The 115,343-nt window shown below is 58.3% G+C and carries 101 protein-coding genes and 3 pseudogenes (2 of these 104 cut by a window edge); 57 read left to right on the forward strand and 47 right to left on the reverse strand.

The annotated features are described in order from the left end of the window. Window positions 1-32: the final stretch of a YceK/YidQ family lipoprotein gene (locus J2Y39_RS23620; protein WP_024014461.1), read on the forward strand. 253 nt of this gene lie to the left of the window's left edge; the window shows 32 of its 285 coding nt (coding positions 254-285); its start codon lies beyond the left edge, outside the window; the stop codon is at window positions 30-32. A gap of 130 nt (window positions 33-162) precedes the next feature. On the opposite strand, the gene J2Y39_RS23625 is transcribed toward J2Y39_RS23620, so the two are convergent. The 3 genes from J2Y39_RS23625 to J2Y39_RS23635 all read right to left on the reverse strand — a co-directional run bounded on the left by J2Y39_RS23625 (window position 163) and on the right by J2Y39_RS23635 (window position 3,117). Then, window positions 163-804, reverse strand: a complete 642-nt coding sequence (locus tag J2Y39_RS23625; RefSeq protein WP_016773010.1) for an oxidoreductase — start codon at window positions 802-804, stop codon at window positions 163-165. A 27-nt stretch (window positions 805-831) separates the two neighbouring features. Next, on the reverse strand, window positions 832-2,559 hold the full coding sequence (locus J2Y39_RS23630; RefSeq protein WP_056790669.1) for a C13 family peptidase: 1,728 nt from the start codon (window positions 2,557-2,559) through the stop codon (window positions 832-834). A gap of 102 nt (window positions 2,560-2,661) precedes the next feature. Next, window positions 2,662-3,117 (reverse strand): MaoC family dehydratase, encoded by a 456-nt coding sequence (locus tag J2Y39_RS23635; protein WP_016773011.1) that lies wholly within the window; start codon window positions 3,115-3,117, stop codon window positions 2,662-2,664. A gap of 193 nt (window positions 3,118-3,310) precedes the next feature. On the opposite strand from J2Y39_RS23635, the gene J2Y39_RS23640 reads away from it, so the two are divergent. The 3 genes from J2Y39_RS23640 to J2Y39_RS23650 are packed head-to-tail and all read left to right on the forward strand — an operon-like array spanning window position 3,311 to window position 4,990. Next, on the forward strand, window positions 3,311-3,673 hold the full coding sequence (locus J2Y39_RS23640) for a CidA/LrgA family protein (RefSeq protein WP_016773012.1): 363 nt from the start codon (window positions 3,311-3,313) through the stop codon (window positions 3,671-3,673). Next, window positions 3,673-4,389, forward strand: a complete 717-nt coding sequence (locus J2Y39_RS23645; protein WP_236168742.1) for an LrgB family protein — start codon at window positions 3,673-3,675, stop codon at window positions 4,387-4,389. The genes J2Y39_RS23640 and J2Y39_RS23645 overlap by 1 nt, the downstream gene beginning before the upstream one ends. A 10-nt stretch (window positions 4,390-4,399) precedes the next feature. Next, window positions 4,400-4,990: an LON peptidase substrate-binding domain-containing protein gene (locus J2Y39_RS23650; protein ID WP_150742315.1), complete on the forward strand. Its 591-nt coding sequence runs from the start codon at window positions 4,400-4,402 to the stop codon at window positions 4,988-4,990. Window positions 4,991-5,077: 87 nt separating this feature from the next. Here the strand turns inward: J2Y39_RS23650 and J2Y39_RS23655 are convergent, their stop codons facing one another. The 4 genes from J2Y39_RS23655 to J2Y39_RS23670 all read right to left on the reverse strand — a co-directional run bounded on the left by J2Y39_RS23655 (window position 5,078) and on the right by J2Y39_RS23670 (window position 13,087). Continuing rightward, complete coding sequence (locus J2Y39_RS23655) at window positions 5,078-8,548, reverse strand: calcium-binding protein (protein WP_310220035.1); 3,471 nt, start codon at window positions 8,546-8,548, stop codon at window positions 5,078-5,080. 69 nt (window positions 8,549-8,617) lie between these two features. Continuing rightward, window positions 8,618-10,570 carry a hypothetical protein gene (locus J2Y39_RS23660; protein ID WP_310220037.1) on the reverse strand — a complete coding sequence of 651 codons (1,953 nt, stop codon included), beginning with the start codon at window positions 10,568-10,570 and terminating at the stop codon, window positions 8,618-8,620. A 321-nt stretch (window positions 10,571-10,891) separates the two neighbouring features. Beyond that, window positions 10,892-12,208, reverse strand: coding sequence for a bifunctional DedA family/phosphatase PAP2 family protein (locus J2Y39_RS23665; protein WP_056790660.1), 1,317 nt, complete (start codon window positions 12,206-12,208; stop codon window positions 10,892-10,894). A gap of 153 nt (window positions 12,209-12,361) precedes the next feature. Beyond that, window positions 12,362-13,087, reverse strand: a complete 726-nt coding sequence (locus J2Y39_RS23670; RefSeq protein WP_056790657.1) for a DNA-3-methyladenine glycosylase — start codon at window positions 13,085-13,087, stop codon at window positions 12,362-12,364. A 177-nt stretch (window positions 13,088-13,264) separates the two neighbouring features. Between J2Y39_RS23670 and J2Y39_RS23675 the strand changes: the two genes are divergently transcribed. From J2Y39_RS23675 to J2Y39_RS23735, 13 genes are all read left to right on the forward strand, one after another. Next, complete coding sequence (locus J2Y39_RS23675; protein ID WP_252868345.1) at window positions 13,265-14,536, forward strand: glutamate-5-semialdehyde dehydrogenase; 1,272 nt, start codon at window positions 13,265-13,267, stop codon at window positions 14,534-14,536. Further along, window positions 14,505-15,227 (forward strand): nicotinate-nucleotide adenylyltransferase, encoded by a 723-nt coding sequence (gene nadD / locus J2Y39_RS23680; protein WP_310220041.1) that lies wholly within the window; start codon window positions 14,505-14,507, stop codon window positions 15,225-15,227. Before J2Y39_RS23675 ends, nadD begins: the two co-directional genes overlap by 32 nt. A gap of 72 nt (window positions 15,228-15,299) precedes the next feature. Further along, the gene (gene rsfS, locus J2Y39_RS23685; protein WP_016773024.1) at window positions 15,300-15,794 is read left to right on the forward strand and encodes a ribosome silencing factor; all 495 of its coding nucleotides are present in this window, start codon (window positions 15,300-15,302) and stop codon (window positions 15,792-15,794) included. A gap of 9 nt (window positions 15,795-15,803) precedes the next feature. Then, window positions 15,804-16,271, forward strand: a complete 468-nt coding sequence (gene rlmH, locus J2Y39_RS23690; RefSeq protein ID WP_011063671.1) for a 23S rRNA (pseudouridine(1915)-N(3))-methyltransferase RlmH — start codon at window positions 15,804-15,806, stop codon at window positions 16,269-16,271. Between the two features lie 10 nt (window positions 16,272-16,281). Continuing rightward, entirely contained in the window at window positions 16,282-18,177 is a 1,896-nt protein-coding gene (gene mrdA, locus J2Y39_RS23695; RefSeq protein ID WP_041477721.1) for a penicillin-binding protein 2, read from the forward strand. A 31-nt stretch (window positions 18,178-18,208) separates the two neighbouring features. After that, window positions 18,209-19,312, forward strand: a complete 1,104-nt coding sequence (gene rodA, locus J2Y39_RS23700; RefSeq protein WP_050977864.1) for a rod shape-determining protein RodA — start codon at window positions 18,209-18,211, stop codon at window positions 19,310-19,312. Between the two features lie 17 nt (window positions 19,313-19,329). Beyond that, window positions 19,330-20,340, forward strand: coding sequence for a lytic murein transglycosylase B (gene mltB / locus J2Y39_RS23705; RefSeq protein WP_041477722.1), 1,011 nt, complete (start codon window positions 19,330-19,332; stop codon window positions 20,338-20,340). Continuing rightward, the gene (locus tag J2Y39_RS23710) at window positions 20,340-21,350 is read left to right on the forward strand and encodes a septal ring lytic transglycosylase RlpA family protein (RefSeq protein WP_016773027.1); all 1,011 of its coding nucleotides are present in this window, start codon (window positions 20,340-20,342) and stop codon (window positions 21,348-21,350) included. Before mltB ends, J2Y39_RS23710 begins: the two co-directional genes overlap by 1 nt. 187 nt (window positions 21,351-21,537) lie before the next feature. Next, the gene (locus J2Y39_RS23715; RefSeq protein ID WP_310220043.1) at window positions 21,538-22,695 is read left to right on the forward strand and encodes a D-alanyl-D-alanine carboxypeptidase family protein; all 1,158 of its coding nucleotides are present in this window, start codon (window positions 21,538-21,540) and stop codon (window positions 22,693-22,695) included. 86 nt (window positions 22,696-22,781) lie between these two features. Further along, a complete protein-coding gene (locus J2Y39_RS23720; protein WP_024014446.1) occupies window positions 22,782-23,057 on the forward strand; it encodes a DUF493 domain-containing protein in 276 nt (91 codons plus the stop codon). Beyond that, window positions 23,057-23,704: a lipoyl(octanoyl) transferase LipB gene (gene lipB, locus J2Y39_RS23725; protein WP_076564273.1), complete on the forward strand. Its 648-nt coding sequence runs from the start codon at window positions 23,057-23,059 to the stop codon at window positions 23,702-23,704. The genes J2Y39_RS23720 and lipB overlap by 1 nt, the downstream gene beginning before the upstream one ends. Window positions 23,705-23,729: 25 nt before the next feature. Further along, entirely contained in the window at window positions 23,730-24,728 is a 999-nt protein-coding gene (lipA, locus tag J2Y39_RS23730) for a lipoyl synthase (RefSeq protein WP_160768663.1), read from the forward strand. A 132-nt stretch (window positions 24,729-24,860) separates the two neighbouring features. After that, entirely contained in the window at window positions 24,861-25,826 is a 966-nt protein-coding gene (locus tag J2Y39_RS23735) for an LD-carboxypeptidase (protein ID WP_310220045.1), read from the forward strand. A 100-nt stretch (window positions 25,827-25,926) separates the two neighbouring features. Here J2Y39_RS23735 and J2Y39_RS23740 read toward each other — a convergent pair whose 3' ends face one another. From J2Y39_RS23740 to leuS, 5 genes are all read right to left on the reverse strand, one after another. Beyond that, window positions 25,927-27,249 carry a lytic murein transglycosylase gene (locus J2Y39_RS23740; protein WP_310220046.1) on the reverse strand — a complete coding sequence of 441 codons (1,323 nt, stop codon included), beginning with the start codon at window positions 27,247-27,249 and terminating at the stop codon, window positions 25,927-25,929. Window positions 27,250-27,310: 61 nt separating this feature from the next. Beyond that, window positions 27,311-27,475, reverse strand: coding sequence for an alternative ribosome rescue factor ArfA (gene arfA, locus J2Y39_RS23745; protein WP_095181898.1), 165 nt, complete (start codon window positions 27,473-27,475; stop codon window positions 27,311-27,313). Between the two features lie 182 nt (window positions 27,476-27,657). Next, on the reverse strand, window positions 27,658-28,695 hold the full coding sequence (gene holA / locus J2Y39_RS23750; RefSeq protein ID WP_041477726.1) for a DNA polymerase III subunit delta: 1,038 nt from the start codon (window positions 28,693-28,695) through the stop codon (window positions 27,658-27,660). Window positions 28,696-28,734: 39 nt separating this feature from the next. Next, on the reverse strand, window positions 28,735-29,340 hold the full coding sequence (gene lptE / locus J2Y39_RS23755; RefSeq protein WP_073475660.1) for an LPS assembly lipoprotein LptE: 606 nt from the start codon (window positions 29,338-29,340) through the stop codon (window positions 28,735-28,737). Window positions 29,341-29,428: 88 nt separating this feature from the next. After that, complete coding sequence (leuS, locus tag J2Y39_RS23760) at window positions 29,429-32,035, reverse strand: leucine--tRNA ligase (protein WP_041477728.1); 2,607 nt, start codon at window positions 32,033-32,035, stop codon at window positions 29,429-29,431. A gap of 255 nt (window positions 32,036-32,290) precedes the next feature. Between leuS and J2Y39_RS23765 the strand changes: the two genes are divergently transcribed. Both J2Y39_RS23765 and J2Y39_RS23770 read left to right on the forward strand, forming a co-directional pair. Beyond that, window positions 32,291-32,614, forward strand: coding sequence for a hypothetical protein (locus tag J2Y39_RS23765; protein WP_024014441.1), 324 nt, complete (start codon window positions 32,291-32,293; stop codon window positions 32,612-32,614). Window positions 32,615-32,718: 104 nt separating this feature from the next. Next, the gene (locus J2Y39_RS23770; protein WP_236168734.1) at window positions 32,719-33,480 is read left to right on the forward strand and encodes a YdcF family protein; all 762 of its coding nucleotides are present in this window, start codon (window positions 32,719-32,721) and stop codon (window positions 33,478-33,480) included. 116 nt (window positions 33,481-33,596) lie between these two features. On the opposite strand, the gene lnt is transcribed toward J2Y39_RS23770, so the two are convergent. From lnt to miaB, 5 genes are all read right to left on the reverse strand, one after another. Then, window positions 33,597-35,120: an apolipoprotein N-acyltransferase gene (gene lnt / locus J2Y39_RS23775; protein WP_122750928.1), complete on the reverse strand. Its 1,524-nt coding sequence runs from the start codon at window positions 35,118-35,120 to the stop codon at window positions 33,597-33,599. Between the two features lie 14 nt (window positions 35,121-35,134). Further along, window positions 35,135-35,974 (reverse strand): HlyC/CorC family transporter, encoded by an 840-nt coding sequence (locus J2Y39_RS23780; protein WP_024014438.1) that lies wholly within the window; start codon window positions 35,972-35,974, stop codon window positions 35,135-35,137. Between the two features lie 5 nt (window positions 35,975-35,979). Beyond that, window positions 35,980-36,474: an rRNA maturation RNase YbeY gene (ybeY, locus tag J2Y39_RS23785; protein WP_016773042.1), complete on the reverse strand. Its 495-nt coding sequence runs from the start codon at window positions 36,472-36,474 to the stop codon at window positions 35,980-35,982. Beyond that, window positions 36,467-37,459, reverse strand: a complete 993-nt coding sequence (locus J2Y39_RS23790; RefSeq protein WP_016773043.1) for a PhoH family protein — start codon at window positions 37,457-37,459, stop codon at window positions 36,467-36,469. Before J2Y39_RS23790 ends, ybeY begins: the two co-directional genes overlap by 8 nt. A gap of 283 nt (window positions 37,460-37,742) precedes the next feature. Further along, window positions 37,743-39,071: a tRNA (N6-isopentenyl adenosine(37)-C2)-methylthiotransferase MiaB gene (miaB, locus tag J2Y39_RS23795; protein ID WP_041477732.1), complete on the reverse strand. Its 1,329-nt coding sequence runs from the start codon at window positions 39,069-39,071 to the stop codon at window positions 37,743-37,745. Between the two features lie 132 nt (window positions 39,072-39,203). Between miaB and J2Y39_RS23800 the strand changes: the two genes are divergently transcribed. Then, window positions 39,204-39,533: a DUF1820 family protein gene (locus J2Y39_RS23800; RefSeq protein WP_016773045.1), complete on the forward strand. Its 330-nt coding sequence runs from the start codon at window positions 39,204-39,206 to the stop codon at window positions 39,531-39,533. Window positions 39,534-39,720: 187 nt separating this feature from the next. On the opposite strand, the gene J2Y39_RS23805 is transcribed toward J2Y39_RS23800, so the two are convergent. From J2Y39_RS23805 to J2Y39_RS23820, 4 genes are all read right to left on the reverse strand, one after another. Beyond that, window positions 39,721-40,275, reverse strand: a complete 555-nt coding sequence (locus J2Y39_RS23805; RefSeq protein WP_041477733.1) for a tetratricopeptide repeat protein — start codon at window positions 40,273-40,275, stop codon at window positions 39,721-39,723. 224 nt (window positions 40,276-40,499) lie between these two features. Beyond that, window positions 40,500-41,783, reverse strand: a complete 1,284-nt coding sequence (gene hemL, locus J2Y39_RS23810) for a glutamate-1-semialdehyde 2,1-aminomutase (protein ID WP_122610969.1) — start codon at window positions 41,781-41,783, stop codon at window positions 40,500-40,502. 15 nt (window positions 41,784-41,798) lie between these two features. Next, a complete protein-coding gene (thiE, locus tag J2Y39_RS23815; protein ID WP_310220055.1) occupies window positions 41,799-42,422 on the reverse strand; it encodes a thiamine phosphate synthase in 624 nt (207 codons plus the stop codon). Between the two features lie 18 nt (window positions 42,423-42,440). Beyond that, the gene (locus tag J2Y39_RS23820; RefSeq protein WP_310220057.1) at window positions 42,441-43,238 is read right to left on the reverse strand and encodes a hydroxymethylpyrimidine/phosphomethylpyrimidine kinase; all 798 of its coding nucleotides are present in this window, start codon (window positions 43,236-43,238) and stop codon (window positions 42,441-42,443) included. A 475-nt stretch (window positions 43,239-43,713) separates the two neighbouring features. On the opposite strand from J2Y39_RS23820, the gene J2Y39_RS23825 reads away from it, so the two are divergent. The 4 genes from J2Y39_RS23825 to J2Y39_RS23845 all read left to right on the forward strand — a co-directional run bounded on the left by J2Y39_RS23825 (window position 43,714) and on the right by J2Y39_RS23845 (window position 50,200). Then, window positions 43,714-46,065, forward strand: coding sequence for a hybrid sensor histidine kinase/response regulator (locus J2Y39_RS23825; protein WP_252876954.1), 2,352 nt, complete (start codon window positions 43,714-43,716; stop codon window positions 46,063-46,065). 95 nt (window positions 46,066-46,160) lie between these two features. Continuing rightward, window positions 46,161-47,810, forward strand: coding sequence for an acyl-CoA dehydrogenase family protein (locus J2Y39_RS23830; RefSeq protein ID WP_310220061.1), 1,650 nt, complete (start codon window positions 46,161-46,163; stop codon window positions 47,808-47,810). Between the two features lie 182 nt (window positions 47,811-47,992). Continuing rightward, entirely contained in the window at window positions 47,993-49,492 is a 1,500-nt protein-coding gene (gene amn / locus J2Y39_RS23840) for an AMP nucleosidase (RefSeq protein ID WP_016773051.1), read from the forward strand. Window positions 49,493-49,564: 72 nt separating this feature from the next. Continuing rightward, window positions 49,565-50,200 (forward strand): pseudouridine synthase, encoded by a 636-nt coding sequence (locus tag J2Y39_RS23845; protein WP_056790617.1) that lies wholly within the window; start codon window positions 49,565-49,567, stop codon window positions 50,198-50,200. Here the strand turns inward: J2Y39_RS23845 and J2Y39_RS23850 are convergent. Both J2Y39_RS23850 and J2Y39_RS23855 read right to left on the reverse strand, forming a co-directional pair. Continuing rightward, window positions 50,195-50,404: a DUF2788 domain-containing protein gene (locus J2Y39_RS23850; protein WP_016773053.1), complete on the reverse strand. Its 210-nt coding sequence runs from the start codon at window positions 50,402-50,404 to the stop codon at window positions 50,195-50,197. The two genes, J2Y39_RS23845 and J2Y39_RS23850, sit on opposite strands and share 6 nt — an antisense overlap. Before the next feature lie 171 nt (window positions 50,405-50,575). Further along, entirely contained in the window at window positions 50,576-51,055 is a 480-nt protein-coding gene (locus J2Y39_RS23855) for an Lrp/AsnC family transcriptional regulator (protein ID WP_007909658.1), read from the reverse strand. A gap of 450 nt (window positions 51,056-51,505) precedes the next feature. Between J2Y39_RS23855 and J2Y39_RS23860 the strand changes: the two genes are divergently transcribed. Beyond that, window positions 51,506-52,441 (forward strand): DUF6515 family protein, encoded by a 936-nt coding sequence (locus J2Y39_RS23860; RefSeq protein WP_150638423.1) that lies wholly within the window; start codon window positions 51,506-51,508, stop codon window positions 52,439-52,441. 20 nt (window positions 52,442-52,461) lie between these two features. On the opposite strand, the gene J2Y39_RS23865 is transcribed toward J2Y39_RS23860, so the two are convergent. Further along, on the reverse strand, window positions 52,462-53,370 hold the full coding sequence (locus J2Y39_RS23865; protein WP_150638425.1) for a cation diffusion facilitator family transporter: 909 nt from the start codon (window positions 53,368-53,370) through the stop codon (window positions 52,462-52,464). A 13-nt stretch (window positions 53,371-53,383) separates the two neighbouring features. Further along, complete coding sequence (locus J2Y39_RS23870) at window positions 53,384-53,803, reverse strand: hypothetical protein (RefSeq protein ID WP_041477742.1); 420 nt, start codon at window positions 53,801-53,803, stop codon at window positions 53,384-53,386. 110 nt (window positions 53,804-53,913) lie between these two features. Here J2Y39_RS23870 and J2Y39_RS23875 point away from each other — a divergent pair. Further along, window positions 53,914-54,294, forward strand: a pseudogene (locus J2Y39_RS23875) (DEAD/DEAH box helicase); the annotation flags it as partial. Window positions 54,295-54,694: 400 nt separating this feature from the next. After that, window positions 54,695-55,834: a hypothetical protein gene (locus J2Y39_RS23880; protein ID WP_310220064.1), complete on the forward strand. Its 1,140-nt coding sequence runs from the start codon at window positions 54,695-54,697 to the stop codon at window positions 55,832-55,834. Between the two features lie 134 nt (window positions 55,835-55,968). On the opposite strand, the gene J2Y39_RS23885 is transcribed toward J2Y39_RS23880, so the two are convergent. Next, window positions 55,969-57,402, reverse strand: coding sequence for an alpha/beta fold hydrolase (locus J2Y39_RS23885; RefSeq protein ID WP_310220066.1), 1,434 nt, complete (start codon window positions 57,400-57,402; stop codon window positions 55,969-55,971). Between the two features lie 175 nt (window positions 57,403-57,577). Here J2Y39_RS23885 and J2Y39_RS23890 point away from each other — a divergent pair, with 175 nt between their 5' ends. Both J2Y39_RS23890 and J2Y39_RS23895 read left to right on the forward strand, forming a co-directional pair. Further along, entirely contained in the window at window positions 57,578-59,194 is a 1,617-nt protein-coding gene (locus J2Y39_RS23890; protein ID WP_310220068.1) for a dsDNA nuclease domain-containing protein, read from the forward strand. Then, window positions 59,191-61,374 carry a DEAD/DEAH box helicase gene (locus J2Y39_RS23895; RefSeq protein ID WP_310220070.1) on the forward strand — a complete coding sequence of 728 codons (2,184 nt, stop codon included), beginning with the start codon at window positions 59,191-59,193 and terminating at the stop codon, window positions 61,372-61,374. Before J2Y39_RS23890 ends, J2Y39_RS23895 begins: the two co-directional genes overlap by 4 nt. Before the next feature lie 503 nt (window positions 61,375-61,877). On the opposite strand, the gene J2Y39_RS23900 is transcribed toward J2Y39_RS23895, so the two are convergent. The 3 genes from J2Y39_RS23900 to J2Y39_RS23910 all read right to left on the reverse strand — a co-directional run bounded on the left by J2Y39_RS23900 (window position 61,878) and on the right by J2Y39_RS23910 (window position 63,385). Continuing rightward, window positions 61,878-62,495: a hypothetical protein gene (locus J2Y39_RS23900; RefSeq protein WP_310220072.1), complete on the reverse strand. Its 618-nt coding sequence runs from the start codon at window positions 62,493-62,495 to the stop codon at window positions 61,878-61,880. A gap of 10 nt (window positions 62,496-62,505) precedes the next feature. Continuing rightward, window positions 62,506-62,733, reverse strand: a complete 228-nt coding sequence (locus tag J2Y39_RS23905; protein ID WP_310220074.1) for a hypothetical protein — start codon at window positions 62,731-62,733, stop codon at window positions 62,506-62,508. A 94-nt stretch (window positions 62,734-62,827) separates the two neighbouring features. Next, window positions 62,828-63,385 carry a helix-turn-helix domain-containing protein gene (locus J2Y39_RS23910; protein ID WP_310220076.1) on the reverse strand — a complete coding sequence of 186 codons (558 nt, stop codon included), beginning with the start codon at window positions 63,383-63,385 and terminating at the stop codon, window positions 62,828-62,830. A gap of 104 nt (window positions 63,386-63,489) precedes the next feature. Between J2Y39_RS23910 and J2Y39_RS23915 the strand changes: the two genes are divergently transcribed. The 9 genes from J2Y39_RS23915 to J2Y39_RS23950 all read left to right on the forward strand — a co-directional run bounded on the left by J2Y39_RS23915 (window position 63,490) and on the right by J2Y39_RS23950 (window position 71,991). Next, on the forward strand, window positions 63,490-64,224 hold the full coding sequence (locus J2Y39_RS23915; protein ID WP_310220077.1) for a metallophosphoesterase: 735 nt from the start codon (window positions 63,490-63,492) through the stop codon (window positions 64,222-64,224). Between the two features lie 76 nt (window positions 64,225-64,300). Beyond that, the gene (locus J2Y39_RS23920) at window positions 64,301-64,618 is read left to right on the forward strand and encodes a hypothetical protein (protein ID WP_310220079.1); all 318 of its coding nucleotides are present in this window, start codon (window positions 64,301-64,303) and stop codon (window positions 64,616-64,618) included. 97 nt (window positions 64,619-64,715) lie between these two features. Further along, on the forward strand, window positions 64,716-65,213 hold the full coding sequence (locus J2Y39_RS23925; protein ID WP_310220081.1) for a hypothetical protein: 498 nt from the start codon (window positions 64,716-64,718) through the stop codon (window positions 65,211-65,213). Between the two features lie 75 nt (window positions 65,214-65,288). Continuing rightward, complete coding sequence (locus tag J2Y39_RS23930; protein ID WP_310220083.1) at window positions 65,289-65,918, forward strand: HAD family hydrolase; 630 nt, start codon at window positions 65,289-65,291, stop codon at window positions 65,916-65,918. 134 nt (window positions 65,919-66,052) lie between these two features. Then, on the forward strand, window positions 66,053-66,319 hold the full coding sequence (locus tag J2Y39_RS26630; RefSeq protein ID WP_409037443.1) for an antitoxin Xre/MbcA/ParS toxin-binding domain-containing protein: 267 nt from the start codon (window positions 66,053-66,055) through the stop codon (window positions 66,317-66,319). A 1,460-nt stretch (window positions 66,320-67,779) separates the two neighbouring features. Beyond that, window positions 67,780-68,823, forward strand: a complete 1,044-nt coding sequence (locus tag J2Y39_RS23935; protein ID WP_310220085.1) for a hypothetical protein — start codon at window positions 67,780-67,782, stop codon at window positions 68,821-68,823. 142 nt (window positions 68,824-68,965) lie between these two features. Next, a complete protein-coding gene (locus J2Y39_RS23940; protein ID WP_204149882.1) occupies window positions 68,966-69,769 on the forward strand; it encodes an AbiJ-NTD4 domain-containing protein in 804 nt (267 codons plus the stop codon). Window positions 69,770-69,954: 185 nt separating this feature from the next. Further along, complete coding sequence (locus tag J2Y39_RS23945; protein ID WP_310220087.1) at window positions 69,955-70,740, forward strand: phosphoribosyltransferase; 786 nt, start codon at window positions 69,955-69,957, stop codon at window positions 70,738-70,740. Window positions 70,741-71,277: 537 nt separating this feature from the next. Continuing rightward, window positions 71,278-71,991 carry a hypothetical protein gene (locus J2Y39_RS23950; protein ID WP_310220089.1) on the forward strand — a complete coding sequence of 238 codons (714 nt, stop codon included), beginning with the start codon at window positions 71,278-71,280 and terminating at the stop codon, window positions 71,989-71,991. A gap of 115 nt (window positions 71,992-72,106) precedes the next feature. On the opposite strand, the gene J2Y39_RS26635 is transcribed toward J2Y39_RS23950, so the two are convergent. The 5 genes from J2Y39_RS26635 to J2Y39_RS23970 all read right to left on the reverse strand — a co-directional run bounded on the left by J2Y39_RS26635 (window position 72,107) and on the right by J2Y39_RS23970 (window position 76,634). Then, a complete protein-coding gene (locus J2Y39_RS26635) occupies window positions 72,107-72,577 on the reverse strand; it encodes a GIY-YIG nuclease family protein (RefSeq protein ID WP_409037444.1) in 471 nt (156 codons plus the stop codon). 264 nt (window positions 72,578-72,841) lie between these two features. Next, a complete protein-coding gene (locus tag J2Y39_RS23955) occupies window positions 72,842-73,930 on the reverse strand; it encodes a UvrD-helicase domain-containing protein (RefSeq protein WP_310220091.1) in 1,089 nt (362 codons plus the stop codon). Beyond that, complete coding sequence (locus J2Y39_RS23960) at window positions 73,923-75,521, reverse strand: AAA family ATPase (RefSeq protein ID WP_310220093.1); 1,599 nt, start codon at window positions 75,519-75,521, stop codon at window positions 73,923-73,925. The genes J2Y39_RS23955 and J2Y39_RS23960 overlap by 8 nt, the downstream gene beginning before the upstream one ends. A 100-nt stretch (window positions 75,522-75,621) precedes the next feature. Continuing rightward, window positions 75,622-76,374 carry a hypothetical protein gene (locus tag J2Y39_RS23965; protein WP_310220095.1) on the reverse strand — a complete coding sequence of 251 codons (753 nt, stop codon included), beginning with the start codon at window positions 76,372-76,374 and terminating at the stop codon, window positions 75,622-75,624. Continuing rightward, entirely contained in the window at window positions 76,371-76,634 is a 264-nt protein-coding gene (locus J2Y39_RS23970; RefSeq protein WP_310220097.1) for a hypothetical protein, read from the reverse strand. The genes J2Y39_RS23965 and J2Y39_RS23970 overlap by 4 nt, the downstream gene beginning before the upstream one ends. 642 nt (window positions 76,635-77,276) lie before the next feature. On the opposite strand from J2Y39_RS23970, the gene J2Y39_RS23975 reads away from it, so the two are divergent. Continuing rightward, the gene (locus tag J2Y39_RS23975) at window positions 77,277-77,822 is read left to right on the forward strand and encodes a sce7726 family protein (protein ID WP_310220099.1); all 546 of its coding nucleotides are present in this window, start codon (window positions 77,277-77,279) and stop codon (window positions 77,820-77,822) included. On the opposite strand, the gene J2Y39_RS23980 is transcribed toward J2Y39_RS23975, so the two are convergent. From J2Y39_RS23980 to J2Y39_RS23990, 3 genes are all read right to left on the reverse strand, one after another. Further along, entirely contained in the window at window positions 77,819-78,883 is a 1,065-nt protein-coding gene (locus tag J2Y39_RS23980) for a beta family protein (RefSeq protein ID WP_310220101.1), read from the reverse strand. The genes J2Y39_RS23975 and J2Y39_RS23980 overlap by 4 nt on opposite strands. Window positions 78,884-79,572: 689 nt before the next feature. Next, window positions 79,573-80,460 (reverse strand): GntR family transcriptional regulator, encoded by an 888-nt coding sequence (locus J2Y39_RS23985; protein ID WP_310220103.1) that lies wholly within the window; start codon window positions 80,458-80,460, stop codon window positions 79,573-79,575. Between the two features lie 111 nt (window positions 80,461-80,571). Next, window positions 80,572-81,888: a CitMHS family transporter gene (locus J2Y39_RS23990; protein ID WP_310220104.1), complete on the reverse strand. Its 1,317-nt coding sequence runs from the start codon at window positions 81,886-81,888 to the stop codon at window positions 80,572-80,574. Window positions 81,889-82,236: 348 nt separating this feature from the next. Here J2Y39_RS23990 and J2Y39_RS23995 point away from each other — a divergent pair, with 348 nt between their 5' ends. From J2Y39_RS23995 to J2Y39_RS24020, 6 genes are all read left to right on the forward strand, one after another. Continuing rightward, window positions 82,237-84,843: an aconitate hydratase gene (locus J2Y39_RS23995; RefSeq protein ID WP_310220106.1), complete on the forward strand. Its 2,607-nt coding sequence runs from the start codon at window positions 82,237-82,239 to the stop codon at window positions 84,841-84,843. A gap of 31 nt (window positions 84,844-84,874) precedes the next feature. Further along, complete coding sequence (gene prpF / locus J2Y39_RS24000) at window positions 84,875-86,023, forward strand: 2-methylaconitate cis-trans isomerase PrpF (RefSeq protein ID WP_310220108.1); 1,149 nt, start codon at window positions 84,875-84,877, stop codon at window positions 86,021-86,023. Window positions 86,024-86,102: 79 nt separating this feature from the next. After that, complete coding sequence (locus J2Y39_RS24005; RefSeq protein WP_310220110.1) at window positions 86,103-87,329, forward strand: lactonase family protein; 1,227 nt, start codon at window positions 86,103-86,105, stop codon at window positions 87,327-87,329. A gap of 32 nt (window positions 87,330-87,361) precedes the next feature. Beyond that, window positions 87,362-88,072 (forward strand): TerC family protein, encoded by a 711-nt coding sequence (locus tag J2Y39_RS24010; RefSeq protein WP_310220112.1) that lies wholly within the window; start codon window positions 87,362-87,364, stop codon window positions 88,070-88,072. After that, window positions 88,069-88,803 (forward strand): transporter substrate-binding domain-containing protein, encoded by a 735-nt coding sequence (locus J2Y39_RS24015; protein WP_310220114.1) that lies wholly within the window; start codon window positions 88,069-88,071, stop codon window positions 88,801-88,803. The genes J2Y39_RS24010 and J2Y39_RS24015 overlap by 4 nt, the downstream gene beginning before the upstream one ends. 178 nt (window positions 88,804-88,981) lie before the next feature. Further along, a complete protein-coding gene (locus J2Y39_RS24020; RefSeq protein ID WP_310220116.1) occupies window positions 88,982-89,893 on the forward strand; it encodes an alpha/beta hydrolase in 912 nt (303 codons plus the stop codon). A gap of 178 nt (window positions 89,894-90,071) precedes the next feature. Here J2Y39_RS24020 and J2Y39_RS24025 read toward each other — a convergent pair whose 3' ends face one another. Continuing rightward, window positions 90,072-90,530 (reverse strand): helix-turn-helix domain-containing protein, encoded by a 459-nt coding sequence (locus J2Y39_RS24025; RefSeq protein WP_122335862.1) that lies wholly within the window; start codon window positions 90,528-90,530, stop codon window positions 90,072-90,074. Between the two features lie 96 nt (window positions 90,531-90,626). On the opposite strand from J2Y39_RS24025, the gene J2Y39_RS24030 reads away from it, so the two are divergent. The 3 genes from J2Y39_RS24030 (at window position 90,627) to hrpB (J2Y39_RS24040) (ending at window position 95,267) form a co-directional block, all read left to right on the forward strand. Beyond that, window positions 90,627-91,574 (forward strand): aromatic alcohol reductase, encoded by a 948-nt coding sequence (locus J2Y39_RS24030; protein WP_310220119.1) that lies wholly within the window; start codon window positions 90,627-90,629, stop codon window positions 91,572-91,574. A 296-nt stretch (window positions 91,575-91,870) separates the two neighbouring features. Further along, window positions 91,871-92,491 carry a LysE family translocator gene (locus J2Y39_RS24035; protein WP_310220121.1) on the forward strand — a complete coding sequence of 207 codons (621 nt, stop codon included), beginning with the start codon at window positions 91,871-91,873 and terminating at the stop codon, window positions 92,489-92,491. Between the two features lie 253 nt (window positions 92,492-92,744). After that, a complete protein-coding gene (hrpB, locus tag J2Y39_RS24040; protein WP_310220123.1) occupies window positions 92,745-95,267 on the forward strand; it encodes an ATP-dependent helicase HrpB in 2,523 nt (840 codons plus the stop codon). 106 nt (window positions 95,268-95,373) lie between these two features. Here the strand turns inward: hrpB (J2Y39_RS24040) and J2Y39_RS26640 are convergent. From J2Y39_RS26640 to J2Y39_RS24065, 5 genes and pseudogenes are all read right to left on the reverse strand, one after another. Beyond that, a pseudogene (locus J2Y39_RS26640) lies at window positions 95,374-95,566 on the reverse strand (transposase); the annotation flags it as partial. Window positions 95,567-95,737: 171 nt separating this feature from the next. Further along, complete coding sequence (locus J2Y39_RS24050; protein WP_310220125.1) at window positions 95,738-97,174, reverse strand: tyrosine-type recombinase/integrase; 1,437 nt, start codon at window positions 97,172-97,174, stop codon at window positions 95,738-95,740. A gap of 2 nt (window positions 97,175-97,176) precedes the next feature. Beyond that, on the reverse strand, window positions 97,177-97,806 hold the full coding sequence (locus tag J2Y39_RS24055) for a hypothetical protein (protein WP_310220127.1): 630 nt from the start codon (window positions 97,804-97,806) through the stop codon (window positions 97,177-97,179). Beyond that, a complete protein-coding gene (locus J2Y39_RS24060) occupies window positions 97,803-99,902 on the reverse strand; it encodes an integrase (protein ID WP_310220129.1) in 2,100 nt (699 codons plus the stop codon). Before J2Y39_RS24060 ends, J2Y39_RS24055 begins: the two co-directional genes overlap by 4 nt. Further along, window positions 99,886-102,225, reverse strand: coding sequence for a hypothetical protein (locus J2Y39_RS24065; RefSeq protein ID WP_310220131.1), 2,340 nt, complete (start codon window positions 102,223-102,225; stop codon window positions 99,886-99,888). Before J2Y39_RS24065 ends, J2Y39_RS24060 begins: the two co-directional genes overlap by 17 nt. 79 nt (window positions 102,226-102,304) lie before the next feature. Here J2Y39_RS24065 and hrpB (J2Y39_RS24070) point away from each other — a divergent pair. From hrpB (J2Y39_RS24070) to J2Y39_RS24080, 3 genes and pseudogenes are all read left to right on the forward strand, one after another. Further along, window positions 102,305-104,443: pseudogene (gene hrpB, locus J2Y39_RS24070) on the forward strand (ATP-dependent helicase HrpB); the annotation flags it as partial. Window positions 104,444-104,573: 130 nt separating this feature from the next. Further along, window positions 104,574-105,146, forward strand: coding sequence for a hypothetical protein (locus tag J2Y39_RS24075; RefSeq protein WP_256810310.1), 573 nt, complete (start codon window positions 104,574-104,576; stop codon window positions 105,144-105,146). Between the two features lie 13 nt (window positions 105,147-105,159). Then, window positions 105,160-105,585 (forward strand): hypothetical protein, encoded by a 426-nt coding sequence (locus J2Y39_RS24080; protein WP_095181885.1) that lies wholly within the window; start codon window positions 105,160-105,162, stop codon window positions 105,583-105,585. Window positions 105,586-105,596: 11 nt separating this feature from the next. Here the strand turns inward: J2Y39_RS24080 and J2Y39_RS24085 are convergent, their stop codons facing one another. Continuing rightward, window positions 105,597-106,676 (reverse strand): endonuclease/exonuclease/phosphatase family protein, encoded by a 1,080-nt coding sequence (locus J2Y39_RS24085; protein ID WP_310220133.1) that lies wholly within the window; start codon window positions 106,674-106,676, stop codon window positions 105,597-105,599. A 75-nt stretch (window positions 106,677-106,751) separates the two neighbouring features. Next, a complete protein-coding gene (locus J2Y39_RS24090; RefSeq protein ID WP_016773061.1) occupies window positions 106,752-107,426 on the reverse strand; it encodes a YciC family protein in 675 nt (224 codons plus the stop codon). A 177-nt stretch (window positions 107,427-107,603) separates the two neighbouring features. On the opposite strand from J2Y39_RS24090, the gene J2Y39_RS24095 reads away from it, so the two are divergent. From J2Y39_RS24095 to J2Y39_RS24115, 5 genes are all read left to right on the forward strand, one after another. Further along, entirely contained in the window at window positions 107,604-108,365 is a 762-nt protein-coding gene (locus tag J2Y39_RS24095; protein ID WP_310220135.1) for a DUF2076 domain-containing protein, read from the forward strand. A 208-nt stretch (window positions 108,366-108,573) separates the two neighbouring features. Further along, window positions 108,574-109,053, forward strand: a complete 480-nt coding sequence (locus tag J2Y39_RS24100) for an NYN domain-containing protein (RefSeq protein WP_016773064.1) — start codon at window positions 108,574-108,576, stop codon at window positions 109,051-109,053. Window positions 109,054-109,088: 35 nt separating this feature from the next. After that, complete coding sequence (locus J2Y39_RS24105) at window positions 109,089-109,694, forward strand: PolC-type DNA polymerase III (protein ID WP_095181881.1); 606 nt, start codon at window positions 109,089-109,091, stop codon at window positions 109,692-109,694. Between the two features lie 324 nt (window positions 109,695-110,018). Beyond that, window positions 110,019-110,954, forward strand: a complete 936-nt coding sequence (gene yedA, locus J2Y39_RS24110) for a drug/metabolite exporter YedA (protein WP_110602775.1) — start codon at window positions 110,019-110,021, stop codon at window positions 110,952-110,954. Window positions 110,955-111,006: 52 nt separating this feature from the next. Next, on the forward strand, window positions 111,007-112,347 hold the full coding sequence (locus J2Y39_RS24115) for a DEAD/DEAH box helicase (protein ID WP_041477749.1): 1,341 nt from the start codon (window positions 111,007-111,009) through the stop codon (window positions 112,345-112,347). A 150-nt stretch (window positions 112,348-112,497) separates the two neighbouring features. Here J2Y39_RS24115 and J2Y39_RS24120 read toward each other — a convergent pair whose 3' ends face one another. Next, the gene (locus J2Y39_RS24120; RefSeq protein ID WP_236168720.1) at window positions 112,498-113,742 is read right to left on the reverse strand and encodes a TIGR03862 family flavoprotein; all 1,245 of its coding nucleotides are present in this window, start codon (window positions 113,740-113,742) and stop codon (window positions 112,498-112,500) included. A 280-nt stretch (window positions 113,743-114,022) separates the two neighbouring features. Then, the gene (locus tag J2Y39_RS24125) at window positions 114,023-114,943 is read right to left on the reverse strand and encodes a histone deacetylase (protein WP_056790583.1); all 921 of its coding nucleotides are present in this window, start codon (window positions 114,941-114,943) and stop codon (window positions 114,023-114,025) included. Between the two features lie 82 nt (window positions 114,944-115,025). On the opposite strand from J2Y39_RS24125, the gene J2Y39_RS24130 reads away from it, so the two are divergent. Continuing rightward, window positions 115,026-115,343, forward strand: partial view of a GNAT family N-acetyltransferase gene (locus J2Y39_RS24130; RefSeq protein WP_024014420.1) — the 5' portion only. Its footprint extends 252 nt past the window's final position; only the first 318 of its 570 coding nucleotides appear in the window; it begins with the start codon at window positions 115,026-115,028; its stop codon lies beyond the right edge, outside the window.

The following is a 115,343-nucleotide window of genomic DNA, read 5'->3' on the forward strand; positions in this document are numbered from 1 at the left end:
GAGTAGGTTTTCAAGCGACTGGTGGATTGTAGCGACTGATCGTTCCCACGCTCTGCGTGGTAACGCATCCTGTGACGCTCCGCGTCACGCTTTTTAGGACGCAGAGCGTCCATGGCTGCATTCCCACGCAGAGCGTGGGAACGATCATCATGGGTGGATGGATTATTTGCCGAGCTTCCTCAGTTCATCCGATTCGATCACCCGCACCCCATCCTGTTCTTCCAGCGCCAGGCGCCACATCGCTCGCGCCAACTGGCACGCTTCGATGCCGTGGTATTTCCCCGGAATCAGCTTCGACAATGGCCCGGCCAGTTGCTCGACCAGACGTGGTTCGGTGCGTTCGCCAAGCAACAGCGAAGGTCGGCAAATGGTCAGCTGCGGCCAGTTCTGCGCGCGCAGGGCCTGTTCCATTTCACCTTTGACCCGGTTGTAGAACACCGAGGAATTCGGATCGGCGCCAATCGCACTGATCACGATCAGGTGCCGCGCGCCCATTTCCCGCGCGCGCTTGGCAAACGCCACGACCATGTCCAGATCGACTGCGCGAAAGGCTTCTTCGGAGCCGGCCTGCTTGATCGTGGTGCCGAGGCAGCAGTAGGCGATATCGACCCGGCCACTGAGCTGCGGCAGAAACGCCTGCGGGTCACCGACCGGGTTTTCCAGATGCGGATGCTCGGCCAGCGGCCGGCGCGAAGGGGCGAGGACACGGGTAATGGTTGGTTCGTTGAGCAAACGGTCGAGCAGATGTTCACCGGTCAGTCCGGTGGCTCCGGCAAGCAATACGTGCTGAGGCGTCAAGTACATAGTGTCTCTCCCTTGATACTGTTCAGCTTAGTTGCCTTTTTTCGCCGCGTCGTTCAATGCGCTGCTTTGCAACGCTTTGCGTGCTTGCTGTTTGCGCAGCAGTTGCCAGTGCGACAGCACGGTTTTCGGCGCCCAGATCTGCGGCTCCGAGGCTTCGAAACCGTCGGCCAGCTCGCGTTCGGCAACGGTGGCCTTGGCCAGTTTGAATGCCTGTTCGAGGTCGTCGGTCTGATTCAGCGCCTGGGCGAACAGCGCGTCGCCGAAATAAGTGAAGTTGGCTTCTTCCGAGCAACCGAACGACACCCGATCGGCGCGCGAGGCAGTCATGATCAGCGTGCGTTCGTCTTTCAGCGCCGGGATGAAACCGCCGGAATAGCACGAAGAAATCACGATGACCTTGTCGCGATGCTTCAGCGGCGCGAGCACGGCGGCGAGTTCATCGGCGGGCAGGTCGGCCAGCTCCATGCGCGGCTGATCGAGCACCAGTTCATGTTCGGCGGTGCCGTGGCTGGTCAGATAAATGAACAGCAGGTCTTCCGGCCCGCTGCGTTCGGCAAGGGCTTGCGCGGCGCGGCGCAGGTTTTCGCGGGTGGCCATCGGCCGGTCGCCGAGATGATCGCGATGATTGACCAGGCGGATCTGGCCGTAGGCGCCGAAGCGCGTACTGAGCATGTTGGCGACGTAATCGGATTCACGCAGGAACACGCTTTGCTTGCCGTCGCCGCCGAGGGTCAGGGTGTACAACTCGACTGCCGGAGTCGAAGCGGGGATCGCCGCCAGTGCCTCGTCGAGCAGACGACCCTGGGCGAGCAAACCGAGTTCGAGAGTGTCGGGGAGTAATTTGCCGTCGGCGTCGCGTACGCGTTGGCCGTTGATCCAGGTGCCGCTGAGCACGCTGCCATCGGTCAGCACCAGAGTACCGCGTCCTGAATAGCTGTCGTTGTCGAAGCCGCCGATGTAGAAGCTGCCATCGGCGAGGTTCAAACGGCCCTGGCCGGTGAAGCGCCAGTCATTGAACACACCGATGTAATGGCTGCCATCAGCGCCGATCAGTTCGCCCTTGCCGGTCAGCGCGCCTTCCTTGAACTGGCCGAGCCAGACGTCGCCGTCGGCGTTCTCGTAGCGGCCTTTGCCGTGCAATTGATTGTTCTTGAAGCCGCCGACGTAGATATCGCCGTCGGCGCTGTTGTAAGTGCCGTTGCCTTCCAGTTGACCGTTGACGAAATGGCCGGTGAACGAATTGCCGCTGGCATCGCCGCGCTGGCCTTCGCCGTTGGGTTTGCCGTGGGCGAACTGGCCTTGATAGGAGCTGCCGTCGTCCATTTCCAGACGGCCGAGGCCGGAATACTGGTCAGCCTTGAACTCGCCGCGATAGGTCATGCCGTTTTCTTTCAGCGTACCTTCGCCATCGCGCCGGCCCTGCTTGAAACCACCGGTATAACTGCTGGCATTGGTGCTCAGGCTGCCCTGTCCATCAAACAGACCTTGCTGGAACTGGCCGCGATAGACCTCGCCATTGCTGCCATGCCATTCGCCTTGCCCGTGCCACTGACCCTTGTCGAACTCTCCGGCGTACCAGCTGCCGTTGGGGTAGTCGACGCGGCCCTGACCTTGCAGCAAGCCGTCGACCAGTTCACCGCGATAGCGTCCGCCATCGGGCAGGCGCGCATCCGGCGGCAACAGCGATTCGCCGTCGCCGCAAGCGGTGAGCATCAGGGTCAGGGCAAGGGGTGCAAGTCGAGCGATTGAGCGCATAGCGGGATCCGGGCAATTAGGCGACCGAGTATGCCGCAGCTATGCGTCGCATATATACAGACGTGACGCGAAACAGCGTGCGCTGCTTCGCATCCGGGATGATCAGACGAAGCAGAGTGACAGCGGCTCGGCGATGTAGGCCGGTTTGTCCGAGCCTTCTATCTCCAGTGTCGCGGTAGCCTTGAGCAACCACTGGCCGGGTTTTTTCTCGGTGACCTCGACCATGTCGACCTTCAGTCGGACTTTCGAATTGACCTTGACCGGCTGGATGAAACGCACGCTGTCCAGGCCATAGTTGACGACCATCTTCACGCCTTCGGGCAGCACGAGGATGTCTTCCATCAGTTTCGGCATCAGCGACAGCGACAGGAAACCATGGGCAATCGTGCTGCCAAACGGCGTTTGCGCAGCCTTGACCGGATCGACGTGAATGAACTGAAAATCACCAGTGGCTTCGGCGAACAGGTTGATGCGCTCCTGATCGATGGTGAGCCATTCGGAACGTCCAAGTTCCTTGCCGACATAATCTTTGAGCTCTGCAACGGGAACATAGGGCATTGAGACTCTCCTTGGGTTCATCGGTTTTATAGTTTTTCAGGGGGCGGATTTGACCGGCCTGCGAACCACTGTAGATCATCATGGCGATTTGCTCAGGTCAACCGACCATGCTTTTGGCGAATGCCGGTCCATAGCGCCGGCATGCTTATAATGCCGAGCCCCTGCTGGGTGAAATAGAAGACGGAGATGTCAGATGTTGTTACGTGGCCTGACCCTGCTGGTGCTGTTCCAACTGCTCGGCACGGCGCTCAATCATTTGCTGTTGCCGATATTGCCGGGGCCGATCATCGGGCTGCTGCTGTTGCTGGTGTTCCTGATCATTCGCGGTGAAGTCGGCGAGCCGCTGAATCAGGCGGCGGGCAGCCTGCTGCGTTATCTGCCGTTGCTGCTGGTGCCGCCAGCGGTGGGCGTGATGGTGTATGCCACGGCGATTGCCGCCGATTTCTGGGCGATCGTCGGCGCGCTGGTGGTCTCGCTGATCCTGTCGATGGCCTTTGCCGGCGTGCTCATGCAACGGCTGGTCAAACGTCATGCGCCGCCGGCGGAGGAATCCTGATGCTGTTCGACTGGCAAGGCGCGTGGACCTCGGTGATTCATCATCCGCTGTTCGGCATTGGCATCACGCTAGGCGCTTATCAACTGGTGCTGGCGGCATTCGAGAAAACCCGCTGGATCTTTCTGCAACCGGTGCTGGTCTCCATGTTGTTGGTGATCGGTGTGCTGGTCGGCTGCGGCCTGACCTACGCGGAGTATCGCAAGAGCACCGAAATCCTCAGCATTCTGCTGGGGCCGGCCACGGTGGCGCTGGCGGTGCCGCTCTACCTGAATCTGCGCCGCATCCGGCAATTGTTCTGGCCGATTTTTACTACTCTGGTGATAGGCGGGGTGGTCGCAACGGGCATGGGCGTGGCGCTGGGCTGGTGGTTCGGTGCCGATCACATGATCCTGATGACCATGGCGCCTAAATCGGTGACGTCGCCGATCGCCATGCTGGTTGCCGAGCAGATCGGCGGTGTGGCGGCGCTGGCAGCGGTGTTTGTATTGATCACCGGGGTCATCGGCGCGATCTTCGGCCCGGCGCTGCTGACCCGCCTCGGCGTGCACAGCCCCGAAGCGCGCGGCATGGCGCTGGGCATGACCGCTCATGCGGTCGGCACGGCGGTGGCGATGCAGGAAAACGATGAGTGCGGCGCGTTCGCCGCGCTGGCAATGAGTCTGATGGGTGTGGCCACGGCGGTGTTCCTGCCGTTGGCGGTGTCGATGGTGGTGTAAGGAAATGTCTATGAGTCTGCCGCTTTTTCCGCTGAACACGGTGCTGTTCCCCGGCTGCAACCTCGATCTGCAGATCTTCGAGGCGCGCTACCTCGACATGATCGGCCGCTGCATGAAACAGGGCGTCGGCTTCGGGGTGGTGTGCATCCTTGAGGGCAGCGAAGTCGGCGTCGCGCCGGAAGGTTTCGCAATGGTTGGCTGCGAAGCGCGGATCACCGATTTCCAGCAACAGGACAACGGCCTGCTCGGCATTCGCGTCCAGGGCGGGCGGCGTTTCACGGTGTTGCGCACCGAAGTGCAGCGCGATCAGTTGATTGTCGCCGACGTCGAATGGCTGGACGATGAGCCCGAGCAACCGTTGCAGGACGAGGACGCCGATCTGGTCGCGCTGCTCAAGGCGCTGGCCGAACACCCGATGGTCGAAGCGTTGGACATGGGCACTGAAGCTGCCGGTCAACAGTCACTGGCCAATCAGCTTGCCTACCTGTTGCCGTTCGCCGAAGAAGACAAGATCGATCTGCTGCAACTCGACGACCCTCAGCAACGGCTGGATGCGATCCAGGCATTACTCGACGAGTTGCAGGGCGAACTGTTCGCCTAGTTTCACTTGCAAAACGCATGACTCAAGGCGCAAACGAAGATCAGCGCAGGCCCACCCTGGCACGATGTTGAAACCGGCAGCGCACCGTCAGCTCATGTTGACTGGGATGAACAGACCGTCGCGGTTGACGCGCTCTTGCGGATCATTGAGCAGGCTCCATTGATTGCTCACCGAGTTGTAAACCAGCGTGCCCACTGTCTCGGGTTTGTAGCCGATGTGGGTGACGTAGACCCGCGCGGCCAGTTCGTGGCGTTGTTTGTGCTTGTCGATATCCGTCAGCAATGCCTCGACACTGGCGTAGCCACGAGCATCGATCACATACAGCTGCAACACCTCAAACAGCAGCGACACTTCATAAATGTTGCCGGCTGACGTCACCACACCGATGCACTCCACCGGAGTGTCATCCAAGATGTCCGGCAACTCTACCGTGACGCTGGCAATGCGCAGGCGGTTGCCCTGGAGCTGAATGTCGGCGCGCGTGACGGTTTCTGTCAGGGTACGGGTGAACAGATTCCATCTCGATGCATTGGCCGTTTTTGCCGCAGCGCCCGGTGTGGCCAGACGCAGGATGCTGTTGCTGGCGAGATAGACGTCGTAAGTCGCGCTTTTGCCTTCGAGCAGATAAATCCCGGTGTGCGGCCGCGATTCGATGACCACTTTGCTGTTCTGGGCGCCCAGTGATGGTTTCTCGCTGACCAGCGGGCGGATGAATGGATATTTTCCGTTGCGCCGCTTCAACCAGCTCCGCGAGCTGAGCACACGGATGCCGGGGTTTCTGGCGTCGTCCCGGTAATCGAACGCGGGCACCTGCACGCGGTATGAAACGTCATCCTGCATGACCAGCACGATGTCCCGGGCCAGAAGCGGTGTCGTGACCTTCAGGCTGTTTTGGCCACTGTAGCCCGTCGCGGCGGCAATCGTCTGGATCACGCCTTTGAAGGCCAGCACTCTGGATGGCAGCAGAATCGACAGGCTGATGTTGTTGTAGGTCAGGTGCGTATTGCCCGAAACACCCTGGCGCAATTCCACGCCATAGCTGACCACCACGTCGACGATCTCGCTGTCCTGGTAATCCAGGTAAATCGTACGGGCGCCGGTAGCGTTGCCTGTGGCGACGAATTCGACCCTGTGCTCGGTACGTGCGACGAAGTGGCGCTGCACGCCCTGACCGTCCAGCGCCACCGTGCCACCGTTGACGATTGCCGGGGCGGGTGCCGGCCGTCCGCTGACAGTGACGGCAACCTCGATGTCCTGACTCAACGCTTCACCAGGTCGAGTGGGCAGTTGCGCGCGCAGTTCATAGCCATCGATAGTGCGGAACACCCACCGAGCATTGTCCAATTGACGCTGACCGTTGACTGTCTGGTAGACGTTTTCAAGGGTCAGCACATGGTCGGGGTCGCTGCCGTCCCTGCCGCGCAAAGAATTGACCACCAGTGAGGTGCCGATGATTTGCCAGCGTTGAATGACCGCCATCGGCCAGCCGAATTCGATCAGGCTCGAATGGTCGCCACACTCGATGATCGTTGTACGTGCATTGGTGTCGGCGATGTAATAGCGATCTTCGCCGCCGCCGCCCTCTATCGTGCACTCGGTACCAGAGATTGCGATCGTGTCGTTGCCGTCGCCGGCGCTGATGCGGTCGTAACCGTTGGCGGAAATCTGGTTGGGCTGGTCATTGCCCGTGATAGTGCTCGTGCCTTTGCGCAAGGTCGCAACGTTTTCAATGGAGGTCAGATGGGCGACTTCGAGGGTGTCGTTCGCAGAGTCCGGGCCGCGAAGTGAGACCTTGCCGGTTTGCAGGTTGACGTCGTGACCGATGTAACGCGTGTCGGTAATCGGGCGGACGCCTTCGAACGCAACCAGGTCGTTGCCCGAGCCGCCATCCAGCACATTGATGTGCGGCGGTTTGCTCGATCGATCCAGTTCCTGATCAGAGACTTCCTGGTAGAACGCATCATTTGTGTCGCCGCCCGTCAGTGCCTTATGGCCGTCGCGGTAGGTGAAGAGGTTGGGCCGCGCCTTGACGCCAACCACGCGGTCGTTGCCATCACCCAGGCGCCAGAACACGCCTTTGCCTTCGCCTGGGCTGCCGCTGACCATGCCTTTGAGGTTGTCGGGTAATCCGAGGCTTGCGTCGACTGCATCGTCGCCGCCGACGATCACCGCTTGGCTGTCGAGTCTGAACGGCAACTGCCCGGCGCTTTCGTCCCACTGGTAACGCCACAGTTCGACAGGGCGCAGTTCAGCGCGAAACGCGCCATTGACTACCTGTGCGATGGAGTCCTTGTAAGCACCGGCCAGCATGTCTTTCGCCGACAGTTCGAGCTGTTTTCCATAGTCACTGTAAAGCCTGGACAGTTTGAAGCGATCCATCACCTCGGTGTCCAGTTCCTTGCCGGTGAAGGCGAACCATCCCGAGCGCAGACGCTCGAGTGTCGTCAGTTCGATGTAGTCGTCGATATCGTCGACGACCCTGGCGGCCTGATAAATCATCGATCCGCCGATGAGCAGCGCAGCGGTCGCAAGGCCGAGCGGGCCGGCAACGCTGCCGAAGCCGGCCAGCGCGGCGACGCCCAGCACCAGGCTGATACCCGCGCCCGCTACACTCAGGGCACCGCTGAAATAATGATCCTGAGCTTGTTTGCCCGATGTCGCGGCGGCGGCGTTGAAGGATTTGATCGCGTCAACGATGTCGAACGGCAAGGTAATCGCGCTGGCGAACAGTCCCGCACCACGGCTCATGTATTTGCCGATTGAGGTCAGCGCAAAACCCCTCAGCACGTTGCTGCCCTGAGTGAGCATCGCCTGGCCTGTTCTGGTCAGGCCCTGCTCGATGATCAGCGAGCCGAGTTCTGCAGCGATGGATCCGCCGTAGTACAGCATTTCCAGTGCCTCGCCTTTCTTGATCGCATCGGTCAGCGCCATGTAGCTGCTGTAGATGCCGAAGGCTTGCATGCCGACTCCCGCGCCGCTCATCAAATAGCTTTTGCTCTTGTTGATCCAGCCCGGTGTGTTTTCAAACGCGTCCGCGCGGTGGATTTCCAGCTTTTGCGCAGCCTTGCCCAGCTTGTTGAGGCGATCCATGGCGCTGCCGGAAACCAGCGGCGTATCACTGATGAACAGTGGGCCGGCATCCACCGAGCGCTTGCAGGCAATTTCGTAAAACAGCATTGCCGCCATGTCATTGTCTGGGAAATCCACGGCCTGCAAGCGCGACTGCACCTGCGCCGATTGAAAATTGAGTCCGTCGAGAAATGCCTGATCCACGCTCTTGATGTGGGCGTTCGCCGCACTGACCGGTTGACCGTCAATGGTCGCCCCCAGCGCTTGCAATTCGACCCGACTGATCATGATCTCACCGATGCGTAGCAGGCCCAGATGCTTGTCCAGGGCTTTGAGGGTTTTGCGAAGCGACGGATCAATGTCAGGCGCCTGCGTCTGATTGCGCATATGGGTGGGCGGCGCATGGGGATTCGCCGAGACGTCGATGGGGGTAACTTCAAGTGCGCGAACGTGGGCGATATGGGTCGCAGGGACGATGAGTTTCGACACGTATTAATCCTTTAATGGTGTGCATGAGGGGGCCGGTCTCCTCTCCGGCGTTGTATGGGCGTGCCCGGTTCAGGGCCAGGCGATGTCGTATGCAAACTCGTTCTTGTTGCCCGACAGCCTGAGGATTGGCAGTCCCGCCGCTTCCACTTTGTCGATCAGTCGGTCGTATTGGAATTTGTTGGCATGCCCGGCATGGGTCGCCGCCTCGATACGCTCAGCGTCCGCGCCGGCCTGTTCCTTGATGTCTGCGATCCTGGCGCCTTTGCTCAGGTCTGTGTTCAGTAACCAGATACGCTCGGCTGGAACTCCGCTGCGGGTGACTGAAATCAGCCCCTCGAAATCGTCGGAGGGAAACCAGGTCGGCGGGTTCTCACGCGCAGCGGAATTGAACGCCATGTTCTCTTCGTGCGGGACGACTTCCAGATTGCGCGTGTCGAGGGCGTACATGAACATTTCTGTCTGCCGCGTGCGCGTGGACCGATAACCCCGCTCGTGATCCCAGGCGACGGGGCTCTCAGGATCAGACCAGTCGGATGAGGAACTGCTTGAATCATCGGCGTCGCTTGCGCCGCTGTCTGAGCTGCTGTCACCCGCGTCGCGCCCCGGATATTTGTGGGTCTGGCTGTTGAAGCGCAGGTATGCGGGATCGGGGGCGCTGGCATACATCTGGCCCTGCTCGAGACTGAACGTCGCGCTGATCGGCTTGTGCGTGGTGGCGCCGGGTTTGTGGTGGTAGCGGGGCAGCATGGTGCCGTCATTCGCCAGCTCGAACGGCGTGCGCTCGTCACCGCGAAACAGTGCCGGGATGTCCGTGCGATACAGGCAATTGTGTTTGTTGCGCAGGTAACCGAGCTGTTTCAACAGCGCCTCGCGGACTTCGGGGGTCAGGCCTTGTTCGGCGTCGTACCAGTCGTGGCGGGCATTGTGCTTGAGGTTGAGCTGCTCGACCGCATCCTTGGCCAATTGCTCGAAGCGTCGCGGGTGGGTGACGTCATCCAACAGGCGCTTGTGCGCCAGTGCCCAGGCTGGAATCGCCAGATGGTCGCTCATCTCCTGCTGCAAGCGGGTCAATTGCCTGGGCAGCAGATTGAACGATTGCAGAAAGGCTTCGCGCTCTGCACGGCTCATCTGCGGATGCAGCCAGCGCAGTGAGTCGCGCAGCAGATCGGTCAGCGGATTTCCGGTGGTTGTGGGATGTGCCCACTGTGGCGGCATGCCGCTGGCCTGAGCTTCGACACGAAAGCGCGCGATGTCCTGGCCCTGCAAGCCATATAGCTGCCAGATCTCATGATCGGTCCACTGTTTGAGGTGGGTCGGCGACGCCGCGAATCCCCCCGACGGAGGATCTACCGGAATGAAATTGCCAAATGAATCCCTGAAGGCGAACAGGGGGGGGTCTGTGCGCGCTGCAAAAAGCGGATGCATTTCGTAGTAACCCTGAGCATCCGGCGAACGCCCCGATGGACTGTAACGGCTTTGATTGATGGGCGTTGTCGCGGGGGCGAGCCGCGCTCGCTTCGGCGCGGGTTGTTCGGTCAGGCGCCAGGTGGGGCTGTCTGCGTTTTTATACAGAGGCGGCCCGGAGGGCACGCGCTCGGTCAGCAACTTGCTGCGCCATGCGCCGGTTTCATCCACGCCGACGTGAGTGGTTTGCAAAGCGCCCTGATATTCGACGTCGACGAACTTTCTGCCAACGACCCAGCGAAATCCATCGGGGTCAGCGGGCTTCATCCCACGCAGAAAAGCCTCTGACAACCAGTAATCGGTTATTGAAGTGGAATGTTCAGAACGATAAGCGCCATGTGCCGGTAACTGGAAGATTTCGATCGCCGGAAGTCTCGGGTTTGCATCGGCGAGGGGGCTGCCGGAAGTTGTTGGGGGCAGCGTCTGATCGTGACTACCGGTCCTTCTCGATATTTCAACGGCGCTGGCATCGATCAAGGGGCGATGTGGTGCCGGTGCGTGCGGATCAGTTTGATGCGGCGTTGTAACAGGCGTCTTGCGGGGTATCTTTGGACTCATGAATAACTCGACAAAGAATGAATTGATAAATGCCTCGGCAGAACTTCAATGCCGGGTCCGGATAAATATTGATTGTTGGCAAGTGCTCAAGCCGGGCGGATTGAACTCACGGATTTTCTGTTGCGCGAAATACTTCGCCACCGTGTTCCGGCTGGACTATGTAACGCTAGTTTGGCGTCGATTGGGAATGCGGAAACGTCGGTTTTATAACCAGGAAAGTTAACCGCAGGAGGGGAAGTTTGCGTAGGTTATCAACGCCGCTCTTGTCGGAATATTCCGAAAGAGCGGCGTATAAAAAATCTGGCTTGTGAGTTGTCTGGTTTAGTAGGCGTAACGCAACAATGTATGTGGCAAGTGGCGCAGTACGAAGAAGCCGAACAGAGCAACCATCGATGGCAGGATCAGCCACCAGATCTTGAACGGCATCGCATTAAGGGACGCCTGCCGTTGGCTCAACCACAGCATTGCAGCACACACGCAACTGGCGAGCATCGCCCCGGCCAATATGTCGGTTGGCCAGTGCGCGCCCAGATACACCCGCGACAGGGCGATAGAGAGTGCCGGGATGCAGGCAATCAGCAGCCAGGTCAGGCGCATGCGCGGCGGCTGACCGCGTCCGGCGAGTACACCCAGCGTCAGGAACAGGGCGAATGCGCCAGAAGCGTGGCCGCTGGGCATGCTGTAGGTGGTCAATGGATCGCTGAGCACTTCCGGGCGCACCCGGGCGAAAAAATACTTGGTTCCGGTATTGGCCATTGCGGTGACCAGCATGGTGGCGCCCGCGAACATTGCCTGGCGCCACTGCTTGCACAGCACCAGCAGAATGACGAGCAGGGCACTGAACAGCAGCATGTTGCGGAATTCGCCGATCAGGGTCAGCGTCACGGCGATTTCGTCCAGCGCTGGCTGGCGGTGCTCCTGCACCAGGGTCATCACGCCGTTGTCGAGCGCGGTGAGGTATGGATAGCCGATGAACAGACCGATCAGGATCAGCAGGCTCATGCCGCCGATCCAGATTGTCGCGCGACGATGGCGGCGCACGCTGCTGTTGACGCTCAGGCCGACCATCACCGCGATGCTGGCGGCGACAATCCCGGCCTCCAGCCAGAACCCTTCAGGCAATGGCAGACGGAACGCCGCGCCGGTGGCCCAGCCCGGCAGCAGATAAGCCAGGCTCCAGCCAGCAGCGGCCAACAGGCTGACGGCGAAAAAACGCGGGAAGGGCATGTCGCACATCCCGGCGACCATTGGCAGCATTGGTCGTAGCGGGCCGATGAAACGCCCGACCAGCAAGCTGGCGATGCCATAGCGCTGGAAGTACGACTCGGCGCCGGCCATCCATTCGGGGTGATGGCGCAGCCCGGGAAGGCGGCGGATGTTCTGGTGGAAATGGCGGCCAAGGAAATACGACATCAGATCGCCAAGAATGCCGCCAAGAAAGCCCAGCAACAGTGTTTCGCTCAATGACAGCGCGCCACTGCCGGCCAGTACCGCCACGCCGAACAACAGCACCGTGCCCGGCACGATCAGCCCGGCGATCGCCAGACACTCCACGCACGCAACGATGAACACCGCTGCGGCCAACCACTGCGGATTGGCGCCGAGCCATCCAGTGATGCTATCGAGCCATGGGCCCATACAGAAAAACTCCATTCATTCTTTAAGTAATTGTTACGCGGTTGACTGCTGACCTGTGGGAGCGAGCCTGCTCGCGAATACGCTGTGTCAGACGATAGAAGCGTTGGCTGGCACGACCCCTTCGCGAGCAGGCTCGCTCCCACAGGAGGGACATCATTCATTGACGGATGCGGCGTCGGTTACGGGAAGCAAAATATAATCCCGGCCTTCGACCTGACCCCGTCGCAGCGGGTTCCGCGTGCACCATTGCGCATACGCAGCGTCAACAAAGCGATACATCAAGTGTTCATCACGGCCCAGCGGAATGCCCAACCGGGTGGTTTGAATGATCTGCGCGGGTGGCGGTCCCGGGTCCTCGACCAGCAACAGTTCATGATCGAAACGCTTGGCGTCCCACATCGGCACTTTCAAACCCAGCGCCTTGCACAGCAGGGTCTGTCCGGCGCAGAGCTTCTGCGTCGGACGCGGTCGGCCCTGGGCATCGGGATTGTTCAGCAGCATCTGCGCCAGACTCGCCGGACCGCTCACTTCATCGACCCACGGATAGGCGGATTTGATCAGCACCGCATTGCCCGGCCCCTGCGCACTGAAGTTCAGCGAATCACCGCCGCGTGCGTAGTACATATAGATGTGGCCGCCATCCAGAAACAAAGCCTTACGCTTTTCTGTATAGCCGAGCGAGGCGTGGCTGCCTTTTTCCGCGCAGTAATAGGCTTCGGTTTCGATGATTCGCGCACTCAGCCACAGATCGCCGACGCGATGGCGGATGACTTTGCCGAGCAGCGCCTGCGCCAGCACCTGGGCGTCGCGGTCGAAAAAACTGTCCGGCAGGCCCACGGGCAGGCGCGCGGACTCGGGGCAAAGGGGCACGTTGGTCATGATGGGCAAGGTTTATCCAGGCTCAAGAGGTCGTGATGATAACAACGCTGAGCTTAATTACGTCTGAACGCCGGCCAAACGCAGCTCATTTCGACCATCCGCCCGTCACCGCTGTTAGTCCCGGGACGCGGCAGCTATAATCTGCCGCTTTCCTCTTTGCCAAGACCCCAGCAGACCATGACTGAGTCCGTTCTTGACTACATGACCCGATTGGGTCGCGCCGCCCGCGCTGCCTCCCGGGTCATCGGTCGCGCCAGCACCGCGCAGAAAAACCGCGCCTTGCAGGCTGCCGCCAATGCTCTGGACGCTGCGCGCGCCGAGCTGGCCGCCGCCAATGAGCTGGATCTGGCTGCCGGTCGCGCCAACGGTCTGGAGCCGGCGCTGCTGGAGCGTCTGGAACTGACCCCGGCACGCATCGACGGCATGATCGTCGGCTTGCGCCAGGTCGCTGCACTGGCGGATCCGGTCGGCGCGATCCGCGACATGAGCTTCCGTCCGTCGGGTATTCAGGTCGGCAAGATGCGCGTACCGCTGGGCGTGATCGGGATCATTTACGAATCCCGCCCGAACGTGACCATCGATGCCGCCAGTCTGTGCCTGAAGTCCGGCAACGCGACCATCCTGCGCGGTGGCTCCGAGGCCATTCATTCCAATCGCGCGATTGCCGCGTGCATTCAGCGCGGTCTGGCCGAGGCCGAACTGCCCGCCGCCGTGGTGCAAGTGGTGGAAACCACCGACCGTGCCGCCGTCGGCGCGCTGATCAGCATGCCGGAATACGTCGACGTCATCGTGCCCCGTGGCGGTCGTGGCCTGATCGAACGCATCAGCCGTGATGCCCGCGTGCCAGTGATCAAGCACCTGGACGGCATCTGCCACGTTTATGTCAGCGAACACGCCGATCTGGCCAAAGCCCAAAGCATCGCCTTCAACGCCAAGACCTACCGTTATGGCATCTGCGGCGCGATGGAAACCCTGCTGGTCGATCAGGCCGTTGCCAGGGATTTCCTGCCTTCGATGGCCGCGCAGTTCCGCGAAAAAGGCGTCGAGCTGCGCGGTTGCGAGCGCACCCGGGCGATCATCGAAGCGGTCGCGGCCAGCGAAGACGACTGGCACACCGAGTACCTGGCGCCGATTCTGTCGATCCGCGTGGTCGACGGTCTGGAGCAGGCGATCGAACACATCAACCATTACGGCTCCCATCACACCGACTCGATCGTCAGCGAAAACCTCGCTGACACCCGCCGGTTCGTGGCGGAAGTCGACTCGGCCTCGGTGATGATCAACACGCCGACCTGCTTTGCCGATGGATTTGAATACGGATTGGGTGCCGAGATCGGCATTTCTACTGATAAGCTGCACGCCCGCGGCCCGGTCGGGCTTGAGGGGCTGACCTGCGAGAAGTACATCGTGGTCGGCGATGGCCAGTTGCGCGGCCAGGCGACGGTCTGACTTGACCTACCTCGACCTGACAGCGCCGCACACCGGCAGCGAGTCGCGCCCGCAACGCATTGGCGTGCTGGGCGGTACGTTCGACCCGGTGCACATCGGCCATTTGCGTGGCGCGCTGGAAGTTGTCGAAGCGCTGACGCTGGACGAGTTGCGCCTGATGCCGAACGCGCGGCCGCCACATCGCGGGACGCCGCAGGTGTCGGCGCAGGACCGGCTGGCGATGGTCGAGTGCGCGGTGGCCGGATTGCCGCCGTTGGTGGTGGACGCCCGCGAATTGCAGCGGGACAAACCGTCCTGGACCATCGATACCCTGGAGTCGCTGCGCGCAGAGATGCCCGCCGAGACCCAGGTTTTTCTGCTTTTGGGCTGGGACGCATTTTGCGGCCTGCCCACTTGGCACCGCTGGGAAGAGTTGCTCCAGCATTGCCACATCCTGGTGCTACAGCGCCCGGACGCCGACAGCGAACCGCCGGATGCCTTGCGCAACCTGCTGGCAGCGCGTTCGGTGAGCGACCCGCTGGCCCTGAAAGGGCCGAGCGGACAGATTGCATTCGTCTGGCAGACACCGCTCGCGGTTTCCGCCACCCAGATCCGTCAACTGCTGGCCAGCGGTAAGTCGGTACGTTTCCTGGTGCCCGACGCGGTCCTGGCCTACATCGATGCGCACGGTCTGTACCGTGCGTCGAACTGAACAAGGCGCGCTTCACCGATACGGATCACCGTATCCCCAAGCCGCCGAATACATGAGCAAAACGAGTTACATATGACTGATAAAGATCTACCGAAAGTAAAGCGCAAAGGCACGTTCAAGAGCGCACCACTGCCGGAAGCCGTCAACACCAACGAGCCGCTCAAGGGCGACGAACTGGTCAAGATTGCCGTCGCCGCGCTGGAAGACGTCAAGGCCCAGGACATCCAGATCATCGATGTGCGCGACAAGCAGAGCATCACTGACTACATGATCATCGCCACCGGTACCTCCAATCGCCAGATCAACGCGATGCTCGACAAGGTCCGCGAGGAAGTGAAAAAGCAGGGCGCCAAGCCGCTGGGCGAAGAAGGCAAGGGCGACAGCGATTGGGTACTGCTCGACCTCGATCTGGTGATCGTGCACATGATGACTGCCTCGGCGCGTCAGTTCTACGACCTGGAGCGCCTGTGGGCCGGTGCCGAGCAAAGCCGTGCGGCCGATGCCAAGCACCACAGCCCGGAAAACACCCACGAGCATTTCACCAAGCTCAACAAAGACCAGTTCTAAGGGATTGCTGTGCGACTGCGCCTGATCGCCGTCGGTTCACGCATGCCCAAGTGGGTGGAAGAAGGCTGGCATGAATATGCCAAGCGTCTTCCGTCCGAGCTGGCGCTGGAACTGGTGGAAATTCCGCTCAATACCCGTGGCAAGAATGCCGACGTGGCCCGTTTCATCCGCCAGGAAGGCGAAGCCATGCTGGCCAAGGTCGGGCACAACGAGCGGATCGTCACGCTGGAGGTTCACGGCAAGCCGTGGAGCACCGAGCAACTGGCGGTCGAACTCGATCGCTGGCGCCTAGATTCGCGCACGGTCAACTTCATGGTCGGCGGCCCGGAAGGGCTGGCACCGGAAGTCTGTGCCCGCGCTGACCAGCGCTGGTCGTTGTCGCCGCTGACCTTGCCGCACCCGCTGGTGCGGATCCTGATCGGCGAACAGTTGTACCGTGCCTGGACCGTGTTGTCCGGCCACCCTTACCACAAGTAAGCCTGCCCTCATGTCTCAGCCGATCCGCATCAAGGACCACGAAAAGGACGCCCGTCTGGTGCGCAGCCGTGTCGTGTTCGGTGCGATCGTGATCGTGGCGCTGATCTGTGTGCTGATCGCGCGTCTGTATTACCTGCAGGTGATCCAGTACGAGTACCACTCGACCCTGTCGGAAAACAACCGCGTCCACGTGCAGCCGATTCCGCCGACGCGCGGGCTGATTTTCGATCGCAACGGCGTGGTCGTGGCCGACAACCGGCCGAGCTTCAGCCTGAGCATGACCCGCGAGCGCTCCGGCGACTGGCAACAGGTGCTCGACGTCATCGTCGAGGTGCTGGAGCTGACGCCCGAGGACCGGGTGATCTTCGAGAAACGCATGCGTCAGGGCCGTCGGCCGTTCGAGCCGGTGCCGATCCTGTTCGAGCTGACCGAAGAGCAGATCGCCCGCATTGCGGTGAACCAGTTCCGCTTGCCCGGGGTGGAAGTGGTCGCGCAACTGGTCCGGCATTACCCGCAGGGCGCGCATTTTGCCCACTCGGTGGGCTACATGGGGCGGATCAACGAGAAAGAGCTGAAGTCGCTGGATCCGGTCAACTACAGCGGCACCCACCACATCGGCAAGACCGGCATCGAGCGTTTCTACGAGCCGGAATTGCACGGTCAGGTCGGTTACGAGGAAGTCGAGACCAACGCCCGTGGCCGCGTATTGCGCGTGCTCAAACGCACCGATCCGATTCCCGGCAAGGACATCGTCCTGAGCCTCGATATCAAGTTGCAGGAAGCCGCCGAGGCCGCGCTGGGCGGGCGACGTGGCGCGGTGGTGGCGCTCGATCCGAAAACCGGCGAAGTGCTGGCGATGGTCAGTCAGCCGAGTTTCGACCCCAACCTGTTCGTCACCGGTATCAGCTTCAAGGCCTACGCCGAGTTGCGCGATTCCATCGACCGGCCGTTGTTCAACCGCGTGCTGCGCGGTCTGTACCCGCCGGGCTCGACGATCAAACCGGCGGTGGCAATTGCCGGTCTCGACGCTGGCGTAGTCACGGCTTCGAGCCGGGTGTTCGACCCGGGCTATTACATGCTGCCCAACTACGACCACAAGTATCGCAACTGGAATCGCACTGGTGACGGCTTCGTCGACCTCGACACGGCGATCATGCGTTCCAACGACACCTACTTCTATGACCTGGCGCACAAGCTCGGCATCGATCGGCTGTCGACCTATATGAACAAGTTCGGCATCGGCCAGAAGGTCTCGCTGGACATGTTCGAAGAGTCCCCGGGCCTGATGCCGTCCCGCGAATGGAAACGGGCGACGCGCAAGCAGGCGTGGTTCCCCGGCGAAACCCTGATTCTCGGGATCGGCCAGGGCTACATGCAGTCGACGCCGCTGCAACTGGCCCAGGCCACGGCGCTGGTGGCCAACAAGGGCATCTGGAACCGTCCGCATCTGGCCAAGTCCCTCGACGGGGTCAAACCGGTGGATGAAAACCCGATGCCGAACATCATCCTGCGTGACCCGTCCGACTGGAACAAGGTCAACCATGGCATGCAGCAGGTGATGCACGGTGCCCGTGGTACCGCGCGCAAAGCGGCGATCGGCGCGCAATACCGCATCGCCGGCAAGTCCGGTACCGCGCAGGTGGTGGCGATCAAGCAGGGCGAGAAATACGACCGCTCCAAGGTCCAGGAACGCCACCGCGACCACGCGTTGTTTGTCGGCTTCGCCCCGGCCGATGATCCGAAAATCGTCGTGTCGGTGATGGTCGAGAACGGTGAGTCTGGTTCCGGCGTTGCCGCGCCCGTGGTGCGCCAGGTCATGGACGCCTGGTTGCTCGACCAGGACGGCCACCTGAAAGCCGAGTACGCCAGCCCTATCACTGCGGAGGCCCCGGCCCGTGATGAATAACTTCGATCGCATGCTCTCCAGCGAGGATGTGATGCGTCGCCGCGCGACGTTGCTGCAAAGACTGCATATCGATGGCCCGCTGTTGATCCTGCTGCTGATACTCGCCGCCGGCAGCCTGTTCGTGCTGTATTCGGCCAGCGGCAAGAGCTGGGATCTGCTCGGCAAGCAGGCCACATCTTTCGGCATCGGTCTGGTGGCAATGATCGTCATCGCCCAGTTCGAACCGCGTTTCATGGCGCGCTGGGTGCCGCTCGGTTACGTGATCGGCGTGATATTGCTGATCGTCGTCGACATCATGGGCCACAACGCCATGGGCGCCACGCGCTGGATCAACATCCCCGGGGTGATCCGCTTCCAGCCCTCGGAATTCATGAAGATCCTGATGCCGGCGACCATCGCCTGGTATCTGTCCAAACGCACCTTGCCGCCGCAGCTCAAGCACGTCGGCATCAGCCTGATGCTGATCGGCGTGCCGTTCATTCTGATCGTGCGCCAGCCGGATCTGGGTACCTCGCTGCTGATTCTCGCCGGTGGCGCCTTCGTCCTGTTCATGGGCGGCCTGCGCTGGCGCTGGATTCTCAGCGTATTGGCGGCGGCGGTGCCGGTGTCGGTGGCGATGTGGTTCTTCGTCATGCACGACTATCAGAAGCAGCGTGTCCTGACTTTCCTCGACCCGGAAAGCGATCCGCTCGGCACCGGCTGGAACATCATCCAGTCGAAAGCCGCGATCGGCTCCGGTGGCGTATTTGGCAAAGGCTGGCTGCTCGGCACCCAGTCACACCTGGACTTTCTCCCGGAAAGCCACACCGACTTCATCATTGCTGTGCTTGGCGAAGAGTTCGGTCTGGTGGGGATTTGCGCGCTGCTGCTGATCTATCTGTTGTTGATCGGTCGCGGGCTGGTGATCACCGCTCAGGCGCAAACGCTGTTCGGCAAATTGCTCGCCGGCGCGTTGACCATGACTTTTTTTGTTTACGTTTTCGTCAACATCGGTATGGTCAGTGGCCTGTTACCGGTCGTGGGGGTGCCGTTGCCGTTCATTAGCTACGGAGGAACTTCGCTGGTGACGCTGCTGTCAGCGTTTGGGGTTTTGATGTCGATCCATACCCATCGCAAGTGGATCGCACAGGTTTGAATAAGGTGAAGAGTGCAATGCAAGTAATGCGTGGCTGGGCGACTCGATGCGCGCCGCTGGTTGGCCTGGTGGGCCTGCTGGGGAGCGTGCAGGAAGCGCTGGCCGGCGACTATGAAGGCTCGCCGCAGGTGGCCGAATTCGTCGGCGAAATGACCCGCGACTACGGTTTCGCCGGTGAACAACTGATGGGTGTGTTCCGCGAGGCGCAACGCAAGCAGTCGATTCTCGACGCCATCTCCAGACCCGCCGAACGGGTCAAGCAGTGGAACGAATATCGTCCGATGTTCATCACCGACGCGCGCATCGCCCGTGGTGTCGACTTCTGGCGTCAGCACGAGGCGACCCTGGCCCGTGCCGAGCAGGAATACGGCGTGCCGGCACAAGTGATCGTGTCGATCATCGGCGTCGAGACCTTTTTCGGACGTAATACCGGTAATTTTCGGGTGATCGACGCATTATCGACCCTCGGCTTCGACTATCCTCCCCGTGCCGAATTTTTCCGCAAGGAACTGCGTGAGTTCCTGCTGCTGGCCCGCGAAGAGCAGGTCGACCCGCTGACCCTGAAAGGCTCGTACGCCGGGGCCATGGGCCTGCCGCAGTTCATGCCGAGCAGCTTTCGCGCCTACGCGGTGGATTTCGACGGTGACGGCCACATCAATATCTGGAACAACCCGGACGATGCCATTGGCAGCGTCGCCAGCTACTTCAAGCGTCATGGCTGGGTCGCCGGCGAACCGGTGGTCAGCCGCGCCGATGTGCGCGGCGAGCAGGTTGATGAAGGCCTGACTACTGGTATCGAACCGGTGAAAACGGTCGCAGAGTTGCGGGCGCTGGGCTGGTCAAGTCATGATGCGCTGCGCGATGATATGCCGGTTACCGCATTTCGCCTCGAAGGCGACAACGGCCCTGAATACTGGATGGGCCTGCAGAATTTCTACGCGATCACGCGTTATAACCGCAGCGTGATGTACGCCATGGCCGTACATCAACTGTCTGAACAGCTGGTACAAGCACGGGGCGTCAAGTAATGCAGGCATTGCCTAACAATAAACCCCTGAAGCTGGTGGCTTTCGCTGCGTTGGCAGTCCTGGTCGCCAGTTGCACGACCAGCCGCACGCCGACGCAGAAAACCCCGTCCACCGCTGTCCGCGCCCAACCGGGCCTGGACATCAACCGCGCGCACAAAGACGGCGCGCCTTGGTGGGATGTCGATGTTTCGCGCATCCCGGATGCGACACCGACCCTGCACACCGGCCCGTACAAGGCCAATCCGTACACCGTGCTGGGCAAGACCTACTTTCCGTTGCAGGAATCCAAGACCTACGTGGCTTCGGGTACGGCGTCCTGGTACGGCACCAAGTTCCATGGCCAGAACACCGCCAACGGCGAAGTGTATGACCTGTACGGCATGAGTGCCGCGCACAAGACCTTGCCGCTGCCAAGTTACGTCCGGGTGACCAACCTGGACAACAACAAAACGGTGATCCTGCGCGTCAACGACCGTGGGCCGTTCTACTCCGATCGAATCATTGACTTGTCTTATGCTGCGGCGAAGAAGCTTGGCTATGCCGAAACCGGCACCGCACGGGTCAAGGTCGAAGGCATCGATCCGCAGCAGTGGTGGGCGGCCAAGGGCCGTCCGGCGCCGCTGATGCTCAATGAGCCGCAAGTGGCGCAGAATAGCGCCCCGGTCATCACCGCGTCGGCCGGTACCGTCGAGCAATGGACGCCGCCGCCGCAGCAACACGCCGCGGCCGTGGTGCCCGTGCAGATCGATGCAAAAAAAAACGCTTCTGCACCAGCGTCTGGCCAGTATCTGCAGGTGGGCGCGTTCGCCAACCCGGACGCTGCCGAGCTGCTGAGGTCGAAGCTCAGCGGGATGGTGAGCGCGCCGGTGTTCATCAGCTCGATCGTGCGCAATCAGCAGACCCTGCACCGGGTACGCCTGGGGCCGATCGGCTCGCCGGGTGAGATCGCCCAGGTGCAGAACAGTGTGCGGCTGGCCAATCTGGGTTCGCCCAGCGTGGTCACCGAGTAACACGTAGACCTTGATTGACGGTTCACTTGCGGTATTCGGGGGGTGAACCAGGTTGTTGGCTCGTCGAAGAACAAAAGCCCGGCAAGGGTGACTGGAGTGAGCAACTGAACACGCGATGGCCCGTTAGAAGGCTGTCTGAATAAGTTTTGCCTTCGGGCAAGTTTCCATTAGCGATTTCGAGAGACGGATGAACATCACCACCTTTGCCAAACGCCTGTGTCTGCTAGTCCCGCTGCTCCTCTCGCCAGCCGCCTTCGCGGCCGAGATGATGCCGTCGCCACCACAACTGGCCGCCAAGGCCTATGTTCTGATGGACGCCAGCAGCGGCAACGTGCTGGTCGAAAACAACGGCGACCAGCGTCTGCCACCGGCCAGCCTGACCAAGCTGATGACCGCGTACATCGCAACCCTGGAAATCCGTCGCGGTCAGATCGGTGAAAACGATCCGGTGACCGTCAGCGAAAACGCCTGGCGCACCGGCGGTTCGCGGATGTTCATCAAGGTCGGTTCGCAGGTGACTGTCAGCGACCTGCTGCACGGCATCATCATCCAGTCCGGTAACGACGCCAGCGTCGCCCTGGCCGAGCACATCGCCGGCAGCGAAGACGCGTTCGCCGATCTGATGAACAAGACCGTCACCGAACTGGGCATGACCAATACCCACTTCATGAACCCGACCGGCCTGCCAAACCCTGAGCACTACTCGTCGGCGCACGACATGGCGATCCTGGCCCGTGCGATCATCCACGAAGACCCGGCTCACTATGCGATCTACTCGCAGAAAGAGTTCTTCTGGAACGGCATCAAGCAGCCTAACCGCAATCTGCTGCTGTGGCGCGACAAGACCGTTGACGGTCTGAAAACCGGCCACACCGATGAAGCCGGCTACTGCATGGTGTCCTCGGCTGTACGTGATGGCCAGCGCCTGATCGCCGTGGTGTTCGGTACCAACAGCGAAGTGGCTCGCGCCGCTGAAACCCAGAAGTTGCTGACCTATGGTTTCCGCTTCTTCGAAACCCAGACCTTCTACCAGAAGGGCACTGAACTGGCGCAGGCGCCGGTATGGAAAGGCACCACCAGCCAGGTCAAGGCCGGTCTGGCGCAAGACCTGACCATGACTCTGCCAAAAGGCCAGCTGAAGAAGCTCGCTGCCAGCATGACCATGAACCCGCAACTGGTTGCGCCAATCGCCAAGGGCGACGTGATCGGTAAAGTCGAAGTCAAACTGGAAAACAAGGTGGTGCACAGCGCCGACCTGATCGCTCTGGATGGCGTCGAGGAGGGTGGTATCTTCCGCCGCATGTGGGATAGCATCCGTCTATTCTTCTACGGCTTGTTCAACTGATTTTGTGTTGACCTGCATGGCCCCGCCCCGATCCGGTGCGGGGCCATGTGCGTTACCACGGCTTGCGCTATAGAGGCCGTTACGCCATGACCGATACCGAAGTAAAGGCGCCAAAGATCGAATTTCCCCAGACCGATTATCCGATCAAGGTGATCAGTGATACGGGTGTTGGCAACAAGGACAAGATCATCGCGATCGTCCTGAAACACGCGACCATCAATGATGAGCGCATCGACGAGCGTCAAAGCAGCAACGGCAAGTACACCACCATCCAGTTGCACATCGTCGCCACCGACCAGGATCAGCTGTACAACATCAACAGCGAACTGCGGGCTTCCGGCATCGTGCACATGGTGTTGTGATGCACGGCACGCTGGGCTTTCGCGAGCTGGGCCAGATGGCTTACGAGCCGGTCTGGCATGCCATGCAGCGCTTTACCAACGAACGCGGCAATGCTGCAGCCGACGAGATCTGGCTCGTCGAACACCCGCCGGTGTTCACCCAGGGCCAGGCCGGCAAGGCCGAGCATCTGTTGCTGCCGGGAGATATTCCGGTGGTGCAGGTCGATCGTGGCGGCCAAGTGACTTATCATGGCCCCGGGCAACTGGTGGCCTATCTGTTACTGGATGTGCGCAAGCTGGGTTTCGGCGTGCGCGATCTGGTCAGCCGCATGGAAGCCTGCCTCATCGAACTGCTGGCCAGCTACGGCGTTAGCGCCGCCGCCAAGCCAGATGCTCCCGGCGTGTACGTCGATGGAGCGAAAATCGCTTCTCTGGGTTTGCGCATTCGCCACGGTTGTTCCTTTCATGGCCTGGCCCTGAACGTGGATATGAACCTGGAACCGTTTCGACGGATTAATCCCTGCGGCTACGCCGGGCTGGCCATGACCCAGCTGAGCGATCACGCAGGATCGATTGAATTTGCCGAGGTAAGTGCCCGGCTGCGCGCGCAGCTCGTCAAACACCTCGACTATGCTGAGCAGACGACCCTCACGGGCGGAATCGACTGATATGACTACTGATGCAGTGCAAACCATGATCCCGACGCTCGACGTGACCGAGCGCCCGGCCCCGCGTCCCAAGGTTGAAGCCGGCGTCAAGCTGCGCGGCGCCGAGAAGGTTGCACGCATCCCGGTCAAGATCATCCCGACTACCGAACTGCCGAAGAAACCCGACTGGATCCGCGTGCGCATCCCGGTTTCGCCGGAAGTCGACCGCATCAAGAGCCTGCTGCGCAAGCACAAGCTGCACAGTGTCTGCGAAGAAGCGTCCTGCCCGAACCTCGGCGAATGCTTCTCCGGCGGTACTGCGACCTTCATGATCATGGGCGATATCTGCACCCGTCGTTGCCCGTTCTGCGACGTTGGCCACGGTCGTCCGAAGCCACTGGACGTCAACGAGCCGGAAAGCCTGGCCATCGCCATCGCCGACCTCAAGCTCAAATACGTGGTGATCACCTCGGTTGACCGTGACGACCTGCGTGACGGCGGTGCCCAGCACTTTGCCGACTGCATCCGCGAAATCCGCAAGCTGTCGCCGAACGTGCAGCTCGAGACCCTGGTCCCGGACTACCGTGGCCGCATGGACATCGCCCTGGAAATCACCGCCGCCGAGCCGCCGGATGTGTTCAACCACAACCTGGAAACCGTGCCGCGCCTGTACAAGGCTGCGCGTCCGGGTTCGGACTATCAGTGGTCGCTGACCCTGCTGCAACGCTTCAAGCAGATGATGCCGCATATCCCGACCAAATCCGGCCTGATGCTGGGTCTGGGCGAGACTGACGAAGAAGTCATCGAAGTCATGAAGCGCATGCGCGAACACGACATCGACATGCTGACCCTCGGTCAATACCTGCAACCGTCGCGCAGCCACTTGCCGGTGCAGCGTTTCGTGCACCCGGACACCTTCGCCTGGTTCGCCGAAGAAGGTTACAAGATGGGCTTCAAGAACGTTGCGTCTGGCCCGCTGGTACGTTCCTCGTACCACGCCGACGAGCAGGCGAAGCTGGTCAAGGCCGAGCTGCTGGGTTCCTGATTCACTGCTGATGTAAAAATGCCCGCCGAGGACGGTTCCTCGGCGGGCATTTTTTTGCCTGAGACAAGGGGCTTTTGTTTGCCTCTTGAGCTGTCTACTGTGTGTGCATGACTTTACCGCTGGAGCCCAAGGATGACCGTTCGACCGAGCCACACCCTGATTGCCCACCGACCCGTACCGGCACTGCCCTCCGAAGGGACGATTGGCGTCATCGCGCCTGCCGGCCCCGGCGCCCTCGACACTGAAAAAGCGCTGCAGTGGATGCGCGCGCGCGGCTATGGGCTGAAGGTGTTTCCGGGTGTCTATGAGAAGGACGGCTATCTGGCTGGCAGTGACGACGTACGCCTGCGCGATCTGCACGCGGCGTTCGCTGACCCGGAAGTCGACGCGATCATTTGCCTGCGCGGCGGCTACGGCACGCCGCGTCTGCTCGACCGAATCGATTACGACCTGCTCAGCCGGCATGCCAAGCCGTTTGTCGGCTATAGCGACATCACCGCGCTGCATCTGGCCATCAGTCGCTACGCCGGGTTTGTGACCTTTCACGGGCCGCTGCTCAATGCCGACCTGCTCGGCGACAAGGAGCCGCCGACCGTCACGTCATTCTTCGCCATGCTGCGCGGGCAAATGAAGTCAGGGAGTGTGCTGAGCCATCCAGCGGCTTATCCGTTATCCACCGTCGAACCGGGCATCGCTCACGGGCGTTTGCTCGGCGGCAACCTGGCGATGATTGCTGCAACCCTCGGTACGCCCTACGAGATTGATGTCGAAGGGGTGATTCTGTTTATCGAAGACATCAACGAGCCGCTGTATCGGATTGATCGGTTGCTGACCCAGATGCGTCTGGCCGGCAAGCTGGCCAGACTGCGCGGTGTGCTGGTCGGTGATATCGCCGGGGTGGAGGTCAACGCGCTGAATCGCCTGCTCAAGCAAACCTTTGAGCCGTTGCGAATTCCGGTGTTGTCGGGTTGGCGCAGTGGCCATTGCGACCCGAACCTGACACTGCCGTTGGGCGCGCTGGTGCGCCTGGATGCAGGGAAGCAGGAGTTGCTGCTGGAGCAGGATGTGGTAATCAAGGCTGAAACGGTTATTGCCTGACAGTCAGTATTCGCGAGCAGGCTCGCTCCCACATTGGAATACGGTCAACTGTGGGAGCGAGCCTGCTCGCGAAAGCGATACCCGCCATACGGCAGTCTTTCTATTGGGCGCGCAGGCTCTCAAGCAACTTGTGCGTCGGATAACCATCCGCCGGCCAGCCCAGCGCCTGCTGGGCACTGCGAATCGCTTTGCGCGTATTGGCGCCGATAATCCCGTCCGCCGTGCCAGCGTCGTAATTACGCGCGCTCAATAGCGTCTGCAGTTCGATGCGTTCGGTGCGGCTCAGCGGCAGATCATCTTTGGGCCAACTGCCATTGATCAGGCCCGCGCCTTCGAAACGCTCGGACAACAGGCTCACCGCCAGCGCATACGACGACGAATTGTTGTACTTGAGAATCGCCCGGAAGTTGTCGAGGATCAGAAACGCCGGGCCGCGATAACCGGCTGGCAGCAGCAGGGCAGCGGACAGTTGTTCGGAGCCGGCTGGCACCTGCGCACCATTGGGCAGGTTCACACCCAGTTGCCGCCATTCGGCGACGCTTTTGCGAATCGCGCCATCGGCCAGGGTGTAGTTGAAGCCGCTCGGCAATTGCACTTCGAAACCCCACGGCTGGCCGCGTTGCCAGCCCGAGCTTTGCAGGTAATGCGCAGTCGAAGCCAACGCGTCGGCCGGGCTGCCCCAGATGTCGCGGCGGCCGTCACCGTCAAAGTCCACGGCGTGGGTGTTGTAGGTGGTCGGAATGAATTGGGTCTGGCCCATCGCGCCGGCCCAGGAACCGAGCATCTTCTCCGGGGTGATATCGCCCTGTTGCAGAATCTGCAGGGCGGCAATCAGTTGCGCGTGAGCAAAGCCCGGACGACGCCCCTCGTAGGCGAGTGTGGCCAGCGAATTGATCACCGACTTGCTGCCCTGGAACTGGCCGAAATTGCTTTCCATGCCCCACACCGACACCAGCGCCTGGCGATCAACGCCATAGCGCTGCTCGATGCTTTGCAGAATGTCGGCGTACTGGATGATCAACGCCTGGCCTTTGCGTACGCGCAGCGGTGACAGTGCGCCGTCGAGGTATTCCCACACCGGGCGGGAAAACTCCGGCTGACTGCGATCGGCGCGAATCACGCTGGCGTCGAAGCTGATATTGGCAAATGCCTGATCGAACAGCTCGGGGCGAATCCCGGCGGCGAGGGCGTCCTTGCGGAAACCCGCCTGCCATTCGGCAAAGGTCTGGGTCGGTTGAATATCGAGCGGGTCGGCGGACGGCACTACCGGCGGAATGATCGCTGGGGCCGTGGTGACCGGGGCGGCTTGAAGCGGTTGTGCATCGGCGGCGGTGGGTTTTTCCGCGCAGGCGACAAGCAGGATGAAGCTGGAGGCAGCGATCAATTGGCGCACGGGCCAACGACGGGAAAGACTTGTGGGCATGCACAGTTCCAGGGGAAACGAATCAGGTGCAGACCTTAACATGAGCGAGGGGTAGTGCGCTTCAGGCAGCCAGAAAGTAAAAAGCCTCCCGGTTGTCAGACCGGAAGGCTTCGCGGCGGTAGCTGCCTTTGCCCTTGGAAGGTCGTTCCTGGCGGCTGCGGAACAAGGGCTGGGCGACGATGGATTTGGCCTTGTTGGGGCCATGCTTTGCTGGCTTTTTGCTCATGAGGGTTCTCTCGGCGTGGTGGGTTTTGCGCCGGGAATAATCTGCCGATGTGGCGCATCTGTCCAGTAGCTCATGCGTAGGAATATTCTGGCGCTTTCGCGAGCAGGCTCGCTCCCACATTGGTACGCGGTCAGCTGTGGGAGCGAGCCTGCTCGCGAATGGACGCTACGCGGTCGACTGCCTTATTCGGCAGGCAAAGACAATCGCTGGCCAGCCATCAACAGCGCCAACCGACTCAGGCTCATCCACGGTGAACCCGCCGCCTGGCCCTTGATCTGCGCATCGATGCGCTGCGCTTCGAGCAGCAACTGTGCCCAGCGTTGCGCCGAGTAACGTTGCAGCGCCTTGCTCATCAGCGGCTTGCGCTTGTCCCAGACCGGCGGTTTCGACTGGCTGAAGCATTTGTCCAGTGGCGTGCCCTGGCTGTATTGCAGGGAGATGTTGGCCAGCAGGCGCAACTCCCGCGCCAATGCCCAGAGAATCACTGGCGGCTCGACGCCTTCGCCGCGCAGGCCCTCAAGCATGCGCAACGCGTGCGCCGGTTCGCCGTTGAGCACCGCGTCGGTCAGGCCGAACACGTCAAACCGGGCACTGTCGGCCACGGCGGCCTGCACGGTTTCGACGGTGATCTGCCCACCTTCGGCCATCAACTTGAGCTTTTCGATTTCCTGTGCGGCGGCGAGCAGGTTGCCTTCGACACGCGCGGCAATCAATTCGACGGCGTCCTGACTGGCCGACAGACCTGCCTGGGACAGGCGCTGACGAATCCAGCTCGGCAGTTGATTGGCATCCACCGGCCAGATCTGCACAAACTGGGTCTGTTGGCCTTCGACCAGCGCCTTGCCCCACTTGGTTTTCTGCGCGCTGCCATCGAGCTTCGGCAAGCTGATCAGCAGAACCGTGTCTTCCGCAGGACGTGAGCAATATTCGATCAGCGCGGCGGCGCCTTTATCGCCAGGCTTACCGGACGGCAGGCGCAGTTCCAACAGGCGTTTTTCGGCGAACAGCGACATGCTTGCGCCGGCCTGCAGCAACGTACCCCAATCGAAATTGGCGTCGGCGGCGAAGACCTGACGTTCGTCGAAACCTTGCTGGCGAGCAGCGGTGCGGATGGCGTCGGCGGCTTCCTGACACAGCAACGGATCATCGCCGCTGATGATGTAGACCGGCGCAAGTGCGCCTTGCAGGTGTTTGCCGAGTTGCGCGGGAGCGAGCTTCATAAGAAAGGGCGAGCGGGGCGCCTGAGCGCCCCGGCCGTCTTACTGCTGCGGGATTTCGAGCGGCGACTGACGCGGAGTTTCCGCCTCAGCCTTCTGCGCCGCTTCCAGCGCATCGGCTTCAGCCTTGGCGCGGTCGTTGGCGGTTTGCTGCAGTTGCTGCAACTGGCCCGGGGTCAGCTGCGACAGGCGCAGCATCATGCGCTGCACCAGCTCGCGACGGATTTCATGACGGGCGTCGTTGGCTTCCTGATCGGAGCCGACGAGGTTGTTGCCGTCGTGAATGAACACCTTCTGCACTTCGAGCTTATCGCTAAGCAGGGACAGGTCTTTGTCGCCGCGGATGTCATAGCTCAGCACAGTGTTGACCTGATACTCGCCTGTGCGCCCGGCACCGGCATAGCTGAGGATGCGCTGGCTTTCCTGCTCGTCAGCCAGATACAGCTTGTACGGCGCGCCGCTGTAAACCTTGACGCCGCTGGACTCCAGCGTCTGACGCAGCTGTCTTACGGTTTCGCCATAAGCGTTACGCGCGCTCAGGTCGATTTCCTTGATCGACAGTTCGTTGGTGCCGGTACCACGCAACTGGAAACCGCAGGCGCTCAGCAGAACGGCGAGGCCCATCACCAGCAGATTGCGTTTGATCATTGTGTTGCTCCCCTTGAAACCAGGTGAGCCGACTCTGCGGCCCGAAAGGTTTTACTGGGTGCCAGGCGAGCCCGGCACCCGATCCAATTTAGCTGGCGACGATGTTGACCAGTTTGCCCGGCACCACGATCACTTTGCGAATGGTCAGGCCATCGACGAAACGCAGCACGTTCTCGTTGATGCGCGCGGCGGCTTCGATCTCTTCGCGAGTGGCACTGGCCGGCATTTCGATCTGCCCGCGCAGCTTGCCGTTGACCTGAATGACCAGGGTCAGGTTGTCCTGCACCAAGGCACTTTCGTCCACGGCCGGCCAGCCTGCATCGATCACCGCATCGGCGTGACCCAACTGCTTCCACAGTTCATGGCTGATGTGCGGGGTGATCGGCGCCAGCAGCAGGGTCACCGCTTCCAGACCTTCGTGCAGCAGCGCGCGGTCCTGTTCGGTGCCTTGGGCGGCTTTTTCCAGCACGTTCATCAGCGTCATTACCTGGGCGATGGCGGTGTTGAATTTGTGGTTCTGGCCGACGTCATGGCTGGCCTGCTTGATCGCCAGGTGAATCGCACGACGCACGGTTTTCTGCTCGTCGCTCAGCGCGGCGATATCCAGTTTGCCCGGCAGGCCTTGGGTAACGTGCGCTTGCGCCAGGCGCCAGACGCGCTTGAGGAAGCGGTGCGAACCTTCAACGCCGGAATCGGACCATTCCGCGCTCATGTCAGGCGGCGAGGCGAACATCATGAACAGACGGCAGGTGTCGGCGCCGAACTGGTCGATCATCGACTGCGGGTCGACGCCGTTGTTCTTCGACTTGGCCATCTTCTCGGTACCGCCGATTTCCACCGGCAGGCCGTCGGATTTCAGCTTGGCGCTGATCACCTTGGCTTTGCTGTCACGCTCCAGTTCCACGTCTGCCGGGTTGAACCAGGTGTAAGCGCCATTGGCTTCGCGACGATAGTAAGTCTCGGCGATCACCATGCCTTGGGTCAGCAGGTTCTTGAACGGCTCATTGGAGCTGACCAGACCTTCGTCACGCATCAGCTTGTGGAAGAAGCGCGCGTAAAGCAGGTGGAGAATGGCGTGTTCGATACCACCGATGTACTGATCCACCGGCAGCCAGTGATCGGCTGCGGATTTTTCTACCAGGCCACCTTCAAAATGCGGCGAGGCGTAACGGGCGTAGTACCACGACGACTCGACGAAGGTGTCCATCGTGTCGGTTTCACGCTTGGCCGGCGCGCCGCATTTCGGGCAGCTGCATTCGTAGAACTCGGGCATGCGCGCCAGCGGCGAACCGGCGCCGTCCGGCACCACGTCTTCCGGCAGAACGACAGGCAGTTGATCTTCCGGCACCGGCACGTCGCCGCACGCGGCGCAATGGATGATCGGGATCGGGCAGCCCCAGTATCGCTGGCGGCTGATGCCCCAGTCGCGCAGGCGGAACTGGGTGCGCGAGGCGCCCAGTTGTTTCTTGATCAGGGCCACTTCCATGGCGTCGAACGCGCCGGCGAAGTCCAGGCCGTCGAACTCGCCGGAGTTGATCAGCGTGCCGTGCTCGCCATAGGCGTCCTGCCACGGCGCCGGGTTGGTGTCACCGGAGCTGGTGCGCACCACCGATTTCACCGGCAGGTTGTATTTGTGAGCGAATTCGAAATCGCGCTCGTCGTGCGCCGGAACCGCCATGACCGCGCCGTCGCCGTAGTGCATCAGCACGTAGTTGGCGACCCATACCGGGAGCTTTTCGCCGGTCAGCGGGTGCTCGACGAACAGGCCGGTCGGCAGGCCTTTCTTTTCCTGGGTGGCGACGTCTGCTTCGGCAACGCTGCCGCCCTTGCATTCAGCGATGAACGCTTGCAGCTCGGGATTGTTCTGCGCGGCCAGGGTGGCCAGCGGGTGCTCGGCAGCGACGGCGACGTAGGTCGCGCCCATCAGGGTGTCCGGACGGGTGGTGAAGACTTTCAGGGTGCCGGCTTCGCCGATCGAATCGACGTTGTACGGGAACTGCACTTCCATGCCACGGGACTTGCCGATCCAGTTGCGCTGCATGGTCTTGACCTGTTCAGGCCAGCCAGTCAGTTCGTCGAGACTTTCCAGCAGCTCGTCGGCGTAAGCGGTGATCTTGAAGTAGTACATCGGGATTTCGCGCTTTTCGATCAGCGCCCCGGAGCGCCAGCCACGGCCGTCGATGACTTGCTCGTTGGCCAGAACGGTCTGGTCGACCGGGTCCCAGTTCACGGTGCCGTTCTTGCGGTAGATCACGCCTTTTTCGAACAGGCGCGTGAACAGCCATTGTTCCCAGCGGTAGTAGTCCGGCTTGCAGGTGGTCACTTCACGGGACCAGTCCACCGCGAGGCCGAGGCTGCGCAGCTGCGACTTCATGTAGGCGATGTTCTCGTAGGTCCACTTGGCGGGCGCTACGTTGTTTTTCATTGCGGCGTTTTCCGCCGGCATGCCGAACGCATCCCAACCCATTGGCTGCAGAACATTCTTGCCCTGCATGCGCTGGTAGCGCGAGATCACATCGCCAATGGTGTAGTTGCGCACGTGGCCCATGTGCAGCTTGCCGCTGGGGTAAGGGAACATCGACAGGCAGTAGTAGGTTTCCTTGCCTGGCTGTTCACTGACTTCAAAGGACTTTTGCTCATCCCAGAACGACTGGGCGGCGGCTTCGATCTCACGTGGCTGATATTGTTCGTGCATGGCTACTTTTGTACTGGATAGGGGTGGCCTAATCCTCTTCGACGGCAGCATCCGGGATGGCCCGGGTGCGCTGGAAGTGGAATGACAGGAAGCGCCGTAGCATACATGACCGCGCTTGGCCGAGGGAAACCCTGATTACAGCTGTTTGCCCGACCTTTTGGACGACGAGGGCCGTTGGTCGCGGCGTGTAGCCGGTTCGTGCAGCGAAGCTAAGCTCTAATTGGGGAGTGAGTCTTATCTTCAATGAGGTGAGGGATGGTGGAGCAACGGAAAAAGAACGTAACGAAACCCGAGTTGTATGAAAGGTTGATCGATCGTCTGGGCATGGCGCTGGACGCCGTGAAAACCGCTGACCGGCTGCGCGACGAGCGCCCCCTGGAACTGGAATTGCGTGGCTTGAGCCCCGCCGAGTTCAAACTGGTCAAGGCCTATCTGGATCGCAGTGAACGTGAAACGCAGGGATGCCTGTCTCAAGCAGTGAAGCAACTCGATGCAGCACATTCGGCCAAGGTCATCTGGCTCAAGGACAAGGCGCCGCGCAGAGACACCGGCAAGGTGCGTTCTGTGCAGGCCAAGTAAGCGCATGGCAGGTCAGGAAACGGATCTTTTGCAACAGGATCCCGCCTAATGGTTGTAACGCGTAATCAACACTTTTAGGCTTCGGGCATCTTTGGAGATGCCCGATGCCCTTTCGCTATTTCATCAAACAACTTTTATTGCCGCCCGGCATTCTTTTGCTGCTGTTGCTGGTCGCCTGGTGGCTGCGCCGTTCGCGGCCACGCCTGGCTGGCGTGTGTTTTGCCGTCGGTTTTGGTGGCCTGCTGCTGATGAGCCTGCCGGTGGTCGTGCAGTGGAGCGCCAAGGCGCTGGAACGTGAGCCGCCGCTGGCGCGGTCAGAGTGGACGACGCTGGCGCAACGCGCCGATGCGATTGTGGTGTTGGGCTCGGGGCGCGAGCGCGGTGATCTGGCCTGGGGCGAAGACCAGCCGACCGGCATCGGGCTCGAGCGGCAGCGTTACGCGGCGCGCCTGGCCAAGGCCTCGGGCCTGCCGATTCTGACCAGCGGCGGCCTGCACTACGGCACGCCGCCGACCGAAGCGAAATTGATGGCAGATTCGTTGCGTGATGATTTCGACGTAACGGTACGCTGGCAGGAAGGCGAAAGTCGCACCACATGGGAGAACGCGAAGATGACGGCAGATATCCTCTTGCCGCAAGGGATCAAGCGGGTCGTCGTGGTGACGCAGGCGTGGCACATGCCGCGTGCAGTGTGGAGCTTTGAGCAGGCGGGTTTCGAGGTGGTGCCGGCGCCGGTGGGTTTCCTCGGTACGGATAACGCCCGGCCGTTTGGCGGCTGGTTGCCGGAATTCAAGTCGATCTGGCAGAGCGGGCAATTGCTCAATGAAGCGGTGGGGCAGGTGGGGTACTCGTTGTTTTACCGCTGAAGATCATTGTGGCGAGGGGATTTATCCCCGACGGGGCGCGTAGCGATCCCTCTCTTACCTTCAGAAGAGGGGACTGCTGCGCACTCCAGCGGGGATAAATCCCCTCGTCACATTTCTCAGAGGGTCTTCGACATCCGGCTCGCCATCAGCGCCCAGCCAAACAGCAGCAGGCACAACGCGATCAACGGCCACGAGCGCCATTGCAGATACGGTGTCAGGTCGTGCATCGGTACCACTTCGCCGTACAGCACGCCTTGTTCGAACTGCGGAATCTGTTCGGTGATCTGCCCGAACGGGTTGATCAGGCCGGTGACGCCATTGTTGGTCGCGCGGATCATCCAGCGTCCGGCTTCCAGCGCGCGCATCTGCGCCATCTGTAAATGCTGCAGCGGGCCGATCGACGTGCCGAACCAGGTGTCGTTGCTGATCGTCAGCAGCAGGTCGCTGCGTGCCGACAGGCCGGCGGCGAATTCCGGATAGACCACCTCGTAGCAGATGAACGGTGCAATCTGGTAACCCTTGGCTTGCAAGAGCGCTTGATCCGACGGGCCGCGAGCGAAGTCCGACATCGGCAGGTCGAAGAACGCGATCAAGCCGCGCAACACGTCCTGCAACGGCACGTACTCGCCGAACGGCACCAGTTTCTGCTTCAGGTAAGTACCGTCGCCTTCGCCGACCACGGTGATGCCGTTGAAGAAGCGCCGCTCGTGATGCACGGTCTGGCGGATCGGCACGCCGGTGATCAACGCTGATTTACGCTCGGCGGCGAAGTTGCCCATCATCGTCAGGTAGCCCTCGGCGGACTCCTTCAACACCGGCACGGCGGTTTCCGGCCAGATCAGCAGATCGACTGGTTTGGAGCGGAAACTCAGATCACGGTACAGCGCCAGTTGCGCGTTGAGTTCGGCCGGGTCCCATTTCATGCTTTGCGCGACATTGCCCTGAATCGCGGCGACCGTCAGCGGTGCGCCGGACGGGCTGGTCCACGCGTGGCCCTTGAGGGCAATGCCCGCCACCCAAGGCCCCGCCAGAAGTACCACACCGGCCGCGATGAAACCCTTGCGGCGCGCCTGCAACAAGCGCGACGCGTTGTAGATCAGCGCTGCGGTAAGTGCCAGGACAAACGAGACCAGCCACATCCCGCCCACCGGCGCGAGCCCGGCCAGCGGGCCGTCGAGCTGGCTGTAACCGGAATAAAGCCATGGGAAACCGGTGAGGAACCAGCCGCGAAAGGCTTCCTGGCCGACCCACAACGCCGCAAACGCCAAGGCATCCGCCAGCGGTGCTTCGTTACGCCGCAACCAGCGTGCCCACAGCCACGCGGGCAGGGCGAAGAACCAGGCAATCGCCGCGGTGAACAGCAGCATCAGGAACCCGGCGAGCAACACCGAAGCGCCACCAAAGTGGTGGATGCTGTAATAGATCCAACTGGTGCCGGCACCGAACAGGCCGAAGCCGAAGCACCAGCCACGGCCGAGCGCCTGACGCGGGCTCAGCTCACGCAAACCGGCATAGAACAGACCAACCGCCAGCAATGCCAGCGGCCAGATGTCGAACGGTGCGAGAGCGAATGTGGTGATTGCACCGGCCGCCACGGCCAGCAGGTTACCGGGCCAGCCGGGGCGGGTTGTCCAGCGCATTTCAGTCCTTAGAATTAACGAGCGATAGGCGTCAGTCGCAGCAAGTGAATCCGACGGCTGTCGGCGTTCAGGATGCGGAAACGATAAGCGCCGATTTCAGTGGTTTCGTTGCGTTTTGGCAAGTGCCCGAACGCGCTCATCACCAGGCCGCCGACGGTGTCGAATTCGTCGTCGGAGAACTCGCTGTCGAAGAACTCATTGAAGTTCTCGATCGGCGTCAGCGCCTTGATCAGGAAATCACCGCTGGGCAGCGGCTTGATGTAGCTATCTTCTTCGACGTCGTGCTCGTCCTCGATGTCGCCGACGATCTGCTCAAGCACGTCTTCGATGGTCACCAGACCGGCCACACCGCCGTATTCGTCGATGACGATGGCCATGTGGTTGTGGTTGGCGCGAAACTCACGCAGCAACACGTTCAGACGCTTGGACTCCGGCACGAAGGTGGCCGGGCGCAGCAGGTCCTTGATGTTGAAGCTGTCGCCGTTCTCCTTGAGGATCAGCGGCAGCAGATCCTTGGCCAGCAGCACGCCCATCACGTCGTCATGGCTTTCGCCGATGACCGGATAGCGCGAGTGGGCCGAGTCGACCACGGCGGGGAGGAATTCGCGGGGTGTCTGGGTCGCCTTGATGCTGACCATCTGCGAGCGCGGCACCATGATGTCGCGCACTTGCAGGTCAGCCACCTGGATGGCGCCTTCGACGATGGCCAGCGCTTCGCTGTCCAGCAGTTTGTTCTGATGTGCATCACGCAGCAGCTCGAGGAGCTCCTGACGGTTCTTCGGCTCGTGGGCAAAAGCCTGGGTCAGTTTACCCAGCCATGACTTCTGCCCGTTGCTCGATCGATCTTCGCTCATAGCGATTACTCTGAATCCTTTGTTGTAACGATGGGGGAGTGTTCGGTTTCGTCGTCCGCGTACGGATCGGGATAGCCCAGTTCAGCAAGCAACTCGCGTTCCAGCGCTTCCATTTCTTCGGCTTCGTCGTCATCTATATGGTCGTAACCCAGCAGATGCAAGCAGCCGTGAATGACCAGATGTGCCCAGTGGGCCTTTAGTTCCTTGCCCTGCTCGGCGGCTTCGCGTTCGACCACGGCCACGCAGATCACCAGATCGCCGAGCAGCGGGATATCGAGAAACTCGTCAGGCACTTCCGCCGGGAACGACAACACGTTGGTCGCGTAGTCCTTGTGGCGCCAGGTGTGATTGAGCTCGCGGCCTTCTTCCTCGTCGACCAGACGAATGGTCATTTCCGAATCAGCGCTGCGCTGGCGCAGGGCCAGTTCGCACCACTGGCGGAACTCGGCTTCACTCGGCGCGCTGGCCTCGGTGGCGATTTGCAGATCCAGCTCAAGCATCGCGCGAGGCTTCCTTCGCGGCTTCGGCACGGGTTTCGAAGCGCTCGTAGGCCTCGACAATCCGCTGCACCAACGGGTGGCGCACGACGTCCTTGGGCTGGAAGTGGGTGAAGCTGATGCCCGGCACGTCTTTGAGCACTTCGATCACATGGTGCAGCCCGGACTTGGTGCCGCGCGGCAGGTCGACCTGGGTGATGTCGCCGGTGATCACGGCGGTGGAGCCGAAGCCGATGCGCGTGAGGAACATCTTCATCTGCTCGACGGTGGTGTTCTGGCTTTCGTCGAGAATGATGAAGCTGTTGTTCAGCGTGCGACCGCGCATGTAGGCCAGCGGCGCGACTTCGATCACCTGTTTCTCGATCAGCTTGGCGACGTATTCGAAACCGAGCATTTCGTACAGCGCGTCGTAGAGCGGGCGCAGGTACGGGTCGATCTTCTGCGACAGGTCGCCGGGCAGGAAGCCGAGCTTTTCTCCCGCTTCGACTGCCGGACGCACCAGCAGGATGCGGCGGATCTGCTCGCGCTCCAGCGCATCCACCGCGCAGGCCACGGCCAGATAGGTCTTGCCGGTACCGGCCGGGCCGATGCCGAAGTTGATGTCGTTGCCGAGGATTTCCTTCACGTAGCGCTGCTGATTCAAGCCGCGCGGGCGAATCATGCCTTTCTTGGTGCGCAGGGCGACGGTCGCTTCGGCAGGTGCCGGGTTGTCGATATCTGCTGATTCCTGAATGAACAGGTGCACCAGGTCTGGCGACAGCTCGGTACCCTTGGTTTCCCGGTACAGGCGGCGCAGCAGGTTTTCCGCGGACGTGGTGAGTTTTGGATCGCCAATCAACTCGAACTGGTTTCCGCGATTGCGGATCTCGATGGCCAGGCGCTGTTCGATCAAGCGCAAATGCTCGTCGAATTGCCCGCACAGATTGGCGAAGCGGCGAGCCTCAAAAGGCTCGAGGAGAAAACGATGTGGTTCGATGGGTGCGTTCAAGGTCGTATTTAGCCGCCCTGGGGCAATGAGGATGAAATCAAGGATAACGCCAGTGGCCTGGGTGCGAAAGCTCTTAAATATCGACGCTGCTTTCGAACCCATTCTCTGTGGCTGGCGGGGTCTTTTGTGGTGAGGGGATTTATCCCCGATGGGACGCGAAGCGGTCCTGAAACCATTATCAGAGGTGTATCAGATCACCCGGATTGCAGGTTTTGGGTCGGCTGCGCCAACCATCGGGGATAAATCCCCTCACCACAGAAGCCCCATCCACAATGCGATGGTGTTATTGAACCAGCGAACCACGCAGCGAGTGCGGTTGCGCGGCGTCGATGTGCACGTCGGCGAACTGGCCGATCAGGGTGGGATTGTCGCAGCGGAAGTTGACGATACGGTTATTCTCGGTGCGGCCCTGCAGCTCGCCTGGGTCTTTCTTCGAATAATCGGTCACCAGAATGCGCTGGATCGAGCCGACCATTTGTCGGCTGATTTCGAAGCCCTGTTGATTCAAACGATGTTGCAGCGCGTTCAGACGTTCTTTCTTCAATTCTTCCGGGGTGTCGTCGGCCAGATCGGCAGCGGGTGTGCCCGGGCGCTGGCTGTAGACGAACGAGTAGGAGAAATCGAAGCCGACATCGGCAATCAGCTTCATGGTCTGTTCGAAGTCTTTCTCGGTTTCACCGGGGAAGCCGACGATGAAGTCCGAACTGATGCAGATTCCTGGCACCGCAGCGCGCAATTTGCGCAGCTTGGATTTGTACTCCAGCGCCGTGTGGTTGCGCTTCATCGCCGCGAGAATCCGGTCGGAGCCCGACTGCACCGGCAAGTGCAGGTGCTTGACCAGCTCCGGCACTTCGGCGTGGGCCTGGATCAGGCTGTCGGAAAACTCCAGCGGGTGCGACGTGGTGTAGCGGATGCGGTCGATGCCATCGACAGCGGCGACCACGCGGATCAGTTCGGCCAGATCGGCCAGGCGACCGTCGTGGGTCTGGCCGCGATAGCCGTTGACGTTCTGCCCGAGCAAGGTCACTTCACGCACGCCGTGTTCGGCAAGGTGAATGATTTCCGCGATCACGTCGTCGAACGGCCGGCTGACTTCTTCACCACGGGTATACGGCACCACGCAGAACGTGCAGTACTTGCTGCAACCTTCCATCACTGACACATAAGCGCTCGGGCCGTCGATACGCGGCTCGGGCAGGTGGTCGAATTTTTCGATTTCCGGAAACGACACGTCGACCTGCGGCAGCTTGCTGCTGCGCGCGGCGTCGATCATTTCCGGCAGACGGTGCAGGGTCTGCGGGCCGAACACCACGTCAACGTAGGGAGCGCGATCGCGGATCGCCGCGCCTTCCTGACTGGCCACGCAACCGCCGACAGCGATGACCATGTCCGGGTTGGCCAGCTTCAGTTCGCGCCAGCGGCCGAGCTGCGAATACACGCGGTCTTGCGCGCGTTCGCGGATCGAGCAGGTGTTGAGCAGAATCACGTCGGCGTCTTCCGCGCGAGCGGTGACTTCCAGGGCCTGATGTTCGCCCAGCAGATCGACCATGCGCGAGCTGTCGTACTCGTTCATCTGGCAACCGTGGGTTTCGATGTAAAGCTTCTTGGCCATGGATTCGGGTCGTCACGTGATTCAAAGAACCGCGCATTATAGGGAACAAGCCGTCAGGTTCCTACCGCTGTGCGTCCGGTGGCTATGCTATAGTTCGCGCCCTCATTTTTACCCCGATGTTATCCGCCCGCCATGACCAAACGCGAAGCTCCAATCTACAAGGTGATTTTCCTCAACCAGGGCCAGGTGTTCGAAATGTACGCCAAGCAGATCTATCAAAGTGATCTGTGGGGTTTCCTGGAAGTTGAAGAATTCGTCTTTGGCGAGCGCACGCAAATGGTCGTCGATCCGAGCGAAGAAAAGCTCAAGGCGCAATTCGAAGGCGTGGTGCGCAGCTTTGTACCGATGCATTCGATCGTGCGCATCGATGAAGTGGAACGTCTGGGCACGCCGAAAATCAGCGAGGCCCGGGGCGCGGTCGGCAATGTCATGCCGTTTCCGATGCCGATGCCTGAGAAGTAACAGCAGATTCTGGGAATGAGTTTGTGGTGAGGGGATTTAGCGAAACGTCGCACCGCCCCGTTGCGCTGCGAAGCAGTCGCAGCTCCATTCAGCAAGGTGTGTCAGACAGAATCGGGTTGCAGGTTTTGGGGCCGCTTCGCAGCCCAACGGGGATAAATCCCCTCGCCACAGGTAATCTCCACAGCCTTTAGGGCAGTGGTGAAAACGGCGTACGCCCATCGGCGTTCTGCAGTTCCATCAGGTATTTGCGGAAAATCTGCCCGAGCACCTGAGTGGCGGTTTCGAGATCTTCGCGGGACATCTTTTCCGAGACTTCGTCGGCCGTGTCCAGCGCCTCTTCGGCACCGTTGACCGCTGCCATCTTCAGCACGATGTAGGCCTGGATATTGTTGGCCTGCACACCTTCACCGTGGAAGAACATGCTGCCGAGCTTGTATTGCGCCTGGGCGTGGCCTTGCAGCGAGGCCTTTTCGAAATAGCTCAGGGCTTGATTGAGGTCGCGCGGCGCGTTCTTGCCGTCGTAGTAGAACTCACCCAACTCGTATTGCGCTTGCGCGTCCCCTTCGTCCGCCGCTTTCTGGCAGGCGGCCAGTGCCTGCGTGACGTCTTGCGGCTGAGTATTGAGGGTGCAACGACCCATCGCCGGGATCAACAACGAGTTGCCGCCTGCTTGTGCATGCGCGAGCAGGGGCTGAAGGAGCAACAGGCAGCCCAATGCAAGGGTGCGGCCGGTGCGGTTCATGGGAATCGACTTACCTCTGAAGGGCACGCGGACCCGTCGAGGGATCCAATAAGCGCGCATTATGAAATAAGCAGGGCCAACCTTACAAAGTCTTTACTCGTTTTTCTGCTGCGTGGGGAATATATCGCCCGATTCGGGCAGGATTTTCGCAGGCACGTCGGAAAAACCGAGCGGATGTAGGCGAAAGCTGACGCTGGCCATAGCCAACGTCAGCGGTACGGCGATTATTTCAATGCGGCGAAGGCGCGCTCGGCGGCGTCCAGTGTCAGTTGCAACTCGGCTTCGCCATGGGCGATCGAGGTGAAACCGGCTTCGAAAGCGCTCGGCGCCAGGTACACGCCACCTTCCAGCATCAGGTGGAAGAAGCGACCGAACATTGCTGCGTCGCTGGCCATCACGTCGTCGAAGGTGACGATGTCATCGGCGCCGCTGAAGTACAGACCGAACATGCCGCCGGCCTGGGTGGTCACGAACGGGATGCCCGCAGCATCGGCACGCTGTTGCAGACCGTCGAGCATGCGCGCGGTGTAGTCGGTCAATTCGGCGTGGAAACCCGGGCGGCTGATCAGACGCAAGGTCGTCAGGCCGGCAGCCATCGCCAGCGGATTACCCGACAACGTACCTGCCTGATACACCGGACCGAGCGGGGCGATGCGCTGCATGATCTCGCGTTTGCCACCGAAGCAGCCCACCGGCATACCGCCGCCGATGATCTTGCCGAACGTGGTCAGGTCCGGCGTCACGCCGTAGTGCGCCTGGGCACCGCCGAGGGCGACGCGGAAACCGGTCATCACTTCGTCAAAAATCAACACCACGCCGTGCTTGTCACACAGCGAACGCAGGCCTTCGAGGAAGCCCGGCGCTGGCGGTACGCAGTTCATGTTGCCGGCGACCGGTTCGACGATGATGCACGCCACGTCCTCGCCCACTTCGGCGAGCATCGCTTCAACCGCGTCGATGTCGTTGAACGGCAGGGTCAGGGTGTGTTTGGCGAACGCTGCCGGCACGCCGGCCGAGCTCGGTACGCCCTGGGTCAGAGCGCCGGAACCGGCCTTGACCAGCAGGCTGTCGGAGTGGCCGTGGTAGCAGCCTTCGAATTTGATGATGCTGTCGCGACCGGTGTAACCACGGGCCAGTCGGATCGCGCTCATGGTCGCTTCGGTGCCGGAGCTGACCATGCGCACCATCTCCATCGACGGCACCAGCGAGCAGACCAGATCGGCCATCTCGGTTTCCATCGACGTCGGTGCGCCGTAGGACAGGCCGTGTTGCAGCTGATTGCGCACCGCGTCGAGCACGTCCGGATGGCTGTGGCCAAGGATCATCGGCCCCCACGAACCCACGTAATCGACATAACGCTTGTCATCTTCGTCGGTGACGTAAGCGCCTTCGGCGTGTTTGAAGAATAGCGGGGTGCCGCCGACGCTCTTGAACGCGCGCACCGGCGAGTTGACGCCGCCGGGGATGTGTTTCTGAGCATTGGCAAACAGGGTTTCGGAACGAGACATGATCGGGCTCTCAAATCAGATTTTCAGAAGTTCGTTGAAGGCGCGGGCGCGGCGGGTCACTTCGGCGCGGCTCTCGGCGCCGAACAAACCGTGGATCACGGCGAGCAGATCGACACCGTGCTCGACCAGGGGCGCGGCGTTATCGAGGGTGATGCCGCCGATCGCGCAGATCGGCAAGTGCAGCGTGCGTCTGGCTTCGTCGAGCAAGTCGAGGCTGCAACTCGGCGCACCGGGTTTGGTGGTGGAATTGAAGAAGCGGCCGAAGGCGACATAACTCGCACCTTCTTTGGCAGCCTGTTCGGCCAGAGCGATTTGCCCGTGGCAGGTCGAACCGATGATGGCTTTCGAACCGAGCAGGGCGCGGGTCGGCGACAGCGGGCCGTCGGTCTGGCCCAAGTGCACGCCAACATTGAGGCGCGCGGCCAATTCGGCGTCGTCGTTGATGATCAACTGCGTCTTGTAGCGCTCGCACAAGTTGCGCAGCGTTTCGGCCTCGCGCAGACGGCGGGCCTCGTCGCTGCTCTTGTCGCGGTATTGCAGCAGGGTGACGCCGCCGTCGAGCGCCGCCTCCACGTAAGACAGAAACTTGCCGGCCAGCAACTGGCTGTCGGTAATGGCATACAGGCCACGTAGTTTCATCGGGCAGACCTCACGACGTTACGAGCAGAAATCCAGCGGCAGGCGACGCGGCACGAACTGGCCTTTGCCCAGTTGTTCGGCATCGCGCAAAGTGCGCCAGGTGTAATCCAGCGCACTGCGCACGGCACTGGCCAGGTGTTCGCCCTGAGCCAGGCGACCGGCGAGGGCGCTGGCCAGCGTACAACCGGAGCCGTGATAGCTGCCCGGCAGGCGCTGGCAGATAAAGGTTTCACGCAGGCCGTCGCGGCTGTACACGCGGTTGTGGATTTCAGTTTCGTCGCCATGGCCGCCGGTGATCAGCAGGTTTTTGACGAATGGCAGGAGTTTTTCTGCGCACTCGTCGGCCGTGCCTTCGGGCAGTTCGGCGAGGATGCGCGCTTCAGGAAGATTGGGCGTGGCAATGATCGACAGCGGCAGCAGACGCTGGCGCATCGCATAGCCGACCTCGTCTTTGCCCAGGCGTCCGCCCCCGCCGGCACGCAGCACCGGGTCGCAGACCACCGGCAGGTGCGGGTGCGCCGAGAGCAGTTCGACGACCGTGTCGACCATCTCCAGCGAACCGAGCATGCCCAGTTTCACTGCGGCGACTTCGGAGTCGTTGAGCACGGCGTTGGCCTGGGCCAGTACCCATTCACGGTCGAGGACGCGGAAGTCACTGACGTTGACGGTGTCTTGCACGGTCAGGGCGGTGACGGCCGGAGCCGCATGGCAACCCTGCGCGAGCAAGGCTTCGATATCTGCCTGCAAGCCGGCGCCACCACTGGGGTCGTGGCCGGAGAGACAGAGGACAACGGGGCGGGAGCTGTAGATATTCATGGTGCGCGAGCTTACCACCAAAGCTGATTTTGGGGTTCAGTACTCACGGTGTTTGCGAGCAGATTGTCGGACAACCCCGCAGTCTTTATTTGGAGCACATTTGTGGCGAGGGGATTTATCCCCGTTGGGCTGCGAAGCGGCCCCAAACCCTGCAATCCGGTTCTTTCTGACACACCTCGCTGGATGGACTGGCGACTGCTTCGCAGCCGAACGGGGATAAATCCCCTCGCCACAATTGGTCATCTATCAAGGAGGCTGTCGTCGCGAGTTGACCAACCCAACAGCTCTATCTCGGTGCTTTGCCCTGGAACGCCCGTTCTAGAGCCGTTGTAGGAAAAATTTCCATGGTGCTCAATGGCCATCAACGGCTATGCTAGGCTGGATCCAAACAATCACAGGTAATACCGGTTTTACGTCTACTCAAAGGGAATGGGGGGCTTCCTGACACAACCGGACGAGCCACGCTGGGGCTTCAATGCGCTATTTGCTGATGTTGCTGTTCTGCTTGCCCCTCATGGCGAGCGCTGTCGAATTCGACGAATTCACCCAAAGCCTGCCACTGGGCCGATCGCTGCAAGTGTTCGAAGACCCGAGCGGTCAGGCGACGATTGCCGACGTCCGCGCGCAAGACGCCGCCGGCCAGTTCAAAGCCCACGACAAAGCCACGCTCAACGCCGGTTACTCGCGTTCGGCGTTCTGGCTGAAGATCGACCTGCATTACCGCCCGAGCAACCCGGCCGCCCAGCGCACCTGGTTGCTGGAACTGGCGTATCCGCCGCTTGATCACCTCGACCTGTACTTGCCTGGCGCTAACGGCGAATACCGACTGGTGCGCCAGACCGGCGATGCCTTGCCCTTCGCCAGTCGCGAGATCCGCCAGAACAACTACCTGTTCGACCTTCCCTTCAAACCGGATCAACAGCAGACGCTGTACCTGCGACTGGCCAGCGAAGGCTCGATCCAGGCGCCGGTGACCTTGTGGTCGAGCAGCGCATACCTCGAAGACCAGCCGGTGCGCCTGTACGTACTCGGCATCATTTATGGCGTGCTGCTGGGGATGCTGGTCTACAACCTGTTCATCTACCTGAGCGTGCGCGACACCAGTTATCTCTATTACATCTTTTACATCGGCTCGTTCGGCCTTTATCAACTGTCGGTGAACGGCGCAGCGGTCGAGTATTTCTGGCCGGACAACCCATGGTGGGCCAACGCCGCGACACCGTTCTTCATCGGTTGCGCCGGGCTGTTCGGCAGCCAGTTCGCCCGCAGTTTCCTGCAGACCAAGACCCACAGCCCCTGGCTGGACCGCTTGCTGATCGGCCTGATTGCCTTCAGTGCGCTGGTGATCGGCCTGTCGCTGATGACCAGTTACGCCCTGGCCCTGCGCCTGGCGACAACACTGGCGCTGACCTTCACCGTGGTGATCTTTGCTGCCGGGATTCTTGCCTGGTGGCGCGGCCTGCGGGTGGCGCGTTACTTCATCATCGCCTGGTCGGCGTTCCTGCTCGGCGGCATCGTCAACACGCTGATGGTGCTGGGACTGCTGCCCAACGTATTCCTGACCATGTACGCCAGCCAGATCGGCTCAGCCATCGAGGTGGCGCTGCTGTCGCTGGCGCTGGCCGATCGCATCAACGCCATGCGCGAACAACAGGCGCAGACCTTGTTCGACGCCGGGCAGAAACTCGAAGTGCTCAACCAGCAACTGGCCCACAGCAACAAGCTCAAGGATGAATTCCTCGCCACGCTGACCCACGAACTGCGCACGCCGATGAACGGCGTGATCGGTTCGCTGGAGCTGATGCAGACCGTCGACCTCGATCCCGAGCTTGAGCAATATCAACAAACCGCCGCCGGTTCTGCTCGCGACATGATGCGCATGGTCAATGGCATCCTCACGCTCACTGAATTGCAGGCCGGCAAGCTCAAGGCGACGCCGGGCAGTTTCAGCCTGCGCGCAGTGGTCGAGGCGTTGCGCGTGCAGTTCGAAGGTAATGCAGCGAGCAAGTCGCTGGACTTCAAGGTCGAGGTGCTGCCGACCCTGCCTGATCGCTTGCTCGGCGACAGCGCGAAACTGGCGCAGTGCCTGGAATGCCTGCTGGACAATGCGATCAAGTTCACCCGCGTCGGCGGGCTGGCGTTGCGCGTTACCGGGCGGCCGTCGGCGGATGAGCGCATGGCGCTGTCGTTTGCGGTGATCGACACCGGTATCGGTTTCACTGATCTGGGCGAGGCGACCCTGTATCAGCGTTTCTTCCAGCTCGATGGTTCGATGACTCGCGAATACGGCGGCCTGGGGGTGGGGCTGGCGATCTGTCGGCAGCTGGTCGAATTGCTCGGCGGCAAACTCACCCATCGTTCCGAGCCGGGACGCGGCAGCCGCTTCCAGCTCGATGTCGAATTCGAACTGCCGGTGATCGAAGCGCCTGCGGATCAGCCGACCCGCGATTGCATTCGTGCGCCGCAGGACTGCACGGTGCTGCTGGTGGACGACAACAGCGTCAATCAACTGGTCATGCGTGGCATGTTGCTCAAGCTCGGTTTCCGCGTGCGCAGCGCTGACAACGGCGCCGCCGCGCTGGACTGCCTGCAACGGGAAAGCTTCGATGCGGTGCTGATCGATTGCCAGTTGCCCCGCCACGAAGGCGCATCGCTGTGCTGCCAGATCCATGCATTGCCGGGCTGTGCGCACTTGCCGGTATTCATGCTGGCGCTGGGTGCGGATCGCGAGCAATGCGCCCCGGGCGCGCCTATCGACTATCTGCACAAACCGGTCAAATTCGAGGATCTGCAGGCTGCATTACAGCGCCGCGTGCTCAGTTGCTGATGGGGTAAAAGCGCCGCAAAAACGGCGTCTATGACACTTTGTTCAAAAAAGCACCAGTGCTTAACTGGTGCCATTGCTGAACACGGAGCGCCGTCATGAACCTGCATCAGTTCGCCGAAACCCACGAAGTCACCAATCAGCCGCCGTCGCTGGATGGCACCAACCTGTACCGCATCGACCTGCCGCTGCAAGAGTGGTCGCGGCGTTTTGGCGCCGATTGGGCCGAGTCGCGCATCGATGCCTATGGCGCACTCGCGGGTGGGCCTTTGATGGAAGCGGGGTTTCTCGCCAACCAGAACAAACCGGTGTTTGCCAGCCATGATCGCTACGGTCACCGCATCGATCTGGTCGAATTTCACCCTGCCTACCACGAGCTGATGCGCACGGCGATCGAGCATGGCCTGACCTCGCTGCCGTGGGCGCACCCGCAGGACGGCGCACATGTCGCCCGCGCGTCGATGACCTATCTGCACAGCCAGGCCGAGGCCGGCAGTGGTTGCCCGTTGACCATGACTTTCGCCAGCGTGCCGGCCCTGCGCTTGCAGCCGGACCTGGCCGAACAGTGGCTGCCGAAAGTCCTCGCCACCGACTACGACCCGCGCAACGTCGGCATGGCGCACAAGGCCGGCGTGACCATCGGCATGGCGATGACCGAGAAGCAGGGCGGCACCGATGTTCGCGCCAACACCACCAAGGCTTATCCGGTCGGCGCCAGCGGCCCGGGTCAGGCTTATGAACTGGTCGGGCACAAGTGGTTCTGCTCGGCGCCGATGTGCGACGCCTTCCTGACATTGGCGCAAACCGACAAGGGCTTGAGTTGCTTCCTGCTGCCGCGCCATCGCCCGGACGACACGCGCAATCAGTTCTACATCCAGCGTCTGAAAAACAAACTCGGCAACCAGTCCAACGCCTCCAGCGAAGTGGAGTTTCGTGGGGCGCTGGCGTGGATGATCGGCGAAGAAGGGCGCGGCGTACCGACCATTATCGAAATGGTGGCGATGACCCGCTTCGATTGCATGGTCGGCTCCAGCTCGCTGATGCGCCAGGCACTGACCCAGGCCAGCCATCACTGCGCGCACCGCAAGGTCGGCGGCAAATTGCTCAGCGAGCAACCGCTGATGCAAAACGTACTCGCCGATCTGGCCCTGGAGAGCGAAGCGGCGCTGGCCCTGAGTCTGCGCATGGGCAAGGCGCTCGATCATCTGGATGATCGCCACGAAGCGCAATTCGCGCGGCTGGTGACGGCGGTGGGCAAATACTGGATATGCAAACGTGCGCCAGGAATGATCAACGAAGCCGCCGAATGCATGGGCGGTGCTGGATACGTCGAGGACAGCATCCTGCCGCGCCTGTACCGCGAAGCGCCGGTGAATTCGACGTGGGAAGGGTCGGGGAATGTGCAATGTCTCGACGTGCTGCGCGCATTGTCAAAAGAACCGGGCGTGCTCGATGTGCTGTTCAGCGAACTGGGCGACGGCCATGGCGACAAGCGTCTGGCTGCGCATATCCAGCAGTTGCAGGCGCAATTCAAGGACACCAGTGATATTCAGTATCGGGCGCGGCAGTTGACCGAGGACATTGCGCTCGGTTTGCAGGCCAAGCTGTTGCTCGAGGCGGGCAACTCGGTGGTCAGTGATGCCTTCATTGCCAGCCGTCTGAGCGGTGGAGGTCGCGTCTACGGCGCGTTGCCGCGTGGGCTGGACGTCGAAGCCATCGTCGCGCGCTCGACTCCACAGCTTTTCTGACCCACGTCATATCCCCCCTGTGGGAGCGAGCCTGCTCGCGAAAGCGGTGTGTCAGTCGACATCTTTATTGGATGATCCACCGCATTCGCGAGCAGGCTCGCTCCCACAGAGGACATCATTGGTCTGCAGATTTAAGTGTCGCCACAACGCCACTGTTCCCGTGCGTCCACGATGCAGGCAAGATGAAGCTCTGCAAGTCAGAACACAGGAAGCTGATCGTGACCGAAGCGTTTATTGTCGTTCAAACCGCCGAACAAGCCGTGGATCGTCTGGCCGAGCTGCATGAGCGGGCCACCACTGCGCTGAATTCTGCCCTCAAGCGTTACCTCAAGGACCGCGTCGAGCCCGACGCCGAACAGCGTGCCCTGTTTCGTTATCCCGAACTGCGTCTCACCTACCACTGCCAGGGCGAAGTGCCGCAGACCACCCGCGCTTACGCCAAGGTGCAGTTGCCCGGTACTTACAGCGTCACCGTCACCCACCCGGCGGCGTTTCGCAAATACCTGCTTGAACAACTGACGCCGTTGATGCACGACTTCACCGTGACCGTCGAAGTCGGCGTCAGCCAGCAGAACATTCCGTATCCGTACGTGGTCGAGCAGGGCGATGAACTGGCCGGTTCCGGCGTCACTGCGGCGGTGCTGGCGCGGGTGTTCCCGAGTACCGATCTGTCCGCCGCTACCGATGGCATTGCCGACGGTCTCTACGACTGGGAAAACACCGATCCGCTGCCACTGGCACTGTTCGACGCCGCGCGCGTGGACTTCTCGCTGCGCCGTCTGGTGCATTACACCGGCAGTGACTGGCGCCATGTGCAGCCGTGGATTCTGCTGACCAACTATCACCGCTACGTCGACCAGTTCATCGTTCATGGTCTGGAGCAGTTGCGCCGCGACCCGCGTTTCGTGCGCATGGTCCTGCCGGGCAACGTGATCATCGAGAAGAGCATGGACCACGGCGAAGCCTCGGCGATTGCCGCCGGTGTGGTCTGGCACCGTTACCAGATGCCGGCCTATCACCTGATCGCCAGCGACGGCCACGGCGTCACGCTGGTGAACATCGGTGTCGGCCCTTCCAACGCCAAGAACATCACCGATCACCTGGCCGTGCTGCGCCCGCATTGCTGGCTGATGATTGGCCACTGCGGTGGCCTGCGTCAGTCGCAGACCATCGGCGATTACGTGCTGGCCCACGCCTACATGCGTCGCGACGGCATTCTTGATCGTGTGGTGCCGCCGAATATTCCGATCCCGGCACTGGCCGAAGTGCAGCTTGCGCTTCAACAGGCAGCGGCGAATGTCACCGGCGAGAAAGGCGACGACCTGAAGAAACGCCTGCGCACCGGCACGGTCCTGACCTACGACGACCGCAACTGGGAACTGCGCTGGGCGCAGGAACGGCCGCTGATCAACCTGTCCCGCGCAGTGGCGGTGGACATGGAAAGCGGCACGATCGCAGCGCAGGGTTATCGCCTGCGGGTGCCGTACGGCACGTTGCTCTGTGTTTCGGACAAACCGCTGCACAGCGAAATCAAACTGCCGGGCTCGGCCAACGCCTTCTACGAGCGTGCGGTCAGCCAGCATTTGAAAATCGGCATCGAAGCAGTGGATCTGCTGCGCACCGAGCTCAACTCGCTGCACTCGCGCAAACTGCGCAGCTTCGACGAGCCGCCGTTCCGTTAACGGTTAGTCGTGGTCATTTGGCGGTCGGGGCACTAGCATTGTCAGCCCTGATCGCTAAATGTTCTGTCTCTTATGTCCCGTCCCCCGCGTCCCCCTTCCCGCCGCCCCGGCGTGAAGCCTCAGTCTTCTGCCCCGCGCCGTGTTGCCAAGGCACCACCGGCCGAGCCGAAACTGATCCTGTTCAACAAACCCTTCGATGTGCTGACGCAGTTCAGCGACGGTGAAGGGCGGGCGACACTCAAGGATTACATCGATGTGCCAGGGATTTACCCGGCCGGACGTCTGGATCGCGACAGCGAAGGTTTGTTGCTGCTGACCAACGACGGCCAGTTGCAGGCGCGCATCGCCGATCCGAAACACAAACTGGCGAAGACCTATTGGGTGCAGGTGGAGGGCGAGCCGACGGCTGAGCAGTTGCAGCGCCTGCGTGATGGCGTCGAGCTGAATGACGGCATGACTCTGCCCGCCCAAGCGCGGCAACTGGCTGAGCCGCAGTTGTGGCCGCGCAATCCGCCGGTACGCTTTCGCGCGACCATACCGACTTCATGGCTGGAACTGGTGATTCGCGAAGGGCGCAACCGTCAGGTGCGGCGCATGACGGCGGCGGTCGGGCTGCCGACGTTGCGTCTGGTGCGAGTCAGGATTGGCGACTGGACCCTTGAAGGGCTGGATCAGGGCCAGTGGCGGGAAGTGCCGGCGCGCTTATAAGGCGCCGGATTCGATCAGGCCGATCACCACACTCTTGATGATGAACGCGGCCACGCCCAGGCCCAGCACGAAAAACAGAATGAACGAGCCGAACCGCCCGGCCTTGGACTTCTTCGCCAGATCCCAGACGATGAAACCCATGAAAATGATCAGGATGCTGACCAGACCGGTCATCATCCACTCTTCGAACAGTGCTGGATCCATTGGCGATCTCCGGCGCGGACAGGGCTGAAAGGGCGGCGGCGAGTATACGCCAAGGGCGGATGGCGGGGCATTGATCTGCGTCGCCTGTGCCGGCCCCTTCGCGAGCAGGCTCGCTCCCACAGGTTGAAATGCATTCCAAATGTGGGAGCGAGCCTGCTCGCGAAAGGGATATCAGCTACGCAAATGAGTCAGCGGCAGTTCGGTGCTGTTGAGCACCTGATTCAGCACAAAACTCGACCGCACGCTGGTGACCCCCTCGATCCGAGTCAGGTGCCCCAGCAGCAATTTCTGGTAGTGATCCATATCCGGCACCACCACTTTCAATTGGTAGTCAGCATCCACTCCGGTTACCAGACTGCATTCCAGCACTTGCGGCAATGTGCGGATTGCCGCTTCGAAATTCTCGAAGCGTTCCGGCGTGTGCCGGTCCATGCCGATCAGCACATACGCGGTCAGACTCAGCCCGAGCATCTTGCGATCGAGCAATGCAACCTGGCGCGAAATATAGCCATCGTCTTCCAGTTGCTTGACCCGGCGCGAGCAAGGCGATGGCGACAGACCGATGCGCTCGGCCAGTTCCTGGTTGGAGATACGGGCGTCGCGCTGCAATTCCGCCAAAATACTCAGGTCATACCGGTCGAGTTTGCTCATCAATCTGTCCTTGGTTCTAACTATTGCGGCGGATTATCTATCCAGGGTTAAAAATTGCGCAAGCGGTGTTTAATTGAGCAATTTTCGCAATCCTCTGTCGCAGCCTCAGGCTTATTCTTAACACCAGAATCACTGCTCGGTAACACAGTCCACGCGGCCCGCCCAATCAGGCCCGCCGCGGCCGCCACCCCCACCGGGGTTGTGCCGGCCCCCGAGCTGCACACTGTCCAGAAGACTGCGTGAGGTGAGCCGACGTCAAAAGCGTCGAGCCAGGACGAAGTTCTCCAGAAGGGAGGCCGACGGGTCTCCCTTTTTTCTTGCCTGCGATTTCATGTTGGCGCCTCAATAAATAAGTCGCGCGACTGATAACCTGTTGCAGAACCCGATGGGGCTGTTTCGAGTCTCAGCAACAAGCCCTGCCAACGACAGGCTCCCACAGTGAGGAAAAGCATGAATTCGCGCATCTGGCGTCTGGCCGGTGTTGGTTTGCTGTGTGTGGGTGTCAGTGCGCAAGCGCTGGCCGATGAGCCGCAGAATCGCGGGCCGGGCAACGGGCCGCAGAACGACGGGATCATCCGTGGCGACAACAGCCGTCAGTTCGAGCACAACGGCCAGCCGCACAACAATGACGGTCAATGGCAGAACCGCAACCGTGTCGATGATCGTCCAGAACCGCCTCGCCAGCCGGGCAACAACCTGCCGATCCAGCCGCGACCCGACGCCGTGCACCAGACTCAGGAGCCGCGTCAGGGTTACTACCGCGACGAGCGCCCGCAGAACGGTTACCACAATCAGCAATGGCAGACGCGGCCACGTCCCGATGACAACCGCTGGCCGGGACGGCCGAACGGTCATGGCAATGGCTGGGGGCCTGGCCCGCAGTATCGTCCGGGCCATGTGATCGATCGTTTCCCGGATCGGGATTACCGCGTGCCGTATCGCGGTCAGGATTACTTCTATTCCGGCGGCTATTGGTATCGCCCGCAAGGCCCACGCTACATCGTCGTGCAGCCACCGCGCGGGATCCGCATCCAGTATTTGCCGGATTACGCCCGTGAAGTGTGGATCGGCGGCTCGCTGCTGTTCCTCGCCGCCGGCTCGTATTACGCCTATCAAGAGGCGACGCAGGATTACGTGGTGGTCGAGCCGCCGCTGCAGCAACCGCCGCAACCGCAAGCTCAGGGCTATGACGTCGAAGCCTACCCGGCCAACGGCCAGTCACCGCAGCAGGTGCAGCAGGACGGTTACCAGTGCTCGCAGTACGCGGTGCAGCAAAGCGGTTTCGACCCGCGCACCGCGACCTACCAACCGGCACCCGAAGTGGTTCAGGCCTATCGCCAGGCGCAGGGCAATTGCCTGAGCAGTCGCGGTTATCAGGTCAGATAGGGGCAGCTACAAGCTACAAGCTACAAGCTTGAAGCTAGAGGCTTGTCGCTTGTGGCTGCTTTTACAGGGTCGGCGTGCACCAGCACTTCGGCCTTCGGATAAGCCCTGTGAATCGCCGCCGCCGCTTGATCGCTGATGCCATGGGCGACTGACAGGGTCAGTTCGCCCGGCAATTCCAGGTGCAATTGCACGAACCAGTGATTGCCGGAAATCCGCGTACGCAGGTCATGTGCACCGAGCACCCCCGGCACGCTGCACGCCAGTTCGAGCATGTGCTGACTGACATCGGTGGGCAGTTCCTCGTCCATCAACACCGAAAAACTTTCCCGGGCGATCTGAACCGCGCTCCAGAAGATGTACACGGCGATCCCCAGCCCGAACCACGCGTCCAGTTGCGCAAAACCCATCCCGGCCAACACCAGCGCGATCAGGATGCTGCCGTTGAGCAGCAGGTCCGAACGGTAATGCAGGGAGTCGGCACGCACGGCGTTGGAGCCGGTCTGCTTGATCACCCGGTGCTGCAACATCAGCAGCGCCGCCGTCAGCAGCAGGGAAAACACGATCACACCGATGCTCAGCCACGGCGCGCCAAGCGGCTCCGGCGTCTGCAAGCGTTGGTAGGCCTGGAACGCGATCAGCACCGCGCTGCCACCGATGAACAACGCCTGCGCCATGCCCGCCAGCGATTCGGCTTTGCCGTGGCCATAACGGTGATCGTCATCCGCCGGACGCAAGGCGTAATGCACCGCCAGCAGATTGAGCATTGAAGTGACGCCATCCAGCGCCGAGTCGGTGAGGCCGGCGAGCATGCTCACCGATCCGCTGAGCCACCAGGCAATCGCTTTGGCGACGATCAGCGTGCACGCGACCGCCACCGAGGCGCGGGTCGCCAGCCGCAGCAGGCGGGCGTGTTCGGGGCTGGAGGTCATTGAACGTCCTTATTCAAGCGGCGGGTTGCAGGCCGAACATCGCCAGTTGCTGAGTGCTGCCCTTGTGCTGGATCAGGCGCGGGTCGTCGAGAGGAAAGTCTTTACCCAGTTCGCTCTCGAGAATCGCCTGCAACTTGTGATTGTCGACCTGACCGTCCGGGCCGATGGCTTGCTTGAGCTTGGCCGGATCGATCTGCGCGGTGTGGCCCGGTTCGAAATAGATCGCCCCGGTGGCGAAGTCGACGGCAAACGCGATCAGCCCGGGAATGATGTAGAACAGCAGGCCGACGGCATCGAGCACGGCAATTGCCGGGTCGATCTTGCCGTCGATCTGGCCGCGACGATCCGGATAGAAAATCGAGCCGCACGCCGTGAGTTGCGTGAGCAGAGTGGCAACCAGAACACCGCCGATCAGGCGAGAGGGTAAGCGCATGGAAATGTCTCCTGAGTCATCAAATAACGAAGCTTCGTCTTGTGAAGTTAAGACCCTGACGAACGTCAGACAGTTCGTCGTTATACTCGCCGCTCTGTTTGGGAGCCAGCATGATTTCTTTGCCGATCGACGATGTTTTACCCGCCCTGCGTGAAGCCCTCGCGTCACGCCACGAAGCCGTGCTCGAAGCACCGCCCGGCGCCGGTAAAACCACCCGCGTGCCTTTGGCCTTGCTCAACGAAGCCTGGCTGGCCGGGCAGACCATCGTCATGCTCGAACCACGGCGTCTGGCCGCGCGCGCAGCGGCGGAACGTTTGGCCAGCGAGCTCGGCGAGCAGGTCGGTGAAACCGTCGGCTATCGCATCCGCCTCGACAGCAAGGTCGGCCCGAAGACGCGTATCGAAGTGGTCACCGAAGGCATCCTCACCCGGCGCTTGCAGGACGACCCGGCGCTGGACGGTGTGGGCTTACTGATCTTCGACGAATTTCATGTTTTGCCATTTTCACCAAAATACCCTGGAATCTTGTCAAGGTGCAGGACATTCTCCTGCCACAACTGACCTCCCTCTAGGACATCTCCCCAGCCTTTTTATCGCTTGTCCCTCCCTGATCAACCCAAGTGAGATCCCCATCCTAGCCCCGGTAGGTGCCAAGTTCTCTAATCCGAATTACCTAATTACGTCTTACACCAACCCCGAGTTCAACAACGCCACCTCATACTGGTATGTGTAGACACTCATCAGCAGACACCACAGCTTAGGCCCATGGTGCGCACCCAAATGGTGTCCTAGGTGACGGATCAATTTCGCAGTTCTCAGTCGCAGAAATAACTTTGGTGTCACTATGATGGCGTTGTACCTTGGCCATTCACACACGCATAAGGATCTGCACATGACGATGATTTCGGGCTACAAGTTGAAGGAAGGTGGTTTCCTACAGGCTGACATTCTGCTCACCAGCTCAAGTAAGAGGGTGCGTCCATCGCAGATCCCATCGTTCAAGCCTGATGCCGGATCCCCTGCATTGCGTGCTCACGCTGTGGCTGGTTTGTGTCAAAAAATTCTCGTGGTGAACGATCACTTCGCCATAGCTTTCGCCGGGGATGTGCGATCGTTTCAGGCGGTTGTACGGCTTATCGAGAGGCTAGTGGATGAGCACCCCGTATTGACGGGGAAGCGTTTTTCGGATGCAGTACTTGCCGACGATACCATTGATAGTGAAAGGATCAGAATTATCGCCCTAAGTGTTGAAGAGGATGAAATCCACATATCTAATGTTTATGCGGATTGCGGGCATCGCAATGAAAATTTTGAGCTTTGGGTTGGTGGGTCTGGTGCGGGTCATGTAAAGGCGCATTATCAGGATTACCCACGACATGCGTTTGATGTTCTTGAAGAAAATATTGTGGTGCATGGCACCTGCATGGCTCTCGATCAATTTGCAAACCATTTAAAGAGTGAATTTGAGAACAAGTATAAATCGGAGTCGATTGCGAATCTGTTTGGAGGCGGTTACGAAGTAGTAGCATTTTATGATGGACGGTTTCAAAAGATATCTAACATCGTTTATGCCTTTGCGGATGCAGAGCTTGACGCTGAGGGGATGTTGCAAGTCGACTTTCCAAAATGTCTGATTAAGTCCGAATATAAAGGGGAGGACTTAAAAATCAGGAGCGTTGAATTAAAATTTGATGAGGACTTCGATGAGTATGTTCCTGTTAATGACCGAACATTCACGATCGCGCCTATATCACGCTATGAAGAGACTACGGTTGAAGATGATGTCGATGAGTTGAGGTTTAGGGGGCATTTCCTTTGCTTCCTGATAAATTACAAGACCGAGAAAGGTGCCATGACTATACCTTTTATCAGAAAATACGAAAATGATTTGTATTTTTTGTATAAGGCATTTACGGCCAGCGTGGAACCTGGATTCGCTCAAATAAACTACTCAGATATATTCCGTGATGAAGTAAAGGATCACGTGCTGGGGTTCGTGGAGCAAGTCAAAGCTAGCTTCAACTCTAAGTAAGTCAAAATTTTGTTTACCCAGCTTTGGTTTATGCCCCTAAGTTAAACAGGTACAAAAAAGCCACCTTGCGGTGGCTTTCAAGTGGTAGCAGGGAGCGAATAGGCCTGCGCCACGTTCGGTCTGATTTTATGGGCTTAGCTCAGCTCCCAGTGCCCCTCATCTTTCTTCGTGATTCCTGCGCGCTGGTGAGGTTTGTGCCGATGCCGGACGATGTAGAACAGATCCCGGAACACTTTCGTCACGTCAGCTACATAGCTGTGGCCTAAGCCGAACATGTCTCTACCAGCACTGGAGACATCTATAGTCGACAGGTGATCCATGACCAGAGGTGGATTGGCGCCGCCCGCCCTTGGGTTGCTGTGCACAAGTTGAGACACAGTGATCGCTCGATCGTTGCGGGACGCATAAAGCGTTACTTGCTCGTACAGGTTGAACACTCGCCCAAATTGCTTGAAGCGCTTAGCGTCGACGTCAGGAGCAGCAAGGATGATCTGGCTGATCGGGGTAGCGCCCGGCTTGTTCTCCCAGTTTTCCAGCACAGCGAGAAGCGCCCGATTACCCATGCTGTGGGCAACAATGTGCAACGACTTCAGGCCCAGGTTTTGTGTAACATTCGTCAGATATTCCTTCAGATGGGCTGCTGACCAGTCTACCGTCGCCTCATCGGCAGGGTAGCCAGCCGTGCTGCCCAGTGATGCCCACGAAAAACACAGCATTAGACCTGGGAATTTGAGGTCATGGCACAGCTGGGCAGACCGCCACATTGCCGCGTCGAAACTCACGTTGTACCCGTGGATGAACAGCAAGCCTTCACGGCTAGTGGATGATTCGCTGAGCTTCGCGAGATAGGTCTTGGCGTTGTCGTACCACTCCTCCAGCTCAAAAAGACCAGAGTTGTGGATGACAATATGCTTGTTGGGGTTCCCCTTTGAGGTAGAAGGCCACAACACGGGCCGTTCCAATTTGCCTTCCTTATGGATGTGAGGGATGGAAACCTCTGCGATGCCATAGGACACAACGTCATCACTGCGGAACCCGCCAAACCTCACAACCCTTAGCGATTCCAACAGTCGATCCGTTCCGAAGTAGACGGCGTATTTCGTGAATTTTTGATCGACCGGAGCTCGGCTGTAGTGGATGGGGTAGGGGTCACTGCCGAGCGATGCACCAATGCTGTCCTCTAGCTGGGCGATGCATTCTTCATACTCCACCATATCTTCAGGGACGCTGATCATTCGCTTGACCGCTGCCTTGAAGGTCGGCTGTCGGATCGTAGATAAAGCCGACGCGAAGCCATCGCTCAGTAGCCGTGTAGCCTCCACAACGTCCGTCAGTAACTTCAGCTCATCTGCTCGTTGGATGAGCTGTGTAAAGGCCTTCTTGGCCCTGCTGCCTGTGACCCTGTCGTGCAGGACATCAATGAACATACCCGCCGGCGCCTTTCTCCAGCATAGGAGCAACTGCGATGAACTCAGTATCCGCTTGTGCGAGTTATAGGTAGCGAAGTTGATGTAGAGAATCGCGAGCGCGATCTTGAGGTCGTCCGGACTCCGGAAAGGCATTTCCATATGTGGGCTCTGTTGAAAAAAGCTCAATCTAGTGCCGCTTTGCCATCATGACAACTGGCACGCTATTGCCACGCGGTGAGGTGCTACGCTGCTGCTTGAGAGCTAAGTGCCATCATTTGATGGACTCCGACAGCAGAATCCCCTAGATTCTCGGCAAAATGTCACGGACGTCGAGATGGATTCTAATGATTCGGGTGGTGTAGCCGCCAAGCACGGTTTCCTATTCCAGGACTGCGTTGCCGCTTTCCATGTCACCCGGATGCTCCGCGACAAGACCATCCGCAGTGTCCGCTGCGAGGTCACGGACGATATCGATATCGTCTCCGACGGATACGTCGATTTTGTACAGGTCAAAAGTACCGAGAAGACACGTTGGAACATTTCGGATATTGTCAAAAACGGGAAGGGCGCTGACAAGAAAACCATTCCTTGCAGTTCGATCCTGCACAAGTCGATGCAATGCGAGCCAGACCCAGACCTGACAAGGCGATATTTGATCGTCACTGAAGAAAAGGTCAACAAGACCTTAGAGTATCTGACGATAAAGCCCTCGGCTCGGAATGGCAAGCCTGGTAGGCAAGAGCTGATCGACGACCTCAACGAGCGAACCAAGGACTACCAGACGGCCACAGGCGTTACCGTCGCTGATTGGGTTGATGCGGCTACTTGGGAGGTGTATCACACCATTCGCGAGTTGGAGCTATTGGGGATAGCCAACATTCGAAGGTCGTCCGAGGATCTGCACGGGGTGACCCTCAGCTCTGAGGCTGCTGCTGAAGATATATGGTGTTTGATCCTCGATACGGTGACCCGCAAGGGCGAGCGTTCCCGCCGTATCCACAGTGCTGACGAAAAGTCCTATTTCAGGTCAGACCTTTTTGAGTGGTTTAACCAAAGGGTGGTGGATGACCAGACCAAGGCAGGCCGCAAAATCTACGTCAAACGTAAGTTGCCTCACATCCTCACTCCCTTCAGAGCCCCGATGGCTTCGGTCTGCGACAAGCGTCGAGCACAGGTACTGCACCAAGAATATTTTCTAAGCCAATACCGCTACAAACATATTGTCGAGAACGTGTGCAAATGGCTCGACGAGGTCTTTCTCCGGCCCAGGGAGATTGCCGATATACACAAGCTCACGCTCGTGGAGAAACGCGAGCGGCTGCGTACATCTGTCTTCAAGTCTCTTCACGATGTCCGAGAGTTCCTGGGTCGAGTGCTGCTCCACGCGACCATTCGGCAACAGCACGAAAGCCAGCCAATACCCTGCATGCTGCACGTTGAAAACCCAGGGGAAGAGAGAATTCTCGAAAATGTGCACATTGTTCGTCGTGCATCGGAAGGTGATCAGCTTTGGATCGGCTTCAGCGAACTGGTGACCGAAACTGACATCTCTGTGCGGTTGCCGGAAATCCGGAATGAGCTCTATGAGGTCATCGAGGAATGCTTCGATTCGGCGCGTAGCAAGATACTGGACGTCAAGGACGATGAGTATCTGCTGCGACATGACATCGACGAAATCCTGGACGGCAGTCGGCCTTTGGACGCACACCTCGATCGCTTCAGGTTCGTACTGTTTGTTGGCTATGACTCCTGCTTGGTAACCGACCCTGAAACCCCAGGGCATGAAGACGAGCTCCAACGGGAAACGGCAGCTCTGTTTGAAGATTTCGCCGCCGATCTTGTAGAGGGTTCTCCGTTTGGGCAGTTAGGCATCCACATCTTCATTTACCCCGCTCCAAGCCTCAAGAGGCTAGTCAGCATGGTCGAAGACAAGGTGAGGGAAGTGGTATGACGCAGGTATATGAGCAAGCGAAACACAGCCTTCAAAGCAAGGACTTCTCGTCTTTCAAATACTTGGCTGTGATCAATAAGCTGCTGTCCAACCCGGTGTCGTATGACCTGGGACGTGACTTGATTGTCCGAGCTCTCGATGCACGTGAACGCTTCTCTGAGCACACCACCTTGCTCAAAAATATGGTGAGAAAGTCTGGGTTGTTCCCTTACCTGAAAAAGGAGTTCTCCGACCTGACGTCGGATGAGCTAAGGGTGCTGGATCTGTATCGTACCCCCTTCTCGGACAGCTTTGTTTTCCACTCGATGCAGTTCCACATTTTTGATCTGCTCAAAGCAGGGCGCAATGTGGTGCTCAGCGCACCTACCAGCATGGGCAAGAGTGCCATCGTCGACTCGTTGCTGGGCCTGGGTGAGCTGAAGCGGCTTGTCCTGGTGGTGCCGACCGTGGCGCTTGCTGACGAGACACGGCGTCGACTCCAGGTCAGGTTTGGTGAGCAGTACCAGATCATTCACCACAGCTCGCAGGAATGTCATTCCGACCGGGCTGTGTACGTGCTCACCCAGGAGCGCGTGAATGAGCGAAACGACATCGTCGACATCGATCTGTTCGTAATCGATGAGTTTTACAAGCTGGCGTTCCGGGAGCTCAAGAACGGAACAACGGACTACAAGGACGAGCGCGTCATCGAGCTCAATATCGCGTTGAGCAAACTGCTTAAAGTCTCCAAGCAGTTCTACCTCACTGGGCCGTTTATCAACAGCATTCGCGGCCTGGAAAACCTAGGCTACCCACATACCTTCGTTTCCAGTGACTTCAACACCGTAGCACTCGACGTCCATACGTTCGGCATCAAACCCAACGATCAAAGAAGCAAACTCAAGGCGCTTGGAGCGATCGCCCAACACTGCGACGAAGCGACAATCATCTACTGCAAGTCGCCAACGGTCGCCGGCATCGTGGCGCGTGAATTGATCCGGTATGGCTATGGCACCCTGACCAGCAATCCACATATCGATTGGGTGAGCCAGGAATTCGATCCCGAGTGGGACTACGCCGTGGCATTGAAGAACGGTATCGGCTTGCACTTCGGCGCACTGCCCAGAGCGCTGCAGCAGTACACCGCTGATCAGTTCAACGCTGGCAATCTGCGCTTTCTTATCTGTACCTCGACCATCATCGAAGGCGTAAACACCATTGCCAAGAACGTGGTGATCTACGACAACCGTGACGGCACTCGCAGCATCGACAAATTCACCCACGGCAACATCAAAGGGCGCGCTGGGAGGATGGGCGTGCATTTCGTGGGTACGATTTACTGCCTAGAGGAAATCCCGGAAGACAACCTCAACCAGGAGGTTGAAATTCCGCTTGGTACTCAGGACGTCGAGACTCCGATTAATCTGCTCGCCAGCGTTCAGCCGGATCACCTGTCTGAGCTTTCTCAAGATCGCTTCGAGGAGGTCTTCGCTAGCGATCGTGTCTCCTTCGACCTTGTGAAAAAGCATTCCTACTTCCGATTCGAGCAGTTCGAAGAGCTTCAGAGCATGGTCGAAATGATGGACGACACGGAATTCGCTACGCTCGTGTTCCACTGGGGGCCAGCAACCAATTTCCTCAAGACATTCGCGAAAATCATTGCCAGGCTGGTGCCTCATACGTTCAGCCGCAACGGCGTCAGCGTCAACCCGCCAGATCTTCTGATCGCCAAGCTGGCTGGCTACGTCAACGCGACCAGTTTTTCGAATTACCTGAAGAGCCAAATTGAATACGCTCGGCAATGGGTGACCGAGGGGACGAAGCGCACACTCTCCGAAGCACTGAACAACGACCTGAAGATCGTCACCAATACTTACGGGTTTACCTTGCCCAAGCTCCTCGCACTTATGGAGGATGTCGTCAAACACCATGCGCTCAAGCGTGGCTTCCACAGCAAGGTCGATTACTCGCACGTCAGAATGGTCTTTGAAAGTTTCCACCTACCACCCGGTGTGAATGCCCTGGAGGAAATGGGCATCCCTATTCAGACCCTACATCGCCTGGCTGACCTCGTGGATTTCCCTGAGAAGGCAGACGTGGATCAGCTTGGTCAGTTCATTCGAGACAACCAGCACACCTGGGTACGATCCGTTGGTTACGTGGATCGGATGTTCATCCAGCGCGCGCTGCGTATTGGATGACTCCAATCCAGCTTTCTGGAAAAGGAAGGTGATGGTCGATGAGGCCCTAGTTAGGTTGGCCAGGGCTCTAGTTTTTTCGCAGCCAGATTTTCTGTTACGTCGTTTTCGGCGACGTTGCGCGTTTCTCTGCGCTTTCGGCGCACTGTTTGTACATCCGCTCCAGGTCATTCAACTGTTTGAGGTTGTCGGCGATCACAGGCTACAGTTTGAAGAACGGCAAGTTCTTGCAGGCGGACGTACTCCTTACGAGCAATAATAAATGGATGCGCCCTGCGCAGATTCCATCGGTTCCAACCAAGACGTATCCTTCCGGCTATCAGTCCTGGGTTTTGGCTGAATGGGCTTGAGCCATGGCTACGGCCCCGCTACGGGTGCCAAATCAGCACTTTGATCGTGAGGTCGATCAGTTCCAGTGGCGATTTAATGAGCTGTTCGGCCAAGGCTGTCTTCCAAAGCGATGGTGAATGAGATGGTGCGACCTGGCCTTGAACCGGGTAGTTGAGCTATCTCATGTACATCTGTTTGGTGCGAGTCATGTTGATTCGATAGCTGTCAGCGAACAGGCCGTTGGTCTCCAGTACGACTTCGTTCTTTTTCGTGCTGCGGATGTCGTATCGCTGGGACTGAGCCATGAGGAGACCATGCTCCAACTCGGTTTCCTCAGCGCTCGGAGGGTGCGATGTGCCAGGGATTTTGAGGGTCATGCCAGCCAACAATCTGGAGGCTACACGCATTCTTACGCTCAGCAGTTTAATGACCAGCTCATCGTCGGAGGCTTGCCACTCTCCATTGCCATCGAAGTTATAGATCGTGGTGTAGGGAGAGAGCGGGACAGGAAAAAAAGTAGTGCTCTTCAGAAGGCCATTGATTCGGTATGTCCTGTTACGAAAGAACTCTGTAGTGCCCTCAAAGCCAACAACGCCATTGCGTTGAGGGTATTGGTATTTTTCATACCACAAGCCCAGCAGTTTTGGGTTCAGACCATCGGGCGTGCTCGGCTGAACCATGTAGGGTGCCAGTGGCCCTAGTATGGTTGATATGTCCCTGAGATGCGGAATGAGAAAAACGATTCCCGCCACGATGCTTGCCCACCACCCGACATGGGACTTACTCAATTTCATACCGCTTTAATCACCATGCAGAAACTCCTTGTTCGACCGGTGGTGAGGAGTCCCACACGTCCAATTTACGGTGCCACAGGTCGTGCGCTGCCTGTTTAGAAAACCCAAATTTTTCGGTCATCTGCTTCTGGCTGAGACCTTCAGCCTTGAGCTGGTGCACCTTTCTCAACCAGCCTTCGTCGATGAGTTTGCCGGGCTTTCGCGGCAATAAGCCCCGGATTACCTCGGTTAGCTGCATTAACAACTCCGATGGAACATTTCGTGGATAACATTCTACCGAATCGAAACGGTCGTTATAGACCTGTGAGATCCTATTCGTGACTTCTGAGGGGTTATCCAGGCAGCTCTTTGAGCCAGTAACGCCTCACAGTCGCTTCAGGCAACCCCAGCGCTCGACCCACTTCCGCCTTTGACATGCCACGGGCCTTGAGCTCCAGTACAGCTCGGATTCGATCTGGGCTACTGGGTTTGCCTCGTGTGCGCTTTATGAGCCCTTCACCAGTGTCCCAGTGCTTCTTCAGGCCCTGTAAGCCTCCTAGGGCTATGAAGCTCTCCAGATCCTTCGAAGCCTTCGCTATGACATCGATAGGTGATGACCCATCTTGGAGAGCCTGACAAAGCGCGACGAGAGCCACGAGGTCGAAATCTAGAGTGAGTGCGATTTTGCTCAGTTTGACCAAAGAGACCTGGGTTTTCCCCTGCTCCAATCGCGACACATTGGCTTGAGAGCTGATCTCGGCTAGCTCTTCCTGGGCAGATCCTTGCAGGTCGCGCAGAGCTCGGACTACCGCTGCTATCTCGTTCTGCATGCTGGAGACGCTCAAAACGAAGAATAGGGCCACAGCGCTGACCGCCGATAAATATCGAATACTGGCAATAATGGCGTTCATCGTTTATCGTGGCCCTACTGATCACAGCCGTGCTGGCGCTGGCGGCATCGTAACGACCCAGATGATGATCAATTAATTGGAAAATCGTAGTCAGTGGGCCGAGGATGAAGCTTCATATACTGTCCGATCTGCATTGTGAGTTCGCCGATTTCGTCCCCCCTGTGGTGGATTGTGACGTGGTCGTATTAGCCGGAGACATCCACGTGAAGTCCAGGGGCGCCAAATGGGCGAGCCTGACGTTCAGCACGCCTGTCGTGTACGCCATGGGCAATCATGAGCACTACAGCGGGAATATAGATCGAACCCACAGCAAGCTGCTTAACACTGCTGAGAAGCACGTTCACGTCTTGGAAAATCAGGTTTTAGAGCACGGTGATGTGCAGTTTCTCTGTGCTACGGCTTGGACAAGCTTGGCCGCGACCGGCGACACAGTTGCTGCTTCTTGGTGTGCTCGTAACTCACTGAATGACTTTCGCGCTATCCGTGTCGGTGAACAGTATCGGCGTTTGCGCCCTGATGACCTGATCGCGAGAAATCGGAAAACGAAGGAGTGGTTGGAGGCTCAGCTGTCGCTGCCATTCAACGGTAAGCGTGTAGTTGTGACTCACCATCCGCCTCTTATGAAGTTCGTGAGTGACCAAGGAGCCGATCCTCACTTGCGAGCAGCCTATGGAAACAATTGGGATGGCCTGATGGATTTCAAGATCGATCTATGGATCTTTGGCCATACCCACGAAGCTGTGGATGAGGTTGTTAATGGCGTCCGGTTTGTGAGCAATCCTCGTGGTTATCCCACCGAAGAAACTGGCTTTCAGCCAGACCTAGTTGTCAGTGTATGAAGACTGACAGGGCTGCCGGCGTTTAGCTTTTTTCAGTAAGTGAGTAGGTTTCAAATTCGAACGTGATGGAGAATCAATGAGTTGTCTGAATTCCCAGGACTGGACGGCTGAGGGCGGAATACGACTGCCCAGTCTGGTGTCAGCTAAGTTGGCGATTGCGCAGGCCCATGATTGGGGTGCACTAGTGGACGCGTACCTGGTAGATGCAGCTGAAGTTGGCGATCGTTTCGTTGCGTATGTGTATGGCGATCTTTCAGGGCAACTGGTTGATGGGATGACAATTGTCACACCCCCTAGTGAGGTGATAGCGGAGGTCGAGGGCATGGCGTTATTGCGGACAGTGTCAGGCAACGATCATTACGTCATGGTCAGCCGATTGCCTGCCGTCGCTTGAGTGCCCCCGCGTCGTCGAGGCCGCTGTCTCAGCCTGCTTCATTAGGCCCACCGTCATCTAATCCATTAATAGTTAATGTGTGTTTAAGGGAAGAAGCATGTCCGAGTTAAAGAAACTGACACTGACTGTTAAGAACTATGATGCTCAAGCGAGCGGTGATCTAGACGCTCTATATCGACGTGTTAGATATGAAGATGAGCACGGCGCTACGCTCTACTTCAAAGAGGTTGTGATGCTGAAGTATCTTGCGAAGCATGGTGCTTTGGCGACTGATGTTCCGCGAACTTGGTACTATAAGCATGCCTCGAAGAAATCAATAATTGTTGTCGCCTTTGAGAAGGCTAGTGGGAAAGTTGAGTGCGACTTGGATGATTTGCGAATTATTGCAAGGTCGACTTTGATGAAGGGTGTGGTTATATCCCTCGCAGCGGTTCCCGCTGGACTTATTGCCGCAACGGCCACCTTTGGAGTTGGGCTCGTAATTATCCCTATGTTTTTGTGGTACGGGTACAGGAACGTCTTCAAGCTTCCGAAAATGCTGGGTCGAAAAACGCTGGTGGATGAGTTTTCACAATTTGGCGTTACTCTTCGATAGCTTGGTTCTTCGGTGGTTGAACCTGATCCTCGTTAGAGCGGCTGTCGCGAACGCTGACCAGCGCAGGAAACTCAGATGAAGACCAGTGCCGTAATTTTTGATGCCTTCGGAACGCTGGTAGAGATTCAGCAGCCGACACACCCGTTTCGACAGTTGCTTCGAGAGGGGCGACGCCAAGGCCGCTTGCCTCGCGCTGATGACATTCGAACGATCATGACCCGTTGCCTTTCCCTAGGTGACGCTGCGCTGCACTTTGGTATCAAGATCTCGCGCTCCCAACTCGCACTTCTCGATCAATGCTTGGAGGAAGAGCTGGCAAGCATTCGGCCTTATCCAGACGCGGTTGAGGCCCTTGGGCTACTGCAAGCTGCAGGATTGAAACTGGCCGTATGTTCCAACCTGGCCATGGCCTACGGCCCGGTAGTAGAAAGGATTTTTCCCCACCTTGGGGCCTATGGTTTCAGCTATCGCATTGGTGTTATGAAGCCGCAAGCCGGCATCTACCAGTACACCTGCGATCTGCTTAATGTCCGGCCAGAAAATGAGCTCATTGGCCAGAGACGGATCGTCATGATTGGCGACTCAGAAAGGTGTGATCGGGATGGGCCTGGCCAGGTCGGTATCAGCGGTTACCTGTTGCGCAGGAGTGGAGACAGGGCTTCCAATCTTTCCCATTTTGCACGATCAGTGCTGAGTCATAGGTAGCTGCGAGCAGATGCTCAATTCGATGGTAAGCGTTGCGTCTGAGCGACAGAGCGGCGCCACGAAGTGGCCCTGCCGGTATGCCCCCTGCACAGAGTGCTAGGGGCGACCAGACCAGTATCTCCAGAGGGTGAAGCATGAGTGAGCTTAGGATTGTCGGGCGATGCGTTCGATCCCCGATCGGCTGCTGGAGTGCTAGACATAGGTGTTTTCAGGCGCGTTACGAGCAGGTCTTGTCAATCGCGCTTGAAGTGTTTGGAAGCCGATTGAAGGCGCAGCGATGGCTTGTAAGGTCTGTCGTAGGTGTAGGCCGTCAGGCACCCTGCAGGGTGCTGTGCACGCCCATGGGATTCACAATTATCCATGACGAGATTATGCGGCTTGATCACGGCATACGTGTCTAATCCCACTTAGCCCGTCGTTGCTCTTTATTGAGTTAGTAGCCGCCATCCGTGCTGGGTGCGGTCGTAGGCGATCAAATTCGCACGTGGCAAACCGAAATTCACCAATGCTGCCATCTTGTCCTCGTTTAAGGGCCTGTGTCATAGATTTTCGAAGATTTTTGAGTAATAAATCAGATTGCCAAAGAGGCAATTTTTTTACCGTTCGTCAGCAACCACCAATTTATTTCCACCCCCCCCCCTCTTGAAAATTTTTAAGCGAGACGGAGTTCTTATATTTGAGGGCAAGAGAAAAAGCTGCGGTGGCCCAGGCACCGCATGTCCCGCAAGATACCACCGGCTTTTACATCTGATATTTACGGCTTCTAGATCACACGGTTTTGAGGACTGAAGGTGAATTTGAGGTTGGAATGGTGGGGCAGGGGGCGGAGGAGAAATCGCTTTACTTTGCAGCCGCAGGCTGCTGCTTACGCTTTGACGTCAAACCAATAAAGCTCTTTTGCGGGGATCAGTCCGTCTGAAATTCCACCCGTCTCGGACAACAGGCTTGACGGGCGTCCGTCGCCTTCAATGTTCCAGCAAGACGCATTCGGTGACGTACTAGGCGCTTCGAAAATTCGGATCTGAAAACTAAATTTTTGACCTGTAAACCTCGGCGGTTAACACGTCAAAAAATTGGTTTACAGGTGGATGTGGATTCTGGCCGCGCTTGGAGCTATTTTGCCAATTTATTGAAAGGCGAGCCCGATGACCCTACTGTCTGACGGTCAGCTCTGATCTCTTGCCTGCAAAGCCTATGGGGATGATCTTCCTGGAATCCTTGGATCGATTGTGAGCGCCTACGAGCGTCGTCCGGGGCTGAACAATCTCATCCGTGTCCACAGGTCGGTTGTCGGCGTTGATGGCTTTACAGCGCTCCGAGAGGCTCTTACTACGCACGGCTCTAGCTTCCATCAGCTCGAAGGCTGCTTGGAGATCCGTGAGCCTCTGGCGTGGCATCTCGTACGCCATCTGGAGCATAGGCTGATAAACGATGGGCAGGCCCCTGCTTCAATCCGTGATCAGTGTTTTGCGGGAGACTTGGGACTTTGAGTTTGTCCTGGTGACGCGACTAGTCGCGCATCGCCGATCGAGTCACGGCGGTGCTGGTCGTTATCAGTTGTGGCAGCCCCCCTGTCCGATTTCGATCGCAGCTGTTTGATCGATGCACCCGCTTCGCTGAAGTCTTGCATCATCTCCGCGAACTCCATGAATGTCAGGGAGGGGGCTTTCTTGTACTGCAAATGACCTTCGATAGCTCAAGCAGTGGCGCGCATTGCCATGGGTTAATCTTCCACTGATCTCAAAACGGAATCGAGCTCGTGACTAGACATCCAGTTGAGCGGGCCCTCATGAAGCGAGGGATAGACAGTGCGTTGGCTAGGAAGCTGAGGGAAGAGAAGTGGACGCTCGCGAAGCTACAAATGCAACGTCCTGAGAAACTGCTGGAGCTTGGGCTCAGTGAATCCGTCGTGCCCAAGATCCTCGGGAAAGGCAGGCCGCCTATACCAACCGATCTCCTCATCACGACGCTGTATGACAATCGCTGGCTTTGCTGTGTCTGTCGAGACGCTGAGCGCCCGGTCGTCGTTCACCACATCAAGTCATGGGCGGAAAGTCGCGATCACTCCCCGGCTAACCTCGCAGTCCTGTGCTCTATCCATCATGGGGAGGCGCACTCCACGCATGCTCTGGAGCATACGCTCACCGCTGACCGGCTCAAAGCGATGAAAGCCGCTTGGGAGCAAAGCGTTAGCCGTGACGACCAGCTGGCCATATTCAAATCCACCCAGCTCATGAGTTGCCAATGGTGGTACTTCAACCACCTCAGGGTTTTCGAAATTGCCGAACACGTCGGAGTGGAGATTACCCAGCTCAAGGGGTTTCAGGGCGCCCTAAGCAATGGAGCGTGTGACGGCGAAGGTTACCTTTGCCCCACTGAGGGCCTCTTGTACGTAGGTCAGGCTCGGTCGCTCTCGCTATACCGCTACATGAGCAGCATGCTGAAGGCAGCCATAGGCCATGCCTTCGTGCGTAACATTTCGGATGAGCTGGATCGAGGGACGCTAGATATCTTGGTTACCCCTGGCGACTTGGTGTTTGTGCAGGGCTCCTACCACTTTACGGATATCCCTGACGGCTCCAGGGCGGATATGGTTCGGGGGCGACGAAGCGTCAACAAAGTCGAAATCACGTTCGTCTTCGACAGAAACGAAGGAACGTCGGGCTCAGCACGTACCGAGTGGCTTCTTGGCGTGCGCTCTTTGGGCTGTCTCCTACGTGCGAACAAGCTAGAAAGAGATACCAAGGGCATCCTGCATATCGAAGCCACCGTCCTGGCGATTCGCAGTGCCCATGAAGAGTTAAAGACGAGGACGTATGAGATTGGCCTCTACAAAAGCGGCCTGATAGGTCATGAGGTTGAAGACGAGGAGTGGGACGATTCCGAACCTGATGACGATGAATGAAGATAGCAGAAGCGGGGACACACTCTCAGGCGAGTCCCCTCCGTCGATGCCTCTGTCCTATTCCGACCACGAAATGTCAGGCATTATCGAGCCAAATCGAGGTGGCGATATGCCACTTGGCTAGCTCGACTGGAGGGTCAACATGAAGGATTCATTCTCAAAGCGTCACGGTTTCTCCCAGGTCGAGGAGGCCGAAATCACCGTCCGGGAGGATGCACCGCAAGCGCTGCAGGAGTATCTGATTCAATTGAGCTACGAATGTGGGCTCAAACCTTCAGGGCTGCGCGAAATCATCTGCCAGACCTTAAAAGTATTGCCTGACAGGGGGAATTGGAGCGAGACACCCAATATCCATGAGGAGAACGTTCTGCTGCTTGAGCAATGCAAGTGGTTCAAGGTGTACGACGTCATTGAGCGACTCGATGACTACTTCGGCAACCGCAATTACGACGGCGACGTGTACGAGCACTTCACGACTGAGCTGAACGAGTTCTTCATCGAGCACGGCATAGGCTGGAAGCTGATCGATGGCCGCATCGAAATGCGTGGCTCTGAATCCTTTGAGCAGGTTTTGACCTCTGCGAAAGAAACTGAGCATCAACATGGTCATGTCACGGCCAGCAAAGAACTGCACCAGGCGATAGCTGACCTCTCACGTCGTCCCTTCCCAGACCCCACGGGAGCGATACAGCACGCCATGGCCTCGCTGGAGTGCGTCGCTCGGCAGGTCACTGGGGATCAACAGGCAACCCTGGGCAGGATCATGAACGATTGCCGAACGCTGATACCAGCACCATTGGATCAGGCCGTTATCAAAACGTGGGCGTACGCGTCGGAGTTCGGACGACACATCCAGGAAGGGCGCGAACCGTCCTTCGAGGACGCTGAACTCATTGTTGGCCTGTGTGCCTCTGTCAGCAGCTACCTGATCAAAAAATCGAAGTGACGGGAATCGTTGTTCGGCCCTCGGGCGAGGTCTCGTGAGTATGTCGCGGGGATGTTGGATGACGGTGGCCGCGATTTTTGCCGTCGCAGCAAGACAAGCATCGGTTGCAAAGGCGTTGGTCAGGGCCCCAGGCGTTTCACTTGATCGAAGCCGGAGCGTGCTAGCCGCCAAGCTGGCCCGGCATTATGATGGCGGGCTTTGCCGCCATCATTTGTTCACTTGTTCGGGGTAGACCTTTGGGACTTGTCGTCACGCAGAACCTGGTCACGGTTGACCACGCCGTCAGAGAGCATTTGATCACCACTGTGGATGGCAACCCTAAAACGGACATCCGGGAGTGCGGGCTAAAGGTCACGTCCTTGTTCACACGGATCAAGTCTTCCGCTAAGCGAAGCCGGGATCGGAAGGCCAGTGTGATCGGCGATAACTGCCCGCTCCTGTACGCTCTCAAAGGCAAAGACGGCCTTACGACCAATATCACCTCCATCAAACGCCTGGCACAGAGCGGTAGCGAGATCCTGGCGGTGATTGCCGCACAAACCCAAGCCGACACGGTGGTGTATATGCCGTCAGGCTACAGTTTGAGTCGCATCGTGGCCTCGCGATGCGCCTCCGTACTCAATGCTGAATTGGCCCATGATGTCTTCGTAAAGTCGACCAAGCTGGAAGCCTTTGACATGATCCGAAGGGCAGAGGACAACGGTGAAATCACTGGCGATGAACGCAAAGGCCTACAGTTCAGGCTGAAAAAAGCTGATGGCTTTCCCCTGAAGGTGATCCCAGTGGAGTATCGCCACCTGTTCACGCCTCTCCAGCGCAACCCAGCTTTTCGTGGTAACGTTAGTGGACGCGTCGTGTTGGTTGACGACCTGCTGGCCACGGGGCGAACGCTCACGGTGGCCAAAGAGATCGTCCAGGCGATGAATGGCGTTACTTCGGTGGAAGCCGTGTGCCTGTTCAGCGACGTGTGATGCTTTACAAGGGATAGCCCCTTCGCTATTATTGATTACGAGTGTGCATGAGCCTCCCCGCTCGTTAAATCCAGATGAGGCCCGCGTAGCACCTCCCAGGGTCAGTCCGTAAAGGGCAAATAATGGGATGGTTAGGCAGCGGCTAACCCCTCAACTTTCTAGGTTGTTGAAGCGTCATAGGGCTCCGGCCCTACCTCTTTCAAAGCCGAGCTCATGCTCGGCTTTTTCTTTAGCGCTATACACGCCCCCTCCGGCCTACGTCGCCCTGAGATGTAGTCTACATCTGGCCCCTCCGACCTCTAAAGAACTCAAGGTTCGAGCTGGACTGCGGGTGCTCCGTAGCCGAACCTCCGGGGCGCACAAAGCTGTGCTATTGGCTCTGATCTACCTGCGCACGGTTTTGGCGAAAGCTTCTGGCGACCTTTCAAAAGGGGCTTCGCCTCGGCCTTCAGCCATGCTATATGGTGTCATCCCGCCATCATGCGTCTGCCTGGATGAGGCGGTAGCAAGGCGCATTACACAAGGATAGTCTTGGCCATGACATACATTAACTTGCCCGATATTCAGCAAGCTGCAATCAGCGACATCGACGAGACGGTGCTTCGGGCAGCAGTGCGCAAGTGTCTTGATGAAGAGCGTGTGGGGCCGGTTCATGGCCTTGGGCTCAGTGACTGTGGCCCCTACGTGGGCACCAAGCTTCACGCATTCCAACAAGCGATTGCTGAGTACAGCAAGGCCAAGGCCCATGCCAAGCGCGAACGCACTCGACAGGACGCACTGTATGCAAGCAATGACCTCATTCACGCTGTGCAGCAGATGAAGGGTCGGCTCGAAACTGAGCGCCAAGAGGGCGAACTGTTCTTCATTGATGATCAGATCAGACCGCCTTTCCATTTCAGCAAGCGACTGTCAGTGCAAGTGTCATTCCGCTGGCGAGCGTCGCCGTCTACGGACTGGAAGCATGGGCACCTGACGTTCGTCTACGATTTCTCCCCTCAGCCCAGCTACACCCTGCCGCAACCCAAGCGCAAACCCAGCGCAGCGCAGGCAGCCAGGGATCTTGAAGACAGTCGGTACCGAGAATGGGAACGCTTGAAGGCCCAGGCGCTCTTTTCTATGAAAGAGTTCTTCCGCGATGGGGGCGATGGGGATGCTGTGCCCGAGGTGTTCGCGGTGAGGCCTAGTCCCTATGGCGGGGGCCTGAATAACTTCAGCTGTAATTTTTGGCAGCCCGAGAGGCCGGCACTCTAAATTCGAGCAAGCATCAGCCTAGGTTGCTATGGCCGATGTGAGTAATCGCTCGGGTACCAAGTCTGCATGAGCCGAGGAGCATTAGGGGATTCGAGCTTCGACTGAGAATGCCTTGTTATGCATTCCTTCGCCGAGTAATCGGGAAGACAAATGGCTTTTCTTGAGTTAAATTTATTTCGTGTAGCTTGTATTTAAGCCTGATATCACTACAGCTAAATTGTCGAATCAGATTTTCCACTTCGATATAACTTAGTTCGTAGCTCCAGGGCTGAATTATAGTGCCGCCTCTAACTTTGTCGAAGCCATACTTTTGTCCCAGGGCTACGGTGATGGTGTTTTCTATTTCTGTAACCCAGAAACAATCGCCAATTGACCTGAAGGCGGCATGTAGATGAGTTACTTTTCTCTTTCCCGTAAGGCCACTCTCCATATATTCGAGAGTACCCTTTCTCTTTAATTTAGAGTAAGGGCTTTTCTTGCCATGGCTTCGCAGTCTAGATCTCAATCCCTTAGCTGTGCCCACGTACCATGAGTTCAATTCAAGTTTCAAAATATAGATATACCAATTTCTAATTTCTTCACTCATTTTCGGGGATCAAATTGTGCATGACGATTAAAAAAATCGTCTAAGACACTACCCGATTCGCACTGAGCGTGTCTATTGCGAGCGGGTTACGCCGCACGGTAGGGATAGGTCTGCAGAGGTCGAAGCGTCTCATGCAGATATCTACCGAGCGAGGGTAGCCCAAAAACGTCGGCTCATGGCCGATCAGGTCGGCCAGCTGACTGCTCAAATCCGACGCAAACGACTGGTCAAGTCGAATGCGAATGGGTGGTTAAGTCCATGCAATCACTCAGCGGCAACAGTTGGATGCCAATAGGGGATCTGTGAGGCCCCTGGCTTATCCAAGATAATCGCCACGCTTTGCTCGGCCCGTGTGACCGCCACATAGAAATCGGCTGCGGAAAGGGGCAGGAGATACTCCCCTTTGCTGATGAACTTGCCGATGGGCTCGGTCGGATAGATCAGCACGCGGTTGAAGGTCTGTCCTTTGGACACTCCGAAGTTCATGTAGTCGAGATCGAACTCCTTGCCTGAGCTGATGCTATTGCGCAGGCACTGGGGTTGGAATGTCTCAACGTACTGACGGACGTGAGTCTTTCTCACGAGGAAAACGCCGTCGTGGGGTGTGATGACGTGATTCTGTGAGGTCGTTTCCGGAAACTCCCAGCTCGCCTCGAAGATAGTGTCGGAAAAGGTAGCGATTGTCTGGCAGCACCTCCATGTGACAGAGCTGAAGTTGATTTCCAGCCGGCCAGCTTTCTGCTGTTTTTTGAACCATGCAATGGATTTCGAGTAGGCTAAGGCCTTCTTCATTTGGCCACGAGGATTGGTGGACAAGACTGCCTGACGGACGTCCCCAACGAGCCGTATCTCTATGCGTGTGCCGAACAGAACCTCCAGAATGTCCCAGTCGTAACCCGAAAGATCTTGTACCTCGTCGATGAGTATTTCGTCGTAGAGGCATTCGAGGCGTTGAATCAAAGCCCCGCCGCTTTGGCCAATCAGTTGGTGAGCCAAGCGTGCCAACTCCTTCGCATACACACTGTCTGACGAATCGAAAAATCGATTCTCACCGCTGGCATATCGTCCTGGATCACCATCGAAATTGAAGCCCCTGCAGCGCTTGCCGGGGAACGCGAACGGGACGAAGGGTTTGACGAAATGACGTAGCAGGAAGCTGAACCAGCCAGAGACCTCCAAGCCGGGTCGGTCACCGGCATACCGCCTTACACGCTCGCGCAGCTCGATTTGGTTCGCCTGTGCGAAGGTGATGAACAGAACTTTGCGATCGGCTGGTAACGCCTTGCAATGCTCCACCAGGCCTTGTGTCTTGCGAGCGCCCGCAACTGCCAGGGTCAGGTAATTGTTAGCCATGAATGAACGCCGCAGCCGCAGCCATATACGGTGGCGGTGTGACCGCCTCCTTGGATTTGGCGATGAGAAGTGCTGCTTCCGTTTTCTCTCTCGACATCCATTTCTCAAGGCTGGCACGATCAGTGGCCCCGAGAATCTTGCGCAGAGACTCTTCGCTGTTGCACGCCCTCAATTGTGGCTCCAATGTCCTGCCCGCTTCCTTTGCGCCAATGAAGAGCTCGCGCTTTCCTGTTTCGAGCAGTTCGCTGACAGTATCTTTAAGGGTGTCTGGGTCTTCCCCGTCGTTGTCTCGAAGAACTGCAACTGGGCGATCGATGGCAGTACAGAGTTCCAGGCAGCGCTTCAACGTCAGCCCGTGCATGCTCATCACATCAATCCCCAGCTCCATCGGGTGCTTACCGTAGAGGTCTTTGAAGAAGCGCTCAAACAAGATCTCGTCCGAAGGGCCTTCCACCAGGACGAGCTTGTGAGCCAGCACCATCCGCAACGTATCGAAGCCTGGGAGCTTTTGGAAATAGCCGACCGTGTCCGGATCAAGCGTCTCGATGTGAGATGCCTTGCCGCGATGCAGGAGGAGCAAGGAACTGAGGCCGAGGCGATTTAGCACGTAGGCGCTGTGGGTCGAGATGAACAACTGCCGCTCGCCAGCAGCTTCCTCGATGCGCGACAGCAGCGTGGTCAAGCTGGTATGTGACAGATGATTCTCTGGCTCTTCGATCATCACGATGCTGGTCTGCTCGGACAGGCGCTGCATGGCCAGCGAGATCTTGATCGAAGCCTGCTGCCCCTGGCCAGCCAAGGCGAACGGCACATGATCCACGTGCGGTGTGACCGACCCCTCCCAGGAAGATTGAGCGCTTTGATCCATGGCCAAGGCCATCACCTGGTTATCCAGTGGCGCCCGAATATTCTTGAGGCGATCATTCACGCCTCCCAGGGAGTTAGAGGTCATGGACTCTTTGATCTCGCGGTAATGCTGGGAGATCTTGGCTTTCTCGCCCGGCTCCAAATGGTCACTTAGGATTTGGCGCAGGTGGTAGTCGACGCCTGAGGTCGAGCGGACAGTACGGGAATCGATAGTCGCAACAGCTAGCTGCCGGGGGCGCCTAGTCAGTACCTCATCCCCAAAGGTACGCCATTCAATCTTGTAGTACTCGACGGGGATCAGCGCGCTGGGGTTGATACGCCACTGAGCCAGCTCCTCGTCGTACTCAGGGTTGGGAATGACCTTGAATGAGATGCCAGGGCAGGCATTTGTCTTCCTGTCGCTATTGATCGCGCCACAGAGAAATTGCAGCTCTGGACGATTTTCGAGAAACAGCTCAATCAGAATTTCTGGTAGCGCTGGTTTTTCATCCCAGGCGCAGTCTTCCAGAAATTGATCAACTAGCTGTTTGTTGAACCAATACGGGTTCAGCTCCTCCTGAGCGGAGCGACCACCAATACGCCCGTTTAGTGCGAGTCCAATCGCTTCCATCAGAGTCGACTTCCCCGCGTCGTTACCACCCACAAGGATGTTGAGATCCTTGTTGGGCACCAGCGTGAAATCGCCGTAAATTCGATAGCCCTGGATCTTGATCTTCGTGATCATCTGCTGTCCTTAGGTGGTGCGAGGAGTGCTGGGAGTTATGGTGTGTTGATTTTGGATCTCTAGTCTACCTATGCTCTTTGCATGATGCTAAAAGCCAGTGTCAAGAAACAGCTGCTTGAACAACCAAGTTTGCTGGGCTAAAGAAGTACAATACGGCAAAAACAGCTAGGGCTCCGCCGGCCCGTAGCCATTTTTGAAAGCGAACTTCCATAAAGCCTGGGATCACTGCGCCTATACCTGCGCCTGCCAAGGCTAGAGTAGTCCTAAAGACGTTGTATTGGAAGTCTGTCGGTGAGGGGACAAACAGTGCGATTACCAGAATGGCGGTTAGGAAAATAGCGCCGAAAACAAACGCCAGAATTTTGTCTACCATAATAAAGTTTTTTGCCTTTTGTTCAAAGCCGTACACCGGGAGCTGGTTTTCTTTAAACCTATTATAAAGTGCTTCTTTCCTGTCGGGTGTAAGATACAGGCAAACCATTCTTTGCATGTTGGCATAGGCTGTTGGTGTTGGTTCTATACTAGAAAGATCATTTAGCCCTAAATTTTTAAATTCAGTTCTAAGAAGTTCTAGGTGCTGCGGTATCGATTCGAGTATGCCAAAGCAATCTTCCGCAAAACCCTGGGCCCAGTGTTTGCTCTCCCTTGCACCTAATAGCTCGCTATCGCCTACAAAGGTTTCAGCTCTATTGAAATAGGCTGTTGCTGTTCTCTGATAGGCCAGTAGAGCATCGAGTTTTTTACTCGTGTTAGTTCTGTCTTCAGAAAGAAAGCGATGTAGCGAAGTGATTACATCACTCCGGAATTCGCTGAGTTTTGCACGGATTCCAACTACATCTTGCTCTTTGGTCATCTTGATGCTGCCTTGGCATCGGCAAGTGCCAAAGTCAGTAGTGTGTTGTAGTCAGAATTATCGGCTCCACCAACGGCTAAGAATTTGTGGGCAGGAAAATGCCGTTGAAAGATGATTAAAGCTTGTGTCTTTGTTTTAGGGGCCTTTTGAGCAAAATCTGCTGCCAGACGGGCCAGTTGACTTGGAGTCGGATTCCATTGCCATGGATGGAGAATTCTTTCGATCCTGAATTTGAATGCCGCCAGGTTGTTGGCCTCCATGGGCTACCCCCTCCTCGCGTCGGCCAGTGCCAGGGCGAGCAAAGTGTTAAGGTCTGAGTTATCCGCTCCCCGATAGGCCCATTCGCCGAACCCTGGGCAGTAGGTCTTAACCACTTCAGCCCAATCTGTCTGAGTAGCTGTCCGCCCTAGATCCCTGATCCGCTTAATAGCAGTTTTGATGCTGGCAAGCTGAGATTCTGTAGGCTGGGTAGGTGGAAGGCCAAATCGCATACGTAGGGCGTGTGCTAGTTCTTGGTTTGCAGTCATAAAGCGTCCTTGTTCGATTTCATTCCCTGATGCAAAAAAACGGCAGCGAGGGATAGGTAGTGGGCTTCTACAGCAAGCAAAAAGCAGACCTTTGGGCTGCTCACGCAGGTGGTGCCATTATGATGGCAAAAAATTCCGAATCAATGGCCCCTATGAGTCCAGTAATTTCGGCGCGAGCGTTCCATGCCTAAGGGCGCAGCACCACGTTGGCGAGGAATGAACTGGTGAGGACAGGAAACACTGACACAAGCTCCTATCGGACGCATCCCCAGCCTCCGGCACGATGCTCATCATGCAGGTCAGGGCTCTGTGGCCGTCGACGACCGGATGCTTTTTTAGCGTGAGAAGCCTCTACTGTCCGTCTATAATCCGCGCATGTTGAATCCAACCGAAATCCGCCCAATTCTCAAACAGTGGGTCGCGAAAGCGATGTCCCATGAAGAGAGTGACGTCTTCATCGAGGAGCTGTGCTTCATCGATAGGGCCAGACGCGCCGATCTCGTTCATGCCAATGGGAAGCTGACCGCCTTCGAAATCAAGTCTCATGCTGACACGTTGACTCGCTGGGAGGGTCAGCAGCAGGCCTATATGGCGTGCTTTGACGAAGTCTGGCTATGCTGCCATTCAAAGCACTTGGTGAAGGCTCTTGAGTCATGTCTTCCGCATGTTGGCGTACTCGTCGTCGATGACTATTCCGGCATGGCGATGATTCGAAAGGCGAAGCCCAACAAGCTCCAGGATAAATTTCACCTTACGGGATTTTTGTGGCGTAGTGAGTTGGATGCACTCGCTAACCAGCATGGGGTGCCAACGAAAAGTCGCGACCTCATAAAAGAAGTGCGCCGCCAGCTCAGCGACGCCCTTCCCATGGATGTGATCAGGTCACATGTACTGGTCAGCCTGAAACAACGTTATCGTTAGAGTGAGTCATCGGCGTCGAGGTCATCGTAGCCGTCAGTATCTACGATGGACTGGATCATGGCGCAGATATGCTGATTGATCCTGTATCCATTCCATGTTCCGTTGTTCCCGTAGCCGGTAGATGTGGCGACAATTCTGCTGTACTCACGAGTGGCCCAGCAAAAGTCGTCGCCGTGATAACCCGGCAAACCTCTGATCTCCTGGGCGATTTCAATGTATCGCACAAATTCCTTGTCCGAACCTTTGCGTCGTTGCCACCATTCCGTTGGCGTGTAATAGCAGGCAAAAGGAAGCACAGGCATACCTCGTATGTATTCCATCGAGGCGGTTGGATTGGTGGCGGCGTAATCCCCGTAGACGATATCCGACTCTATGCCATTGGTATCGACCCTTGCTTGCCACGCAACGTCGTAACAGGCGGAGGAACGTGAGGTGTTTGAGGCCGGCTTATCGATAGGGAAGGAGGTGCTCATCAGAACCAGATTTCGTATCTGATAGCTGTTGAGTTGACGCAGGGATACATTGAAATCCGACCCCGAAGCAGTGTTGGCCGGAGCTGTGGCACCGAAGTCCAAAATCACCGTCGCGGTGTCCGGGTTTTCAAGAGCATCCAGGATTGATAGCAATCTGTTCCATGAAGTGGCGGTGGGGTTTTCCGGGCAGGTAACCCTGATAGCTATATGGGGGAAATCGCTCTGAAGTGCCAGTGCACTTTGGATGACTGCTCGTTGGGGGTCGTCATCAACCCAGGAAACCACTGGTATAACGTTCTGGTTGATGCCTGCCACATCAGAGAAAAATCGACGTTTGTTCTCAAACGCGCCATGAGGATTGTGCAGGTCATGGGTAGTAATGAATTCTTCATCAACGTCCTTCGTTATCCTTGAAACGTCTAGGAAAAAAGGATGCTCAGTCCAACCCGCTAAGAATGTTTGAAGGTGTCTATCGTCGTCACCTCGCATGTCCAACAGCGGAGCCACGACTTCCCGCCTGTGGTCTTCCAGATTTATCAGCGCCTTAACGTCATTCTGACCAACTCGTAAACAAGCCACGTACTGCATCTTGCACTCCTTGCATGCTGTGAAAACCGGTTTTGCCGTAATTCTGAAGGCATAGCGAGTCAAAGGCCTTGGTGAGCAGCGAGCGTCGACATGCGGAACATATCGGTTTTGCTCAGTTTCACTGGCCGACGTCATGCTCCCAGCGAGACGGCAGGTGGAGATTGGCAGGATAGCACTTGGCCACTCAATAAAAGCCTTAATGCGTATTTTGGGATGTGGGGCGCGCCTATGTCCGATCAGTCAGTAGGTTACTCATGCCTTTGCACCAGAGAGAGGCTTTTGTATGCCGGCCTGGCTGCATCGAACAGCCTGTACCGTCACATGAGCGACATGTTGCGGGTCGCGATGGATCATGGGAAATCCGCTTGATGGGCCAGAGATGGTGTCTACTTAAATTAGGTGGAAACCATGGCCTTTAGCAGTCGTTCTAGGAAGATATGTTTGCCGGAAGGTTACAAAACTTGAGGGCGGCCTCGTCTAACAGCGTGATCGAGCTGGGTGCAAAATGGCACGAAAGCGCGCACTCTGATGTCTTGGGTTGAGTGTTTTATATGGTAATATAAGTCAATCAGCGCGTTGTGGGACTACGACGATATCGCTAGCTGGGAGAGCGTCGTCCAAGCGCCAGGAGTGAGCGCATGCGACCAGGTTGATCGCGTCAATGCTCTAGGGGCTAGGGAGTGGAAATCTTATTCAAACAAAGCAGGATCGACTTTGTGTCGGCGAGCTTGTTCAAGGTGGCGCCGCATCTGGTCAGCAGCAGCCAAGCGGTCGCCACGTTCCAGGCAATCGAGAATCGCTAAGTGCTCTTCCGCTTGGCCTTTACGGGGTGTGCGTGCGCTGGCCTGGCGGTATTCCACCAGGCGTCGTAACTGGTCGAGACGGCGGACAGTCTGCTGCAGGAAACGGTTACCCGAGCACGCCGCCAATGTCTCGTGGAACTCGGAGTTGGCCTCGAAAAGCTCCTGAGGCGTCATGGTCAGGTAGCCGCCGTTCGCGATGAATTCCTGCTGCTTACGACATGCCGCCAACGTCTCGCGATCAATCTGAAAAGTCGGTGACAAAAGGCCGGAAGGTTCGACGGTCGCTCGGAAGGAGTAGCTTTCTTCGTAAGCCTCAACAGAGTCGATCATGGGAAGCAGGCGCCACCCTTGGCCTGCACGCTGTTCGACCCATCCTTCCTGCTGCATCCGAGACAGCACGGCCCTCAGAGCTGCTCTGGACACATCGAACTGCCGCATGAATTCGATCTCGGTAAACAGTTCAGGAAGCTGCCGACTGAGGCGAAGTTCTGCAAGCGTCAGGTATAAAGGATCATCGCTCTTCTCCATGACTTCAGAGACAAGATCGCCCAAGTCGTCACTGGCTCGTGCGAGGAAAAATCCCCTGTTGCGGTCGTAGGTGAGCATACCCCTTTCAACCAAATGGCCCAGGGCAAACTTCACAGGCGTGCGCGACACATTCAGTGTGTTCGCTAGCTGTGATTCAACCAGATGATGACCAACAGCGAAGCGTTCACGTCGTACGTGGGAAACGATGTCACGCGCGATGCGTGCTTGCAGCGGGCTTAAAGGCATTAGGTCGGAAACCACAGAGATCTGAACCGAAGAGCACCCATTCTAGCGCGTCATTTTACGCTGTGGCAGAGACCGTTTGGCCTCCGCCTCAATTATGACGTCCAGTGGGTCTTACCGAACCTGATAGAAGGGAAATGCCCCAAACAGCAGGCCGCCCACCAGCAGGCCGAGGCTGGCCAAGATAGCCCATTTGAGCGCGAAGCGTTGATGATCTCCGAGATCTACTTTGGCCAAGGCAACGAGCAGATAGAGTGATGGCACCAGCGGGCTGAGTAGGTGGACGGGTTGACCCACAACCGAAGCCCGTGCGATTTCCAGTGGTGTTATCCCGTATTGGGCTGCAGTCTGTGCTATCACCGGAAGGATGCCAAAGTAGAACGCGTCGTTAGACATGAAGAATGTAAACGGCAGGCTAACGAGGGCGGTGAAGACAGCCAGGAACGGGCCGAAGCTTGGTGGGATTACATGCAGCAAGCTTTTCGCCATTGAGTCCACCATGCCGGTTCCGGAAAGGATCCCCGTGAAAATGCCCGCAGCGAAAATGACTGCTGTAACGGCCAACACATTCGTCGCATGAGCGGCAATACGTGCTTTTTGCTGCTCAATGTTCGGGTAGTTGAGCATGATGGCAATGGCGAAGCCGACCATGAACAGGATCTGGATAGGCATTGCGCCAATGATCAGGCAAGTGATGAGGCCTAGCGTCAAGATCAAATTCGGCCAAAACATTTTCGGACGACGATTTTCATCACATTGCTCTGCTGTTCCATTGCCCAGCGACACAGGGCCGTGATGAAGACCGTCCATATCAAGAATGCCAATGCGCGCACGCTCTTTGCGCCCAATGACTACGGCAGTAAAGATGAGGCAGGCGCAACCTAGCAGCATGCCAGGAATCATGGGCAGGAAAATCTCCATTGCATCCACATGCAGCGCTGCTGCTGCGCGAGCAGTTGGCCCACCCCACGGCGAGATATTCATGATCCCGCTGGCAATGTTCACCAGGCATGTCATGCCCAGCACGCTCATCCCCAGTCGCTGATACAGCGGCAGGAATGCAGCGCAGGCAATCATGTAGGTAGTCGAGCTGTCACCATCCAGCGACACCAGCATCGTCAGCACCGCAGTGCCTACCGAGACCTTGAGAGGGTCGCCTTTCACCACTTTCAAGATGAAGCGCACGAGCCCGTCGAAAAGCCCAGCGTCGATCATTATGCCGAAGTAAAGAATCGAGAAAGTCAACATCACGCCGGTTGGAGCAAGTGTTTTGACGCCGTCGAGCATCATGGCACCGAGGCCTACGTAATGGCCTCCGATCAGCGCGAAAACGATAGGTATCAAGATCAACGCGATGAGCGCAGAAAGGCGCTTCGTCATGATCAAGTACATGAAACAGATAACCATTGAAAAGCCAAGGACTGTTAGCACGGTCGAACTCCCATTTTTCAGATCTTTGTGGCTCTGGTCGGCCAAATGGCCCGGATAGCGCAATAGGTCTCAGGTCGAGACCGGCTCGATCCAAATGGGAGTGGTGGTGGAGCGGGGGCAAAAGAGCTTGATCATGGCGGGCCTCGATTTTTCTTATCTTTATTTTTTCTACCGTACCTGACTGGGCGCTACGTCGAAGGAGCGAGCATGCGCAGTAGAAATCGTTGCTTGGGTACGTCCGACACTCAAACGAGATGAATCGGATGACTCAACATTGACCTATATCATCACAAAGTGCAATATGCGGCCTACAAGAACGTTACCCGTGCAGTTTGTGAGGAATAGTCAATGCCTAAGTCAAAGGGTCAAATCGTTTCCGCCAACGGAATCGAGTACCGTGTCAGCGACATCCGTGGGGTCGTGACCGCCCTGGGTGGTGATTACGCGAAGCTGCCCTACAGCTTGCGAATCCTTGCCGAGAACGTTTTGCGTGGAGAAGCTGATCCTGAAACCGCGCTCAAAGTCATCTGCGCCCGCTCTAAAGAATTCGACATTCCTTTCCGTCCAGCTCGCGTCGTTCTGCAGGATCTGCTCGGTACGCCGGCGCTGGTCGACCTCGCGGGTCTGCGTGATGCCGTCGCTGCTCAAGGCGGCAACCCAAGGCTGGTTAACCCTGTTACACCGACCCATCTGGTAGTGGATCACTCGCTCAACGTAGAGCGTTGGGGTGACGCCAGCGCACTCGCCGATAACGAAGCCATTGAGCGTGAGCGCAACGCCGAACGTTTCCAGTTTCTGGACTGGTGCAACAAGGCGTTCAGCAATTTGTCGATCATCCCTTCGGGCAAAGGCATCCTTCACCAGATCAACTTGGAACGCTTGACTACCGTAATTGGCACTCAGCGCCGTGATGGTGAGCTGTGGGCGTTCCCGGATACGCTGGTCGGCACCGACAGCCACACCACCATGATCAATGCCATTGGCGTCTTAGGCTGGGGTGTGGGTGGTATCGAAGCAGAAGCGGCAATGCTGGGGAAATCCCTAATGCTGCGCCTGCCGGAGATCGTCGGCGTTCGTCTCGAAGGCACCTTGCCTCAGGGATATCTCGCCACTGACATAGCGCTGGTTCTGACCGAGCTGCTGCGTAAGGCTGGCGTGATCGGCTCCTTCCTGGAGTTCTTCGGCCCAGGTGTTCCACAGTTGTCGCTTGCTGACCGAGGCACCCTGTCGAACATGGCGCCTGAGTTCGGTGCTACCGCTGCCATGTTTGCCATCGACGACCGCACGCTGCATTACCTGCGCATGACCGGTCGCGGCGGTCAGATCGCGGGCCTGACCGAAGCCTATGCTCGTGCCCAAGGCCTGTGGCATGACAGCCTTGGCGAGGTTGAGTACAACCGTGTCGTTACTCTGGATCTCGGCACAGTGGCGCGTTCCATCGCCGGCCCGAAACAGCCTCACCAGCGTATTGTGCTGGGTCAGAAGGCACCGGCAACTAATCTGCCAACTGGCCTGGACAATGGTTCGGTCGTATTGGCTGCCATCACCAGCTGCACCAACACCTCCAACCCACGTGGTGTGATCGCCGCTGGTCTGGTGGCACGCAACGCCCGTAAGCGCGGTCTGAAGCGCGCTCCATGGGTAAAAACTTCGTTTGCGCCAGGTTCGATGGTGGTTGCTGATTACCTGGAGCGTTCGGGGCTGAACAATGATCTGGATGCACTGGGCTTCAACCTGGTTGGTTACGGATGTACTACCTGTAACGGTATGTCGGGGCCATTGCTGAGCCCTGAGATCGAAGAGGAGATCCGCACCCGCAAGCTGGAAACCGTGGCTGCGACCTCGGGCAACCGTAACTTCGAAGGCCGTGTTCACCCGCTGGCTCGCGAAGTGTTCATCATGTCGCCGCCGCTGATCGTTGCTTACGCCATCGCCGGTACCTATCTGATCGATCCGGAAAAAGACGCGCTGGGGTTGGATGACGACGGTGTGCCTGTGTACCTGCACGAGCTGTGGCCAAGCGACGAGGAACTGACCTCAATCGAGACTGAAAACCTCACCGCCGACCTGTTCGACAAGGCGTATGAAGACGTCCCTCGCGAAGCCGGCCTGATTGCCAGCGACCTGCGCGCCGGTGTCAGCGACCAATACGCATGGCAAACGAACAGCACCTACATTCGTAAACCTCCGTACTGGAGCGATGCGGTGACGGCCACTGACACCACTAAAGACCTGAGCAACATGCGCGTCCTCGCCATGCTGTCGGACAACATCACCACCGACCACATTTCTCCATCGGGTGCGATCCTGCCGGAAAGCGATGCGGGCCAGTACCTGCAATCGCACGGTATCGCGGTGCCTGACTTCAACTCCTATGGCACACGTCGCGGCAACCACGAGGCTGCGCAGCGCGCCACCTTCGCCAGCCCGCGTCTCAAGAACGAGCTGCTCGAAGATGGTCGTGAAGGCCCATGGACGCTGCTGCTGCCTGAGAAAGAGGTCACCACGATCTTCCAGGCTGCCGAGATCTACGCAGATCGCAAGCAGTCCCTGATCGTTGTCGCCGGCAAAGAATATGGCAGTGGTTCGTCTCGTGACTGGGCGGCTAAAGGCCCCCGCCTGTTGGGTGTGCGCGCGGTAGTAGCTGAGAGCTTCGAGCGTATCCACCGTACCAACCTGGCGGGTCTCGGCATTCTTCCGCTGCAGTTCGAGCAGGGTGTCTCGCGCCAAAGCCTGGGTCTGAATGGCCGCGAAACGTTCAGCGTGGAAGGCATCACCGATGACTTCCAGCCAGGCGCCAAGGTCACTCTGGTGATCGAGCGCGAAAACGGCGAAACCGAGCGCGTCACTGTGGTGAGTCGTCTGGATACCTTCGAGGACGTTCGTTACTTCCGCAGTGGTGGTCTGTTGCCGCAGTTGCTGATCGAAAGCATGAAGAACGCATCCGCTAACTGATGTGCCGCTGATTTGTCGCAGGAGATATCAAATGACTCAAAGACGTATTCCAGCTGTTTACATGCGTGGCGGCTCCAGCAAGGGTGTGTTCTTTCTCGACAAGGATTTGCCGCCTGCAGGCCAAGAGCGAGATGCCATCCTGCTCCGCGTGATCGGCAGCCCGGATGTGTACGGCAAGCAGATCGACGGGATGGGTGGTGCGACCTCCAGCACCAGCAAGGTGGTGATCATCGGTAAATCCAATCGCGAAGATTGTGACGTTGATTACCTGTTCGGGGCTCCGGCCATTGAGACGCCAGTGATCGACTGGTCGGGCAACTGTGGCAACCTGAGCTCGGCTGTCGGCCCATACGCCATCTCTGAAGGTCTGGTAGATGCGCCTCGCGATGGCATCGCCGTCGTCCGTATATGGCAGGCCAATATCCAGAAACGCATCATTGCGCACGTTCCTATGCGCAACGGTGAGGTTCAGGAAGAAGGTGATTTCGTGCTCGACGGTGTGGCGTTCCCCGCTGCTGAAGTCGTGCTGGAGTTTCTTAAACCAGGTGGCTCGGGGGGCAGCATCCTGCCGACGGGTAACGCCATCGACGAACTGGATATTCCAGGCATTGGCAATATGCCCGTCACGTTGTTGAACGCTGGTAACCCTACCATCTTCGTTGAAGCTGACCGAGTGGGCCTGAAGGGCACCGAAACTCAGGATCAGGTCAATGGCGATGCTGAGCTGCTGGCACGCTGCGAAACCATCCGTGCCCACTGCACCGTTGCCATGGGACTGGCCGCCACCGCCGAAGAGGCAACTCGTCTGCGTCCGCACACGCCGAAGCTGTGCTTCGTGGCCAAGCCTCAGGCCTATCAGGCTGCAGGCGGCAAGCTCGTTGAGCCTGGTGATATCGATGTGATCGCCCGGATCTTGTCGATGGGCAAACTTCACCATGCGATTACGGGTACTGGTGCAGTCGCTGTCGCCGTCGCGGCAGCTCTCGACGGCACGCTGGTGAATCGTATCGTGGGTGACATCGAGGATCGTCAAGTTCGTATGGGGCATACCGCTGGCAGCGTGGCAGTAGGCGCAAAAACTGTGCTGGAGGACGGTGCCTGGAGTGTGGACAAGGCTGTGATGAGCCGCAGTGCTCGCCGGCTGATGGAGGGCTGGGTACGGATTCCTGAAGTCCTCTGATCCAGCCCGTGCTCATGTCGGCTTCCGTCCGGCATGAGCACAACCCTGATCAATAATAAAAACAAAAGAGAACCACACCATGAGTTCATCCAAATTCCCGCGTCACTCGATGCTTCGCCGTCAATTCATCCAGCTTTCTGCGCTCGCGGCGGGCGGTGTATTGGCTGGTGGCTTCACCCTCCCGGCACACGCTGCTGCTACCAGTGATGAAAGCAAAATGACCAATAACAAACTGTCGCAGACCCCTCGGTTTGCTTACGTTGGATCACGCACAACCAAAGAACGCAATGCCCGTGGCGTAGGCATTACCGTATACCGTTATGCGCCCGAAACTGGCGCGTGCACACTTGTTCAGACGCTCAATGAACTGGTGAATCCATCGTTTTTGACCTTTGATCACTCGCAGACCCATCTTTACTGCGTGCATGGTGATCTTAGCGAGGTGAGCTCGTTCGCCATTGATGCGAAGACCGGTGAGCTGACCAAGCTCAATACGGTTGGCACCCAAGGCAAGAACCCCGTCCATCTCAGCGTTGATCCGACCGGTAAGTTCCTGGCGGTTGCAAACTACGCCACTGGCGGCTTTGCGATCTTCCCGATTCAGGATGATGGTAGCCTCGGCGAGTTGGCTCATCTGGAGTCGCTGCCAGGCGAACCTGGGCCGCATAAAGTGGAGCAAAGTAGCTCTCATCCACACATGATTCCGTTTGACCCGTCCGGGCGATTCCTGGTCATCCCCGACAAAGGGCTGGATGGCGTTTTCGTATACCGCGTGCAGCAGAACAACGCGAAGTACGGTGCTACCCAAGTCAACATGGTCAAAACTCGCGAAGGTTCGGGCCCCCGCCACGTGGTGTTTACACCGGCAGGGAAGAACGCTTATGTCGTAAACGAACTCGACAGCAGCGTCACCGGCTACGTCTACGATCCTGAGCAAGGTTCGCTCAAGCCTCAGGAGATCGTCTCCACTCTGCCGTCGAACTTCACAGGCAATAGCCGTGCGGCGGCCATCGTTATGGCGCCTTCTGGAAAATACCTCTACGTATCGAACCGGGGGCACGACAGCGTGACGACATTCGCGCTGGAGGACAGTGGGGCATTTGCCGCCAAAGCTCACACTCCGTCCCATGGGCAAAAGCCTCGCTTCATGAACCTGACTCCGGACGGCAATCGTCTGTTTGTCGCCAATGAAGAGACAGACACCATTGTCGGATTCGACATCGACCAGGCGTCCGGAGTGCTTGCAGCAAACGGCCAGGTCATCAAGACCGGTAGCCCTGTGTGCATGATCTTCAAAACTGTCTAATTGACCGACCCCCCTGGCCTGGAGAGCTCATTTTGATCGAACTCATAAACTCGCCAGGGTTCTGGCTGGCGGTGATGCAAATCATCGCCATCGATATTTTGCTGGGTGGCGACAACGCGGTGGTCATCGCGCTGGCTTGCCGCAAGCTCCCAGAAGCTCAGCGCAATCGAGCCATCATTGGCGGTGCGTTGGGAGCGATCCTTCTCCGGATCGCCATGATCTTCTTCGCTCTGCAATTGCTGGAGCTGCCGTACCTAAAGCTAGTTGGCGCCGTGCTCCTTCTGTGGATCGGGATCAAGCTGATCGTTCCCGAAGGCGAGGACGATCACGACAACTTGGCTGCGAGCCCCAAGCTTCTGGGGGCAATCAAAACGATCATCGTCGCCGACGCGGTGATGAGCCTGGATAACGTCGTTGCTGTGGCGGGGGCATCCAACGGCCAACTGGAACTCGTGATCTTCGGCATCGTCATCAGCATTCCCATCATCATTTGGGGCAGCAAGTTGGTGCTGCACTTCATGGATCGGTACCCGATAGTCATCACGCTGGGAGCCGCACTGCTGGGCTGGATAGCGGGTAGGATGGCGATCACCGACATTAGCGTGCCGGCAGTGCCGACATGGTCTCATTACGCCGCTGGAGCATTAGGTGCGCTCATGATTTTGATTATCGGAAAAATGATTATCCATTGGAAAGAGGCAGGCGCTAGCCAGTCAGCAGCGGAAAGGAGCGAGCGATCGTGAAATTTGAACTTGCCAACGTGTGTAGAGATTTGGCTCCTCACGGGACACTGCGGGTGGCCATTAACCTTGGCAATCCTGTCTTGGCGAAGCGAGATGACCAAACTGGAATTCTTTCCGGAGTGTCAGTTGCGTTGGCAAAGGCCCTTGCCGATGAGCTTGGCATCCAAATTTCGATGGCGACGTACGATGCTGCCGGCAAGGTGTTCGCTGCTTTAGAAGAACAGGCTTGGGATCTTGCATTTTTGGCAATCGAGCCAGTTCGGGCCGAGAAAATCGCGTTCTCGAACCCCTACGTTTGTATCGACGGAACCTATCTTGTGAAGACCGATAGCAAATTCCATCGCGCCTCTGCTCTGGATACAGGCGGAAACCGTATCGCCGTAGGAAAGGGTGCTGCCTACGACTTGTTCCTGTCCCGCACGCTCAAGAAGGCTAACCTCGTCCGAGCGGAAACCTCGTCTGAAGCTGTCCACACCTTCCTGGAGTTGGGCCTGGATGCAGCCGCTGGTGTTCGCCAACCATTGGAGCGTTTCGCCAGGTCGACCACAGGCGTGAGGGTGCTAATGGATAACTTCACAGAAATCCGTCAGGCACTGGCAGTGCCTAAAGGCCGCGATATTGCGGCGGAGTATGTCCAGGGCTTCGTTAACCGCCAATTGCGAAGTGGATTCGTAGCTAAGGCTCTTGGTGACAGTGGCGAGTTCGACGCCCATGTCGCCATGCCCGCTTGAATCCTCATGAAAAAAACCAGATCTGCACTGGCTGAATGAGGCGACAACCTCTCTCATGAGCCTATGCCGTTCTTGGACGTCTCTGCTAAGGCCGCCTCAATTGGCAATCTCCGCTACCCGAGGATGAATCTAATTGCTCAGATCAACAACTTGGCTGAACCCCGAGACTGAGTCTTCAATGGTCTATAAAGATCTTTTCCCTGTGATGGAGACAGTGCTTGCGAGCGGCGTTACGCTTCTCGGGGGGCTGCAATATCAAAGAGTTGATGGCTACCGTCCCCTGACGCTCGACCTCTACTCCCCGTCGAAGAAAGGGCAGCCTCACCCAAGGCAGTTACCCCTGCTGATCTATATTCACGGAGGAGGTTGGAGGCGTGGTGACAGTCACCGATGCGGTGTTTTCACTGACTTTCCGAGATTATTGGGCGATATTGCGAGCAGAGGTTATGTCGTCGCAGCGGTGAATTACCGACTTAGCTCAGAGGCGAAATGGCCAGCGCAAATCGACGATGTTCGAACTGCTGTCAGTTTTCTGCTGAACCAAGCTGATGCATTCGGTATAGATCCGCAAAGGGTCTACGCTTGGGGCGTGTCAGCCGGAGCTCAGTTGGCTGCCTCGCTGGGCAATCCAACTGAATCGGTAAGTAGTCAAGATCAGCGTTGTCCGGTCACGGCAAGCGTTCATGGCGTAGCGGCTTGGTATGGAGTTTTCGACTTCACCACTCTTGGTGATCAAGCGCTGCAGTTGGGAATTGAAATTCCAGATGATGCGCCGGAGTGGAGGCTTATAGGGGCGGAGTCTGGCCAGGATCGCACTGCTCGTTTTCGCTCAGCCAGTCCCGCTTTTCACCCAACATCTCAAACTTCACCGATGCTGATTTTAGCCGGGAAAAAGGATCGGAAGGTTCCATATCTTCAAAGCGTGCAAATGAAGGACGCGCTTGATCGTGTGGGTGTGCCAAATTTTTTATATATATATGAGGAAGTAGGGCACAGCTTCATCTGCGAAGATAACCCTGCTGAGACTAATCGAGTCAACCTATTCGCAATAAATCAGACTATTGATTTTTTCGATGCTTTGGCCTTTTAGTGTCAACTGAGCAGCAGCATTGGTGCCCAACATTAACAGCCAGCGCAGGCGTCGCCTGAGCTGGTGTCACTATGTGCAATGCATGCTCAATGCTGATGGCCCCATAAAGAGCGTCAGTGCGATTGGTCAATTACTACGCGATTCCTCGGCGCCGGGCTTCTAGTACGCTGTGACTAAATCAGTCAGACGCTTCTGAGCCCAATGGTGTCGACGTTGGTATTTGCCATACAGGCTTTTTATCATTCTGACTGTCGAAATTACGCCGCGCCTTGCGGAAATCCTCAACGTTTTCGACCACCCACGTCCAGATGGGGGACATACGGATCAACAGCTCCATACCCAGCGGCGTCAGCTCATACTCGACACGTGGTGGGATTGCACCGAACTCCCGCCGATTCACTAAGCCATCCCGCTCCATGGCGCGTAACGTCTTGGTCAACATCCGCTGAGTTACCCCGGTCATCTGCCGTTTTATTTCGGCATGGCGCATTGTGCCGTATACCCCTAGGGCATGCAGAATGCCTAATGACCAGCGGCTGCCTGCGTGAGCAAGCACCTCCCGCCTGACGCCATCATCATCTTCTCTAAGCGTTCGGCAGATTGTCTCAGCTTGGCTGAGAGCCTCCTGATTGGACATTTCTTTGTCTGGTATCACAGGTGTGCCTTCTTACAAGCGTTGCCTAATCGTGCAAGGATTTGTTCATCTTACAGGCAACAGGTCTCAGGAGAAATCATGACCGAAGTGACCCAGCTTTCCCCCCAATCCATTCTCGTTCTAGGCGCCGGTGAGCTTGGACTGCCGGTTTTGCGCAACCTGGCGCGGGTGGCAAAGCGTGCGCCAGGTTCCACAATCAGCGTCCTCCTCAGGGACTCAACCATCAACACTCAAATTCCTGAGAAAAAGGTTGAAATCGATGAGCTTCGTGCCCTCGGCATCCAGATGGTAGCCGCAGACCTCGTGAATGACTCGATTGACCAGTTGGCTGAGGTATTCGCACGTTTCGATACCGTGATCGGCTGTGCAGGCATGGTTGCAGGCCGGGAAACGCCAATGAAGCTGGCTACTGCTGCCCTCAAGTCCGGTGTGAAGCGATACTTTCCATGGCAGTTCGGTGTCGACTTCGAGGTAATCGGTCGCGGCAGTCCTCAGGATCTGTTCGATGCTCAGCTTGATGTTCGCGAATTACTCCGTGCTCAGGATAAAACTGAATGGGTAATCATCTCGACTGGGATGTTCACCAGCTTTCTGTTCGAGCCTGTATTCGAGGTGGTCGATTTCGAAAACGACACAGTGAACGCACTGGGCAGTCTTGAGACCAGCGTGACGCTTACGACTCCAGACGACATCGGCGCCTTGACAGCGGAAATCGTTTTCTTCGAACCCCGCTTTCGCAATGAAATTGTTTATCTATCTGGAGACACTGTGACGTACGGAGAGGTCGCCAGTCTCCTTGAACGTGTGCTGGGTCGCCCGTTCAAACGAAACGTGTGGACTGTTCCGTACTTGCTTGAGGAATTGGAGAAAGATCCGACGCATCACATCAAGAAGTATCGCGCTGTGTTTGCTCAGGGCAAAGGTGTGTCATGGCCTAAGGCATGCACCTTCAACGAGCAGCAGTCGATTCAAGTCACGACCGCCGAGGACTGGGCCCAGGCAAACCTGACAACCTCTTCAGTATAAGTGGGGTAGCTGAGCTAACGTTTCCGCGTTGGAAATTTACCTGCTACAAGCTCTTCAGTCTGATAGGGACACCGATGACCGAAGCTACATAGCGGGGTATAGCTAGCTCACACCAAAGGGAGCAGTCAACATCATGGGCAGTCCAGTTTGGCTGGCGCAATTTTCATCGCTGCAGGTATACAGCGTGAGAGCGTTGGAGGAATGGGTTTAAATCATCGGTTGCTTGAGCAGGGAGTACAGGTTCCAATTGGCGGCATCCTAGGACGATTTCGTCCCTCATTCGGCTGAGACCACCTATGCCTTTTCTGGACAACCTACTTGCTTTCACTTTCGCAGCGACCCTGTTGACGCTAACGCCCGGACTCGATACTGCGCTGGTGCTGCGCACGGCTGCAGTGGAAGGAAGATATCAGGCAGCGCGCGCCGCCTTGGGCGTCAATGCAGGCTGTCTATTATGGGGGGCGGCGGTGGCCCTGGGGCTGGGTGCGTTGATTGCCGTGTCCGAATTGGCATTCAACATCTTGAAATACTGCGGGGCGGCTTACCTGGCCTGGCTAGGTGTTGTCATGCTTACACGGCCTCGTAAGTCGTTAACGCCGATCGACGGGGAGGTGAGGGCTACTACGAACTGGTTTCTTAAAGGGATGCTGGGTAACCTTTTGAACCCCAAAATAGGCATTTTTTACGTCTCCTTTCTTCCCCAATTTGTTCCGCAGGGGGAGCCCATGATCATATGGACGTTCGGCCTTGTGGGTATTCACGTAGCTCTCGGTTTAATCTGGGCGGGAATCTTAATCTCTGCTACCGAGCCACTGGCCAAGGTGCTCCGCAGACCGAAAGTGGTGACCTGGATGGATCGGGCTACTGGGTTGATCTTCCTGGTTTTTGCGCTACGGCTCGCGTTTAGCAAGCGGTAATCGGCTCGACTCATCTGGTGCTCGCTCCGACTCCAATACCTTGCTGAATATACTGTCAGGGTTCGCCCGGATTAGTTTCCAGCCCGATTGCACGGAGCCTTCGCGGCTTGGCCAGAGGGCCGCACCTTTTGCCGATTGCACGGGAAATACTCATATTCCTGGCAAAAATCCCATTCTTCCCTTCGCAGTCTTCGAGCTGAATCACCTCTCTACATAGCCCGTCGTATACTGCCTCCCTGATTTGGGAGCTTCGATGATTTCTCTACCTATTGACCGCGTATTGCCAGACCTACGAGAGGCCCTGGCCAACCGCAACGAAGTGATCCTTGAAGCGCCACCAGGTGCAGGCAAGACCACCCGGGTGCCGTTGGCGCTGCTGAGCGAACCATGGCTTGATGACCAGAAGATCCTGATGCTCGAACCTCGCCGACTGGCTGCTCGGGCGGCTGCTGAGCGTTTGGCAAGTGAACTGGGTGAGAACGTTGGTGAGACTGTCGGCTACCGAATTCGCCTTGAAAGCAAGGTAGGCCCGCGAACCCAGATCGAAGTGGTCACCGAAGGTATCCTGGCTCGCCGACTCCAAGATGACCCTGCACTGGACGGTGTGGGCTTGGTCATCTTCGATGAGTACCACCTTCGAAATCTTGACTCTGACTTTGCACTGGCTCTGTGCCTGAGTGGCCGTGAACTGCTGCGTGACGAGCCCCCGCTGAAGCTGCTCCTGATGTCTGCGACGCTGGAAGGTGCTCGCCTTTCAAAAGTGCTGAATGATGCGCCTGTTGTCACCAGTGAAGGGCGGATGTATCCGGTCTCGACGATTTGGGGAAGCCCCTACCAGCCGGGAGAGCGAATCGATGCGCGAGTCACAGACACATGTTTGGCCGCCATCAACGAACAGTCTGGAAGCGTTCTGGTTTTCCTTCCTGGACAGGCAGAGATTCGGCGGGTGGCAGAAGACCTCAAAGATCAATTGCGCAGCCGTCCAGACGTGATCGTATGTCCGCTGTACGGTGACCTCGACCTGAACGCACAGCGTGCTGCTATTGACCCTGCCCCCAAGGGCTCCCGTAAGATCGTACTGGCCACGAACATCGCCGAGACTAGCTTGACCATCGAAGGCGTCAGGGTCGTGGTGGACACTGGTTTCGAGCGAGTGCCAAGATTCGATCCTCGCAGTGGCATGACCCGACTCGACACGCAGCGTATCTCGAAGGCTAGTGCCACCCAGCGTGCGGGGCGGGCAGGGCGCTTGGAGCCAGGTGTCTGCTATCGCCTTTGGTCGGAGTCGCAGCACGAGCAAATGGCTAGCTACAGCACCCCAGAGATTCTGCAGGCGGATCTCGCAGCCCTGGCTCTCCAGCTGGCCCGGTGGGGAATGAAGCCGGAAGATATGACCTGGCTCGACCAACCTCCATCAGCCCCTTTCGGCCAAGCCAGAGACCTGCTGAAGCGCCTGGGCGCACTCGACGATGATGGTAAGCTCACGCCACACGGTTCAGGCATGAGCGAGCTTCCAGCGCATCCACGGATCGCTCACATGCTCATCAAAGGCAATGCGATGGGCCTGAATGACCTAGCGTGCAACATCGCGGCGCTTTTGGGTGAAAAGGACATCCTAAGAGGAGTAGGTGCTGACCTTCATACCAGGCTGAGTGCATTGTCAGGCGAGCAACATTCACGTCGCAGCGGTGGTTCTTTTCAGCGGATGAAGCAGTCTGCTCGGCAGTACCGATCTCTGCTGCGTGGGAACGCCTCCAGCCCTGTCAACGAGCCCGATCACCCAAAATGGGTAGGGTGCCTCCTGGCGTTCGCGTACCCTGACCGAATCGGCCTGCAGAGACGTGCAAGCGCATCTGAATATCGTCTCTCCAACGGACGAGCTGCCGTGTTCTCTGAGCCCGATGCTCTTACCAAGCACGAGTGGCTGGTGGTGGCCGACCTGGGTAGCCGGCAAGGGCAGCGCGAAGAACGGATCTACTTGGCGAGTGACCTTGATCCGGCTCTGTTCGATGACGAGCTGGCAGACCTTGTGAAGTCTGTTGATGAAGTTGACTGGGATGAGAGGGAAGGTGTTCTGAAGGCTGAGCGGCAGTTGAAGGTTGGACAGCTCATCTTGTCGACGAAAGCCCTGCCGAGTCCTGATGAGCAAACTCGTTCGCTGGCCTTAGTCAACCTTGTGAGGCGCAAGGGCATCGAACTCCTGCCGTGGAATTCTGAGCTACGGCAGTGGCAGGCGCGGGTCGACATGCTGCGTCAGCTGGATATCGAGAGTGGTCAGGCAGAGAGCAAATGGCCTGATCTGAGCGATGCCAATCTCCTCGACACACTCGAAGACTGGCTCACGCCGTTCCTGGGCAAAGTCACGAGGCTCAGTCACTTCAGTCAGCTGGATCTGTCATCGATAGTCAGAAGCCTTCTGCCCTGGCCGCTTCCACAGGAGCTGGAGACCCAAGCGCCTCAGGCGATTCAGGTACCGTCCGGCTCGAATATCCGCATCGACTACTCGCAGCATCCGCCAATACTCGCAGTGCGGCTTCAGGAGCTTTTTGGCCTGGCGGAAACCCCACGCATAGCCCAAGGCAAACAGCTGCTCATGCTGCACCTCTTGTCGCCGGCCCGCAGGCCTGTGCAGGTCACTCAGGATCTCGCGAACTTCTGGCGCAGCACCTATGCGGAGGTGAAAAAGGATCTCAAGGGCAGATACCCAAAACACTATTGGCCCGAAGACCCATTGATTGCTGAAGCTACGGCCAGAGCCAAGCCTAGAAAGCAATGATGAGGTAGTTGCAGCCCTCAGAAATGGCAATCACTGGGGCTGTATGTACGCCTCACCGTGTATCGATCGATGACTCCCTAGCGAAGTACACTGCCGCGTCCCTTAAAAAATCCCGTTCCTTGGTCACGCGGGCTAGCTCACGCTTGAGGCGGGCCAGTTCCTCATCTCGTGGGCAACCTGTCCGGGAAAGGTTTTTCTTTATCTAGTTGTGCCTCGCGAACCCAGCGATTCAATAGGCTCTGAGCTACTCCGATTTCTTGAGCGATTTGGCGGCAACTGGCCTCAGAAAGACGGGCCAAAGCGACAGCCTCCCGCTTGAACTCGGGACTGTATTTTTAACGCTTGGACATGAACACTCCTTCGGCTCGATGTGAGCTTACTCGAAAGTGTCCGTGTTAACCGGGTAGAACACAGTTTTCACTGCCGGAAGTCCGGACAGTGCAGCAGCGCTTGGCTTCACTGCTGGGTCGTCACTTTTTCAGCGTTGTACTGCGTTTCTCAGCGATCTCTGCATCTTGTTTGTACATCTCCTTGAGCTCCTTTCTGAGCCGCAGGTATTCCGTCACTGGCAGACCTTCCTCCAACTGCTGCTCAAGGTCTTTCGAGAGTGCGAAGTACTTGTCCATCGCCAGTGTCAGATGCGTTGAGCTGAGGGTCTCGGTGTAGTCAGCCAGATCCCTGAAAGCGAGATGGATGTAGTGCTCCACCGAGTCAGGGTCGAGGTGACCAGTCCATTCGGCGACCTCGGCTTTGAAGGTTTCGGTGTCCAAAAGCGCACGCCGAAAATCATCCGCGTTGTTTAGCCGATGCCGTGCGATGAACTGGGTAAAGAGGCGAGTGATCATGGCATGCCGAAACATGTGCGGGCAGATTTGAGACTCGATACCTGCGAGCTTTCGAAGGTGTAGGATTTCGTTAGAGAAGTTGGTATCGCTAAGGGGCTTGCCTGTACGCGAACAGACGAACACATATCCGTGATCCTTACCCCCTTTGTAGACGTCGCGCATGAGCTTTCGCCGAGGGCCATCGATGAACCGGTCTAACATGCGCAGCGTTGGCATCAGAATCGGTACATACCGCTCAGCATCTTCCTCACGCTTCAGGGTGTCCAAGCGCAATACCGGAGATTCGAGGCCAAGAGCAATCGCATCGCGCACATCCTGCACCTTCAGGTTTGCCAGCTCGCCACGCCGAGGGCCGAGGTCATTGAACAATTCGATCATTATGAGGCGCCGCATTTTCACGAAGTCGGTGGCCTTGTCCTTTCGATTGGCCGCCCTGAGCATCTGGATTTGCTCGCTGGTCACAGGGTCGCGATGACGCACGCGGTGAGGCTTCCCGAATGAGTGGTGCCAAAGATGGGACTTTAGAACTTTTCTGCCTCCCCGGACTTTGATGTAGTAGGTCTCCTCGCGCGCACGGATGGTGCCGTTCTCTGAGACGAAATTCGGGTGACGGTAGAAGGTGCCCACAAAAACCAAAAAATCGAGCCACACCTTGCCCGTGGCGATAACACTATTTTCTGTCTTCTTGGGCTGAGCTGGATTGTACTTAGCCGGCTCCAGTCGGATTTCGACAATGTAAGCCGTGAAGGCTTGATCCGTGAGGTTGATCGGGTCGATACCATCCCGATAGCACCGCTTCAGCAACTGTCCCACCATCCCTGCATGGCCTGCCATCGAGCCCCCCTTCGTCCCCCTCCGGGAAAGGCCATTGCGTGTGCGACCTCGGTTGGTGAGCAAAGTCTGAAGGTACAAGTTGCCGATGAGGCAGGGCGAACCGTTCGGCCAACACAGGAAGGACATGTTTGTCGCATCTTTGGTGCTAAAACGATCCACAGAGTAATGGCTGAAAAATGTAAACTCACCGAGTAGAGAATGAAGCTTTTTCTTGGTCACGGCCTGCATGACTACCCCTTCCTGTAATCGGCAATGTTGGACACGTCGGCGGAGGGTGTCGTCGCTTCGACAGTGTGCAGGGTGTTGAAGGGTGGCATCGCCATGCTGAGGATCGCTCTTAGGTTCTCAGCTGCATCTTGCGCCGCCTTTTCCCGCAGCAAGTGGGAGGAGGCGTTGTGGATGTTGAAAAACCAATCGTGAGACTCTGCCAGCGCTTTAAGCAGGAGCATGTTGGTCTGGCGATGCAGCAGAAGCTCATGCTCCAGTTCGGCAACCTTCAGCGTGAGACCAGATCGGCTGCGCTTGTTGGCTCGCTCTCCACGATTCTCCTCAATCTGAAGGGACTCTAGCGCTTTGAGCCGTAAATCATTGAGGGCCTTGAACCCGCCAGGTAAGTGTGCTTCGGCGTAGGTTTTCAGAGAGTTCAGGCTCATGGCCATGATCTGCAGAGACTCACCACGATCGCTGGTTACACTGCGTTCTAGAGCCGCAATACCACCCTGGCTCTTCAGTGCCTTACGAAGCTCCTGGTCGGCATAGTACTGCTTAGGCCGTTTGATAGCTTCCACCAGCAATGTGTGCAGCCCACGCACCGAAGGCACGGCCTGTGCGGCCAGTGAAACACCCTTGCCCTTGCTCATGCTGCCTCCGGAGCACGCTTAAGGCGCGCCACAATCTTGAATTTGTTGCCTTCGTGATCGCTGAAAAACTCGGGCTCGATCTCGACCCAGCCTTCCTGCATCAACTCCACAATTTGGTCTTCCAGGTCGTGGGTGCTGATCAACGTGAATTTTTCAGTGCCGTAGCGTTCCTTCAGCAGCTCCGTGAGCTCCATGAAATTCTCATAGTTGCCTTGGTGCAGTTGCTCGGCCACGGCCTGCGCCTTCGCGCTGGCCAGCACTGCACCGTCAGTCGACTCTGTGATGTAGCGGTATACGTGCTTCGGATCAGTGTGTCCGAGCATCCATTGAAGCGTATCGAGCTTGGCGAAGCTGCCGCAGTAGAAGAACAGCATCGCAAAGAACCGGCGCATCTGATGCTGGCGGAAGTAGTGTCGTTCACCCTTGGCCGTCAGCGGGGTCTCAAAATAGTCGCAGTAGAGATCCAGGTTGCGGTTGTACACATAGGCACTGGAGTCTGTCAGTTTCGCTGCCCCCCTGAAGTTCGGAACAGAAAAGAGCTTCTGAAGCTTCGGGATGTAGCCGATACGACGAAGCACCTTCTGCATTCGAATGAGTGTCTTGATCATATCTGCCGCGATTGGCTCGATCGGTCTGGCTTCTCGGCGGCGCATGCCAAACAAGTGCCGCGTGCTTTTTGCGTTCCGGAACAGCAGCCAACCCTCGGTCTCATCTAGGCAGTCTTTGGCGTTCAAGTCGTACAGCTCGCTGACCCTGCGTGCCATCAGAATTCCCACAGTCAGCTGTACGCAGCCTACGTAGACGCCCAGAAGCTCATAGAGGCCATGATTGGCACGCAGGCGCTCAAAATAGGATTCTTTGGTTCCCTTGATATTGCTTTGGTATGCCCCGTTGTTCGCTGAGTTCATAGCCAAGCAAAGCTTGCTTACACCAAACGCTGTCAGCTTGGGCCCTACCAGCTGTTTAACCTCTGATGCGGTCAGGGCGCTCGGGGAAACGCTGCGTTTACGACACTCTAGTGCGATACGGCAAAACGCTTTGCTAAGCTCCTGGCCATGGTCGAGGTGAAACTCGATTGCCTGACGCAGCCCCGTAAAGACGATTTCGGACGGAAGGGTGCGGAAGCGCCCGATGGTCGACAGATCAGGCTGGAATTTTTCCGCCTTTACCAAGGCTTCATGGCTGGGCGCCGGCAACTCCAGTTCATGAAGCACGCCTAGCTGGTAGACTGCTCGCCGGTAGGCCCCGTATGTAGAATCACGCATTTTTTCGCGGGCACCGCTGGTTACAGGCGCACCTGGAAATTCACGCTCGAACTGTGATAAGTCATCATTATAAATGAGGATGTCATACATGACTTTGGGTTGGTTTTTCCCCCAAAGGGTTTCTAGATAGATCTCCTGCGATAGCTCAGTGGTGTTTGGCTGATTGCCCCCCACTTGCTTGTGGTAGAAACCTTTAAGATAGAGCGCGGCGCGAACTTTAGGAATTAGCTCACAAGAAATGCCAAGGTTGTTCTCGACACGCTGCTCATCGGAAATTTCGGCAATTTGGGGCATGGTCTGAATGAGTTCGGCCAAGGTGATGGAGCTGGTTGCTTCGACAAGATCCAGGCAGTAATTTCTCAGCCGTTCACGCCAGTTGTACACTGACTCTGCAATGAGTGGAGTGTCAGCAAGCGTTTTAAGAATCTCTATCAAGTTTCCGGCAGTAAGACCTTCTAGGCCATACTTTGCCAATCGGTAGCGTTTACCATTAATTAGCAAGAAATCCAGTATGTGGCATGCAGTGCAAAAACGCTGAAGCTGCTGCCCCTGGACTTCATTGGTCTCCTGAAGATAACCCCAATCGTTACGGGTGCAGGACGTTAGGTAATACTTGAAGCCCAACAGAAGATTATGGTTTTTGGCATCCGTCAGCAGGCTTCCATCATCCAGCTGCACCCGCCAATCCAGTTTTTTGGGCTTTTTGTAGTCAAAGCTGTATTCCCAGATCTCAGCGTCGAAGTCACTCAGCAACCAAGACGCGCATCGATACGCCTCTGAGGGCTCAACCAAGAAAGGGGCGAGGAAATCGAGCTCAGGAGGCAGTTGCATAGATCAGGTCTTCCATGTGAGAGGCATTGGCGTGGTGTTGAGCAGCTTCGAGGTGTTCAATCAAGTCGCTGTCCAGTCCTTCCTCAATATCTTTGACCACCAGATCCGTGAAGCGCGCCCAGTAGATGGCCTTCGAGCAGAGCTGCCTGCCTGTTGGTTTTTCTTGTGTTGTCTTGGTTGCTTCGTCAACGGCGGCCTTTAGCGACAGCAGGGCCGTGAGCACGCCGGTATCGATCGAAACGATCACTTGGCCAGGCTTGTCAGCATCAGAATCGTTGGCTGCGGCTGCGGGCGTCTTGAGATAGTCAGGGTTCTGCAAGTGCTCCGGGATTTCCCGCAATGCGTGGTTTTCCAAAAATTTATGGAGCTCCTCCATGCTTGCGAAGTGGGCGACTTCTAGCAGGCGCGGGCTGTCTTTCATAGCGCGGCAGATAATCCCGCGCTGAAACAGACGGATCCAGCGTGTCTGGAAGAAGGCCAGGATGGGCTCTGGCAAGTAGCTGCTAAGCAGTGTGGAGGTGTATCCCTTGTGGCCCAACGCCCTGGCCATCTCCTCAACGTCGTGATCACGCAGGAAGATCTCGACGGCTGCGGAAGCGCGAAATGCTGTGACTGACAGCCTAGAAATGAAGCGTACGGTCGCGAATTCGCTACGATTTCCAAGAGCCATGAACTCCTCAACCATTTCACGTTTGAACTTAATGGTCGTATCATTCAGCTTGATGGACTCTGGCTTAGACGGTGTAGTGAATCGTCCTGCGGTGTGAAGGAACATATATCGCCACTCGTCGTTACCTGCTGCTCGAAGCTCATCTCGCAATACTTGATTCATGGAAAGCGTAAGCTGTACCCACTCGGCCTCTTCATTCGATAGCAGGATCTTCCTCTCACTATTCTGGCCGCCAGCCCTGTCTTTATATCCAGTCAACTGATAGGCGCCCGACTCTGTTTTTGTGAGCGCTGTCAGGTCGCCTCGCTTATTATAAAGTTCTAGGCCCAAGAAAAATGCATCGGTGACATCTGGATGTCCGTGGATCAATAGCATCTGTAGAGCGAAGGCGGTTTCTACGCTGGGAATACCAAGAAGCTTATAGGCTTCGCCTTTGGGGGCTTTGCCCAGGATGCTCTTTAAGTTGTTCTTAAAATATGTGACCCCTTTTTTCAGGAAGGTCGCACAGATATTTTCTGCGCCAATTTCGTCGATAGTTTTTGCGTTGTTGTTACCACCGGTTATAACAGTTCCTCGCTGTCCACGCTTTACGCAGGCCTCGTATGCTTCTTTGGCTTTTTGCAGTCGGTGTCTCGCCCATGTCAAGACGAGCGCGTTGTCTTCATGGATGTTTTTGAACAAAATTTCGATTGCTTCGCTATCTGTAAGGTGCATAGGGACTTCTGTAATCAATTTGTCGCTTACAACTGTTCCGTCAGCTTTCTGCTTGCTATTTGTCTTTGTACCTGGCGTCGACTTTGAAATTGGCCTAGGTAGAGCGCCCGAGAACGGCTTAGCCCAAATTCCGGACTGCAGAAAAACCTCATCCATTGAGAAGATAAATTTTGCGTAGGAACGGCTTCGGATATCTAAGTCTGTACCATTCTCTAATGCCTGTGTGAAGCTGTGGAACATGAAGTCAATGAATAGTCGCCTGATTTTTACTGGATTTTGGAATGTCGAGACTGGCCAGCGCTCTTCGTTGTCCGCGAGATAATAGACAAATGTATTGAAGTCAGAATGGGATGGACTCAATTTTTTAGACATGTTGTTGCTGTAGTGTTCGTACACACTTTCAGCAAACTCAGGGCCATGAGAGTTCCACAAATAAGCAATGGGCACGTACCCGTTTTTTCCATTGCGGCCTTGAACCGTCCAGCTATTCCAATACCGCAGAGCTATAGGATCCAAACGATCTTGCATCGACTGCCAGACGTGCTGGTAGAGCTTAGGTTGCCAGTCTGCAGTGGTGAGTTCTGGCAGCATCGGAATCTCTTCGCGCATCTTGATCATTAGCTTGACGAAGCTCCGCTGGTATTCCCTCCTGGATTGATATCCCACGGGAACTAGCGAGCCGCCATCGAGCGCACCCAGGAAGCCTTGGATGACTTTTTCGAATCCCGCGTTTGAAAGTGACAGGTAGGTGATTGGCGTAGCGGTCACATGACAGTAGGCATCGAAGACAGGAATGAGGTTGCCAGCCTTTGTTTTGGAACGTGTGGCTAAAGCATCGAAAGTACGCTGCATTAGCTCCAGGACGTCAGGAGGGATCGCTGTGATTGGATAGAAAGGCAAACACTGCATTTCCTTGATGATTGTCAAAGTGTTTTCCATCTATACAAATCCATTCAAGCCACTGTAATAGCTGCATTTTTCACAGATTTGACAAGATAGTGCAAGTGGCAATCTCGTCGAACGCAGTCTCGACGCCGATCTGGCGCTGGCGCTCAGTCTGAACGGTCGCGAGCTGTTTCGCGCTGAACAGCCGCTGAAGATTCTGCTGATGTCGGCGACCCTCGAAGGCGAGCGCCTGGCGGGGTTGCTCGATGACGCGCCGATCCTGCGCAGCGAAGGCCGCATGTATCCGGTGACGATGCGCTGGGGCCGGCCGTTTCAGCCAGGCGAATACATCGACCAGCGCGTTACCCAAACCGTGCTCGAAGCGCTGCACGACGAGACCGGCAGTCTGTTGGTGTTCCTGCCGGGGCAAGCGGAGATCCGCCGCGTGCATCAGCAACTGGCCGACGCCATTGGCGAGCGCAAAGACATCTTGCTGTGCCCGTTGCACGGCGAACTCGACCTCAATGCGCAACGCGCGGCGATCGATCCGGCGCCGCCCGGTCAGCGCAAAGTGGTGCTGGCAACCAACATCGCCGAGACCAGCCTGACCATCAACGGCGTGCGCGTGGTCATCGATGCCGGGCTGGCGCGGGTGCCGCGTTTCGACCCGGGCAGTGGCATGACCCGCCTCGACACTCAACGCATCTCCAAGGCCAGCGCCACCCAGCGTGCCGGCCGCGCCGGGCGATTGGAGCCGGGCGTGTGTTATCGCCTGTGGTCACAGGATCAGCACGAACAACTGGCGGCCTATGGCAGCGCGGAAATTCTCTCGGCGGATCTGGCCAGCCTCGCTTTGCAACTCGGGCGCTGGGGCGTGACCCCGGGCGAACTGGTCTGGCTGGATGTGCCCCCGGCCGCCGCGTATGCGCAAGCGCAGGATCTGCTGCAACGCCTCGGCGCCTTGCACGGCGACACGCTGACGGCCCACGGCCAGGCCATGGCTGAACTGCCGGCGCATCCGCGCATTGCGCATTTGCTGTTGCGCGGTCAGGCGCTGGGGCTGGCGGCGATGGCCTGCGATGTGGCGGCGCTGCTCGGCGAGCGCGATATCCTGCGCGGCGCTGGCGCGGATCTGCACAGCCGATTGATTCTGCTTTCCGGCGAAGGACGTGCCGGCCGTGGGGCGCAGGGCGGGGTGCAACGTGCCCGGCAATTGGCTCGGCAATATCGCGGCTACTTGCGCGGCAAGCCGAGCGAGCCGGTCAGCGATGCAGACCATCCGCGCTGGCTCGGCGCGCTATTGGCGCTGGCCTACCCGGATCGCGTCGCCCAGCAACGGCGTGCCGGGGGTGCCGAATACCGGTTGGCCAACGGTCGCGCCGCGCTGTTCGCTGAGGCCGACAGCTTGATGAAGCATGAGTGGATTGTCATCGCCGACCTCGGCAGCCGTCAGGGCCAGCGCGAAGAACGCATCTATCTGGCGGCGGATTTCGATCCGGCGCTGTTCGATTCGGTGCTCACCGAGCAAGTGCGCAGCGTCGACCAACTCGATTGGGATGAACGCGAAGGCGTGCTGCGTGCCGAGCGCCAGCGCAAGGTCGGCGAGCTGATTCTCAGCCGCGAACCGTTGACCGGTCTCGATGAAAACACGCGCAGTCAGGCCCTGGTCAATCTGGTGCGACGCAAGGGTCTGGAGCTGCTGCCATGGACGCCGGAACTGCGCCAGTGGCAAGCGCGGGTGGCGCTGTTGCGCCAGCTCGATCTGCGCACTCAGGACGACAGCCAATGGCCGGATGTCAGCGATGCAGCGCTGCTCAATACCCTGGAAGACTGGCTGATGCCGTATCTGGGCAAGGTCTCGCGGCTGAGCCATTTCGCCAACCTCGACCTGTCGAGCATCGTGCGCAATCTGCTGCCGTGGCCGCTGCCGCAGAAGCTCGACGAACTGGCGCCGCATCATTTGAGCGTGCCGTCGGGTTCATCGATTCGCCTGGATTACAGCGACCATCCACCGATTCTCGCGGTGCGCTTGCAGGAGCTGTTTGGTCTGGCCGATACGCCACGGATTGCCGGCGGCCGGCAAGTGGTCAAGCTGCATCTGCTGTCGCCAGCGCGGCGACCGGTGCAGGTCACGCAGGACCTGGCCAACTTCTGGCGCAGCACCTATGCCGAGGTGAAGAAGGATCTGAAGGGGCGTTATCCGAAGCATTATTGGCCGGACGATCCTTTGGTCGCCGAAGCCACGGCGCGGGCGAAACCACGGGGCACCTGACCCGCAATGGCTGCGTGCCATTAGCCCATCCGTGCTAATTGCCCTTGGTTGTTCAGGCTCGCAAAATCGCCGCCTGAACAATAACAAGCCTTGTTGCCTGGCAACTTGTGCCCAAGGAACGGAACTGCCCATGAGCTCTTTCTTCAAGTTCAAGAAGTTGATCTTCTTGTCGGCTGCGCTGCTGGCCGCCTCTAATCCGACAATGGCCGAAGAGTCCAACCCGATTGGCGACTGGTGGATTATCTACGGCAACGGCGTGCCCCAGAAAAACATCATGTACGTCGCCGATGCCACCTCGGTCGTGCCTTCGCAGAAAACCAAAGGCGCAACCATGGTCGCAGTGACCCTGGTGTATGAAGAGCCGGGCAAACCGATGATCGACGTCTACAACCTCGAAGCCCAATGCTCTACGGGCAAGGTGCGTTTTATCAATGGCCAGTCCATCGAGCGTCTTGCCTACACCATGCGTCATCTGAAAGTTGCCAATCAATGGCAGACCCCCAAAGAGTTCTGGGTCCAGCAAGCGCTGAAGTTTGCCTGCGCCCCTGGCAGTCGCGCGAAAAACGACATGGCCGCCGTGGGCAAGATGGAATACCTGCAGATGATCGAGATGCTGCAGCAGATGTTCTTCAAGCTCGCGCCGATTCAGCAAAAGAGCCAGATGATGGACAACATCGACAGCCTGCTCGAACTGAAGAAATAAGCCGGGGCATCCAATGACTTACACACGTTTGTGGCTGGCAACCCTGGTGGCAGGATTGATATTGAGCGGTTGTGGCACTATCGCGCAGAGCCGCTGGGAGGGCCGCGATCTCCAGGAAGCACTGGACCTGTTCGGCACGCCTGATTCGATGAAAAAAGAAATCGGCCCAAATGGCGAACCCTTGGCCGTGCTGACCTGGTACAAGTCCGCGAGCTGGACCACCACCGAAGCGGCTGGCACTTCGATGACCCATACCGGCAACGGCATGGTGTACACCGAGCATTATCAGCAAGTTGGGCACAGTTCCGATTGCAAATTGCAGGCGAAGATCGATCAACAGAAGAAGATTGCACAGTTCCTGATCGAGGACGGGCGAATCCTGCATGGCAAGTGCCTGGGCGTCCGGTTTGTCCCCGGTTACATTCCGCCCGGCTTCTAAGGTCAGAGCGCTCAGGGCGCAGCGGGCAGGAGGAACCGCGCAATCACCGGCAAGTGGTCGGAGATGCGCAAGGTATCGTCCTGCCGCACCTGTGCTTGCAGGCGTTTGAGCTTCGGGCTGTAGAACAGATAATCCACCGTGCGATCCGGGCCGTTGAGCCCGGGGTCGTTGGGGTAATGGGTCAGCCATTTGGCCCGGTCGATGCCGCCGGCTTCATTGTTGGTCGGGATCATCGGGTACTTGTCCCACAGCAGATGCAGTTCGCTGTCAGCAGAGTAGGGCGAGCGGCGCTCGACGGGCAGGCGTCGGTACTGGCCCAGCGGCAGCAGATTGAAATCGCCACCGATCAGCCAGGGCAGGCCCTGGCTTTCATACTTGTCGAGCACTTTGGCCACGGCGGCGACTTGCGCCTGCAAGTGGCCGTCCGCCTGGCTGGCGCGCTGCAGATGGGTGTTGAATACGGTCAGTTGTCCGCCATCACTGAGCGGCAGTTTGACGGCCAGCAAAGCGTCTTTGGGCTGGAACTGGCGGCTGATGAAGTTGCTCGGGGCCACGGGCAGTTGCAGGCGTTCGGCGTGTTCGATGCGATAGCGACTCAACGTCGCCAACTGGCGGCCGACGCTGCCGTAGATATGTGGCTCGGGAACAAAATCCGCCTTCCAGTCGAAGGCGCTGGTGCTGCACGGGTACAGATCGGCGACGCGTTCCTGCAACAGTTTGAGCTGGTTCTGGTAATCGCTGGCCTTGGCGCCGTCGTCGAGCTCCTGCAACAGCACCACATCGGGTTGTTCGTCGCGGATCACCCGCGCCACTTCGTCGAGGCTGAAGGCCATGTCTTCGGCGGTCGGCGCTTCGTCGTCGCCCTGAGCCAGGTCATTCCAGAATACGTAGCGCTTGCCGGCGAGGAACTGCACGTTCCAGGTCATGACTTTCAGTGCTTGCCCGGGCACCAGCGTCGGCGCCGTGGTGCTGCAACTGACCGGCAGGGTTTCGCGGGCATCGGGGCGCCAGGTCAGGCTGAACAGCAGTACGCCGAACAGGACGACGGCAAGGATGACGAGAAGCAGGGTGTAGCGCAGCAGACGGGTCATGGCTCGGCTTATAGCGTTACAGGAAGTGGCCCCGAGCATACCTGACGGCAGCCGCGAAGCCCAAGCACGGCGCGGTCAGACCGCTCCGTTACGTTTGTCAGGCAATTCGCTGATCAGCATGAACAGGCGGAACAGCACCACACTGGTGAACAGTTGCAGAAAGCTGTGAGCGCTGTCGATCAGCCCGGCAATCAGCGGATTCTGCGGTTCGGGGTACACCGCCAGCGTCGCGCCCTTGAGCAACCACAACGGAGTCATCACGCAGAGAATGCACAGCAGGATGCGCCAGAAGTGCCCGCGCGTCAGGCGCAGGCTTTCCTTCATCGCCTGCAACGGCCCGAGGCCGCGCAGCACCAACAGGTATTCAGCGAAGGCGAGCATGACCATCAGCATCAGGCCCGGGAGGAAGTACAGCGACAGGCCCAGCAGAATCAGCAAGGTATTGAGCGCGGTCAGCACGGCGAAGCGTGGCCACAGGGTTGCGGCCATCGCCAGCAGGTCGCGGTTGCGCGGCGACTCGCCACGGCTGCGCGCATCGAGAAACAGGATCAGCGCGGCGGTGTACAGCGGATACACCAGCAGGCCGACGATGATGCTGACTCCGGCGAAGGTGTCCGGCCCGGTGGCGTGATCGACCGCCTGCTGCAAGAAAGCTTCGACGATCACCAGCGGCAGGCACAACTGCACGATGCTGCCCAGATGGCGTTTGAAAAAATACAAAGAGTCGCGCAGTACTTCGAGGGCATTCATCAGTCGGTATCGCAGGTCGAAAACAGTGGCTCACTTTAACCGATGCAACGCGGGGCGACACAAACGTAAACATTCGGTAAAGGTCATTGAAACGTTTTGTCACTGTCTCCATTACAGGAGAGCACCGCGCCCAGAGTGGGCGCGGGCACGTTATTACCGGCAATCTACGAGGTCGCCATGAACAGCGAAGAGCAAACCCTGATCGATGGACTGTTTTCCCGGCTGCAACAGGCCGAGACGGAGGCAGCCCCGCGCGACGCCCAGGCCGAGGCGCGGATCAAGGAACACCTGACGCGCCAACCGGCGGCAGGTTATTTCATGACCCAGGCGATTCTGGTGCAAGAGGCCGCGCTGAAAAGCCTCGATGAGCAGAACAAGCAACTGACCCAGCAAGTCCAGCGCCTGCAGGCCGAGCTGCAATCGGCCAAGGCCCAGAGTGGCGCACCGGCAGCGAGCGGTAGCGGTGGCTTCCTGTCGAGCATTTTTGGTGGCGGCAGTTCGCGTCCGGCGCCGAGCCAGAGCGCAGCGCCGTCGTCCTCCGGCGGCTGGCGTGAACCAGCGCCGCAGCAGAGCTACCAGGCACCGGCGCCACAACAGAGCTTCGGCGCCGCGCCGCCCAACTATGCGCAGCAGGCAGCCCCGGCGGCGGGCAACAGCTTCCTCGGCGGCGCGCTGAAAACCGCCGCTGGCGTGGCCGGCGGTGTGATGCTGGCGCAGGGCATCAGCAGCCTGTTCCACCACAATCAGCAACCGGAAGAAATCGTCGAGGTCATCAAGGAAGAACCGGCGCAGGTCGCCGATCAGAGCAACAACGGCTGGGGCGATGATCAGCGCGTGGCGGACAACGGCTTCTCGGGCAATGACCAGAACGGTTTCAGCGACGCCGATTACAGCGATGACAATTCATCGTTCTTCGATGACGACGACTCCTTCGTCTGACCAACGGTCAGCATCGACCCGGGTGGCGAGGGAGCGTGCTCCCGCCGGGGCGCCTGGCGACCCTTTCCTTTGAAAAGAGGGGCCTGCTGCGCAATCCAGCGCGAGCAAGCTCCCTCGCCACACTGCTATTTACTGGCATACTGAGCGCCTTTTTCAGGCCTGATCGCCTGACCCCGCTTCGTGCGCTTGTGCGCCCACAGGAACTCCGGTGAAAAAAATCGCAGTGTTCGCCGATGTGCAGAACCTCTACTACACCGTGCGTCAGGCCTATGGTTGCCACTTCAACTACGCCGCATTGTGGGCGGACATCAGCAAGAACGGGCAGATCGTCGAGGCCTACGCCTACGCCATCGACCGTGGCGACAGCAAGCAGCAACAGTTTCAGCAGATCCTGCGCAACCTCGGTTTCACCGTGAAGCTCAAGCCCTACATCCAGCGCAGCGACGGCTCGGCCAAGGGTGACTGGGATGTCGGCATTACCCTGGACATCATGGATGCCGCCGACCACGTCGACGAAGTGGTGCTGGCTTCCGGTGACGGCGATTTCGACATGCTGCTCGAGCGCATCATCAACAAGCACGGTGTGCAAGCGGTGGCCTACGGCGTCCCTGGCCTGACCGCCAACTCGCTGATCCGCGCCGCCAGCCGCTACGTGCCGATCGAAGGCGCGCTGCTGTTAAAGAATTAAGCTCAAGAACTTATCTGTACGGAGTTGAACCCGGTTTGGAACGCATCGCAGTCATCGACTTTGAAACCACCGGCCTGTCGCCGAACAGCAGCTGCCGCGCCACGGAAATCGCCGTGGTCATGCTGGAAAACGGCCGCATCGTCGAGCGTTACCAGAGCCTGATGAACGCCGGCGTGCGCGTCCCCGCGTTCATCGAGCAACTGACCGGCATCAGCAACGCCATGCTGCGCACCGCGCCGCCGGCCGAGCGGGTGATGGAAGAGGTCAACGAATTCGTCGGCTGCACGCCGTTGCTGGCGCACAACGCCTCGTTCGACCAGAAGTTCTGGGATTTCGAACTGGGGCGGATCAAACGCACACGCCTGCAGAATTTCGCCTGTTCACTGCTGCTGGCGCGGCGCCTGATGCCGGCGGCGCCGAATCACAAGCTCGGTACGCTCACCACGTTCGCGCAGTTGCCGCACACCGGCCAGGCTCACCGGGCCATGGCCGATGCCGAGATGGCGGCCAATCTGATGGCGCATTTGGCGGAAGAGCTGCGAGGCAAACATGGAGTGCGCGAGTTGAATCACGACCTGCTGTGCAAGTTGCAGAAAGTCCCTGCCGCAAAAGTCGGCGAGCATCTGCAGCGTTATCGCTGATCCCGGGTACTCCGACTGATCGTTCCCACGCTCTGCGTGGGAATGAAGCCCGGGACGCTCCGCGTCCCTTTCAAAGCCGAACGCAGAGCGTCCGTTGAGGCATTCCCACACGGAGCGTGGGAACGATCCATGCGGTGTGTCATTCAACGCAACTGTGACTGATACACCGCTTTCGCGAGCAGGCTCGCTCCCACAAGGACCTTGTCGGTCTCAGTTGCTTTCATGCAAAAGTGTACCGGCGCGATAAACAGGTTTTGTAACTTATTTTTGCGCGGCAGCCTTTCTAGAATAAACCGTTCACCGAATCTGACTGTCGAGCTGCCCATGCCTGCATTGCGCCGTTTTTCCCTGCCGTTGATCGCTGCGTTTTTTGCGTTGTACGTGATTTGGGGATCGACCTATCTGGTGATTCGCATTGGCGTCGAATACTGGCCGCCGCTGTTGCTGGCCGGGGTGCGCTTCGTCATTGCCGGCAGCTTGATGTACGCCTGGCTGCGCTGGCGCGGTGCTCCTGCGCCGACCTGGGCGCAGTGGAAAGCGGCGGGGCTGGTCGGCATTCTGCTGCTCAGTTTTGGTAATGGCGCGGTCAGCGTGGCAGAGCACACCGGGGTGGCTTCAGGTGTTGCCGCGCTGGCGGTGGCGACGGTGCCACTGTTCACCTTGTTGTTCGGCTACTTCTGGGGCGCGCGCAATACGCGGCTGGAGTGGGCCGGTGTGGCGTTGGGGATTATTGGCATCGCCATGCTCAACATGGGGTCCAACCTGCAATCGAGCCCGCTCGGCGCGATGTTGCTGATCTTCGCCGCGGCAAGCTGGGCGTTCGGTTCGGTGTGGAGCAAATACCTGCCATTGCCGGCGGGGGCGATGGCCAGTGCGGTGGAAATGCTCGTCGGCGGCGTGGTCTTGCTGATCGGCAGTGCGCTGAGTGGCGAGCACCTGCAAGCCATGCCGCCGCTCGAAGGGTGGCTGGCGCTGGCCTATCTGATCTTCTTTGGCTCAATCATCGCCTTCAATTCCTACATGTATCTGCTCAAACACGTGCGCCCAGCGGCGGCGACCAGTTATGCCTACGTCAACCCGGCGGTGGCGGTGTTGCTCGGCGTGGTGTTTGTCGGCGAGACCATCGGCATCGAAGAAGCGCTGGCGATGCTGGTGATCATCAGCGCCGTGCTGCTGATCAGCCTGCCGCAGTGGCGTCGACCTGCGCAGCCACCCGTGGAAGAGGCGAAAGCCGTTCCGACGGAAGCGCGTACGAATTAGGGTAAACTGCGCGGCATTGCATCCCCGCGTCATTTTTTCCTACGGTACTCCCATGACTTTCGCCTCCCTTGGCCTGATCGAACCCTTGCTGCGCTCCCTCGAGACGCTCGGCTACCAGACCCCGACGCCGGTGCAGGCGCAAGCCATTCCGGCGGTGCTGGCCGGTCGTGACCTGATGGCAGCCGCCCAGACCGGCACCGGTAAAACTGCCGGTTTCGCTTTGCCGCTGTTGCAGTTGCTGACCATGGAAGGGCCGAAAGTCACCGCCAATTCGGCGCGTGCGCTGATTCTGGTGCCGACCCGCGAGCTGGCCGAGCAGGTCCACGAAGCCGTGCGCCAGTACGCGGAAAACCTGCCGTTGCGCACGTACGCGGTGTACGGCGGTGTCAGCATCAACCCGCAGATGATGAAGCTGCGCGGCGGCGTCGATGTGCTGGTCGCCACACCCGGCCGTTTGATCGACCTGTTCCGCCAGAACGCGCTGAAACTCGATCAACTGCAAACGCTGGTGCTGGATGAAGCCGATCGTATGCTCGACCTGGGCTTCTCCGAAGAACTGGCGAACATTTACCGCATGCTGCCGAAAAAACGCCAGACCCTGCTGTTTTCCGCGACCTTCTCCGATGACATCCGCCTGCTTGCCGGGCAGATGCTCAATGATCCTTTGAGCGTCGAAGTCAGCCCGCGCAACGTCGCTGCCAACACGGTCAAGCAGTGGATCGTCACCGTAGACAAGAAGCGCAAGGCCGAACTGTTCGTGCACCTGATGCGCAAGAACAAGTGGAAGCAGGTGCTGGTGTTCGCCAAGACCCGCAACGGCGTCGATGCGCTGGTGGAAAAACTTCAGGGCCTCGGTGTGAATGCTGACGGCATCCATGGCGACAAACCCCAGGCTACGCGCCAGCGCGCGCTGGACCGGTTCAAGCTCAGCGAAGTGCAGATTCTGGTGGCGACCGACGTCGCCGCCCGTGGTCTGGACATCGAAGACCTGCCGCTGGTGGTCAACTTCGATCTGCCGATCGTCGCCGAGGATTACATTCACCGCATCGGCCGCACTGGCCGCGCAGGTGCCACCGGTGAGGCGATCTCGCTGGTGTGTGCCGATGAAGTGAACATGCTCTCGGCCATCGAAATGCTGACGCGGCAGAACCTGAAGCGCCAGAACGAGCCGGATTTCGAACCCGAGCACCGCGTGCCGGACACCGATGCCAGCGGTCAGGTGATCAAGAAACCGAAAAAACCGAAGAAGCCGAAAGCGTCGGGCGGTGGCGGTGGTAAGCGCAATCTGGGCAAGTGGGTCGACAGCGGCGAGACCTCGGCACCGGAGCCATCGATCAAGCCAGTGCGCAAAGTGCCGGTGTTCAATACTGGACCGCGCAAGCGCAAGCCGTGATTTGATGCGGCGTCTGCGATAACGCCTTCGCGAGCAGGCTCGCTCCCACATTGGGGATGCGTTTCCCTGTAGGAGCTGCGGAACGCTGCGATCTTTTGATGTTGATTTTTGAAGATCAAAAGATCGCAGCCTCGTTTCACTCGTCAGCTCCTACAGGGTTTTGTGCTTAAGCCATTGCACGATTCCCAGCCCAGCCGCCCGCCCACTGGCAAAACACCCGGTCAGCAAGTAGCCGCCCGTCGGCGCTTCCCAGTCGAGCATCTCGCCGGCACAAAACACCCCCGGCAACGCCTTGAGCATCAAGCGCTCATCCATCGCTTCAAACCGCACTCCACCGGCACTGCTGATCGCTTCGTCCAGTGGGCGGGTTTTCACCAGAGTCAGCGGCAACGCTTTGATCGCTCGGGCCAACAGCGCCGGATCGGCGAATGTTTCGGCATCGGTCAGCTCGCGCAACAACGCTGCTTTAACCCCATCAATCCCCACCTGACTGTGCAGATGCTTGGCCATTGAGCGCGAGCCGCGTGGTTTGCTCAGCGCCGCCTGTAATTTATCCACAGGCCGGCCCGGCAGAAGGTCGATGTGGATAACCGCTGCGCCATAGCGATTGATTTCCTCGCGTATCGGCGCCGACAGGGCATAGATCAGGCTGCCTTCAATGCCGGTCGCGGTGATCACGCATTCGCCCAAGCGCGGGATATCGTCGTTCAAACCGATGGCGATGTTTTTCAGCGGCGCGCCGGCGAATTTGCTCACCATCAGATCGCTCCAGGCCTGCACCTCGAAGCCGCAATTGCTTGGCTGCAACGGTGCCAGATCCACGCCGCGCTGCTCCAGCGGCAACATCCACGCGCCATCCGAGCCCAGGCGCGCCCAACTGCCGCCGCCGAGGGCGAGCAGGGTGGCGTCGGGGTTTACGCTGATTTCGCCTTGCGGGCTGGCGATGCGCAGTGCACCGCTTGCGTCCCAGCCGAGCCAGCGATGGCGGGTGTGGATAACCACGCCGCTGTCGCGCAGGCGCTTGAGCCAGGCGCGCAACAGTGGCGCGGCTTTCATGTCGGTGGGGAACACGCGGCCGGAGCTGCCGATGAAGGTTTCGATGCCCAGATCGTGAATCCACTGGCACAAGGCATCGGCATCGAATGCGCGCAGCAGCGGGGCGATCTGCGGTGCGCGTTCAGCGTAGCGGGAGAGGAACGCCGGGTACGCTTCGGAGTGGGTGATGTTCATGCCGCCGACCCCAGCCAGCAGGAACTTGCGCCCGACCGAGGGCATGCCGTCGTACACGTCGACGCGGATTCCGGCCTGGCTCAGCACTTCGGCTGCCATCAGGCCGGCGGGGCCACCGCCGATGATAGCGACGTGGGTGTTGGCGGGGGCGGAGTTCTGGGTCATGGGGGTGCGCTGCGGTATGGCGGGACAAGGCGCGCATTCTAACAGCGCTGAACCCCTGTAGGAGTGAGCCTGCTCGCGAACGCGGTCTGTCAGTCAATTAGATGTTGTGGGTGCTAAAGCTTTCGCGAGCAGGCTCGCTCCCACCGGGGCTGCGGTGTATTTCGAGGCTGGTTAAAAAATAAACAGTGCGCTGGGCGCCATGCCCAGCCTGGCCTGCAGTCCCTTTCACTCAGGTTATCCACAGGCAGTTCCACAGCGATTGTGGGTAACGCAGCACGTTTCAATGACAGCCGTGTGAATCCCAGACCCGTTGCGCGCTGTGATGGAGGATGCCGTGGCGGCGGGCGAGGGCGTGGCGATCCTTGCTGTAGCCGCCGCCGATCACCCCGACCACCGGGATGTCGCGGCCCAGGCAGTGGCGCATCACCCGTTCATCACGCTCGGCTACGCCCTCGTCGGTCAGTTGCAGATAACCGAGGGCATCGTCCTTGTGCACATCAACGCCAGCGTCGTAGAGCACCAGATCCGGTTGATACAGCGGCAACAGGTAATTGAGCGTGTCATCGACCACCTGCAGATAGTCGGCATCGCCCATACCTTTGGGCAGCGGAATGTCCCAGTCACTTTCTGCCTTGCGTGCGGGAAAATTCTTCTCGCAGTGCAGGGAAACGGTAATCGCCTCCGGCGTGTCATGCAGAATCCGCGCGGTGCCGTCGCCCTGATGCACGTCGCAATCGAAGATCAGTACGCGATTGACCCGGCCGCTCTGCAACAGGTACTGGCTGATGATCGCCAGGTCATTGAAGATGCAGAAGCCGGCAGGGTAATCGTAGTGAGCGTGATGGGTGCCGCCGGCCAGATGACAGGCCAGACCATGTTCCAGCGCTTGCTCTGCCGCGAGGATCGAACCGCCCACCGCACGTACGGTGCGTCGCGCCAGCGCCTCGTTCCACGGCAGGCCGAGGCGCCGTTGGTCTTCGCGGGACAACTCGCCGCTCATGTAGCGTTCGATATAGCTGCGGTCATGGGCGAGGGCGAGGATGTCGTTGGGGCAGATCTGCGGGCGCAGCAGGTCGGCGTCGCGGGTCAGGCCGCTGTCGACCAGGTGATCACGCAGCAGACGAAACTTGTCCATGGGAAAGCGGTGCTCCGCAGGAAACTCGGGGCTGTAGTCTTCGTGATAGATCAACGGCAAAGGCATGGCTTGTTTCGCGCAGAACCTGGGAGAGAATGAACGATCCTACCAGCGATGTAGACTCAACGGCATGGAAATGGAGGGGACGATGGAGCCGATACTGGAGCTGCAAAGCGCGCGCTTGTTGATGCGTCAATGGCAGGACGAGGATTTGCCGGCATTCGCCGCGATGTGCGCCGATCCGCAGGTGATGCGCTACTTTCCGGCACCGTTGACCCGGCTCGAAAGTGCCGCATTGATCGGCCGTGTGCGCGGGCATTTTGCCGAGCACGGCTTTGGCCTGTGGGCGCTGGAGCGCAAGGACACGGGTGAATTCATCGGTTTCACCGGGTTGGGCGTGGTCGGCTTCGATGCGCCGTTTACCCCGGCGGTGGAAATCGGCTGGCGTCTGGCCAAGGAACACTGG

Source organism: Pseudomonas sp. 2957 (assembly GCF_031456345.1).
Taxonomy (GTDB): Bacteria; Pseudomonadota; Gammaproteobacteria; order Pseudomonadales; family Pseudomonadaceae; genus Aquipseudomonas; species Aquipseudomonas siliginis.

Bases quoted from the DNA above. Each gene is read 5' to 3' on its own strand.
- J2Y39_RS23625 (WP_016773010.1), bottom strand. From the start codon at position 804: ATGTACTTGACGCCTCAGCACGTATTGCTTGCCGGAGCCACCGGACTG.
- J2Y39_RS23630 (WP_056790669.1), bottom strand. From the start codon at position 2,559: ATGCGCTCAATCGCTCGACTTGCACCCCTTGCCCTGACCCTGATGCTC.
- J2Y39_RS23635 (WP_016773011.1), bottom strand. From the start codon at position 3,117: ATGCCCTATGTTCCCGTTGCAGAGCTCAAAGATTATGTCGGCAAGGAA.
- J2Y39_RS23640 (WP_016773012.1), top strand. From the start codon at position 3,311: ATGTTGTTACGTGGCCTGACCCTGCTGGTGCTGTTCCAACTGCTCGGC.
- J2Y39_RS23645 (WP_236168742.1), top strand. From the start codon at position 3,673: ATGCTGTTCGACTGGCAAGGCGCGTGGACCTCGGTGATTCATCATCCG.
- J2Y39_RS23650 (WP_150742315.1), top strand. From the start codon at position 4,400: ATGAGTCTGCCGCTTTTTCCGCTGAACACGGTGCTGTTCCCCGGCTGC.
- J2Y39_RS23660 (WP_310220037.1), bottom strand. From the start codon at position 10,570: ATGAGTCCAAAGATACCCCGCAAGACGCCTGTTACAACGCCGCATCAA.
- J2Y39_RS23665 (WP_056790660.1), bottom strand. From the start codon at position 12,208: ATGGGCCCATGGCTCGATAGCATCACTGGATGGCTCGGCGCCAATCCG.
- J2Y39_RS23670 (WP_056790657.1), bottom strand. From the start codon at position 13,087: ATGACCAACGTGCCCCTTTGCCCCGAGTCCGCGCGCCTGCCCGTGGGC.
- J2Y39_RS23675 (WP_252868345.1), top strand. From the start codon at position 13,265: ATGACTGAGTCCGTTCTTGACTACATGACCCGATTGGGTCGCGCCGCC.
- nadD (WP_310220041.1), top strand. From the start codon at position 14,505: ATGGCCAGTTGCGCGGCCAGGCGACGGTCTGACTTGACCTACCTCGAC.
- rsfS (WP_016773024.1), top strand. From the start codon at position 15,300: ATGACTGATAAAGATCTACCGAAAGTAAAGCGCAAAGGCACGTTCAAG.
- mrdA (WP_041477721.1), top strand. From the start codon at position 16,282: ATGTCTCAGCCGATCCGCATCAAGGACCACGAAAAGGACGCCCGTCTG.
- rodA (WP_050977864.1), top strand. From the start codon at position 18,209: ATGCGTCGCCGCGCGACGTTGCTGCAAAGACTGCATATCGATGGCCCG.
- mltB (WP_041477722.1), top strand. From the start codon at position 19,330: ATGCAAGTAATGCGTGGCTGGGCGACTCGATGCGCGCCGCTGGTTGGC.
- J2Y39_RS23710 (WP_016773027.1), top strand. From the start codon at position 20,340: ATGCAGGCATTGCCTAACAATAAACCCCTGAAGCTGGTGGCTTTCGCT.
- J2Y39_RS23715 (WP_310220043.1), top strand. From the start codon at position 21,538: ATGAACATCACCACCTTTGCCAAACGCCTGTGTCTGCTAGTCCCGCTG.
- J2Y39_RS23720 (WP_024014446.1), top strand. From the start codon at position 22,782: ATGACCGATACCGAAGTAAAGGCGCCAAAGATCGAATTTCCCCAGACC.
- lipB (WP_076564273.1), top strand. From the start codon at position 23,057: ATGCACGGCACGCTGGGCTTTCGCGAGCTGGGCCAGATGGCTTACGAG.
- lipA (WP_160768663.1), top strand. From the start codon at position 23,730: ATGATCCCGACGCTCGACGTGACCGAGCGCCCGGCCCCGCGTCCCAAG.
- J2Y39_RS23735 (WP_310220045.1), top strand. From the start codon at position 24,861: ATGACCGTTCGACCGAGCCACACCCTGATTGCCCACCGACCCGTACCG.
- J2Y39_RS23740 (WP_310220046.1), bottom strand. From the start codon at position 27,249: ATGCCCACAAGTCTTTCCCGTCGTTGGCCCGTGCGCCAATTGATCGCT.
- arfA (WP_095181898.1), bottom strand. From the start codon at position 27,475: ATGAGCAAAAAGCCAGCAAAGCATGGCCCCAACAAGGCCAAATCCATC.
- holA (WP_041477726.1), bottom strand. From the start codon at position 28,695: ATGAAGCTCGCTCCCGCGCAACTCGGCAAACACCTGCAAGGCGCACTT.
- lptE (WP_073475660.1), bottom strand. From the start codon at position 29,340: ATGATCAAACGCAATCTGCTGGTGATGGGCCTCGCCGTTCTGCTGAGC.
- leuS (WP_041477728.1), bottom strand. From the start codon at position 32,035: ATGCACGAACAATATCAGCCACGTGAGATCGAAGCCGCCGCCCAGTCG.
- J2Y39_RS23765 (WP_024014441.1), top strand. From the start codon at position 32,291: ATGGTGGAGCAACGGAAAAAGAACGTAACGAAACCCGAGTTGTATGAA.
- J2Y39_RS23770 (WP_236168734.1), top strand. From the start codon at position 32,719: ATGCCCTTTCGCTATTTCATCAAACAACTTTTATTGCCGCCCGGCATT.
- lnt (WP_122750928.1), bottom strand. From the start codon at position 35,120: ATGCGCTGGACAACCCGCCCCGGCTGGCCCGGTAACCTGCTGGCCGTG.
- J2Y39_RS23780 (WP_024014438.1), bottom strand. From the start codon at position 35,974: ATGAGCGAAGATCGATCGAGCAACGGGCAGAAGTCATGGCTGGGTAAA.
- ybeY (WP_016773042.1), bottom strand. From the start codon at position 36,474: ATGCTTGAGCTGGATCTGCAAATCGCCACCGAGGCCAGCGCGCCGAGT.
- miaB (WP_041477732.1), bottom strand. From the start codon at position 39,071: ATGGCCAAGAAGCTTTACATCGAAACCCACGGTTGCCAGATGAACGAG.
- J2Y39_RS23800 (WP_016773045.1), top strand. From the start codon at position 39,204: ATGACCAAACGCGAAGCTCCAATCTACAAGGTGATTTTCCTCAACCAG.
- J2Y39_RS23805 (WP_041477733.1), bottom strand. From the start codon at position 40,275: ATGAACCGCACCGGCCGCACCCTTGCATTGGGCTGCCTGTTGCTCCTT.
- hemL (WP_122610969.1), bottom strand. From the start codon at position 41,783: ATGTCTCGTTCCGAAACCCTGTTTGCCAATGCTCAGAAACACATCCCC.
- thiE (WP_310220055.1), bottom strand. From the start codon at position 42,422: ATGAAACTACGTGGCCTGTATGCCATTACCGACAGCCAGTTGCTGGCC.
- J2Y39_RS23820 (WP_310220057.1), bottom strand. From the start codon at position 43,238: ATGAATATCTACAGCTCCCGCCCCGTTGTCCTCTGTCTCTCCGGCCAC.
- J2Y39_RS23825 (WP_252876954.1), top strand. From the start codon at position 43,714: ATGCGCTATTTGCTGATGTTGCTGTTCTGCTTGCCCCTCATGGCGAGC.
- J2Y39_RS23830 (WP_310220061.1), top strand. From the start codon at position 46,161: ATGAACCTGCATCAGTTCGCCGAAACCCACGAAGTCACCAATCAGCCG.
- amn (WP_016773051.1), top strand. From the start codon at position 47,993: ATGAAGCTCTGCAAGTCAGAACACAGGAAGCTGATCGTGACCGAAGCG.
- J2Y39_RS23845 (WP_056790617.1), top strand. From the start codon at position 49,565: ATGTCCCGTCCCCCGCGTCCCCCTTCCCGCCGCCCCGGCGTGAAGCCT.
- J2Y39_RS23850 (WP_016773053.1), bottom strand. From the start codon at position 50,404: ATGGATCCAGCACTGTTCGAAGAGTGGATGATGACCGGTCTGGTCAGC.
- J2Y39_RS23855 (WP_007909658.1), bottom strand. From the start codon at position 51,055: ATGAGCAAACTCGACCGGTATGACCTGAGTATTTTGGCGGAATTGCAG.
- J2Y39_RS23860 (WP_150638423.1), top strand. From the start codon at position 51,506: ATGAATTCGCGCATCTGGCGTCTGGCCGGTGTTGGTTTGCTGTGTGTG.
- J2Y39_RS23865 (WP_150638425.1), bottom strand. From the start codon at position 53,370: ATGACCTCCAGCCCCGAACACGCCCGCCTGCTGCGGCTGGCGACCCGC.
- J2Y39_RS23870 (WP_041477742.1), bottom strand. From the start codon at position 53,803: ATGCGCTTACCCTCTCGCCTGATCGGCGGTGTTCTGGTTGCCACTCTG.
- J2Y39_RS23880 (WP_310220064.1), top strand. From the start codon at position 54,695: ATGACGATGATTTCGGGCTACAAGTTGAAGGAAGGTGGTTTCCTACAG.
- J2Y39_RS23885 (WP_310220066.1), bottom strand. From the start codon at position 57,402: ATGGAAATGCCTTTCCGGAGTCCGGACGACCTCAAGATCGCGCTCGCG.
- J2Y39_RS23890 (WP_310220068.1), top strand. From the start codon at position 57,578: ATGGATTCTAATGATTCGGGTGGTGTAGCCGCCAAGCACGGTTTCCTA.
- J2Y39_RS23895 (WP_310220070.1), top strand. From the start codon at position 59,191: ATGACGCAGGTATATGAGCAAGCGAAACACAGCCTTCAAAGCAAGGAC.
- J2Y39_RS23900 (WP_310220072.1), bottom strand. From the start codon at position 62,495: ATGAAATTGAGTAAGTCCCATGTCGGGTGGTGGGCAAGCATCGTGGCG.
- J2Y39_RS23905 (WP_310220074.1), bottom strand. From the start codon at position 62,733: ATGCAGCTAACCGAGGTAATCCGGGGCTTATTGCCGCGAAAGCCCGGC.
- J2Y39_RS23910 (WP_310220076.1), bottom strand. From the start codon at position 63,385: ATGAACGCCATTATTGCCAGTATTCGATATTTATCGGCGGTCAGCGCT.
- J2Y39_RS23915 (WP_310220077.1), top strand. From the start codon at position 63,490: ATGAAGCTTCATATACTGTCCGATCTGCATTGTGAGTTCGCCGATTTC.
- J2Y39_RS23920 (WP_310220079.1), top strand. From the start codon at position 64,301: ATGAGTTGTCTGAATTCCCAGGACTGGACGGCTGAGGGCGGAATACGA.
- J2Y39_RS23925 (WP_310220081.1), top strand. From the start codon at position 64,716: ATGTCCGAGTTAAAGAAACTGACACTGACTGTTAAGAACTATGATGCT.
- J2Y39_RS23930 (WP_310220083.1), top strand. From the start codon at position 65,289: ATGAAGACCAGTGCCGTAATTTTTGATGCCTTCGGAACGCTGGTAGAG.
- J2Y39_RS26630 (WP_409037443.1), top strand. From the start codon at position 66,053: ATGAGTGAGCTTAGGATTGTCGGGCGATGCGTTCGATCCCCGATCGGC.
- J2Y39_RS23935 (WP_310220085.1), top strand. From the start codon at position 67,780: ATGCAACGTCCTGAGAAACTGCTGGAGCTTGGGCTCAGTGAATCCGTC.
- J2Y39_RS23940 (WP_204149882.1), top strand. From the start codon at position 68,966: ATGAAGGATTCATTCTCAAAGCGTCACGGTTTCTCCCAGGTCGAGGAG.
- J2Y39_RS23945 (WP_310220087.1), top strand. From the start codon at position 69,955: ATGATGGCGGGCTTTGCCGCCATCATTTGTTCACTTGTTCGGGGTAGA.
- J2Y39_RS23950 (WP_310220089.1), top strand. From the start codon at position 71,278: ATGACATACATTAACTTGCCCGATATTCAGCAAGCTGCAATCAGCGAC.
- J2Y39_RS26635 (WP_409037444.1), bottom strand. From the start codon at position 72,577: ATGAGTGAAGAAATTAGAAATTGGTATATCTATATTTTGAAACTTGAA.
- J2Y39_RS23955 (WP_310220091.1), bottom strand. From the start codon at position 73,930: ATGGCTAACAATTACCTGACCCTGGCAGTTGCGGGCGCTCGCAAGACA.
- J2Y39_RS23960 (WP_310220093.1), bottom strand. From the start codon at position 75,521: ATGATCACGAAGATCAAGATCCAGGGCTATCGAATTTACGGCGATTTC.
- J2Y39_RS23965 (WP_310220095.1), bottom strand. From the start codon at position 76,374: ATGACCAAAGAGCAAGATGTAGTTGGAATCCGTGCAAAACTCAGCGAA.
- J2Y39_RS23970 (WP_310220097.1), bottom strand. From the start codon at position 76,634: ATGGAGGCCAACAACCTGGCGGCATTCAAATTCAGGATCGAAAGAATT.
- J2Y39_RS23975 (WP_310220099.1), top strand. From the start codon at position 77,277: ATGTTGAATCCAACCGAAATCCGCCCAATTCTCAAACAGTGGGTCGCG.
- J2Y39_RS23980 (WP_310220101.1), bottom strand. From the start codon at position 78,883: ATGCAGTACGTGGCTTGTTTACGAGTTGGTCAGAATGACGTTAAGGCG.
- J2Y39_RS23985 (WP_310220103.1), bottom strand. From the start codon at position 80,460: ATGCCTTTAAGCCCGCTGCAAGCACGCATCGCGCGTGACATCGTTTCC.
- J2Y39_RS23995 (WP_310220106.1), top strand. From the start codon at position 82,237: ATGCCTAAGTCAAAGGGTCAAATCGTTTCCGCCAACGGAATCGAGTAC.
- prpF (WP_310220108.1), top strand. From the start codon at position 84,875: ATGACTCAAAGACGTATTCCAGCTGTTTACATGCGTGGCGGCTCCAGC.
- J2Y39_RS24005 (WP_310220110.1), top strand. From the start codon at position 86,103: ATGAGTTCATCCAAATTCCCGCGTCACTCGATGCTTCGCCGTCAATTC.
- J2Y39_RS24020 (WP_310220116.1), top strand. From the start codon at position 88,982: ATGGTCTATAAAGATCTTTTCCCTGTGATGGAGACAGTGCTTGCGAGC.
- J2Y39_RS24025 (WP_122335862.1), bottom strand. From the start codon at position 90,530: ATGTCCAATCAGGAGGCTCTCAGCCAAGCTGAGACAATCTGCCGAACG.
- J2Y39_RS24030 (WP_310220119.1), top strand. From the start codon at position 90,627: ATGACCGAAGTGACCCAGCTTTCCCCCCAATCCATTCTCGTTCTAGGC.
- J2Y39_RS24035 (WP_310220121.1), top strand. From the start codon at position 91,871: ATGCCTTTTCTGGACAACCTACTTGCTTTCACTTTCGCAGCGACCCTG.
- hrpB (WP_310220123.1), top strand. From the start codon at position 92,745: ATGATTTCTCTACCTATTGACCGCGTATTGCCAGACCTACGAGAGGCC.
- J2Y39_RS24050 (WP_310220125.1), bottom strand. From the start codon at position 97,174: ATGCAGGCCGTGACCAAGAAAAAGCTTCATTCTCTACTCGGTGAGTTT.
- J2Y39_RS24055 (WP_310220127.1), bottom strand. From the start codon at position 97,806: ATGAGCAAGGGCAAGGGTGTTTCACTGGCCGCACAGGCCGTGCCTTCG.
- J2Y39_RS24060 (WP_310220129.1), bottom strand. From the start codon at position 99,902: ATGCAACTGCCTCCTGAGCTCGATTTCCTCGCCCCTTTCTTGGTTGAG.
- J2Y39_RS24065 (WP_310220131.1), bottom strand. From the start codon at position 102,225: ATGGAAAACACTTTGACAATCATCAAGGAAATGCAGTGTTTGCCTTTC.
- J2Y39_RS24075 (WP_256810310.1), top strand. From the start codon at position 104,574: ATGAGCTCTTTCTTCAAGTTCAAGAAGTTGATCTTCTTGTCGGCTGCG.
- J2Y39_RS24080 (WP_095181885.1), top strand. From the start codon at position 105,160: ATGACTTACACACGTTTGTGGCTGGCAACCCTGGTGGCAGGATTGATA.
- J2Y39_RS24085 (WP_310220133.1), bottom strand. From the start codon at position 106,676: ATGACCCGTCTGCTGCGCTACACCCTGCTTCTCGTCATCCTTGCCGTC.
- J2Y39_RS24090 (WP_016773061.1), bottom strand. From the start codon at position 107,426: ATGAATGCCCTCGAAGTACTGCGCGACTCTTTGTATTTTTTCAAACGC.
- J2Y39_RS24095 (WP_310220135.1), top strand. From the start codon at position 107,604: ATGAACAGCGAAGAGCAAACCCTGATCGATGGACTGTTTTCCCGGCTG.
- yedA (WP_110602775.1), top strand. From the start codon at position 110,019: ATGCCTGCATTGCGCCGTTTTTCCCTGCCGTTGATCGCTGCGTTTTTT.
- J2Y39_RS24115 (WP_041477749.1), top strand. From the start codon at position 111,007: ATGACTTTCGCCTCCCTTGGCCTGATCGAACCCTTGCTGCGCTCCCTC.
- J2Y39_RS24120 (WP_236168720.1), bottom strand. From the start codon at position 113,742: ATGACCCAGAACTCCGCCCCCGCCAACACCCACGTCGCTATCATCGGC.
- J2Y39_RS24125 (WP_056790583.1), bottom strand. From the start codon at position 114,943: ATGCCTTTGCCGTTGATCTATCACGAAGACTACAGCCCCGAGTTTCCT.